This is a genomic window from Jutongia sp. (assembly GCF_057878315.1).
Map to the genome: position 1 here is coordinate 1 of NZ_DBLXSO010000003.1, position 93,873 is coordinate 93,873.

The window sequence follows — 93,873 nt, forward strand, 5'->3', positions numbered from 1 at the left end:
GGCAGAAACTTGGCTCCAATTACTACATTCTGCCAAGCAGCACACATGAGCTTTTAATCCTGAAAGAGCAGACCAAGCACGATGCAAAGGATCTGCTCGATATGGTGTACTGCGTCAACCGCCGATGTGTCGATCCGGAGGAATTTCTGTCGGACAATATTTACTTTTATGACTGTCAGCAAAAGAAGTTAAAAATGATCAGTACAGACGACTCGATGTAAAACAGGTCTTTACAGAATGCTCTCAATCCCTTACTATAAAAAAGAGTACGATATCAGGGCAGATACTTTTACCCTGACATGAAAAATATGAAAACCCAACGAAAGGATGAGTGAAATGAAAGCAGCTATTATTATGGGTTCTACCAGCGATCTGCCAAAGGTAGAGCCGGCAGTCGGTATCTTAAAGGATTATGGTGTAGAAGTGAAGGTGCGTTGTCTTTCCGCACACCGCGCCCATGAGGGATTATCCTCATTTATCAACGAGTGTAACGAAGACGGTACAGAAGTGATCATCACTGCAGCAGGAATGGCAGCCGCACTTCCGGGTGTCGTTGCATCCCAGACCGTTCTTCCTGTTATCGGTGTTCCTCTGTCCGGTTCTGTTCTTGACGGTATGGACGCTTTAATGTCCATCGTTCAGATGCCATCCGGTATCCCGGTTGCCACCGTTGCGATCAACGGTGCCAAGAATGCCGCATATCTGGCACTGCAGATCATGGCAGTCAGTCATGAGGATGTCCGTGCAAAGCTTAAGGCAGAGCGCAAGGAGATGGAAGAAAACGCCATGAAGACAAACGAAGAGGTTATGGCGAAGTTCCAGTAATCCGGATATACACATATAATCGAGCAGGAGGCTAATCAATGAATGATTAGCCTCCTGCTCGATTAAGTAAATGCTCGTAACATAGTGTAAAAAAGGCAGACAAAAAGAGGCGAGCAGCCACTCACCTCTGCAGTAACGCACCTAAAGGGACTCGAACCCCCGCCACATGGTTCCGGAAACCACTGCTCTATCCACTGAGCTATAGGTGCGTGCCATTGTCTGCCATACGCAGACAACAAGTGGAGTATATCACATCTTCCCTGACAGGTCAAGTTTCTTGACCTTGATTGGGGGGTATGCTATAATTATTTTTACTGTATATGTACGGTATATTTCGTCTGCGATGCGATGGGGCATCGTATATTTTTTTGAAAGGATGTCTTCCGTTATGCCATTGAAATATAAAAAATTAGTGGTTTTCTTTTCTCTTGGTATTTTACTGATCGGTCTGGGGACATTCGCCATTATTTCTCCTGATTTTCATTTTTCTTTTCATCGTCAGACCTCCGATAATCCGGCACGGGTTGCAAGCTTCGGTGCGATCCAGACGCTGGAAGGCAAGTCGGAAACCGATATCCGACAGGAACTGAACAGTCTCGTGGAACGGTATTACTCCGCCAAGCAGCAGGTCGATATGAATACGATCGCTTCCTGCGTCAGCAACGTTGGTCATATCGATGAGAAAAAGCTGATGACCGAGGCAGAGTATGTCGAGGGCTATCAGGATATCCACTGTAAGATATTGGACGGTGCCGACAACAGCTCTTACCGAGTCTATGTATATTACTATGTTAAGATTTATGATATCGACACACTGATTCCATCGCTGAATGCGCTTTATATCAAGCAGATGAACGATGGCTCCTTCAAGATATATCTGGACACCTTAAAATCACGCGAGCAGAAGTATATCGACAGTCTGGATCAGAGCAAGCCGGTCCGGGAGCTTGTCACCACCGTGCAAAAGGAGCTTCGCACCGTGGTCAGCCGCGACAGCGAGGTTCGTGGATTTTACCAGATGTTAGAGAATGCGCAGAAAAGCGATTCTGCAAAATAACTTCCACGCCTTTCATTGAACACAGGGAAGCAGCAAACCGGGATGTTATGATTTCCGGATATCAACAAATATAATTTAAAGGACGTAAGATTATGGCAGTTAGAATTAATAAATATCTCAGCGAAGCGGGTATCTGTTCCCGCAGGGAAGCTGACCGCATGTTAGAACAGGGTAGGATCAGCATTGACGGCATTCCGGCACTTCCCGGTCAGAAGGTCGAGGATGGTCAGTGTGTGACCGTTGACGGCAAGCCGGTTCACAAGGAGGAGGAAGAGATTTTTCTCGCGTTTTATAAACCGCGTGGAATTGTCTGTACAACAGCAGACTCCGAGAACGGAGAGAAGATTGTCAACGTGATCGACTATATCAATTATCCGAAGCGTGTCTATCCGGTCGGACGCCTCGATCAGAATTCCGAGGGTCTTTTGCTTCTGACCAATCAGGGTGAGATGATGGAGAAGATCCTGCGCAGCCGTTATGGTCATGAAAAGGAATATTTTGTCCGCGTCAACCGCAAAATAACACCAGAGTTTCTAAAGAAAATGTCCGAGGGCGTAGAGATCCTCGATACTGTCACAAAGCCGTGCAAGGTATGGCAGGAGGACGATAGAAGCTTTCACATTATCCTGACACAGGGACTGAACCGTCAGATCCGCCGTATGTGTGACGCACTGGATTACCGCGTGACGATGCTGCGCCGTGACCGTGTTGTAAATATTACTCTGGAGGGTCTTGTGAAGGGACGTTACCGCCGTCTCTCGCCACAGGAGGTTCGTGAACTGAAACGGATCTGTCACTAAAGTCATTCATTATCTTATCGTTCATCAGAAAGGATTCGCCGATTATGGATCAGAAAAAACATATGCAGGATTTGGTACAGCAGCTTAATAAAGCCGCAGCTGTTTATTATCAGGGAACGGACGAGATCATGAGTAATTATGATTACGACTGTTTATATGACGAACTGGCAGCACTGGAGAAGGAAACCGGCATCATCCTTGCCGGCAGCCCAACACAGCGTGTCGGCTACGAGGTTTTAAGCGAGCTTCCGAAGGAGACACACGCCGTACCAATGCTTTCCCTCGATAAAACAAAGGATGTTGATGCACTTACTTCCTGGCTTGGCAGTCAGACCGGACTGTTATCCTGGAAAATGGATGGCCTGACGATCGTTCTTACCTATCAGGATGGCACACTCCAAAAGGCAGTCACCCGCGGAAACGGTCAGGTCGGCGAGGTTATCACCAACAACGCCAGAACATTTACAAACGTTCCTTTGTCTGTCCCATATAAGGGACAGTTGATCCTTCGTGGAGAGGCCGTCATTTCTTACTCGGAATTTCGTAAAATCAACGAAACGCTGCCGGAAGAGGAGCAGTACAAAAATCCGCGAAATCTCTGCAGCGGTTCCGTCCGCCAGTTAAATAACGAGATCACCGCAAAACGTAATGTTTCCTTTTACGCATTTGCGCTTGTTCAGGCAGAAGGTGTGGATTTTCATAATTCGCAGGAGGAGAAATTTGTATTTCTGAAAGAACAGGGCTTTGATATTGTGGAATATCAGAGAGTCACAGCCGAAACACTGCCGGAGGCAGTACAGTCCTTTGCCGCAAAGATTTCGGACAACGATCTTCCTTCGGACGGACTTGTTCTTTTGATGGATGACATTGCCTACGGAGAGGGACTTGGCATGACTGCAAAGTTTCCGCGAAATGCCATGGCCTTCAAATGGGCGGATGAGACAGCAGATACTACTCTTTTGGATATTGAATGGAGTGCATCAAGAACCGGTCTGATCAACCCGGTTGCCATCTTTGAGCCGGTAGAGCTGGAGGGCACTACCGTAAGCCGCGCCAGCGTCCACAATATCAGCATCGTCCGCCAGCTTGCCCTCGGTATCGGTGATACGATCCGCGTCTACAAAGCCAATATGATCATTCCTCAGATTGCAGAAAACCTTACCCGCAGTGACAATCTCGTTATACCGGATCAATGTCCTGTCTGCGGCGGTCCTGCTGTGATCCACCACGAGAATGACGCCGAGGTGCTTTTCTGCGAAAATCCGGATTGTCTCGCCAAAAAGATCAAATCCCTGACCCTGTTTGTCAGCCGCGATGCCATGAACATCGACGGACTTTCCGAAGCAACGATCGAGAAGCTTCTTGCCAAAGGAATGCTTCATGAGCTTTCGGATCTGTACCATTTATCGGACTATCGGGACACGATCATACTGATGGAGGGCTTCGGCGAGAAATCCTACGACAAGCTGATCGCTGCCTTAGAGGCGTCACGCAGCACAACACTGCCGAAGTTTATCTACAGTCTCGGCATCCCAAACATTGGTCTGTCCAATGCCAAAATGATCTGCAATGCGCTTGACAACAATCTCGATCATATCCGCCACTGCACAGTGGAAGAGCTGACAGAGATTGACGGGGTCGGCGAAGTCATTGCCAGAAGCTTTGTCGAATATTTTGCAACTCCGCTCCACAATAAGATTGTCGATGATCTTTTAAAGGAGATCACATTTGAACAGACAAAGGCAGAGAGCGGTGCGCAGAATCTGACGGGTCTCGTGTTTGTGATCACAGGCTCCCTGGAGCATTTTGCCAACCGAAGTGCCTTAAAGGAGTGCATCGAGAATGCCGGCGGCAAGGTAACCGGAAGCGTCACCTCCAAGACCTCCTATCTGATCAATAACGATATTGCAAGCACCTCATCCAAGAACAAAAAGGCAAAGGAGCTGAATGTGCCGATCATCACGGAGGCGCAGGTTATGGAGCAGTTCGGGCTTGCTTGACAGAATAACAATTATCTGCAACAATAATGTGTACCCACTTTGGGCATTATCCCGGAGAGGGACAGTTTGCAGTAGAGAAAAGAGGAGTTGTATATGCCAATTAAGGTTCAGAATGATCTTCCTGCCAAGAAGATCATGGAAAAAGAAAATATATTTATTATGAATGAAACAAGGGCGGTTACACAGAATATCCGTCCTCTTCAAATTGCGATCCTCAACCTGATGCCACTTAAAGAAGACACCGAGATCCAGATGATGCGCAGTCTGTCCAATACACCTCTTCAGTTGGAAATAACCTTTTTGACAACTGCCAGCTATATCGGCAAGAACACACCGGCAAGCCACTTAAATCAGTTCTATCAGACCTTTGACGATGTAAAAAACAAGAACTTTGACGGACTGATCATCACCGGCGCACCGGTGGAGCAGATGGAGTACGAGGAGGTTCAGTACTGGGATGAGCTGACCCATATTATGGACTGGTCCAAGACAAATGTTACCTCCACTCTTCATATCTGCTGGGGCGCACAGGCAGGGCTTTACTATCATTACGGCATTCCGAAGTACCTGCTGCCGCAGAAGGCATTCGGCATCTTCGAGCACCGGGTACACCATCGCAAGATTCCGCTTCTTCGTGGCTTTGATGATGTTTTCTGGGCACCACATTCCCGTAATACCGGCGTCGACAGCAAGGCGATCGCTGCCTGCGATGACCTTTTGCTGCTTGCGGATTCCCCGGAGGTTGGAGAGCTGATCCTGATGGCGCAGGACGGCAGACAGATCTTCGTGCTCGGTCATCTCGAATATGACCGGCTTACCCTTGATAAGGAGTACAAGCGTGATATCGCTAAGGGCATTGATATCGCTCTCCCTGAGAATTATTATCCGAATGATGATCCGGATCAAAAGCCGCTGCTTCGCTGGCGCGGTGCAGCCAATGCAATGTACAGCAACTGGATCAACTATTATGTTTATCAGGAAACTCCGTTTGAGTTTATCAATACCGAGGCTGTATTATCAAAGCATCAGAACAGCTGATTTAAGGGCAGGATGTTTATAGGAAAGCATCCCCCTTTTTCGTTTGAAGGCATCTTTCGTACATCCCCTCTGAGAGACCGTTTCACAAACGCTTTCTCAGAGGGGATTATTTACTTTTTTGTCTACAAAAACTGATTCAAAACTGCACAATTTTTTATACGTTTCAACAAATTTATTCATCTATTTTTATCTATAAGATTGTGTTGTTACAGCATATATGATATAATTTCTCTATAACTTGCGTCAAAAACGCATTTTTTCTGTAAATAATAACTAATTTTCGGCAAATGAGCAGCTCATTACCGGAATGCATGGACTGAAAGGAGAAGGAAACGTGAATAGTCAGGAAATTGCACGGCTTGATGACATTCTGCAGAAGCATGATTACAATGCAACACTGCTGATCGCGATCATGCAGGATATCCAGAAAGTATATCATTACCTGCCGGAGGAGGCATTATGTTATATTGCCCGCAAGCTAAAGATCAGTGAAGCAAAAATTTATGGGGTAGCTACATTTTATGAGAATTTTTCATTGGAGCCGAAAGGACGATACGTCATTAAGATCTGTGACGGAACGGCATGTCATGTCCGCAAATCCGTACCGATTCTTGAGGAATTCCGCAATACACTGGGCTTAAGTAAAGAAAAGACAACAACCGATGATATGCTTTTCACCGTGGAAACGGTATCATGCCTTGGTGCCTGCGGTCTGGCGCCTGTCTGTACCGTCAACGACCATGTGCATCCGTCGATGACGCCGGAGAAAGCAAAAGCATTGATCCAGGAATTAAAGGAGGAAGCGGCCAATGAAAATTAACACAAGAGACGAACTTATCGCGAAGCAGAAGGAATATGCTGCTTCTTTAAACAGCCAGCGCAAGCAGATCCTGATCTGTGCCGGCACAGGCTGTGTTGCAGGAGGTTCCCTGCAGATTTATGACCGCATGAAGGAGATTATCGAGGAAAAGGGACTTCGCTGCGCTCTTGTTCTGGAAAAGGAGCCGCATGATGAAAGCATCGGCTTAAAGAAAAGCGGATGCCACGGCTTCTGTGAGATGGGACCACTTCTTCGGATCGAGCCAATGGGGTGGCTTTATCTGAAGGTAAAGCTCGAGGACTGCGAGGAGATCATCGAGAAAAGTATTATTCATGACGAGGTGGTAGACCGCCTTGTTTATCAGGACGAAAGTCTCAAATCCTATGTAAAGCAGGAAGATATTCCATTTTATAAAAAGCAGACGCGTATCGCCCTTGAATACTGCGGACGCATCAACGCCGAGAGCATTGCCGAATATATTGCTCTTGGCGGTTACAGCGCCGTTGCAAAGGCACTGTTTGATATGAGTTCCCAGGAGATCGTCGATGAGATCACCGAGTCCTGTCTGCGCGGACGCGGTGGCGGCGGATTTCCGGCCGGACGCAAATGGCAGCAGGTTCTTGATCAGAAGGAGGAAGAAAAATATATCGTCTGCAATGGTGACGAGGGCGATCCGGGTGCATTTATGGACCGCTCCATGATGGAGGGGGAACCGCACCGTGTCATCGAGGGTATGCTGATCGCTGCAATCGCAACAAACGCCCACCACGGATACATCTATGTCCGTGCAGAGTATCCGCTCGCGGTGGAACGCCTCCAGACGGCGATTGATAAGGCTAACGACAAGGGGCTGCTCGGAAAGAACATTCTCGGATCCGGCTTTGACTTTGATCTTCATATCAGTCAGGGTGCCGGTGCCTTTGTCTGTGGTGAAGGAAGTGCACTGACCACTTCTATTGAAGGAAACCGCGGTATGCCGCGTGTTAAGCCGCCGCGTACCGTTGAACACGGTCTTTTTAACAAGCCAACCGTTCTGAATAACGTAGAAACCTTCTGTAACGTACCGCCGATCATCTTAAACGGTGCGAAATGGTATCAGGGCTTTGGTCCTGCCAACAACCACGGCACGAAAGCCTTTGCCTTAACCGGAAATGTCAAAAACACCGGTCTGATCGAGGTTCCAATGGGAACTACACTCCGTGAGGTAATTTTTGACATCGGTGGCGGTGTCAAGGGCGGTGATTTCAAGGCAGTACAGATCGGCGGTCCGTCCGGCGGCTGTCTCTGTATCAGTGCAACGGAGGATCACCTCGACATGAAGCTTGACTTTGACTCCTTAAAGAAGGTCGGCGCCATGATCGGCTCCGGTGGTCTTGTTGTTATGAACGACAAGAGCTGTATGGTTGAAGTAGCACGTTTCTTCATGAACTTTACCCAGAACGAGTCCTGCGGTAAATGCGTTCCGTGCCGCGAGGGAACAAAACGTATGCTGGAGCTTTTAACGGATATCACCGAGGGACGCGGCACAATGGAGCATATTGAGCTTCTGGAAAAGCTTGCCGACACGATCTCTGCGACAGCACTCTGTGGTCTTGGAAAGACAGCGGCATCCCCTGTTGTCAGCACACTGAAATATTTCCGCGACGAATACGTTGCCCATGTCGTTGACAAGAAATGTCCGGCAGGACAGTGCAAGGCATTGATGACCTACCAGATCGATCCTTCTTTATGCCGCGGCTGTACCAAATGCGCCCGCATGTGTCCGGTAGAGGCAATCTCCGGCACCGTCAAGGAGCCGCATGTGATTGACACGACGAAATGTATCAAATGCGGTGCCTGCAAAGAGGGCTGTCACTTCAATGCCGTAAAAGAGGTTTGATTGAGAAAGGATGAGGTTTGAAAATGTCAGAAAAATATATGATCATTGACGGAATCCGTACCGCTTTTACGGATGAGAAAAATATCCTGCAGGTGATCCGCAAAGCAGGAATCCATGTACCAACCTTTTGTTATTATACCGATATGTCCATTTACGGGGCATGTCGTATGTGTGTGGTGGAAGACGAGCGCGGAAGCGTGATCGCCTCCTGTTCCACGCCGCCCAAGCATAAAATGGTGATCCGCACCAACACCTCCAAACTGCACCAGCACCGGAAAATGATCCTGGAGCTTTTGCTCGCATCTCACTGCCGCGACTGTACCGTCTGTGAGAAAAACGGAAACTGCCGCCTGCAGATGCTTGCTGCCAGATTCCACCTGACAAAGGTTCGTTTCCCGAATACACATCCGGAACCTGTGATCGATGATTCATCATTATCCATCGTCCGTGATCCGAGCAAATGTATTCTGTGTGGAGATTGTGTGCGCATGTGCAACGAGGTTCAGCATGTCGGTGCCATTGATTTTGCACACCGCGGTGCCAACATGATCGTAAGCCCGGCTTTCGGCCGCCCTATTGCCGAGACAGACTGTGTCAACTGCGGTCAGTGTGCCGCTGTCTGCCCGACTGCTGCCATCACGATCAAAAAGGACTTAAAAGGCGTATGGCAGGCTCTTTATGCTCCAAACAAGCGCGTGGTTGTCCAGATCGCACCGGCAGTCCGTGTGGCGATCGGAGAGGAGTTCGGAATCGCCCCCGGCAAAAACACGATCGGCAAGATCTACACCGCATTGCGTATGCTTGGCTTTGACACGGTATTTGACACAAGCTTCAGTGCCGATCTGACTGTGATCGAGGAGGCAAATGAGCTTCTTTACAAGCTGGAAAACGGTGAGAAGAAATATCCGCTTGGCAATTCCATGCCTCTGTTTACTTCCTGCTGTCCGGCATGGGTACGCTTTGTTGAGACAAAATATCCGGAGCTTCTCCCATATGTCTCTACCTGCAAGTCACCAATGGAAATGTTTGGTGCCGTTTTAAAGGAATACTACAAGCCGGCAGACGAGGAAGCCGGTCTTGAGACTGTTTCCGTGGCTGTCATGCCATGTGTTGCCAAGAAATACGAGGCAGCACGCGAGGAATTTAAGCGAAACGAAGTGCCGGATGTGGACTATGTCATCACCACCAAGGAGCTGATCTTAATGATCAAGGAGCTCGGTGTTCAGTTTCAGGAGATCGAGCCAAGTGCACCGGATATGCCTTTCTCGATCAATTCCGGCGCCGGCGTGATCTTCGGTGTCACCGGCGGTGTTATGGAGGCTGCACTGCGCCATGTTGCGGACAAGAACAACGAAGCACTGCGCGAGATTGAATATTCCGGCGTGAGAGGGCTGGAAGGAACTAAAATCGCCGAGATCGAGCTTGGTGGAAACACGCTTCGCGTCGGCATCGTCAACGGACTGGGTAATGCCGATGCACTGATCAAGAAACTGCAGCGCGGCGAAGAAAAGCTTGACTTTGTCGAGGTTATGGCATGTCCTTACGGATGTATCGGCGGAGCCGGCCAGCCATTTGGATACCGCAGCGTCAAGCAGGACCGTGCACAGGGTATGTACAAGGCTGACAAGTCAGCGATCGTGAAACGCTCCTGTGAGAATCCAACGCTGATCAACCTCTACGAAAACGGTATGTTAAAGGATCGCGCACACGAACTGCTCCATGTACATTATGGCAAATAATCCCCGCGAATCGGTTGACATTCCCGTCAAAAATAGATATGCTGTTATATACAGAAATGATATATAAGACTTAATTGGCAGATAAGATTTTATGTCTGCCTGCCAGCGAGATGTCATTCACAGGGGAGGTAACTGATCATGGGGAGCAGTATCGATTACAAAGTTGACAAGATCACTGATTATCTTTATCGCAAACGCCTTAAGATTGCGAGAGATATTACCGTACAGGCAAGACGGCACGCTTTTCGGTTTGAACTGAAGCTGTCCAGAGATGATTACACCACGGTTACGATCAATTCCAACCGTACATACATTCTTGCGATGCCAAAGTCATCCATGCTGCCGGAGGATGAGACCATGTCCTACGTCAAGGATATGCCGTTTTCTGAGAAGATGGCACTTGTTGATGCCTGGGGCGAGTTAAAGATGCGTTTAAACAGAACGATCACCAGAGAGGGTAATCTCGGTCTTACCTTCGAGGAGGAGTCTCCAAAGAAGCCTTCCCCGGAAGCAAAGTCAGAGTAAGACTTCCGGTCAGGAACAGACCGGCAGCATATACGGCACAGAAGACAATGCCGGCAATCAAAAGACATACGATAGAGACATTTCCAAAGCAGTTGCCAGACCACTGGTAGCTGCTTTTTGCTGCAATGGTACAGGGCAGGATCAGAAGTGAGGGAAGCAGGATCTGACGAACCGGTTCAAATCGCTCTTCCTTGTCCTGACGTTTTCTCTCTGTCCGAAAATGCGGACACAGATAGATCAGCTCCAAAATAACCTGCAGAAGCTGGCTCACCAAAAGACCGATCAGATAAAGACGCATTCCATACCGTGGCACTGCCAGTACAAGAAACACGATCTTAATACCAAGACTGACTGCCGTGATGAGAAAGGTGATATGCGTCTTTTTCATTCCGTTGATAATGCTGGTCAGTGCTGTCGCAAGATACAGAAACGGACAAAGCCAGGATAAGGTCACCAGATATTCTCCCGCCATCTCATTGTGAAAGATCACTCTGCCAAGTTCCATGCCAAATACCATAAAAAACCCGGTACACAAAATGCCGAGCAGCAGGCAGTAGCGGATCGACAGGATAATACTTTTACGGATCATCCGGATATTCCCCGCCGCATCCGCCTCGGCAATGGACGGCACCAAAAGCACCGCCAGGGAATTGGTGATCGTCGATGGGAACAAAAGAAACGAAAATGTCATTCCTGTCAGCACTCCGTATATACTGAGTGCCTCTTCGCCGCTGTATCCGTATTTACGCAGCATTGCCGGCAGCAGTACCGTCTCAATGCTGTTTAACAGCGTAATAAAAAGCCTTGTCACAGTCAGGGTAGAAGCAAGCCAGACCAGCGAATAAACGCCACCGCGGTCCACTGATTTCATGAAATGATATTTCCTGACGTCAGCTTTGCTCTTATGACTCTGTTTTACATTTTCTCCATAAACCATCCGGTACACATTTTTTCTCTGCGACCGCAGATGACATGCAAGCTTATACACATTATAAAAACACGAACTGATCTCACCGACCGCAAGCCCCCATACGGCGATCCGACAGTTTTCCTGCGGGGTTGCTCCCGGAATCAAAAGATAAGAAATGCCAAACACAAAAACAATCCGGAAGATCTGTTCGATCACCTGCGTCATAGCAGGAATCTTTGCATCCTGGATACCGTAATAATAGCCGTTGATACAGGCAGACAGGCAGCAGAACGGGAAAAACACTGTCATGATCCTCAGATACGGCGTTAAAGACACCTCCATGACAAAATGTATGGCAACCCACTCTGCATTGCTCGAGAGAAGAAACTGCAGGAGTAGGGCAAGCGCCATTGCGATCACGGTTCCGATGACGAAAAGACGCAAGCAGCCGGAGGGGTTTTCTCTGTCATTTTTTCTCGAGGCGATTACCTGGGAGAGTGCCGTCTGAATGCCTGCCCCGTAAATCGTAAAGCAAATGGCATACACCGGAAAGATCAGCTGATAGATGCCAAGATAATGCGCCCCCAGAAGATCCGCGAGATAGATCCTGTAGAAAAAGCCGAGGACCCGTGTGATAAATCCGGTAATCGTCAATAATAACGTTCCCTTTAAAAGCCTGTGTGCCATTGTCGTTGTCATATTTCCTCCGGATCCGGCAGCATTTCGCTTCGGGATCATCGATTGTTTCTAAATATTTATGAAACCTAGGAATCAACTATGACGAAAATACGCATATACTAATGATAAGCCACCGTTTTCATATCTGGAGGAAACCATTATGATCTATCTGGACCATGCCGCTACAACAGCCGCTTATCCGGAGGTTGTCAGTGAGATGACACCCTATCTGGATCGTCAGTATTTCAATCCATCCGGCTCTTACCGGGAAGGCAGACTTCTGCACAAAAAGCTGGATAAGATCCGTGAAAAGCTGGCAGCCGTGATTCATGCCTCTCCGGAAGAAATTATATTTACCAGCGGTGGGACAGAGGCTGACAACTGGGTGCTGTTAAACGCAGCCAGAACCTATTCCTGCAAAGGCCGCCACATCATCACCTCCTCCATCGAGCATCACGCTATCCTGCACACCTGCGGTTTTCTGGAAAAGCAGGGATTTGAGGTTACCTACCTGCCCGTCACCAGAAACGGGATCATCGACTGTGATATGCTCAATGATGCAATCCGTCCGGACACGATTCTGATCAGTATTATGTATGCCAACAATGAGATCGGCACACTGCAGCCTGTCCATAAAATCGGACAGATTGCGCAAAAAAACAGCATTCCGTTTCACACGGATGCTGTTCAGGCATATGGACATCTTCCCATTCAGGTCGATGACGATTCGATTGATTTCTTAAGTGTCAGCGCCCATAAATTTGGTGGTCCGAAGGGCGTTGGATTTCTCTATGCGAACAAAGAGCTTGCACTCACTCCTCTGTTATATGGCGGTGCACAGGAAGCGGGCAGGAGAGCAGGCACCGAAAATGTTGCCGGCATCATCGGCATGGGAACCGCCTCTGACATTTCCACGGCACACCAAAAGGAACATACCCTGTTACAACAGACACTCAGAGACCACCTGATGAACCGAATCCTTTCGGAAATTCCGATGACACGATTAAACGGCAGCAGACAGGAACGGCTTCCCGGCAATATCAATGTCAGCTTCGCCGGCATCGACAGTGCAACCCTGATCGCCATGCTGGAAGCAAAAGACATTTACGTATCCGGCGGCTCCGCATGCTCCTCCTCAGATCCATCACCGTCCCACGTCTTAAAAGCAATCGGTCTGTCCGATGAGATGGCTCTGTCCGCCGTCCGTATCACGATCGGTCACGAAAATACGCCGGAGGAGATTGAGGAAACCTTCCGACAGATCAAAGACTGCGTACACGAACTCAGGTCTCTCGCATAGACGCTTACCTGCAGCAGATTCATAATGTCCAATTGCATTCAGACCACGTGCCAAAAGCAGCTTCTTAATATGCAGTTACTCAAAGTGCGATCATTTCCGGCTTTCGTCCGCGAAACTCGGTATAATACCGGAAACCACAGCTTTGTAACAGAGCCGGGATGCGTTCAAAGGCATACGCCAGATGCTTTGTCTCATGCGCATCGGAGCCGACCGTAATGATCTCGCCGCCAAGCTCTCTGTAACGCTTTAACACCTTTTCCTGCGGATTCGTGTGACCAAGACCGTATTTGATCCCCGCCGTATTTACCTCAATGCCTTTGCCGCGCGCAAGCAGAAGATGAAGGATCTCATCGACCGCATCTGCGGACTCCCGGAAACATTTTTCCATATATGCCTCATTGATGATGCCCTGCGCCTTGTATTTCTGCTGGGTCGGCGTATAGCGGATAATATAATCAATGTGTCCGTAGACGTCAAAGTCTATGCCTGTTTTGATATTTTCCATGGTCAGCTCGTAGTAGCGGCGGATGCCCTCCTTCTCCGAATACTGTTCCCAAAAAGCAGGGTAATAAGGATCGACATTGTCCACCAGATGTGTCGAACCGATTACAAAGTCAAACGGGTATCCATGCACCAGTGCATTGCAACGTTCTGTAAGATCCGGTTTCAGACCGATCTCTACACCACGGCGCAGCTCAAACTGCGGATATGACTCCTTCAGCGCGGCAAGCTTTGCAAAATATTCATCCACATCAAACAAAAACTCGACGCCATTTCCCATATCCGGGAAATCATAGTCAATATGGTCGGTAAAACAGATGGAAGATAAGTCAAGCTCAATCCCCTTTAAAACCATCTGTTCCATAGGTGTGTCACTGTCTGTTGAAAATGATGTATGCACATGATTATCCGAACGTATCATCAGTAAGTATCCCTCCTGTCCTAATCCTCAATTTCCTTTAATCCGGAAATATCCGGAACGATCGTCATGGAATAATTGGTATAATAAACAACAAAGCCCGGCTTGCTGCCGTTCGGCTTTTTGATATGTTTGCGCTCAATATAATCAATCTCTGCCTTTGCCTGATCCTTTGCCTTGGAATACCACGCGGCAAGAGCTGCTGCCTCCTCGAAAGTCCTGTCCGGAAGCTCTTTTCCTTCGGTCTTTACGATCACATGAGAGCCTGCCGTTCCCTTGGCATGAAACCACCAGTCGCCACCGTTGGCGAAGTGGAAGGTAAGCTCATCATTCTGATAATTATTCCGTCCGACGTACATATGAAAACCATCCGAAGAAATATAATGAAACGGCTTACTCTTTGTCTTAACCTTGCCACGGCTGCTTTTGGCTTCCGCATGCTTCTTGACATAGCCGCACTCCGAAAGCTCCCTGCGGATCAGGCTCAGATCTTCCTCCTGTCTTGCAATATCAAGTGCATTGCTGACAGACTCGAGATGCTCGATTTCCTGTCTTGTCTCCTCGATCTGGACTGTCAGCGCCTCAAAGGTTCTCTTAAGCTTGGCATATTTCTCGAAATATCGCTTGGCATTGTCCATCGCCGACTTCGTCTCATCAAGTGGGATCGTAACTTCCTTGCCGGTATAATAATTCTCACAGGTAAAGCTTTTCTCCCCGCCGGTAAGGCTGTAACCATATGTCGTAAGAAGATCACCATAGACCTTGTATTTATCACGCTTCTCAGTATCCCGAAGCTGTTTTTCCTGCAGATCGTATTTCTTGCGGCAGCGCTCCAACGCCGTGTTGGTCACACGACGAAGCTCAAAGGATTTCTGATGGATTCTCGAATAGAGCTCCTTCTGCGCATAATAATCATACAGCAGACGGCTCATGCTGTCATACACAATACTCTGACAGCTCTCATCCCGCTCATACGAAGTCAGGTCAAATGCCGCAAACTCCACAGGCTCCTGTCCGCGCCGGATCATAGTCGGCACAAAGGAGTGGGAGAGAAGCTCTTCCCGAAGCGTCTCAAAATTGCGGTACAGGTGCAGTCGCTCCATCTCCGTAAGCGCATCCGTAGATGTCACATCCGAAAGGCTTGCCCGATATAAAAGTTCATTTGCCATAACCGGACTGAAACCGGTAAGCGATGTATAGATTGCCTTTGCGGGCGGCATCGGCTTTGTCAGAACACGCTCTAAAAAGGTGTCCCTGTCCACGGTCAGCGGATCAAACTTCTCTAACGTATTCGGAATGAAATATGTTCTTCCCGGCAAAACCTCACGCACCGAGCTGACTAACGCCGAAACCCTCTTGATACTGTCTATGATCACATCATCCTCCTGACAGAAAATGATGTTGCTGTGCTTGCCCATCAGCTCGATATAAAGCTTTTTGTGGCACAGATCCCCCATCTCGTTGAGATGCTCCAGTTCAAAACAAAGAACACGCTCCAGTCCGATCTGACAAACCGAGAGTATCCTTGCATTGGACAAATGCTTTCGAAGCACCATACAAAAGGTCGGTGCCGTCATCGGAGAATTTTTGGTCTCCTCCGTCTCATAGATCAACGGAAGACTCGGATTGACCGAAAGTACAAGACGCTTCTGACTGCGCAGTGTCTTTTCTCCTTCCTGAGGGATACTCTGCTTGATCGTCAGAAGCAGCTCATCCTTCTCCGGCTGGGCGATCTTTGTGACGCGTCCGCCCGTAAGATCCCGGTTAAGCTCATATGCCATATCTGCGATCACCATTCCATCTAATGCCATGGATTCATCCTCCTTTATCTTTATTTATCTCCATAAATCATCAAATATGCGACAGCAATTTGGAAAAGATATCCATTGTGATCTGATTTTCGTTCATGCATCATTTTATATGTACCGTCTCCGTTTTGCAACAGTTGCCAAAAAATATTTAATATGGTAAATTATGATATAAAAGAAATGGCTTCATTCACTGCTGTTTCAAAATGATTTTACCATTAGAAAAGAGGGAAGCACATTGCTCCGTTTTATATATGTTTTAATACGGAACCTGCACAGGGCATGGATGATCCCGCAAGCGGGCTATTATGCTGTCAGGGAGCGCAAATATTCCGAGGAGTTCCGTTATCAGTATGACCTGAAGATGATCCGTCAGATGATGAAAACCGCACGGATCTCCACCTCCGTTTATGGCAGAGATAATCTTCCTGCTACCGGAGGTTATGTTATGTTTCCGAACCATCAGGGCAAATACGACGCACTCGGAATCATGTACGGTCATCCGCTGCCCTGCTCTGTGGTAATGGATGACGCCCGTTCCCATATGCCTCTTGTCAGCCAGTTTATCGATCTGGTCAAAGGAAAGCGGATCAAGCTGCACGATATCCGTCAGGCAGCCCGGATCATCCATGAGGTTTCCCAGGAGACCGCACAGGGACGCAAGTTCATTATTTTTCCGGCAGGAGGCTATAAGCACCGCAACGGTAACCACGTGGATCCGTTTAAACCGAGTACGTTTAAGAGTGCCATGAAGGTGAAAGCGCCGATCGTTCCTGTTGCACTCGTGGATTCCTGGAAAGTATATGATCTCAATTCCCTGCGCCGCGTCCACACACAGGTATATTTTCTGAAGCCACTCTATTATGAGGACTATAAGGATATGAAGTCTGTTGAGGTATGCGACCTTGTATACCGCCGCGTCTGCAAGGCGGTCCGGCTCGGTGAACGCAATCTGCCGGAGCTTGCCGTCCGCTGCTGATGGATAAGTACCATACCTGAGCTGCAGAAAGATTACTAATTTGGCGGATCACAACATAAGCATTATCAAAAGGAAGGAGGATGTCCCATGAAGCAATTACATAAACAGCACTGGCTGATCATCTGCATGATCCTTGTAATGATTGTTTCTGCATCCGGCATGGATGTAACTTCACTTCCACAGGGACATTCTCCGGAATTTTCTGCGAACGGCAGTCTTATTCAGACCACCACTGTCCAGAACAGTTCTCTGGAGCTTTGCAGCCCGGAGCTTCTTGGCGTCCGTCTGATCCAGCCGAGACTGAGTAACGCGCGTCCGGTCACGCTCAGACAGGACGGCAGACAGCAGCATGATCTGACTCTTCTTTACACGATTGCTGTTCTTTCTATCTGTACCTTTTTTTCCAGAAGAGATTTTACCCCCGCCATTTACAGATCTACTACCTTCCGGCTTGCAACCGCTATACGGTTTATCCACGACAAGGATGGGGCGAAAGCAGACCTTTTATTCCAATAGGGTACCACCGGTGAGTTTCTGACTGTTTTCTTTTGGTACCTGTTTCACCTTATTTATAACATGAAAACAGAATAAAAGGAAAAGAGGTTTTATATTATGAGTACAACTATCGCTTTAGCTATTATAGGTATTGTTATTTTAGGAATCACGATCTTCAGTTTTCAGTTTTCCAACACAGGATCTGCTAATACAGACGCTGATACCGGTGAGAACAGTGACCGTGCTTCCAAGTAATCGGAAACATCCGGCTACGAAAAGACAACGCTTTTAAGCGCATGCCGGAATAAGTACGGAAAATCAACGGATGCATCGTCCTGCTGCGTACATAACGGGATCCGTTCCAGAATCTCTCCGTTTAGAAGCAGTTCTTTGTATCCAATGATATCTCCACCACGGACAGGTGCCGTCAGCTTCTCGGGAAGTGATGTTTTGAGTTCGATCACATCATCGATCCGAAGAGGCATCGGCACGCTGTCCGTATCTTTTGAAAGAGCTGATACTAAAACCGTATGCTGCCGTCCATTTTCAACCGGAAGGTTAAAGGTATCCTGTCCCAACGGGATATCACAGGTCTGAAAGCCCTCAAAGCCATAATCCATCAGCTGTTTCGTATCAGACCATTTATATGTTTTATGCGGCGGCCAGCCACAGGCAAGCACTGCCGAAACTAACGTGCGTCCTTTCCGTTTGGCTGCACCGCAGAAGCAGTATCCCGCATTTCCGGTAAATCCGGTTTTAATTCCAATCGCACCGTCATACATTCCAAGAAACGCATCGTGATTATTCACGGTAAAGCTGCGCTTCCCCGACTGATCCTGAAACTGATACTGCGGCGTCTGTATGATCTTTAGAAAGTTTTCGTTCTGAATGGCATAAGCACTGATCATACAAAGCTCCTTTGCTGTGGTATAGTGTTTTTCATCATCCAGTCCGTTCGGCGTGACAAAGCTAGTGGACTCACAGCCAAGCTCTCTGGCTTTTTCGTTCATTTTGTCAGCAAAGCCTTTGACAGAGCCGCCGAGATATTCTGCGATTGCAACTGCCGTATCATTATGGGATTCTAACATCAGGGAATAGAGTAGATCGCGCAGACGGTATTTTTCGCCCTCTCTGATATTTAACTGCACATCCGGCATCGATGCTGCGTAGGAGGACACCGGAACAAATTCATCAAGCCTGTCTGATTCCAGGGCAAGGATGCAGGTCATGATCTTTGTTGTGCTTGCCATCGGCATTGGCTCCTGTTCATTCTTCGAGAGAAGCAGCCTTCCGGAAGCCGTATCCATCACACAGTATGCTTTGGCATATAAGGCGGATGGGGTAGAAGCGGCGACCTTTGAGCCAAGCTGCGCGCCGGTCAGACGAACCTGTGTGGCAGGCTGTATTGTCACTGACGGATCCGGTGTTAAAAAGCGGTTTTCCTGCTCTTTTAATGTGCGTTTCAAGGGCTGTGCCAAAAGAAAAATACAGAAACCAAGAAGGAGAATGCTAATGATTTTTTGCATGGTATTTACCTGTTATACATATAGAATTACCTAATTATATGAGGAAACGGCAAAATCATTCTTTTTTCTTTTATTTCTGAAAAAAATGGCGAAAAAACGGTTGCCATTTTTGCCCAAAAGAGATACACTTATACTTGGTCTAAATTTGTTTTTATTATAACTATTATATAGGAGGTCAAAACATGAGTAACTCAAACACTTTGTCTGCAAAAGACCGTATTGAGTCTTTGGTGGACGAGAATAGTTTTGTTGAACTCGGTGCCGGAATCACTAAGAGAAGCACAGATTTCAACATGGAGGAGAAATCTGTACCGGCAGATGGTGTCATCACCGGATATGGACTGATCCAGAACAATCCTGTCTATGTATACAGTCAGGATGCATCTGCACTGAATGGTACGATCGGAGAAATGCATGCAAAGAAGATCGCACACATCTATGAATTGGCAATGAAGACAGGGGTTCCTGTCATTGGACTGATCGATTGTGCAGGAATGCGTCTTCAGGAGTCTACCGATGCCCTTGCAGGCTTTGGTCAGATCTACAAGATGAAGGCAAAGGCTTCCGGCGTGATCCCACAGATCAGCGCTATCTTTGGCAACTGCGGCGGCGGTGTTGCTGTTATGGCTGCCATGAGCGATTTTACATTTATGGAGCAGAATAACGGTAAGCTTTTCGTAAATTCTCCGAATACTCTGGAGGGTAACTACGCAGATAAGCTTGATACCGCTTCTGCAGATTTCCAGAAGACCGCTTCCGTTGTGGATGTTATCTGCGACGGTGAGGAATACCTTCTTTCGGAGCTTCGTGATCTTGTAAGCATTCTCCCGGAGAATAACAATGAGATCGGCGGCATGGAAGAGTGCATGGATGACTTAAACCGTCTTGTACCTGACTTTGCAGATGAGATCAAGGATCCTGCAATAGCATTTGAGGATCTCGGCGACAACAACTTCTTCCTTGAGTTAAAGAGGGACTTTGCCAAGGAGATGGTAACAGGCTTTATCAGCCTTGACGGCATGACAGTCGGCTGCGTTGCCAACAGAACTGCCGTATACGGCGAGGATGGAAGCGAGCAGGAGAGTTTCGAGGCACGCCTGACCTCTGACGGATGTGATAAGGCAGCTTCTTTCATTAAGACATGTGATGCCTTCAATATTCCGATCCTGACACTGACAAACGTTGAGGGATTTGCTACAACGGTTGAGGAAGAGAAGACGATTGCTTCCAAGGCTGCAATTCTGACTGCTGCATTTGCTGAGGCAGATGTACCAAAGGTCAACCTGATTACAGGCAATGCTTACGGCAGTGCATACATCACAATGAACTCTAAGCACATCGGTGCTGACATGGTATTTGCCCTTCCTGATGCGAACATCGGTATGATGGATGCGCAGGTTGCCGCTAAGATCATGTATGCCGACGATAAGGATGCTGATATTTCCGCTAAGGCTGCTGAATTTGCAGCACAGTCCGGCACACAGGCTGCTGCAGCCAGAGGATATGTTGATTCCATCATCGCTCCGGAAGCAGCAAGAAAACAGTTAATTTTTGCATTCGAGCTTCTTTTCACTAAGAGTGAGTATCCAATCGGCAAGAAGCATGGAACCATCTAAAAAGGAGAGACATTTATGAAAAGAAAGTTATTATTATTTTTCTGTGTTTTATCCTGTGTACTGATGGTATCCGGATGTTCTTTGGTCCGTGGCAATGAAAACTTCGACAAGAAAACTCTCGAGCAGCAGACCGACAGTTTCTTAAACAACTGGTTTTCATTCGATTTCGATTCAACGATCGCCACTTACAAGGATCAGATGGATGAGACAACCCTTGCACAGTATAAGCTTTATGCAAAGCAGAAAAAGCAGTATAAGGGACTGAAAAAGAAAATCAAAACAGAGTATACGATCACAACAGATTCTGCAACGGTTACAGAGACCATTCTCTGTGAGAGCGGAGATAAGCTTCTTGCAAGTCTTACCTTCGACAAGGACGGACAGATCCAGACCGATGACAGCGGAAATTATTCATTCAAGTTTGATGAATATAAGACCCTCGGTCAGAAAATGCAGAAGGCCGGACTGAATACGATCATGAGTATGTCTATCGTATTCCTGGTACTGATCTTCATCAGTCTGTTGATCAGCTGCTTCAAGTTTATCGGTCTCATCGGTAAAGGTAAGGCTGATAAGTCACCTGTAGCAGTTGCCGCAGCTCCGGCAGCTCCGGTTTCCGAGCCGGAGGATCTTACAGATGATCTGGAACTTGTAGCAGTCATCACCGCAGCGATCGCAGCCGCTTCTGAGACAGAGAGTGCAGACGGTCTTGTTGTTCGCTCAATTATCCGTCGATAGTAATATCAAACAAATGAATGAATTTATTTAATGGAGGATTATCATGAAAAATTATACAATTACAGTAAATGGAACTGTTTATGACGTAACTGTGGAAGAGGGAACAGGCTCTGCAGCACCGGCAGCAGCAAGTGCACCAAAGGCTGCTCCTAAGGCAGCTAAGCCGGCAGCCGCTAAATCAGCTGGCGCTGGTTCTGTAAAGGTAAATGCACCGATGCCCGGAAAGATCCTTTCCGTAAAGGCATCTGTTGGACAGGCGGTTAAGAAGGGTGATGTTCTTCTTATTCTTGAGGCTATGAAGATGGAGAACGAGGTTGTTGCTCCGGAGGACGGTACTGTAGCAAGCATTGATGTTGCTGCCGGAGATTCTGTTGAGGCTGGTGCTGTACTTGCAACTTTGAACTAATTTAGGAGGGAATAACTTTGGATTATATTATCTCAACGCTTGAGAATCTTGCCGGTCAGACAGCGTTTACAACGCTGACACCCGGTAACTACCTGATGATTCTGGTAGGCTGTGTATTTCTCTATTTAGCGATCAAAAAAGAATATGAGCCATTGTTGCTGGTTCCGATTGCATTTGGTATGATCCTGGTAAATATTTACCCGGACATCATGGCAAATCCTGAAGACACCTCCAATGGCGTTGGTGGATTATTACATTATTTCTACATTCTCGATGAGTGGAGTATCCTGCCATCACTGATCTTCCTTGGAGTCGGTGCCATGACAGACTTTGGTCCACTGATTGCAAACCCAATGAGCTTTTTACTTGGTGCTGCCGCACAGTTCGGTATCTTTTCTGCTTACCTGATCGCAATCCTCTGGGGATTCAACGATAAAGCTGCAGCAGCAATTTCTATCATCGGTGGTGCCGATGGTCCTACATCCATTTTCCTCTGCGGTAAGTTAAAACAGACGGAATATATGGGACCGATCGCCGTTGCGGCATATTCTTATATGTCACTTGTGCCGATCATCCAGCCTCCGATCATGAAGCTTTTCACAACAGAGAAGGAGCGTAAGATCAAGATGGAGCAGCTTCGTCCTGTATCTAAGCTGGAGAAGATCCTGTTCCCGATCATCGTTACGATCGTTGTATGTCTGCTCCTGCCGACAACAGCTCCTCTGGTAGGTATGCTGATGCTTGGTAACCTGTTCAAGGAGTCCGGCGTTGTGAAACAGCTTACAGAGACTGCATCCAATGCACTTATGTACATCGTTGTTATCCTGCTTGGTACTTCTGTCGGTGCTTCCACATCTGCAGAGGCATTCTTAAGACTCAGCACATTAAAGATCGTTGGTCTTGGTCTGATTGCATTTGCGATCGGTACCGCTTCCGGTGTATTGTTCGGTAAGCTGATGTGCTTTGTAACAAGAGGAAAAGTAAACCCATTGATTGGTTCTGCCGGTGTATCTGCCGTTCCTATGGCAGCCCGTGTTTCCCAGAAGGTCGGAGCGGAAGCAGATCCTACAAACTTCCTGCTGATGCACGCAATGGGACCAAACGTTGCCGGAGTTATCGGTACTGCAGTCGCAGCCGGTGTATTTATGGCAATCTTTGGAATTTAGAATTGGAGGAGAATCATGGCTAATAAAGAGAAATCTATCGAAAAGAAACCGTTAAAAATAACCGAAACCATTCTGCGTGATGCTCATCAGTCTCTGATCGCCACCAGAATGACAACAGAGCAGATGCTTCCGATCGTTGATAAGATGGATCAGATCGGATACCATGCAGTAGAGTGCTGGGGTGGAGCTACATTTGATGCCTCCCTTCGTTTCCTGAAGGAGGATCCATGGGAGAGACTTCGTAAGCTCAGAGCAGGCTTCAAGAATACAAAGCTGCAGATGCTTTTCCGTGGTCAGAACATTCTTGGTTACAACCATTATGCAGATGACGTAGTAGAGTATTTCGTACAGAAATCTATCGCAAACGGAATTGATATCATCCGTATCTTTGACTGTCTGAACGATCTTCGTAACCTTGAGACTGCTGTAAAGGCAGCCAATAAGGAGAACGGACATGCTCAGATCGCTCTTTCCTACACACTCGGAGATGCTTATACTCTGGATTACTGGAAAGACATGGCTAAAAGAATTGAGGACATGGGTGCAAAGTCCCTGTGTATCAAGGATATGGCCGGTCTGTTAGTTCCTGTTAAGGCTACCGAGCTTGTTGAGGCTCTTAAGGAGTCTGTTGATATTCCGATCGACCTGCATACACATTACACATCCGGTGTTGCTTCCATGACTTACATGAAGGCAGTAGAGGCAGGCTGCGATATCATTGATACCGCAATCTCTCCATTCGCAATGGGTACCAGCCAGCCTGCAACAGAGGTTATGGTTGAGGCATTCAAGGGAACACCTTATGATACAGGTCTTGATCTTGACAAGCTGTCAGAGATCGCCGATTACTTCCGTCCAATGCGTGAAGAGGCATTAAAGACAGGTCTTATGAATACAAAGGTACTTGGTGTTAACATCCAGACACTTCGTTATCAGGTACCGGGCGGTATGCTCAGTAACCTCGTTTCCCAGTTAAAGGAAATGGGTCAGGAGGATAAGTACGAGCAGGTTCTCGAGGAAGTGCCAAAGGTTCGTAAGGACTTCGGTGAGCCACCACTTGTTACACCTTCTTCACAGATCGTTGGTACACAGGCAGTGCTCAATGTCGTATCCGGCGAGCGTTATAAGATGGTTACCAAAGAGTCCAAGAAGCTTCTCTCCGGAGAGTTTGGTCAGACTGTTAAGCCATTCAATAAAGAAGTTCAGAAGAAGTGTATCGGTGATACAAAGCCGATCACCTGCCGTCCGGCCGATCTGATCAAGCCGCAGCTTGCAGATATCGAGAAGGAGATGGCTCAGTACAAGCAGCAGGATGAGGATGTGCTTTCTTATGCACTGTTCCCACAGGTTGCTACAGAGTTCTTCAAGTACCGTGAAGCACAGCAGAATAAGGTCGATGCGGCTGCTGCGGATACTGACAGCAAGGCTTATCCGGTCTAATTCACTGTTTGTATATGATATAATTTGATATTTTTTAAGAAGCCGGACTGCATTTTACATGCTCCGGCTTCTGATTTCTAAAAAACAAAACGGACTTTCGTATAATATCGAAAGCCCGTTTTGTTTTATGTACGTTTAAATAAAATGATAGATAATGATCGCGATCACGATTCCCACAATACTTCCCAGCGTGATCTTCACAGAAAGACCAAAGGTCAGTACCAGAATGCCAAGATCCAGCTTAAACGGCTGTGTCAGTCCAAACTTCTGACCATAATTGAGCCAGGAGAGGGCAGAAACGCCCGCTGTCGCCTGTGCGATAAAGCTTCCGATCACAATGCCCGCAAGCAGCAGAAGAAACAGCGCCCATTTATTTTTACCAGCACCGCGTGCCATAAGATTCACCTCATTTCTAATAGATATCACTTCTTCGATTATATAGGAAGCACATATGTTCGTCAAGAAAAAAATGACAATCCCTGTCTATTTCTGAATACTTTCTGAAACATATTCAAACAGACTTGTACAACAATGACAGATAGTGTATGATGCATATATATGTTGCGTTGACAAGTTACATATTCAGGAAGGATTTATTAAAATGAAGAAAACAAAAAAGAAAAAAAATAGAAAAATTATTTCCAAAATCCTCTTTGTGCTGGCACTGTGTGTCAGTGTATTTGCAGGCTTCTGGATCGCACGTACTCAGATCGTATTCAGTTCCGTGAATCAGAATAAGGACAATGCTTTTAAGCAGGTAAAGCTTCCGAAGGGCAACTATAAAAGCGATAATAACATCGTCAATATTCTGATCATCGGAAACGATTATCGAAAAGAATCCGGCTATTCCGCTGCAGGTCTTCCGGACGTTATGATGATCGCCACCCTTGATAAGAAGCATAAGAACTTAAAGCTGACCTCTCTGCTTCGTGATCAGGTCGTTGATATACCGGGGCACGGTCAGAACCGTCTTAACTCCTGCTTCGGATACGGAGAGGATGGTCCGACACTTCTTTATAAGACCATCGCCCAGAACTATAACATCAAACTTGACGGTTATGTCGAGGTTGGATTTGATGCCGTAAAGGCGATTGTCAACGCTGTCGGTGGTGTAGAGATTGAACTGACCGAGTCAGAGGCTGCGTATCTGAATGCAACGAACTATATCCGTCCTGCAAAGTACCGCAATGTCAAAGCCGGTACACACATCTTAAATGGTGCACAGGCACTTGGTTACAGCCGTATCCGTAAGCAGGCCAAGGGAATCACTCCGGTTACGCCAAACGGCAAAATGGACGATTACGGTCGTACCTGGCGTCAACGTAACGTGATCAATGCAATCTTTAACAAGGCCAAGGGAACCTCTTTGCCAAAGCTGATGGATATGGCTCAGACCATCCTCAGCAAGTATGTCACCACAGACTTAAACAGCCAGGATATCATCGGTTATATGAAAGATGTTGTCATGATGGGTACGATGGAGATCTACCAGCTGCAGATCCCAATGGACGGTTATTTTACGACACAGGCGAATTATCAGGCTCCGGGTTCTACAACAAACCTCGGTTCTGTGATCTTACCGGATATGACCACCAATACCGCTGCCTTAAAGGACTTCATTTTCAAGTATAAGGGTACACCGGGGCAGGAGTACACATACGGCGGAAGCACTGCCGCACCGCAGTAAATCCTCTTAGAACTTTATAGGATCCACTTTCTGTAATCGCAGGTTCACGCAGAGATCTTTACTCAGAGGAATACCGAATAAATCAGCCAGCCGCTTATCTTAAAACGACTGGCTTTTTTCTATTGCATAATCCACAGCTTTCATGTAAAATGTATAGGTATTTATTGTAAAACTATAAGATAAATGAGAGGTTACCATAATGTGGGTTAAAAGAGTACTTTATGTGGTTGCACTGATCGTAAGCGGAGCACTTGGATTTGTTGCTGCCAAAGGACAGGTTGCCGTAATAGACACTTTAGATGTTGTTCAGAGAGATTATGATACATCCTTTTCCAAGGTTGATCTTTCCGGCATCCATGTAAATTCCGATAATAACATTGTCAATATCCTGCTGGTCGGCAATGACTACCGAAAGGAATCCGGTTATTCTGCCGGAGGACTGACCGATACCATGCTGATCGCTACGCTTGATATGAAGCATGGCACCTTAAAGCTTACGACACTGATGCGTGATATGCTGGTTGAGATTCCGGGACATGGCAATAACAAGCTTAATGCAGCTAATTCCTATGGCGGCATCGAGCTTTTGTATAAAACAATCGCGCAGAATTTTAATATCCAGCTTGACGGCTATGTCGAAGTCAGCTTCGATGCTTTTAAGACAGTTGTCAATGACGTTGGTGGTGTAGAGATCGAACTGACCGAGTCCGAAGCAGCTTATCTGAATGCAACAAACTATATCCGTCCGGCTAAGTACCGTACTGTCAAAGCCGGCAAGCACACCTTAAACGGTGCACAGGCTCTCGGTTACTGCCGTATCCGTAAATATGCCAAGGGAATCCAGCCGGTCACACCAAACGGTCAGATTGACGATTACGGTCGTACCTGGCGTCAGCGTAATGCCATTACCAGTATCTTCAGCAAGGTGAAGAAGATGCCGAAGTCACAGTGGCTTAAGATTGCCAAGGATGTTCTGAAGCAGAACGTCAAGACAGATCTTTCCAACAAGCAGATCTTTAACTATATCAAAGATGTCGTCATGATGGGTACTACAACGATCCATCAGCTTCAGATCCCTGTCAACCCGTATTTCTCCGGCGGAAATGTTCCCGGCGTGGGCTCCTGCCTGTCCATCCAGAAGGAATATCAGGCAGATGCGATCAATCAGTTCGTCTTTAAGTACGATGGTAAAGGCGGAGAGTTTACGTATACCCCTTCCAGCGATGTCAGTGGTTATGTCAGCAGTTCGACACCATCAGCGTCACCGGCAAACTGACAAACCACATATTTTTCAAAATATAACAGCCATTGCAGAGCAATGCATTCCGGTATTGAACCGGAGCGCATTTTCCGCAATGGCATTTTTAGTAAAATCTTAAAGCGCAATGCGCGACAGATGCGAAACATCTGGATTTTGGGGATATTATATCCTGTCATTTACGAAACCAGAAATCTTTTTAGAAGTTTTCCGTATCCATCTGAATAGGTTGCCTTTTTTATGTCCTTTGCCGCGTAGATTGGGATTTCCTCCAACGTCTGATCATCAAGCGAATAGACGATTCTGCCGATCACATCTCCCCTTTTTACAGGCGCTGTCAGGTTATTTTTATATTCGATACTGCGCTTGATCTGATCACCGTATTCCCCTTTACACAGGGTATAAGAAAAGTCCTTGTCTACATATGCCTCCGCCACCTCCTGCACACCGTTTTCCACCGGAATATCCGGAAGCTTCAGGGTAGAAGTCTGATCGAGATAACCGGTACAGTTTGCAAAACCATAATCGAGAAGAGATGCCGCCTCTGCAAAACGCACCTTCGGCTCCGGTGCCGCCATGACTACTGCCGTAAGACTTACGCCCGCTCTGGATGCCGTGGCAGACAGACAATACTTTGCCTTCGAGGTCGAACCTGTCTTTAATCCGGTGATCCCCCGGTAAGTCCGGATCAGCTTATTCGTGTTGGTCAGACCGAACTGCGTATCTCCCTTTTTCGTGGAATGCGTGATCTCATCCATCCAGATGGTTGAGTACCGGCTGATCTGTGGGTAGGACGTGATCAGCGCACGGGACATAAGCGCCACATCGTAGGCACTGCTGTAGTGACCGCTTTCGATCGAATCATCCAGCCCGTTGCAGTTCTTAAAATGTGTATGCTCCATGCCAAGCGCTTTTGCCTTCTGATTCATCCGGTCCACAAATGCCTGCTCGGAGCCGGCAATAAACTCCGCCATGGCAACCGCCGCATCATTTGCACTGGACACACTGATACATTTGATCATCATGTCAACGCTCTGTGTTTCTCCGGGTTCTAAAAACACCTGTGATCCTCCCATGGAAGCGGCATACTCACTGACCGTAACCATATCCTCCATACTGATCTGCCCCTGTTTTAATGCATCAAAGATCAATAAAAGCGTCATGATCTTTGTAATACTCGCCGGAATGCGTTCCTGATCCTTTTCCTTTTCATACAGAATACGTCCGCCTGCGTTTTCGATCAATACAGCAGACGGTGCCGTGATCTCAAGAACATCCTGCGTTTGTTTTTCTGCCTGCTTTGCAGATGCACCGGAAGCACCATTTCCCGTCATACCGCCTGCAGACATGATAAATGCCAGAAACAGAGCAAAGGCTTTTCTATATTTCATAAGAAACCTCGCATCTCATTCAATTATCATAATATATTGTACAAAATGTCGGATTATTCCAAAAAATGTTTGGCAACCGTGGCATCTTCGTTTATAATAATGTGAGAACATTATGGGTATGCTTATTCTTTAAAGACGTTTCAAAGACGCGTACCCCAGAGAAAGGCATGGTATTTAATATGACAAGTAAAGAACGGGCAGAGTTAAAGTCTCAGGCAATGACAATGGACAGCATCTTTCAGATTGGCAAGGCGAGCCTGACACCACAGATGACACAAGCAATCCGTGATGCACTTCACGCCAGAGAACTGATCAAGATCTCTGTACTCAAAAACTGTGCAGACGATCCGAAGGAGCTTGCACGTATTCTTGCAGAGCGTACCGGTTCACAGGTTGTACAGGTGATCGGCAAGAAGATCGTACTATACAAATTAAATCCGGAGAAAGAAAAGAAGAGAAGGGAAGCTTCCAAATGAAGCAGATCGGCTTAATGGGCGGCACCTTTAATCCGATCCATAATGCCCATCTTGCCATGGCAGCTGCTGCTCTTGAGCAAATGGCTCTGGATGAGATCTGGTTTATGCCCTCCAAGAATCCGCCGCACAAGTCCTCACGGGATATTGTATCAGAGGAGCTTCGAAGTGACATGATCCGTCTTGCGATCCAGGGAGCACCACAATATATTTTCTCCGACTTTGAACTTCGCCATGAGGGGACGACTTACACCGCTGAGACACTGAAGCGGCTACAGCGGGAATATCCGGCAGACCGGTTTTATTTTCTGATGGGCGGAGATTCTTTTTTTCAACTGGAAACCTGGTATCACCCGGAGCAGATCATGAAGCTTACGACAATTCTGGCATTTTCCCGCAATGGAGAGACCGACAGGCAGATGCAGGCGCGGGCAGATGAGCTTGCACACCGTTATGAAGCGGATATCCGTCTTCTTTCCATGGAGGAGATGCCGGTAAGCTCCAGCCTTATCCGTGATCGGGTACAGAACGGACAGCCGGTCGGTGCACTGGTTCCTCCTGCAGTGGAAGAGTACATCCGTACAAACCATTTATACAAAGGAAGTGTGACAACATGATCAACTACGAACAACTGGAGCAGATCCAGAAGAAGCTTCAAAAAAACATCACCGCAAAGCGTTACCGCCATACGATCGGTGTACAGTATACCTCCATTTCGCTGGCAATGCGTTATGGTGTCGATCTGGATCAGGCAGCACTCGCAGGCCTTTTGCACGACTGCGCCAAATGCCTTGATGACAAGGAAATGCTGCGTCAGTGCGAGAAGAACAATATCGTATGCAACAAAACCGAGAAAAAGCAGCCATATCTGCTTCATGCGAAGCTTGGTGCCTGTTATGCCGCCAAAAAGTACGGCATAACCGATCCGGCGGTTGCCGGAGCGATCCGGTATCACACAACAGGGCGCCCCGGTATGACGCTGTTGGAAAAGATCGTGTTTACCGCCGATTATATTGAACCGAACCGCAAGCTGCTCGAGCATCTTCCTGCGATCCGCCAGATGGCATTTATTGATCTGGACGAGGCAGTCTATCTGATCCTCCGGGATACCGTAGATTACCTTGGTGAGTCTGATCCGGATAAGGAAAACGAGATTGAACATCATACACTGGAAGCCTACGAATATTATCGGAAACTGCACGAGGCAGCAAATGCCTGAGAGCAGTACATCACCCAGAAAGGAAGAATATATGAATCAGTCTAAAAAAATGGCACTGACCGCATACGAAGCATTGGACGAAAAGAAAGGCGAAGAGATCAGGATCATCGGAATCGGTGAGATTTCCATTCTTGCCGACTATTTTATTATTGCCGGAGGCGCAAGCAAACCACAGCTCCAGGCGATGATCAACAACGTACAGGAGAAAATGCATGAGGCAGGCTTTGACGTCAAGCGGATCGAGGGAAACCGCGACAGCAGCTGGATCCTGATGGATTACGGCGATCTTGTGGTACACCTTTTCAACCGTGATGACCGCCTGTTTTATGATCTTGAACACATCTGGTCAGACGGAAAGCCTGTCAACATTGACACCTTAAGAACATCTGTTTGACAAAGACTCTGACATATGATATTCTAAATAAAAGAACTTGTGTTTGCATCTTTTATACCATTTAACCAACGAAAAGGAGAACACTACCGTGGAAAAAGGAAGAATATCACCAAAGCAGTCCGAAATTCTGGAATATATTAAATCAGAAATCTTAAACCGTGGTTATCCACCGGCAGTCCGTGAGATCTGCGAAGCGGTTCATTTAAAGTCAACCTCCTCCGTACATTCTCATCTTGAGACACTTGAGAAGAACGGATATATCCGCCGCGACCCGACGAAGCCGCGTGCAATTGAGATTGTTGACGATGACTTTAATCTTGTTCGCCGTGAGATTGTCAATGTGCCTCTGATCGGAAGCGTTGCCGCTGGAGAGCCTATCTTTGCAGAGCAGAACATCGAGGGATATTTTCCTCTGCTGGCAGATGATATGCCGTCCGGTGAAGCATTTATGCTGAAGGTCAAGGGAGAGAGCATGATCAATGTCGGCATTTACGATGGCGATCATATTATCGTACATAAGCAGAATACGGCACACAACGGAGACCTTGTCGTAGCTCTGGTGGACGACTCCGCCACTGTCAAGACATTTTATAAGGAGAAAGGTCATTTTCGTTTACAGCCTGAGAATGACACAATGGATCCGATCATTGTTGATGAGGTTGAGATCCTTGGAACAGTATCCGGTTTATATCGTCGTTACTAGTCTTTTATCAGGGCAACAAATAATACGAACTTTTGTTCGAAAATCTATTGACAAACATTTGTTCGCGTGGTATATTTATATCACAGAACAGATGTTTGTCTTTTATTTTCTGATCCGGAGTCCTTTCCGGCAGTACAGAAGATATTTCGAATGGAGGTCTTTATGATGAAGAATTACAAATTTATCGTACCATGCATGATCATTGCTTTTCTGATGGGACTGCTCGTGATGAGCGGCATCAGCCGGATATCAGCTTCCCCTGCAAGGACACAGGCAGCGAATATCCGCGAGAAGCGTGTTGTATCTGTCATGGTCGAAGAGGACGACAGTATCTGGTCGATCGCCAAGCAGTATTACACAGAAGAATGCGGATCCATGAAGGATTATATTGCAGAGATTAAGAAATGTAATTCTATCTCATCAGACACCATTTATGCAGGTTATCCTTTGCTGGTGCCGGTATGGGCATCCGATGCCGAGCTTCCTGCTCTGGAGGAAGGCAGCCTGTAGCCGGTTCAATTATCGAACGAACAACAGACATCTGCATCTGCGCGCACAATGCGTAGAAGAGTTGTGCCATATACAACGAACTCGCCCTCTGCAATAGGATAAGCGGATTCCCTATATCCTCTTATCTGCGTATTATCAAGACGCCGGATCACCCCCTATAGATCCGGCGTCGATTTTTCCTGATTCTGCCTTGAATTTGTAACAATTATTCTGTACTATAATAGGATGCAAGGGTTGATACATTGGTCAACGACAACGTTACCATAGCAATGCGATCCGCAACATTCATCAGGTACTTCCTGATAATAAATATTAAGTACAAATTCACGAAATGAGGAAGAAACATTGAAGCATAAGTTTATTATCATCTTAAATTTGCTGCTTGGAGCAGCGCTTCTCGGAGGGGTGACCCTCCATCCATATACCGTCTCTGCAGAGACTGCGGAGATTGAGACAGACTCCGATGATCTGGAGGGTGTAGAATATGACAATGCCGATCAGAACGGCGTATTACTGGATATTGATATCGTTCCGGACGAATATGACCGCAAGCATTATGATGCCGCACTGAATACTGTTTATCTGGAAGATACCGATGACAGTCAACAGGTATTGTCGCTGTATACTGATTCTTCACCGGATACGGACAAGCTGACCTGGAACGCCGATGAAGAAAAGGGAATCCTGACTCTCGTCTTTCCAAACACATACAATGCAGTAGGAGAGCAGATACATGCACTCACGAATTCTACTTATGTCAAAACGATATCCGTCACCTCCGATTCCAACAATACAACCGTGACGGTAACATATCAGCCCGAGTGCATGATCTCCGTCGAGACAGAGGATGTTGGATTTTCCATTACCTTCTCCAAGTCATCGTATTCTCTGCGTATCCGTTTGCCGGAGGGAGTCACAATGGAACAGATCATAGATACCGATTATTATTACAACCACAAGTTTGTTCTCCAGATTCCAGGCAAGCACAAAAACCTGTATGATCAGTATCCGATCATACGGAAGAATCCGGTGATCACCGGCGTTAAAGTAACTCAGAGTGGCAGCAATACGAAGATTACGGTAAGTACCTCCAAGCTGCAGGGCTATAAGTATACCAGACAGGGCGATTATCTTTTCGTCACAATAGATCGTCCCCGTAAGATTTATAAAAATATTGTCGTTCTTGATGCAGGACACGGCGGTAAAGACTTCGGTGCAACAAACCGTGGTTCCAAAGAAAAAGCGATTAATTTCAAAATCATTTATACACTTGCCAGAAAATATTTTGACAGTCCCTCCTCCAGCGTAAAAGCATACTGGTCCCGTTACAATGACAAATTTATATCTCTGTCGGAACGCGCCCGCTTTGCAGCAGAGGTGGATGCGGATCTGTTTGTCAGTCTCCATATGAACAGTGCCTCCAATCGTTCTGCCAACGGCATGGAGGTCTATTATGCAAAAAGTAACAACCGAGTCACGGATACCGGTCTGTCCAGCCAGAAGTTAGCAAGGAAAATGCATGATCGTCTGGAGAATAATCTGACTATTCCAAGCCGTGGCGTCAAAAAGGCTGAATTTTATGTACTGCGTCACAATACAGTACCATCCATTTTGATCGAGCTTGGCTTTATATCCGGTAACCGTGATTACAACAAGATCACGTCTCCGGCATATCAGAAGAAAACAGCACAGAATATTTACGAAGGGATTGCAGACATATTTAAAGCATATCCTACCGGACGGTAGGAAGTACGGTGATATTTTTAGCAGATAAAAAATATCACCGTTTTTTATGCAGCGTCACTGCGTCAGCCGCACTTCGTTTCTGTTCATCATCCATTGCCGCATAATGCTTTCTGGTAGTATTAACGTCATTGTGCCCCAGAACCTCTGCCACAAGATAAATATCACCGGTCTGCTGATAAAGTGCCGTACCATAGGTACTGCGCAGCTTATGCGGTGTAATATGCTTAAAAGAAGTGATCTGAGAAGTATATTCATTCACCAGATTTTCGATCGCCTGCACACTGATGCGTCGCTTCTGGATCGAATAGAAGAGGGCATGTTCATGACCTTCCCTGGGCTTAACGTGAACACGTTCCTCGGTAATATAGCTTTTCAATGCATTGGCAACCTCCTCGCCAAAATAAACATATTCCTCCTTGCCGCCTTTCCGAATGATCCGGATACGGTTATTCTTAAAATCAACATCCTCAATATCAAGTCCGACACACTCCGAAACACGAATCCCCGTTCCAAGAAACAATGTAAAAATCGCAATATTTCTCTGCTTATTTTTCTCATAATAGACCTTTTTCATGCCGGACAAATGATCTCCGCCATGCTCAACAAGCTCTAAAAGATCACTGACTTCGTCGGCATCCAGCCGGATAATTTCCCGGTCATGAAGCTTAGGCATATCGACCACAACCGTTGGATTATGGCGCAACAGATCCCGCTTCTGATAATACAGAAAAAAGCTTCTTAACGAAGCAAACTTGCGCTTAATGCCTCGTTCATCATTCGTAAACACCTGACCATCATAGGTATAATATTTGAGATATTCCAGATATTCTTCAATATCCACCGGCTGGAGCTGATCCAGATCACTAAGACAGATATCCGTCATCTGTGCGTTCTTAAAAGACGGATTCTCAGACAGCAGGAAACGGAAAAAGGTACGAATATCATACCCGTAACCAATCCGTGTCTTTGCTGTGGTAGTCGGTTCAATTCCGCGAAAATAATCCCTGCAGAAAGACGGCATTGTCTTTAACAGCTCGCGCAGCTTCACAGTATTTTGATTCGATGTACTCTGATGATATGTCTGTACGTTGGATGTTCCCATAAATAACAACTCCTTATAAGTCTTATTAAAATAATAACGCCGTAGCCATATTGTATCATATTGGGCTTAAACCGGCAAGCTCTATTTGAAAAACTGGAGTTTATCCAAGAGAGTGATTTAAAAAAGACAGATACTACTATCTGCCCTGCCCGGATAAAAGCTTTTGAAGTTCGTTGCGTTCTGACTCGCTAAACTTCTGATTTGCAAGATATGACTGAATGAAATTCTCCAACGATCCGTTATACATCTGATTCAGCAATGCCTTTGTTTCAATTTCCTGAATCTTTCTCTTTGTAATATTGGCACGACAGATAAAGCCCGGATCTTCTCTGGTGATTGCGCCTTTATCAATCAGACGTTTGATCACCGTATAGGTTGTGTTTTTTTCCCAGCCGATATATTCCTTGATGATCTTGGAAATATCTCTGGCAGCCAGTGCCTTATTAGACCATAAAAGCTCCATAACATTTAATTCACCTTCATGTAAACGTATCTCTTTCATGAATTATCCTCCAGTTTCAAAGTAACCCCCATAATAATGTCATTAACAGAAAAAGGGTACACGTTTTCTACAATTGTGTTCTCATTTTGCAATTGCATTCTACAGCTATGTCATTCCAATCATACCCAGTCTGCTTTTATTCTACTCACTTAGAAGTCTTTCGTCAACGGGAATATGTCTAAAAAATTACATGCATTTTAATTCACTTTGCACAAAAATTAAGTATATTACATTTTATTTACACCAAGCGATATCGATTTTTGAATTTGTATTTTGTCTTACTGTTGTATTGCAAACATGCTACAGATGTAGAATTATGTTAATATGCATCATTCCAGATTTGAATATGCACATGATAAATTATTATTTTACTGTGTCAACAAAACTATTTTAATCAATTATATATGTCGCTTATATCAATTTTCAGACCTGTTCTACATGTGTAGATCAAGTAAGTACAGAGAGGTTTGATTTGCTCGCAGCTTCATCATCCGAAAAATATCATATGTTCTTTTTTGCAGAAAGCTGTGTTACAAGCTTTTCAAAATACTCCGGCAGCGGTGCCTCAAATTCCATATACTCCTTCGTTCTTGGATGAATAAAGCCAAGAACCTTTGCATGCAGGGTCTGACCTGTCAACCGGAACGGACACTTTTGCGGACCATATACCTGATCTCCCAGAATCGGATGACCAATGCTTGCCATATGCACACGGATCTGATGCGTGCGTCCCGTCTCAAGCTGGCATTCCACATAAGTGTATTTGCCATTGAGTTCATCCAGAATATGATAATGTGTGACGGCTTCTTTGCCGTTTTTTTCATTGATCGCCATCTTCTTGCGGTCAACCGGATGACGACCGATCTTCCCCTCTACGGTACCATCCTCTGCAAGGGATCCGAGTACGATTGCATGATACCTTCGCGTGATCGAATGTTCCTTAAGCTGCTCTGCAATGCACTGATGTGCATAATCGTTTTTGCAGGCAACGATCACACCGGTTGTGTCCTGATCGATACGATGCACGATTCCCGGACGCATAACGCCATTGATCCCTGAAAGGGAATCCTTACAGTGATACATTAATGCATTGACGATCGTTCCGGTATAATGTCCCGGTGCCGGATGCACCACCACCTGTTTGGGTTTATTGATCACGATCACATCGTCATCCTCGTATAAAATATCAAGCGGAATATTCTCGGGTACAATCTCCGGCTCTACCGGTTCCGGTGCCTCAAACACGATCTGATCCTGTCCCATCACCTTATAGCTTGCTTTCGCTGCCTTCCCATTGATCAAAACTGCTTTGCTTTTAATATTCTTCTGTAGGAATGATCTGGAGTAATCCGGCAGCTTCTGTGCCAGATATGCATCCAGACGTCTTCCCTCCTCTTCCGGAGCAACTGTAAATTCATATCGTTCTTCTGTCATTTTCTTCCTCATCATTTACTGCAAATATATAGACTGACTTTTTCTCATTATTTCCGGTAATGTTACAGACTACTGCTTTCTTTTTCTTTTTTCCCGCCAAATTTGTAGACCGCCATATCCTCTTCCTGATAATAAAATCCGATCAGCATGGCAAGAACCACCGCAGATACAACAACATAGCAGTCCGCCACATTAAAGATTGGAAAATCGATCACCTTTGCATACAGAAAATCAATGACGTAGCGATGCGCAAAGCGGTCATACATATTTCCCATTGCACCTGCAGCAAGCATAATGCTGAATATCCGGATCAGACGGTAATGCGGTGTGTCAGGCGTCTTAATATACACATACAGGATCATTACCAAGATCACAGCAGTCAACAGGATCAGAAATATCTGTTTATTTTGTAAAATGCCAAATGCAGCACCGTAATTTTTCAGGTAACGAAGCACAAAGAAATCTCCCAACACCTTCTTAGTCTCCTGTCCCTTTAAATATATAGTTGCCGCATTTTTGGTCCACTGGTCGATTCCAAACAGTATAAGAAACAGCAAAATACCTTTAATATACTTCTTCATGTTTATAAATTCCTTTCCAAAAAAACTGCCAAACCAAAGCGGAAACTGCATCTGGTCTGGCAGTAATTATTAGCAGCCGAAATATTTCATCCAATCTGTATTATTCCTCTGCATCAATCATTGTAAATGGACTCACACTCTTTGTCTCCTCCGGCATAACCTCAGAAGCAGGATCCTCCGGCTTGGTTACTGCAAATTCATCGTCTGCAGCCGGAACATTATCAAACTCACTTGGTGCGGTAAAAAGCTCACCCGGTGCCTGTGGAATTGTTCCGTTTGCTGTTGGATCTACACCGCTGATCCCTGCAGAGAAATCATCCTCCGCAGACTCTTCTGTCTTTGGTGCCGGATCCGGAATTGAATATGTCATATTATCTGCAGAACCAAAGTATGTCTCATTAGTTACATAGGTGTCTGTGTCATATGTCTCCTGAACAGTTGGAAGCTCATCCGTTGTCTCCTTGCTGCTGTCAGTATTCAGGGAAGCCATCGCCTCTGCTGCAATCGTATCAAGATCAGCACTCACATCAGGCTCTTCCTTCTTGGCATCCAGCTTGCTGAAATCAGGCATTGGAACAGCATGTGGTACAACCGGCTGTTCCTCGCTGACAGCATCTAATTTACTAAAGTCAGGCATTGGGATCTCATGTACCGGTGCACTCTCTGCCTCTTCCTCCTCGACCGGCTCAGCCTGAATCTCTACAGACTCCTCTGTGGTTGCTGCCGGAACAGGATCCGGAATTGAATATGTCATATTATCCGCAGAACCAAAGTATGTCTCATTGGTTACGTAGGTATCTGCATCGTATGTCTCCTGAACAGTTGGAAGCTCATCCGTTGTTGTCGGAGGAATCTCCTTTGTCTCTGTGCTGTCTGCAACAGATTCTTCCGTCTTCTCCGTCTCAGCCTCAGCAACAACCGGTGCAAGTGTTTCTTCTGCTTCCTTTGTCTCCTGCTCTGATGAAGAAGCTTCCCCGGCAGTCTCTGTCGTCTGTCCCGGTACAAAATCATCATAAGAGGTTCCGAGCATGTTGTTTACTGCTGTAAATGGATTCTCAGATGACTCCTGCTTCATCTCCTTTAAAGCCTCTTCGGCAATGGAATCAATCTCTTCTAACTTGGACTGGATATCATCTGCAGACTTCTCTGCCTCTGTCTCCTCCGGTACCGTATAAGAAGCAACTGCTTCCTCTGCTGTAACATGAATACCGGAAGCAACCTCATCAACGGATGGAGTCTCAATATTCAAAGAAGAAGTTTCTCCTGAAGTTTCCTCCTCAGAAGCTTTGTCTTCTGCCTCTTTTATAAGCCCCTCTGCAAGAATGTCAGTCTCCTCAGCCTTGTCTTCCTCTTCCCTCTCAGGAGCCGTGTCCTCAACCGGAAGGTCAAGCTCCCTGGTGTGTTCCTCCATATCATCAACACTCTGCTTTGCAGCAGCCTGCTCCTCAGCCATTTTAACCTGCTGGGACTCTAACAGCTCCTCTAAATCTGCTGTGCTCAGATCCTCATCCTGCAACTGCTCTAACTGCTTATTCAGAAGATCGTTAAACTGCTGTTTATATTCATCATAACAGCCCATCAGCTTTCTGACGATACCGGTAAGCTCTGCAATCTGCTTGCCGGACTCTGCTAATTTCTCCTCTGTCTTCTCGCGTGTATCCTTGATCACTTCATCCGCTGACTGCTTTGTATCTGCCATAATGCGGTCTGCACGTTCCTTCGCATTATACATGATATTGTCTGCTTTCTTCTCAGCTTCTGCAACAAGCTCGTCCGCCTTCTTCTGTGACTCCTTCTCAAGTGTATCTGCTTTCTCTTGTGCCTCGCTTGTCACCTTCTGAGCCTTCTCCTCAGCCTCCTTTGTGACAGCCGCAGCCCTCTCCTCAGATTCCTTTGTCAGCGTCTCTGCCTTTGTCTCAGACTCCAGCTTTAATGCGGCAGCAGTTTTCTCAGACTCCTTCTTCAGAGAAGCCGCACGCTCCTCAGACTCTCTTGTAAGCTTATTTGCCTTTTCCTGTGCATCTGCTACTAACCCGTCTGCACGCGATTTTGCCTCACGCAGCATTACCTCAGCCTTTGCTCTGGACTCCTTCTCAACCTGCGCTGCCGCAGTCTTGGATGTCTCCAGCGTCTCGGATGCTGTCTGCTCAGCAAGCACCAGTGTTTTCTGCAATGTCCCCTCCATCTGCTTATAATACTGGATACCCTCACTCAGCGTCGTGATTTTCTTTTTGAGATCGCTATTCTCCTTATAAAGCTGTTCATAGCTGACCTGAATTGATTCAATAAAATCGTCTGTCTCCTTTTTGTTGTATCCTCCCATGGTGGATTTCAGTACATGATTTTGAATGTCAATCGGTGTAAGCATACAATTTACCTCCTCTGAAAATTATAAAATGTTCATATAAATGGCAAAATCATCATTTTACCCTTGTTTTCCGCTACATTACGAGCACTTACCTATACGAAACAGGAACAAAGTTCCTGTAAATAAGTCAGTATTGTGATCAAAAGATACGGACATAGATCAAACTTTGCAGTGCACAGAATTGAATGCTTCACCAGCCACTGCATCGGATACCACATGGGTGTCATCAGAACGGCGATCAGCCGGACAATGCTGCTGCCAAACGGCATCATTACAAGAATGTTGCGAAGCAGATACAACAAAACGATGACATCCAGCACAATGAAAAAACATTGAAAGGTATAAAAAACCAGCCGCATCTTAGAACTCCTTGTTCAGTGTCGGAATCCCAAACTCATCATCTCTGGAAAGCTCCAGATAATCTCCGGAAATGTCAACATTTTCCGGAGAGAATATAAAGATATATCTTGAGATCTGGTGCATTTTACCGGAAATTGCAAAAATGCATCCTGAGATGAAATCCATAATCCTCTGTGCTTCCATAATGTCAATTCCTTCAAGATTGACCACAACAGCACGCCCCTGAAGAAGCATCTCACACGCATCCGTAGAATCCCCAAAATTCTTCGGCTTGCAGATGCATACCTCTAACCCCCTGGCAGTTGTCCGAATCGGAACTACCTTATTGGATGCTGTACGTACAGAAGTTCTTCTTGGCTCCGGCGCCGGCTGACGGGACTCCCCTTCCTCCTCATCATAACCGGAACGACGGCTGCTCTTTCGCTCAGAGCGTTTCTGACGTCTCTGCTCTTCCGCCAGAAGACTTCTCTCTTCCTCCTCATCGATATCGTCCTCGAAATCATCCTCATAGTAATCGTCATCATAGTCCTCATCGTCTCCGAGTCTCAATAACTGTAACAGATTTCCTAATGGATTCGCCATAACTTTACCTCCCGATGTCTCTCACATCTATTTTATATCGTAATTTCTCTCTCCGAAAATTCCTGTGCCGACACGAACATGTGTCGCACCTTCCTCTACGGCAACCTGATAGTCACCTGTCATTCCCATAGAAAGAACACTCATATCAACATTATCAATGTTTTTAGCTCCAATGTCAACCGACAATTGCTTTAATTGACGAAAAATACTGCGATTTTCTTCCGGATCTTCGACAAAAGGCGCTATCGTCATCAATCCGCGAATATGCAGATGCTCCAGTTTTGAAATCTGACGGACAAGCTCGAGTGTATCCTCCAGCTTGAGACCGAATTTGGATGCCTCCTGTGCCACATTGACCTCCACCAGAATATCTACATGGGTATTGCGCTTTACGCATTCCTTCTCGATTGCCTCTGCCAGATGCAGGGAATCAACCGAATGGATCAGGCAGGTTCTTCCGATGATATATTTGATCTTATTGGTCTGAAGATGACCGATAAAATGCCATTTAATATCCTTTGGCAGCACCTCATACTTCTCCTTAAGCTCCTGCGCCTTGTTCTCACCGAACTCGCGCTTTCCGTATTCATATGCCTCCTGTATCATTTCTACCGGCTTGGTCTTACTGACACTGATCAGTGTCACCTCGGAAACATCCCTTCCGGAACGTAAACATGCCTGCCGGATATTTTCTTCGACATTTTGTAAATTATCTTTGATCATGGTAATTCGTCCTTTCCCAATGTAGTATCAATATATGATGTCGTCCTCTCGGATCACCTTAGGATCCAGAATAATGTGATCATACGCCGACAATCCGCCGGAAGTATCCTTCTTGATGATGCTGTATTCATTATTCTGATAAGCGATCTGGATCGGGCGAAATTCGCAATATCCCTTGTTACAACAATACACGCCGTCTAGCTCTGCAAGCTCCGTCAGCGCAAGCTTGTTGGTTCCTGCGGTATCATCCGCAATCTCGGAACCGGCATCAAATGCATCTGCCGAAATATAACAGGTTGTCTCATCAACCATCTCGCCGTCACTGTTCTTTACCTTCTCGGTAAGCATTAAAATCTGTGGATACCGGGCGGTATACTCCGGTGTCCCGTCCTTTTTGTAGGTTACCGCAAGGACACCCTCTCCCTTCTGTGTATTCACCACATACTCTTCCGGGATCTTATAAAACTTCTTCTTCAAAATGGAAGACCGTGGAATCTTCAATCCCGCCTCATCGTTCATTTTGATCTCCAGATCAATATAACGGTTGTTGATATACTGGATCATATAACGCTTCAGATCTATCCGGGCATAATACCCGCCATCCATGGTAAACGTGGTTACCTGCGGTGTCACCTTTGCCTGGATCTTCTTCAACGTCACCGTGACGGTCTTATCCTGCTGGATATTTTTGAACTGCTCCTTCGATAACGGAAACACAACCGACCAGCTCTCATTCGTCACAAGACGATAGATCGGCGTCCCCGCTTTGACTGATTCTGTCTGACGTAGCTGCTTGGTCTCATCTGACGTACTCTCAAAGGTCTTCGACGTGATCTGATTCATGTCAAGAGCCTCCAGCCCGTCCGATGTATAAGAAATGATCCCACTCTCGCCGGCACTTCCAAACTGAAAAGACCCCTGTGAACCCTGCTCCTTTAAGATCTGTGTTACATTGTCTAAAAGCCTTGCATTGGTCAGCTCCGAGATCGTGTTATCAAGATTATATTTGAAGCTGTAGATTTCTTCAAAATGCGAGGTACTGTATGCTGCACGGTACGCAGCAATCTCACTGCGGATATCGCTGGTGTTCTGCGAGGTCAGCTTGACCTCTCCGGTCTGTGTTCCGGACAGCTTTTCATAAATCTGACCGGTCTGGTCAATGGAATAGATCTTCGTTCTGGCACCCACCTTCGTTCCGTCGGCAACATAATAATTGATATATCCCTCCTGATCGCTTGTGACCAGCTTCTCGTTTCGCAGGATGATCCCGCGCACCAGATTATCGTCTGCGATCTTTTTCTCGGTAACCTCGTAGATCGACACATTTTCCCTGGTCATAGACATGACACCCTGAAAAAGGACATATATGGCAAAAAGAACCAAAAAAGCTCCTGTAAACTTTGCATTTTTGCGTTTCATTTTAACGACATTGCCGGAACGGCGCTTTCCTGCCACAAAATCCCTCCTTCCGAATCTGGCTGTTTTAACCTTTTTATTATAGCTTTTTTTTCTAATTTTGACAAGATAAGTGCATAGAATTTCTACGACATGGGAATGCTATGGATGTATCATTAATCGGATACAGAAAGGCATGGTGTTTTATGAAAACATTAGATTATATTATCCTTGTACTCATCATCATCGGTGCTGTAAACTGGGGGCTTATCGGATTTTTCCAGTTCGATCTTGTCCGCGTGATCTTCGGAAATATGAGTATGTTTTCAAGGATCATCTACGCAGCGGTGGGACTTAGCGGTTTATATGCCCTCAGTTACTTCGGCCGGATCCGCTCCGCAATGTAAAAAAGCCAAACAAATGTTTTAATTTTCAGGAATTGCTTTGCAATTCCCGATGGCATTTCGCTGCGTTACGTCACTTTTCAATGCACTGAAAAAGAGAGGATCATTTTCCTCTCTTTACATATTCAAGCATATGATTCATCTGTGTATACATGGAATATGATGAATCTGCCTTCAAAATCACTGAAATATAATCCCGGTTCTTTTTGTCCTGCGAATACATGATCAGACAGGAACCCGCCTTGATCGTAGTTCCGCTCTTCCCTCCGATCACCGTAAGCGGTTTCGGTGCCTGCCTGGACCCGGTCAGATAAGGATCGGTTGACGTGATATCAAGACTCTGCTTCTTGCCCTGTGCATCCGTCCATTCGGCAGTATACTTCGTACACTGTAAAAGCTCTTTAAAATCGTCGTATTTTAACAGCTCATGAAAAATCAGATAAAGATCATACGCTGTCGTATAATGCTGATCATCATGAAGACCGCTCGCATTGACAAAATGGGTTCCGCTGGCTCCGATCGCCACCATCTCCTGATTCATCTCAGCCGCAAAATCCGTCTCAGAACCGGAAATATACTCTGCGAGCGCAACCGCCGCATCATTGCCGGAATACACCATCATACCGTATAAAAGATCCTTCACGGAAATTTTATCGCCTTCTTTAAAGCCGCATAATCTGGCGCCGGGTTCTGTCACATGGGATGCATTATAGCTGATCGTCACCGTATCGTCGAATTTCGCATACTTAAATGTCATCAGTGCCGTTGCAATCTTGGAAACACTTGCCGGATACTCACTGGCATAAATATTCTGGGCATAAAGTGCCTTATTGCGGGTATCATCGATCAGCAGTGCTGCATCTGCCGTGATCGCCGCATCCGTAGCAATATTCTTTTTCTTTGGGATAACACAGATATCCTTTGACAGATATCCTTCCTCCTGTGAGGAGGCGGTATCCGTACTGTCTGCCTCTCCCTGATACGCTGTCTGAGTATCTGATACCGGAACAGTATCTACACTGCAGCCTGCCATGATCCCACAACAGACAAGCATCGTCAGAATAACACACACAGCAGGTATTCCCTTGATTCCGGATTTGTTGTATCTTTTTCTATTCACAGAACTATTCCTCTTCTTTTTTAATGACTTCGCGCCACTCAAGATCTCCATGCTCCAGAGCCTTTACCAACAGCTCTGCCGTTGCCAGATTGGTTGCAAACGGAATGTTGTAGGTATCGCAAAGATGGATCACATTCATCACATCCGGCTCATGGGACTTTGGTGACTGCGGATCTCTCAGAAAGATCACCATATCAATCTGATTATGCTCGATCTGGGATGCAAGCTGCTGTTCTCCTCCCAGATGACCCGCAAGATACTTATGCACCGTCAGATTCGTCACTTCCTCGATCAGACGTCCGGTCGTACCGGTAGCATAAATCTCATGCTTGCTCAGAATCCCGCGATACGCGATCGTGAAATTCTGCATCAATATTTTCTTTGCATCATGTGCAATCAATCCAATGTTCATTTGTTCACCCCTCCAAATAATTTTTCTGCCTTCTCCTGTAAAATATGCTACAAACTGAAATCGATGTCAACATCGTCCATATCTGAATAAGCCTTTCGCATGGTAAAACCACCCTTTTTCGTTTTGGCAGGCTGTATGCCTATATTGATAACAAGCCCTATACCGATCATCGATGACATCATTGAACTCAAACCGTTACTTAAGAACGGCAGCGGCAGACCGGTATTCGGAAAAAGAAATGTCACAACGCAAATATTGCTAAACACCTGGAACATAAACATCGCAGACACCCCAACCGCGATCAACATTCCCAGAAAATCCTGTGCCTTGCTTGCCACACGGAAACACTTAAAGATCAAAATGCCAAATAAAAGCAATACAAGACAGCATCCCAGAAAACCAAATTCCTCTGAAATAACGCTCCAGATAAAATCACTCTCCCGGATCGATACACTGGAATATGCTCTTGAACTGCCGGCTCTCGCACCATCCTTCAAAAACTTGCCATACAATCCACCTTCTGCGATTGCATTGACTGAGGACTTCTGCTGTCTGTTCAGATCGACAATACGCTTCACGGTAGAATCCTGATTCTTGAACGCAAAGACACGGTCATACTGATATCCCTGTAGCAACAGATTGTGGGGCTGCTGCACATACCAGTACAGAATCAGCGTCACCGGAAGTCCGATAGAAATGATCGGCACCAACACACGGTAGGAAAGACCTGCCACAAATGTCATGACCGCCATCACAAACAAAATAACAAGACTTGATGACAGATCCGGCTGTATCACGATCGCGCCAAACGCCGGAAGGGTTATAAGCACGATCCATATGACCGCCTTAAACTGATCTAACTGCTTCCTGATCTTGCAAAACAACGTAGCCAGCGTCAGGATAAATATGATTTTGAGAAGCTCTGACGGCTGAAAGGTCAGACTCCCGATACGGATCCATCTGGTCGACCCGGTATCAAGATCCGTTCCGATGCCCGGGATCTTCGTCAGAAGAACCAGAACAACACCAAACACAAAATAGATCGCGACAAATCTACATATAAAATGATAATCCAGGACCGACAAAAAAGCAACTATAAATAACCCCATTACCATACCTATGAGCTGCCCTCTCATATAGCCGGCTCCCTTTTCTACGCCGCCTGCCAGCTTCAAAGTAAATGCGCTAACCAGACACAAAATTACAACAATGATGACCAGAGAATAGTTAAAATTGCGCCAATCATATTGCTTTAATCTGTTTAACATGTATGTCTACTTCCTCTCAATGCTGCTGTGATCTTCTAAAATTTCTGGAACCCTTGATCGGGATATTCGCCATAACCGCATTCACCGGTGTTGAACCATCCTCAAGCTCCATCTGCTTCACTTTGATATCAAGACCATCCACATCAATCTCCACATACTTTGAAATAACCTGAATGATCTCGTTCTTCATCTGTTCCATGATTTCCGGCGAGCATACTGCCCGATCAGAGGTGATGGCTACCTTCAGACGATTCTTAGCGGTTTCTCCGCTCTTTACGTCACTCTTAAAAAAATTTGAGAAAAAACCCATTCCAAACCTCCATCTACGCTGACAGACCGGAACACCCGGCAGACAGCGAATTTATCCTGTTTATTGAATATGAAACTTATTTCTTTAATATAGCTGCCAGCTTCTGGAATAATCCCTTCTTAGCGTCAAAATCCATAAAATCTACCTGCTCACCGATGATTCGCTTACAAATATTCATATAAGCCTGTCCTGCCATGCAGTCAGAGCCTACAAGCGGCTCACCGTTATTGGCAGAAATAACGATATGTTCATCATCCGGAACTACACCGATCAGATCAACCGCCAGAATGTCCACAACATCATCGCTGGACATCATATCGCCGCTCTTTACCATATCAACACGAAGACGGTTTACAATAAGATGTGTCTGTCCGATCTCATTGGCCTCGAGAAGACCGATGATACGATCTGCATCACGGACAGCGGATACCTCCGGTGTTGTTACGACCAGAGCACGGTCAGCACCGGCAATGGCGTTCTTGAATCCCTGCTCGATTCCTGCCGGACAATCCATCAGTATGTAATCAAACTCTTCCTTTAATTCATCCGCCAGCTTCTTCATCTGCTCCGGTGTTACTGCGGTCTTGTCCTTTGTCTGTGCAGATGGCAGCAGATAAAGGTTCGGGTAACGCTTATCCTTGATCAGAGCCTGCTTAATGCGGCAGTTATTTTCCACAACGTCAACCAGATTGTAAACGATACGATTCTCTAATCCCATGATCACGTCAAGATTACGAAGTCCTATATCTGTATCGATCAGAACAACCTTCTTTCCCATCATGGCAAGTCCGGTTCCAACATTGGCTGTGGTCGTTGTCTTACCAACGCCGCCTTTTCCGGATGTGATTACAATAACCTCTCCCATTTTTATTTCCTCCTAATTTTAAAGTGTTAGTCTATGATGCACTGCCAGTCTGCAGTTACATTTCCAAATAATACCGTCTCTCATGTGTTATGACAGACGTATGTCACTCATAACATCCTTGTCAAGCGGCTCAATATAAATATTGCCATCCTCCCAGAATGCGATCTTGGTCTCCTTCGTCTTGGAACGGCGCGGAGACTCGTCCGGCGATCTTGCGATCGTGTCCGCAATACGTATCTGTACCGGTTTCATATCTAAGGCTATCACAAATGCATCAACATTTCCAGCAGAACCGGCAAAAACATTTCCTTTCAGGGATCCGAGAATGATCACATTTCCCTTGGAGATCACCTTTGCACCGTTATTGACATCTCCCAGAATGATAATGCTCGTCTCAACATCCAGCACCTGACCGGAACGAAGATTTCCCTTGAAAAAGAAACCGGTGCCATTATCGTTCTGAAGCATATTGGCTGCAGTTTTCTCTGCCACCGCAGACGCACTTCCTGATTTCTCCTGCTGGAGAGCCTTTGCAAAGGCAGCCTCTCTCTCCGGATTCTCATCAAGCACGCACACAATCTGAAGCTCACAGTTATCCTGAATCGTTGCAAGGATTTCATCCTGCTGCTTCTCATCGAGCTCGCGCCCCTGAAATGCAATTGCTTTCTTTGCATCCCCCCAGAACTGTGCGGAGGACTTAAACTTCTCCGCCACATCTTTTACGATGCTGTCCCAATCTGCCTCCGGATCCAGTCTCAATATGATTCCTGATTTGGATCCTGTTATTTTTACTATATTATCCATATCATTGCTCCTGTTCTTGTACAATAGATATCTTAATCGTTTGTTCCTGCATAATGTGCAACCGAGGTTGCCTTGCCTCCGGACAGTTTCTTACCGCCAAAGTAATATTTATAGACATCCCTTGCGCATTCCATCGCATAGGTTGATGTATATCCGTTTGGTATTACACAGCTTACGGAGATCTTCGGATTCTCATATGGTCCGTAGGACAGGAAATATGCATGGTTCGGATGCAGTGTATTCTGCTGTGCCGTACCTGTCTTTCCGGCGAATTTTTTCTTCATGCCGGCAAATATACTTCCATGCTGTGCACCGTTTACCACCCGGTACATACCGTTGTGTACACTCTGCCAGGTTGACTGCGCAACATTGACTTTATTGCGGACCTTTGCAGAATTGTTTAGTATCGTCTTTCCATTAACGTCCTTGATCTTATCCACAAGCGTCAAATCATAACAGGTTCCGCTGTTGGCGATCGTTGTCACATATCTTGCCAGCTGGATCGGTGCATACGCATGACTACCCTGTCCGATCGCAGAACGAATGATATCTGATGTCGAAAAGTGAGGTGATGACTCTGTGATCTCAACACCGGACTTGTCGGTCAGACCAAACATATCTGCATATTTCTTCAAACGGGCAAGTCCGCCGCTGTCATTGACTCTGCCATTATGACCATTGCCGAGACGATATCCCATTTCATAGAAAAACACGTTACAGGAATGCTCCAGAGCTCCCGCCACAGTCAGATTACCATGAGAAGAACTGCTCCAGCAGCGTGGAGAACCATAAGACGGTGCCTTTGTGAAGCTGACCGTGTCGTAAACCGTACTGCTTGGCGAGATCACTCCCTCCTGCAGGGAAGCCACAGAGGTAACCATTTTGAAGGTGGAACCCGGTGCGATCTCCTGCTGGGTCGGTCGGTTCAAAAGCGGTGACGCCGTACTGTCCTTCAGATATGTGTAAAAGTAATCCGAATCCACCTGATTCGCCATCTTGTTATTATCGTAGCTCGGATATGTCACCATCGCCTTGACATCACCGGTATTGACATCAGTTATGATAATGGAACCGGAGCACGGATCCAGTCCGAGCTGTCCCGGTGTGATCTCAAGCTTCTTGATCTTGCGGATCAGGAAGGAATACGGTGATGTAATTCCCTGACGCACCTGATTATATTCCTGTGCATTATACTTTATGTCACCCTGATCAAACAGGAGCAGACAGATATCTCTGCCTGACAGCTCATAATGATAGATCATGTAACTGTAAATCATTTTTGTAAACGCAGTATCATTTTCTAATAAATTGATACCATAGTCAACCAGTTTTTTGTAAATTTCCTGTGTACTATAAAAGTCATTCCCGATATCCAGCTTGTCCAGATCGATCCACTGCTGTGAAATTGCATACTGCAGATACTTGCTCAGGCTGAGCGATCCGTTGGCGTAGCTTTTGTATGTGGCATCCGATGTATCAACTGCTTTTCGGGAGCTGTCAGAATCACTGCTCTTTGTAATGACGATTGAATTATCTTTTAATATGGAATAAAAAGCATCCAGAAAATCATTCATATCGGAAGAAAGAGACTTTGCCGATGCCGTGCTGTCCGCTGCCAGAAGGTGTCGGATTTTGCGCACGATTGTTTTCTTTTTGGCTTTGTATTTTTTTAAGGTTGCCTTCTCCAGCGAGGAAGCATCCTCATCCGTAAAACGCTCCACATTGACAATGTTATTCTGGATGATCGCATTGTACACATCGTAGATCGGTACCTTGATGTCCTTCGTGGAATGCCCTCTTGTTCCGGCGTCCATACTGTTATTGATATTAGCGATCAGAATACCGGCGATCCGCTCCTCCAGAAGATGATAGCACTCCTCCTGCAGCTTTGCATCGATCGTCAGATACAGATCATTTCCTGCAACCGGATCCTTCGTTGTCTTCTCAGAGATAATACGGCTCGTTCCACCATCGACCGTAATCTCACGGCTTCCCTTTGTTCCGCGCAGATAATCCTCATAGGTGCTCTCAAGGCCGGAAATACCGATCTGATCATCTACGGAATAAATAGATTCCTTGTTCTCTTTATTCAGTTCCTCCAGCTTCTCCGCTGAGATGGAACCGGTATAACCGAGCATATGTGCAAAATACTTACTCTTCTTATAAACACGAGAGGTGTTCTGATCAATGTCAACACCCGGCAAAAGTTCACTGTTTTCTTTGACAGCCGCAACTGTCTTCTCATCGACGTTCTTGGCAAGAATGATGTCCTGAAACTTCGCATAACGGTTGATAAACATCGCATAACGCACCGCCAGAATATCGATCGCCGTATCCTTATCATAAGTTTCCGCGATCTCAAACTTCTTAATGAGATAATCATACATCGCCTGCGGCGTCGTATCCTTCTGCTCCTGTGTCAGTGCCTTCACGCCGTTCTGCACAGAGTATGCATCCGCCAGATAACGCTCCAGAGAGCTGCCCTCCACCTGATACTGCAGCTTGCCGTGATCATACGCCAGATAATAATCCACAGAAAGCTCACTGCCATGCTTCTTTAAGATATAAAGCAGACGGTAGATCATCGTGTTCTTCTCTTCGTCCGTCATACCCGTCAGCTTGGAGGTCTCCGAAAATACGATATTATAAGACAGCTTGTTATAGGCAAGAAGTGTTCCGTTACAGTCGTAAATGTTACCGCGGGTCGCCTTGATATCCTTTTCCTTGATGGTATTGCTCGCACCACTTGCGATAATACTGTCTCTGTCCACGATCTGAAGTTCAAACATACGATTGATCAGAATGGAAAAAAGAAGCATAAAAACAACCGTAACCGGCAGCAGTCTTGAATTGAAAAATGCTTTGATATAATCCTTCAAAGTGTCTAACACGTTTCTTCTCTCCTTTCACCGAAATCAGATAGCCTTCTCCCGATCCATCTCCACATGCTCCTCCAGCGAAACATGCTCCTCCGGTTTGAAATGCTCCTTGATCTGCCGCATCAGAAGGTAGATCGGCACTCCGATGATCAGTGTGTACACCGCCTCCGGAATCATCACATGCATCAGATAAAACATAAAGTCCATTCTGCCCCGAAGCATAAAACGACACACATAATACAAAACACCATATGCCAGATCGCTAAGCACGATCGTAATAACCGGAATATATAATCTTTCCTTGAAGTACAGTTTATTTAACATACCATTGACATATCCGATAAACGAATAGATCAAAATTGTCAGACCGATCACGCTGTTAAACATCGCATCGATCATAAGACCACCCACAAATCCGGAAAACATACCAAGCTTTCTTCCATACATGAGTCCGAAAGCCGCTGTGATCATGATCAGAATATTTGGTACGACCCCACCAAGCGGAAGATGCCTGAACACCGTTGTCTGAAGCACAAAGCATACGATATTCAGCAATAACAGGTAAATATAACGTCTCAATTTAAAATATCCTCCAAATCACCGGAATCCTTCACCTCTGTGATCACAAGCACCATATCTAGTCCCGAAAAATCGGCAGCCGGTGTCAGATGCGCCGACTGTGTGATATTTGAGGAATCCGTCTTGATATCTCTGGCATAACCGATCAGGATCCCCGGAAGGTACTTATCGCTGACCGGTGAGGTAACAACCTCGTAGCCATCCTTCACCTCGGCATCTGCCGGAATGCCGCTGATATCGATCATCCCCTTACCTATCAGCTTCAGATTCCCGTTTACAAAGCACATATCCGATGTTTTCAAGAAAGATCCGGTTACACTGCTCTCATCATCAATGATCGAACGGACTCTCGCATAGGATTTATTCACTTCTGTGACGATGCCGACCAGTCCGTCTCCCGCCAGCACATTCATGTTGACCTTCAGACCGTCCTTGGAACCCTTGTCGATGACAAAGCTGTTAAACCAGTTGCCATCACTGCTGATAACATGTGCCGCCACCTTCGGATAGTCGGAATACTTCTCATCCAGACTATAGAGCTTGCGGAAATCATCCAGATCATATTTGTCCTGCTGAAGCAGACGATTCTGCTGTGACAGATCATCCAGCTGCTTCTGCAGTGCATTGTTCTTTTTGACCAGCTTCTTGACAGTTGTCGCATAATCCATCCCGTCTGCCACAACAAGTCCGATCTTGTTAATTCCGCGCTGCATCGGTGTCACCACACTGCCCACAGCCGTTCTGATCGGTGTCATTTTATCCTGAAATCGAAATGATACAATGATCAGAGCAACACTCACGATCGCAATGGTCATCAGTATATATTTCGGATCCATTGTAATTTTAGTCCGTTTACGCATTCCTACAACTCCTTCATTCTCTTTATCCTCTGATCTCCTTCAGAGGAATGCTGTATCTGGCGGCAAGCTTCGGATGCTCTGCCAGATATCCGAGACCGGTCACAACCGTTCTCTGCGCATGCTTCGTGGTATTGATCTTATACCGCGTCTCATTGGCAACAAGCTGATCCATTCCACGGATCCAGGAGGATCCGCCGGTCAGATAAATGCCTCTTTCCGCAATCTCGGATGCAATCTCTGGTGGCGTCCGCTCCAGCATGGAACGCACGGCTGCCGATATCGACAGAAATACGCCCTGAACCAAAGGAAATATCTCGGAGGATGCCACTGTCACCTCACCCGGAAGCCCCTTCACCACATTGCGTCCGACCACAGTCACCTTCTCATCAACGGGTACGGCTGAAACAAGCGTCTTCTTGATCTGCTCGGCGCTCTTCCTGCCGATCACAAAGTTATGCTCCTTGCGGATATAATTGATGATCTGTTCATCAAAATAATTGCCTCCGTACGGAAGAAGCTTCGACACGACAATTCCTCCCAGTGACAGCACGGAAATCTCGGTTGTCTCCGCACCTACATTGACGATCATAATACCTCTCGCATTCTCCACATCAAGATCAAGTCCCAGCGCATCCGCGACCGGCTTGTGGATCAAAAACACCTTGTGCGGCTTGCACTCACTTTCAGAAACAACACGCGAGTAAGCATTCTTGTCCACCTCACGGATATCTGCCGGCACGGCAATATAAAAATCGGCGTTCTTTGCCTTTCGTCTGCCAGATATCTTCTCCAGCATGAAATTCCACAGCGAGATCATATCTCCCATCTGCGAGATCACTCCGTTCTCCAAAGGAAAAGAAACCTTAATGTTGGGCGGAACCTTCTCGAACATCTCATATGCCTTGTCCCCGATCGCAACCGGACGCTGCGCTGCGCCCTTACCGACAGTCGCCACAACCGTTCTCTCATTCAGAATAATTCCCTCTGATTTTTTATAGACCTTTACGGTACCCGTTCCAAAATCAATACCATAAGTTTTATGTGCCATTGGAATACTCCCTTCCGGTAATCTGAGTCTTATGTCCATCGATGCTTTTATAAATAACCGCTCTCACGAAAACTGGTATATCGGTTATCACCGATCACAATATGATCCACCAGCTCAATTCCGATCATCTGCCCCACATCACGGATTCTCTTTGTCAAAAGCATGTCCTCACGGCTCGGCGACGGATCTCCTGACGGATGATTGTGCAAAAGCAGAATACTGACTGCTCTGTGCTTGAGCGCATTATAGAAAATTTCCCGGGGAGATGCCACCGAAGCATTAAAAGATCCATTTGAAATGACGATCTCCTGTATCACCGCATTCTTGCCATCCAGTACAAGCAAAAGCACCTGCTCGGTCTCCAGAAAACGCATCTGCTGGCAGTAATACGCTGCCACCTGCTCCGGTTCACTGCACTTAAGCTGCTCCAACGGCATGCTGCAGCGCACCATGCGCTTTGTAAATTCTGCCATGCATTTAAGCTGCACCGCTTTGACCTTGCCGATCCCGCGAATCTCCTGAAGCTGCTTTAACGACACCTGAAACAGACCACCGAGATTCTTCTGTGGCAGACTGCCCAAAACTTTTCTGGCAAGATCCACCGCCTTCTCTCCCCGGCTGCCCGTTCGTATCACAACTGCAAGAAGCTCACTGTCCGAAAGAGCTTCCGGACCGTACCGAAGACACTTCTCATAGGGTCGCTCGGAAAGCGGAAGTTCCTTCATGCGGATGGATCCGTCCGGTCTCTGACCATATTGTTCACGTTTGTTTTTATTCATTACTGCCTCCTGTCTGAAGGCTTTCCCCACCAAACGCATCACATTATATGGTATCATAAAATCTTATTTTTGTATAGAACCATCTGCCAATGGAATTGTGATTTATTCGTGACATTTTTATAAAATTCTACATGATTTACACAGGAAGGTTCAATAATCCCTCTTTTGCCATGTACTGAACGGACATCATGATACCAAACTTGGCGTGGTACCAGGTAAGACCTCCCTGAAAATAGACCGCATACGGCGGCTCGATCGGACCGTCCGCGCTCAGCTCGATCGAAGAACCCTGCACAAAAGCACCTGCTGCCATGATCACGTCACTGTGATAGCCCGGCATAGCATACGGCTCCGGCGCAACGTGGCTGTCCACCGGCGAGCCCGCCTGAATGCCCTTGCAGAATGCGATCACACCCTCCGCACTGCCAAGTGTCACTGCCTGGATAATATCATGACGGGACTCTGTACCGTTCGGTACAACCGGAAAGCCCAGACGCTCATAGACATTTGCCGCAAAGATCGCGCCCTTCAGTGCAGAAGCTGCCACGCACGGTGCCATGAAAAATCCCTGGAAAAACGAACGGTTTAATCCGAGTGTTGCACCGACTTCTTTCCCGAGTCCCGGTGCTGTCAGGCGATATGCACACATATCGATCAGGTCTTTTCTTCCGACAATATAACCGCCGATCGGTGCGAGACCGCCGCCCGGATTCTTGATCAGTGAGCCAACGCACATATCCGCTCCGACCTGTGTCGGCTCAATACGCTCCACAAACTCACCGTAGCAGTTATCAACCATGCAGATCACATCCGGACGGATGGACTTGATAAACGCAATCAGCTCACCGATCCGCTCTACCGAAAGCGTCGGACGTGTCGCATAGCCCTTGGAACGCTGGATCGTCACAAGCTTTGTTTTATCATTGAGTGCCGCACGGATGCCATCAAAATCAAAGCTTCCGTCCTCCTTCAGATCAACCTGACGGTAAGTGACACCAAACTCCTTTAAGGATCCCGGTGCCGCATTGTCACCGATGCCGATCACTCCCTCCAGCGTATCATATGGCTTGCCGACCGGCGAAAGAAGCTCGTCCCCCGGTCTTAAATTGGCGGAAAGTGCCACGGTAAGCGCATGGGTTCCACAGGTAAGCTGCGGGCGCACCAGCGCAGATTCCGCCTCAAACACAGACGCATAGACATCCTCCAGTGTTTCTCTGCCAAGATCATCATAGCCATATCCGGTAGAAGACTCAAAGCAGCCGGCACTCACCTTGTGCTGCTGCATTGCACGAAGCACCTTCATCTGGTTGTACTCCGCTGTCTTGTCAATCTCTGCAAAACGCTCCTTTAACCCTTCCTCTATCTGACTGCAGAAATCATACACCTTACTGTCAATTCCTGCTTTTTCGTATAAATTCTGTAACTCCATTTTTCTTCCTCTTTTCTCTTTGATTCTCCATATTCTGCGACTTCTTTCCGTAAGCATCATACCTGCGTCCGGTCAAAATGCTGCCTGATCTCCTGTACACAACGAACCGTGTGTCCGGTCAAAGTGCTGCCTGATCTCCTGTACACAACGAACCGTGTGTCCGGTCAAAGTGCTGTCTGATTTCCCGAACGCAGTGCTTGAGCAGCTCCTGCTCATCCGCAAACCGGTCCTTATCAAGCCACGTCACATCGCGTTCCCTGCGAAACCAGGTGAACTGCCGCTTCGCAAAATGTCTTGTTTCAAGCTTGATCTTATCAAATGCCTCATCCATGGTGCATTCACCGTCTAATGCCGCAAGGATCTCCTTGTAGCCAAGCCCCTGCATCGAAACCATATTTCTGGTGCATCCCTGTTCTCTCAATCGTCTGACCTCAGCCTCCAGTCCCTGTTCACGCATCAGATCCACGCGCCGGTTGATCCGGTCATAAAGGATCTCCCGCGGAAGGCGAAGCACATAATAAATAAAATCGTACGGTGAATTTTTCTGCCTCTGTGATTCATTGTGCTCTGAGATCTTCTCTCCGGTCTGATGATAATATTCCAGTGCACGGATCACTCTTTTGACGTTGTTTGGATGAATCTGCTCTGCCGCCTTCTCATCCACACGGCAAAGCTCTGCGTGAAGCGACTGAACGCCCTGTGTCTTTGCCCGCTCCTCTAATATCTGTCGGTATGAGGTGTCCGCCTCATTCTCCGTAAAGTCGATATCATTCAGGATCGACTGGATATAAAATCCGGTTCCTCCGACAATGATCGGAATCCTTCCCTCGGCGTAGATCTGCTCCATATACTGCTTACACAGCCTCTGAAACACCACGACATTAAATTCCTCGTCCGGTTCCAGCTCATTCACCAGATAATGCTTCACGCCCTGCATTTCCTCCGGCATGATCTTGGCAGTTCCGATATCCATCCCTTTGTATACCTGCATGGAATCTGCCGAGATGATCTCCCCCCCCACTGCCTTGGCAAGACCGATGGATAATGCGGTCTTTCCCACTGCCGTCGGTCCCGTCAGAACGATCAGCGGTTTTTTATGTTTCTCCTGCATAGTTGTCTCCTTACACAATTCTCTTAAATTTCTTATCCATTTCCGTCTTCGTCATTTTGATCATTGTCGGTCTGCCATGAGGACAATGGTATGGGTTCTCTAATGTCATAAGCTCTCTTAAAAGCTCCTCCATCTGTTCTCTCGGAAGCCGGTTATTCCCCTTAACTGCAGCCTTGCAGGACATGGACGCAATCTTATCCTTTAAAATATCCGGCGTCCTGTGGTCATGCTCATCAACGAGCGTGTCGATCACTTCCTTTAACAGCTCCTCATTGCCAATATGCGGAAGATGCGAAGGCACACCGCTCACCGCATATTCCCTGCCGCCAAACGGCTCGATCTGATAACCTAACTCCTCAAAGACCGTCATGTTATTCTTAACTGCCTCTTCCTCCTGCATGGTAAGTGTCAGTATCACCGGTGGCTGCAGCATCTGCACCATCGGCTTTTTCTCTGCCAGCTTCTTCATGAAACGCTCGTAAAGCACCTTCTCATGTGCCGCATGCTGGTCAACCATATACATGGCATTGTCATACTGCAGGATCCAGTAGGTATCAAATACCTGACCGATAATCTTGACCTCCTTCTGCGCCTGTTCGGATAATATTCCTTTGTCAAACATAGACTCCTGTACCGGCTTGTTTTTCAAAACAGGATATGCCTGTGGTGTCTCTTCTCTGCCTGTCGCATAAGGTGCGTTTTCCCGTAGCTGTCCCTGCTGTTCTAAAAGCTCATCTTGCTTCTTAAGCTCTTCTAATATCTGCACAGACTGCATTCTCTTCTTCTCAAATATTTCCGGCTCACGAACCGGTTTTGCCGGTCTGACTGCTGCCATATTTTCTTTTCCGGCGTGGTCCTTCTGAAACGTTCCCCCTGTATTTCCGACAGAACCGCTCCTGCCTCCGGCTTTGCGTTCGGAGGAATTTTCCTGCAGAGTGACCTCCGGAATAAATTCCTTATACTTTAATGCCTCACTGACGGCATGATACACACTCTGATAAATTCCCTGTGCATCCGAAAAACGAATCTCCATTTTCTGCGGATGCACATTGATATCGACAAGCTCCGGATTGACCGTAAAATGCAGCACGGTAAACGGATATCTGTGCTGCATGGTATATGGCTGGTAGGCATCCTCAATCGCCTTGTGGATCGTTGAACTCTTGATATAGCGTCCATTGATGAAATAATTCATATAATTACGGTTTCCTCTTGATACCACAGGCTTTCCGATAAAGCCCTTCACCTGACAGCTCACCTCATCTGCATCCACCTCAAGCAGATTCGCCGTGATATCCCTGCCGTAAATATGATAGATCACATCCTTCAGATTACCGTTACCGGACGTATGAAGCTTCGTCTGATTCTGATTGATAAACCGGAAAGAAATCTCCGGATGGGATAATGCCAGTCTCTCGATCAGCGTATTGATATATCCCGCCTCTGTCGGCGAGGATTTTAAGAATTTCAGGCGTGCCGGTGTATTATAAAACAGATTGCGCACAAGGATCGTCGTTCCGTCCGGGCATCCCACATCCTCCAGCGTACGCTCCACACCACCGTCTGCTTCATAACGTGATCCCATCAGTTCATTTCTGGTCTTTGTCACCATCTCAAGCTGTGAAACCGAGGAAATACTCGCAAGAGCCTCACCGCGAAATCCAAGTGTCGCTACCTTAAGCAGATCCTTGGCATCCTCGATCTTACTGGTGGCATGCGGCGTAAACGCAAGACGGATATCCTCCTTGTTCATGCCGACTCCGTTGTCAGTCATACGGATCAACGCCTTACCGCCGTCCCTGACCTCCACCGTAACTGCAGTGGCATCTGCATCGATCGCATTCTCCGTCAGTTCCTTCACGACTGCCATCGGCCGCTCAATGACCTCGCCTGCCGCGATCTTATTTATGGTATCCTGATTCAGAACATGTATCTTTGACACTTCAACCACCAGCCTTTCCTTACATTCTCTCTCTCAGCTTTGTCTGCATCTTGTATAAAATATTCATTGCATCGATCGGCGTCGTTGTCGACAGATCCAGATCGTGCAGCTCATATATGATATCATCGGTCTTTACATTCGGCTGATAGCCGTCAAACAAAGAGATCTGTCCCATCTTCTCTGATTCAATCTCCGACTCTGTTTTCTTACGAATCTTTCTCGGCTTTTTGGTCTGCTGCTCAATGCCGTATTCATAGTCCGGAATTTCGTATTCCACGGCAATGTCCTTCGCACGTTCGGCAATGTCATTATTACTGAGTTCGTCCACGATCTCCCGGGCACGTCTGAGAACGTTTTCCGGGACACCGGCAAGCTTCGCCACCTGAATACCGTAGCTTTTGTCCGCGCCGCCTTTGATGATCTTTCGCAGGAAAATAATATCCTCCCCCTGCTCCTTAACGGCAACACAGTAGTTATCCACGCTGTCAAGCTTACCCTCAAGCTCCGTCAGCTCATGATAATGCGTTGCAAATAGAGTCTTGGCACCAAGCAGCTTCTTATCTGCAATATGCTCGATCACCGCCCATGCAATGCCAAGTCCGTCAAACGTACTGGTGCCGCGTCCGATCTCATCCAAAATGATCAGGCTGTCCTTCGTGGCATTCCGAAGGATATTGGCAACTTCAGTCATTTCCACCATAAATGTACTTTGTCCGCTCGCCAGATCATCCGACGCACCGACTCTCGTAAAGATCCGGTCAACAATTCCGATGACCGCCTTCTCGGCAGGCACAAAGGAACCGATCTGTGCCATCAGAACGATCAGTGCCGTCTGGCGCATATAAGTGGACTTTCCTGCCATGTTCGGTCCGGTGATAATGCTGATCCGGTGCTTGTCATTGTCCAGATATGTATCGTTTGCGACAAACATATCGTTTTTGATCATCTTTTCCACAACCGGATGGCGTCCGTTCTTTATGTCGATCGCACCCTTCTTACGGATCTGCGGTCGCACATAATTATTCTGCCTTGCCACGACTGCAAGCGATGCTAACATGTCCACGCCGGCAATGATCTTGGCTGCCGTCTGGATCCTGCCGATCTGTGCATAGATCACATCACGCACCTCACAGAATACGTTATATTCGAGCGTATAAAGCTTATCCTCCGCTCCGGTGATCGTCTCCTCTAACTCCTTAAGCTTCGGCGTCGTATAGCGTTCCGCATTTACCAATGTCTGCTTGCGCATCCAGTCCTCCGGCACCTGGTCGATAAAGGACTTGGTCACCTCAAGATAATAGCCGAATACTTTGTTATATTTGATACGCAGATTCTTAATTCCGGAGCGTTCCTTCTCCTCCTCCAAAAGATCTGCCATCCATTTCTTGCCATCTGTGCTTGCCAGGCGCAGCCGGTCAATCTCCTCATTATAACCGCTCTTGATCATCTTGCCTTCCCGCACAGTCAAAGGTGCTTCTTCGTCGATTGCATCCGTGATCAGTCCGCAGATATCCGACAGATCATCCAGATCTTTTCCGTAGGCGGATAACAGGGTATCGCCCTCAAAGCTTTCCAGAAGGTACTTGATCGCCGGCAACATGGACAGAGACTGCTTAAACGCCAGCAGGTCCTTTGGATTGGCACTGCGGTAGCTGATCTTACTAATCAGGCGCTCCAGATCATAGATCGGTGAAAGATATTCCCGCAGCTCCTCCCTGGAGATTTCGTTATTATTTAATGCCTCGATCGCATCGAGACGTTCATTGATCTTATCCTTATCGACAAGCGGCTGCTCAATGGAATTACGCAGCTTTCTGGCTCCCATCGCCGTTTTGGTCCGGTCAAGCACCCAGAAAAGAGAGCCTCTCTTCGCTTTCTCCCGCATCGTCTCACAAAGCTCCAGATTACGTCTGGTCGCCCGGTCAAGCAGCATATAGCTGTTCGGCACATATGGCTTTATTGTTGTAATATGGTCAAGAGAGATCTTCTGTGTCTCCTCAAGATACTGCATCACGGCTCCAGCAGCAGTCACACCGATCGAATAATCCGCAAGCCCCAGACCATCTAAGGAGCTTACATGAAAGTGGCGGCACAGACTGTCCACACAACGGTCCTCGTCAAAATGCCATGCATCGATCGCTGAGATCACGATTTTTAAACGATCCCGCAGATCGTCCAGATCGATCCCCGACACCAGAAAGGAATCGTTGCAGATGATCTCCGACGGCATCGTCTTGCCAATCTCATCCAAAAGCTTATTCTCCGAATCAAACTCAGTCACATAATAGTCTCCCGTCGTCACATCGACATAGGAGACACCGTAAGCATTTGTCGTATATACCACACAAAGAAGATAGTTATTACGGCTCTCATCCAGTGCCTGCATATTCAGGTTCGTGCCCGGTGTCGCCACACGGACAACCTCGCGCTTTACAAGTCCCTTTGCAAGCTTCGGATCCTCCACCTGCTCACAAATTGCCACCTTATAGCCCTTGCTGATAAGCTGATCCAGATATGTATCCACCGCATGAAACGGAACGCCGCACATCGGCGCACGCTCCTCCAGGCCACAGCTTTTGCCGGTCAGCGCAATATCAAGCTCCCTGGAAACGATCTTTGCATCGTCAAAAAACATCTCATAAAAGTCCCCTAAACGATAAAAAAGAATACAATCCTTGTATTCCTCCTTCGTCTCAAGATACTTTTGCATCATTGGTGTCAGTGCCATATTTCTCTCTCCGTTTTCTATAAATAAGGGAGCAGCACTATAAGCCGGGTTCTGTATCAGACAATCATCTATCTAGGTCTGCCGTTACCGGCAGACTCAAGCAACCTACCCGGAACACGGCGGGCAACCGTATCGTCCCTGTTCGGTCTTGCTTCGGATGGGGTTTACACAGCCGTCTCCGTTACCGGAAACGCGGTGAGCTCTTACCTCGCCTTTTCACCCTTACCAGCTAAGGCTGGCGGTTATTTTCTGTTGCACTGGCCTGGGAGTTGCCTCCACCGGACGTTATCCGGCATCCTGCCCTGTGAAGCCCGGACTTTCCTCACCTGCGGCCTTTCGGCGCTTGCAGCTGCGATTGTCTGTGCTGCTCGTCAACGCTCATTTTACCATGACCAAAATAAAAAGTAAAGTCAAAATAAGCGCCCTGCCCTGTATCGGACCGGAGCCGGACGCTTATTGAGAAAGAATTTCTCTCCCCGCTGTTTTAGAAATCGTCATCCTCCTCGATCACATGGATCTCCAGAAAATCGAAATCGATATCATCAATAAAATTATCCCTGCGGAATCTTGTTTTGTCATTCCTCTTAAACTCATCGATGTTGGTATTTAACCAGATCGGACGACTCAGATCAAAGGCATAGCAGACCTCATCCAGTGAATCAAACACCTTCTTCGTCCGGTTCTTGTCCTTGCTGTCATCACAGATCGTCAGATCCTGAAGCATCCGGTTATCCTTAAATATCTTTGCCCATAATCGAAACATTATTTTCCCCTTTTCACTGTCATTTCTGCACGCATGGAAGCAGCCTGTATATGCCGTCACCTGCCAAATAATATTGCGATTCCTCGTACCATCTCTGCTACCGCGTCGTGATCTTATTGATATTCTTGATCAGAACAGAGATCGTTCCGTCCGGATTCGTGATAAATTCAACCTGATCGGCATCCTGATACTGCTCCATCGGGATATTGATCTCAATACCGGTGTCCGTTTTCAGGTACTGCTTCTCGAACTTCTTGGTGGTCCGTTCGCTCTGCGGCGTCACCTCTGCCGTCTCCATATGGTACTTCTCCATTTTCTTGTCAAACTCTTCCTTGATCTGCGGCACATCTCCGTAAAGCTTATCGCTGACCTTCTCAACACTGACGCTTCCGGTCTCCTCCATCTCTTCCTTGATGATACGCTTTGCCTCAAGCTGCTTGACCGGCTCCTCCGAATAATGCTTGTTATTGACCTGCTTTACCGCATTGACCACGATATCAAGCTTTGTCTTGGAAGACATTGCCGCATGACAGTGCAGATAAAGTTCGGACAGATAATTGACCTTGCTTCCGTTAATGTCGTATTTCTTTTCGATGATCTGTACGCTGTAATCCGTCAGATCGATGATCACTGCCTCGGAAAGCTTTGTGGTCGCCGACGGAAGCATGGAACGGTAACGGATGATCTGGTTAATATTCCGTCCCTCCTCATTATTCTGCGTCATATGTACATAGCTTTCTTTATAGTTCATCTTTAAAAGACCAAGATACATCATGGAATGCACTTGAAATGTTACAACCGCAAAGTCTGCGGACGGGATCGTGACATTGGCATTCATGATATCATACAGTGCCTGCGCAAGCTTCTTGCTGTCCTCGACCATGCTCTCCTCCGAAAATGCCTTAACCAGAGCATACACATCAACCTGCGGCATCTCCTCGGACTGCTCCCCGGATTCATCGAAAAAGCACTTTTTCATCTCATCTCCGGACATAATCTTATAGATCAATCCCCGAAAAAAATCATTGGTATCCGGTGATAATTCCAAAAGCTCCTCGGAAAATACCGGATAGCCCAGCTCTGCATCGAGAATATGGACAATCCCTTTTCTGATTATGATCTCATCCTGCGTCAATTCACTCACCCTGCCTTTCTGACTGCTTTGTTTCTATCTCTTTGATCTGTTCGTACAGACTTTTTCGTCCTTTTTTTCTTGTAATTTCCACAAGCCCTAATTTCGTCATATCAACGACCGTTGTCTGGACCGGATCCTTTCGTACCTCCTGTCGGAGACACTCCATCAGTTTCTTCTGATCCTCCTTATCCTCCAGATCGATAAAATCCACCAGAATAATACCGGACAGATTCCGAAGCCGCATCTGCACGGCAATCTCCCCGGCTGCCTCCAGATTGATCTTTGCAAAGGTCTTCTGGACATCCTTCTTCTTAGAGACTGCCTTTCCGGTGTTGACATCGATTGAGATCAGAGCCTCAGTCGGCTGGATCACCAGATACGCCCCGCTTTTCAGCCATACCTTCGGCATCAGGGCGTGCTCTATGGTTCTTGTCACATTATAGACCGCGTCAAGCTTACCGTCCTTTAGATCCCAGTGCACAAGCTTGTCCTGTTCCTGCGGAGAATACTCCTTCAGATACGTCTCCGCCTGTGTATATAGCTGCTCATCATCCGTCACGATCCGCTCGATCTGCTCGGCGTAGCCGTCACGGATGTCTGCCAGATACGCCGGCGGTGCCTGCTCCAGACATTGAAACGGCTGTCTGTAGATTCCCTGCTGTGTGATCTTCTCGTAACGCTTTAAAAGTGCTTCAATCTCCTCCCGCAGAGTCTCCTCCGCCACCCCGGCACTGTTCGTGCGCGCGATCAGAAGATATCCCGGATCCTCATATTCTCCGAGAATCTCCAGAAGGCGGCTGCGCACTGCCTTATCCCGGATCTTCTTGGATATGTTGCAGCCCTTCTTGCCAATGGTAAGCACCACATATCTGCCGGTAATGTCGATCGCTCCGCTAAGTGCCGGCGGCTTGGTTTTCAGAGCCTCTCTTTTCACCTGTACAATGATCTCATCCCCGATCAGAACGCGATCGTCCCCTCTTCCGCCCGCCGTGTGAAGCGGTACAACCTTGTCTGCCAGAGAAAGATATCCCATCTGCCCCTTGGCAAACTCGACAAACGCCGCATTGATATTTTTAACGACATTGCGGACCTTTCCGACATAAATATCACCGACAAAGATCTTATCCTCTTTCGTCTGTTCCGGTTCCGCATGCACCTGCAGGATCCGTTTGCCATCCGACAGCATGGATAATATTTTATGGTCCGATTTCGTCAGCAAAAGTTCCATGACAGGCACACCCCTTTCCTCATCATTGTAAATGCTTATTTCCTTTAAAATCTATATATATATAATACATTCCGAAGATCCGGAATGTTTATTTATGATAGCTTGACAATGGCACAAGTTGACACGGAATTTCATCGTGTAACAGATGGATCTCTCCCTTTTTGCCGTTCTCATCCCCGTACATTTCCAGTCGGTGTATCTGATAGTCAAGCGGATCATACTCCGTTCCCACAAACCGGCACAACGCCTGCATCACAAGCTCCGGCTTGATATTTAACACACTTCCCGCCGTAAGCTGGCAGTAAAGCACCGGCTGATATTCCTCTGTATCAAGACATAGCGCACCATATGCCTGTCCGGTCTGCTCCTCAAATGCTTCAAGCTTGCTGCTCAAATAATAAATATTCGGTTTGATATCTACCTGCTTTTCGGAGCGCTTTGTTTTCTTTGTTACCAGAATCTCCGGCTGTGCTACAAAATCTGCAAGCACCTGTTCCATATCCGGTCTGTCCCGAAAATCGGACACCTTGCCCGGTTTTAAAGCAACCAGATAATCACATCCGGCAAGCATTGCCATGGACGGCTTTGCCTCATCCGGCAGCAGAACGAAATCCTTCACACGGATCTCATCGTTCATCTGACTGTTGATCCAGTCCACCATCTTCTCCGGCTCCGGACACTCCTCCAGCTCCATATCCATATATTCGGCATCACTGGTCAGCCCGATTCCGAGCGGCGAGGTAAAGGACAGGATCTGATGCGGTGAATAGCCCTTGCTGTAGCTGACCGGAATATGTGCTCTTCGAAATGCCTTCTGGAAATATCGCATGACATCCAGATGACCGATAAACCGCATGGAACCACATTTGGAAAACTTGATTCTCGCTTTCATCCTACACACATCCCCCTTCTCTCTTCTCGGTACAGACACCGCCGCCAAATCTTGCCGCACCACAGCCGGCACATTTCTGACGGCAATTCGGTGTCACAACAGCTTCCTTTGCACGGTGATACTCCCGCAGCAAAAACTGCTTTGTCACACCACAGTCAATGAAATCCCATGGAAACAGCTCGTCCTCACTGCGCTCTCTGTCATTATAAAAGTCCATGGTCAGCCCATGATCCTCAAACGCCTTCTGCCACACATCGTATTTGAAATATTCCGTCCAGGCATCATAGAAGCAGCCATCCTCATACGCCTGGAGGATCACGTCATTTAACCGGCGGTCACCTCTTGCAAATACGCCCTCAAGCTCGGATACATCGGCATCATGGCAGTTATATTTAATACTCTTGGCATTTAACTGGCTCTTGACCTTGCCAAGCAGAAAATTACGCTTGTCCAGTGCCTCCTCCCTGGAATTCATTCGTGCCCACTGGAACGGCGTAAACGGCTTTGGCACAAAAATAGACGTACTTGTCACGATATTGACCTTTCCCTTGCGCTCCTCCTTCGGGATCGTATAATATTCTCTCGCGATCTTGTCCGAAAGCACCGCGATCTCCTCAATATCATCGTAGGTCTCACCCGGCAGCCCCAGCATGAAATAAAGCTTTACTCTTGTCCAGCCTCCACGAAAGGCATCCATCGCACCGTTTAAGATATTTTCCTCGGTCAGACCCTTGTTGATGACATTTCGCATCCTCTGGGAGCCCGCCTCCGGCGCAAAGGTTAAGCTGCTCTTTCGCACATCCTGTACCTTCGACATAACATCCAACGAAAATGCATCGATACGAAGGGACGGCAGTGCAATATTGATCCCGTTTTTGCTGCACTCATCGATCAGCCAGTACACAAGCTCCGGCAGCTCCTTGTAATCACTGGAGCTTAAGGAACTGAGCGTGATTTCCTCATGACCAGTAGATTCTAGCATTTTAATTGCTCTGTCCTTTAGAAATTCCAGCTTACGCGGACGGATCGGGCGATACAATACACCCGCCTGACAGAAACGGCAGCCGCGGATACAGCCTCTCTGTATTTCCAGTACAACACGATCCTGCGTCACCTTGATATAAGGCACTAAAGGCTTCTCCGGATAATAGGTATGCTCCATATCCATCTCGACCTCTTTCATGACCGTCTTCGGTGCCTCCTGCACGATCGGCTGAAAGTCTGCCAAAGTTCCGTCTTCGTTGTAGGACGCCTCATAAAACATCGGCACATAGATCCCCGGGATCTGTGCAGCACACTTCAAAAATGCCACTCTGTCCTGTCCGGACTTTTTCCATTCCTTGTATTCATCCATCATGCGACGGTACTGCGTCTCCCCCTCGCCGATGTAAAACATATCAAAGAAATCAGCGATCGGCTCCGGATTGTAGCTGCACGGACCTCCACCGATCACGAACGGATCCTCCATCGTCCTTTCCTTTGCCTTAAGTGGGATCCCGGAAAGATCAAGAACCTGCAGAATATTGGTATAACACATCTCATACTGCAGCGTGATCCCGAGAAAATCAAAATTCCTGATCGGCTCCTGCGTTTCCAGTGCAAACAACGGAATATGCTGCTTACGCATGATCTGATCCAGATCCACCCACGGAGAATACACTCTCTCGCAGTATACGTCATCCCACTGATTGAACATATCGTAAAGGATCTGTATGCCAAGATGGGACATACCGATCTCATATACATCCGGAAAACACATACAGAAACGCACATCCACCTGTGCCGGATCCTTTTTGACCATGTTGATCTCATTTCCAATATATCTCGCCGGTTTTTCCACAGATAATAATATCTCATCCGATAATGCTAATTTTCTTGCACCCATGTATTCAAAATCCTTTCTGTCTTATGCTGCTGTGCATCCTGAAATCTCTTCTGTCTCACCGACCTACTGCGCAGAGTCCTTCGAAAGCTTCTTCCCCTGCTCCAACGCATTCTGATACAGCTTCTGCACCTGCTCCTCCAGCTTGTTCCAGGTCGTTTCATCTGACATGCATTTTTCAACATATTCCTGCCGAAAACCCCGATAGGAAAATCCGCCGGAAAATGCAGCCAGAAGCACGATAAGAAGCATGACGGACGCCAGGAAGCGCATCAGTCCGAAATGAAAAGAAGGTCCTGTGTTTTTCGTTTCATTTAACAATTGCTCCGCTTCTTCCAAATCCCTCTTATAGAAAAAGCCGGCATCGTCACCTGTCCTTTGAAAAGATGCCTTTGCCGCCATTATTTTCTGCTGACGATTCATTTGCCGATCCATCTGCTGCATATTAAGATCTCCTCCATTCATATATTTTGCATTTGTCTGCGACTTCATACAAAATGATGCTGTGATCAAAATGCATGCTGCCTCCAGCCCCATACTAAATATATGAATGGAAAAGCTGTTTATTCGTCCCAGTCAAGTCCGGGATATTCGTTACATTTATCACGGACCAACAGACCATGTACCGCATCCAGAACCGGCATATCCTCAAATAAAACCTTATTGATCTGCTCCACGATCGGCATGCTGACCTGATACTGCTGTGCCAGAGCCATTGCCGCCCGGGCAGAATGCACTCCCTCAACCACCTGATTAACTTCCTTCATCGCAGCGTCGGTTGTATAACCCTTTCCGATCAGATAGCCCGCCGTATGATTCCGACTGTGCTCGCTGGTGCAGGTCACAATGAGATCACCGATCCCGGAAAGCCCCATAAAGGTCTCCATGCGACCGCCCATCTTCACGCCGAGACGGCTGATCTCGGTAATTCCTCTTGTGATCAGCGCGGCACGCGTATTATCGCCAAAGCCCATGCCATCGATCACTCCGGCTGCCAGTGCGATCACATTCTTGATCGAGCCGCCAAGCTCAATACCGATAATATCTGAGCTTGTGTATACACGAAATCTCTCATTCATAAATATTTCCTGGATTATTTCTGCGGATTCACGCTTCACGGAACCTGCCACAACCGTTGTCGGCACACCGATCGCTACCTCCTCTGCGTGGCTTGGTCCGGACAGCACAGAGATATCTGCCTGCGGAATCTCGGACAGAATGACATCGCGCAGCGTGCAGAGAGTATCATTCTCAATGCCCTTTGCCACGTTGACAATCCGCTGTCCCTCGCGGATATACGGCGATGCGTTCTTTGCCGTCTGTCGCACAAACGGTGACGCTACCGCAAAGACAAGCAGGTCATATCCGGTGCATGCCTCTTTTAAATCCTTTGTAAGCGCAATCGAATCCGGAAGCTTCACACCGGGAAGTCTGTCTTTATGCTCCCTGTGCTCTGCCAGCATATCGATTTCTGCCTCTACCGCTGACCATAATGTCACATCATGTCCATTCTTTGCTAACATAATCGCCAGAGCTGTCCCCCAGCTTCCGGCCCCCAGAAAACTTACTTTACTCATAGTCCTGCATTCCTTTCTTAACCCCTATGCTTCCTTCTTATTGCCCCAGAGCGGATTTTCATTGCCATGGATCAGCCGTACAATGTTCTTACGGTGCTGGAAGTACGCCAGAGCCGTGAAGATCAGGCTTAAGATCATCATATGTACAAAATAAGGGTTGTCCCTGTATAAGATCAATGTATTAGCCGGAATATACCATGCCACAAACAAAGATCCCACAGATACATACCGTGTCAGCGCAACCATCACGATAAAGATCGCCAGTCCGATCGGAATCATCAGCGGATGACATGCCGACATGACAACCGCTGCCGTCACGGCAATGCCCTTTCCGCCCTTAAATCCAAGATAAAACGGATAGTTATGACCCAGAACAACACCAAGCCCACAATACAGACACCAGAGATACCACTGCTCCGGCGTAAATACAAGACGTATCACAAGGATCGGTATGATCGCCTTGACAAGATCGCCGGCAAACGTGATGAGCGCCGGAATCTTACCAAGGTTACGCAGCACATTGGTTGTACCGGCATTGCCGCTGCCTTTTGTACGGATATCCATATGATAAAATCTTCCTACAAAGTAACCCATGGAAATACATCCGCAGAAGTATCCCACGATCAAACAGATAATATATGCTGTCATGATCAGTTTTCCTTCCTTTCTCTGACAAAGAATTTCAATGGCGTTCCGGAGAATCCAAACGCCTCACGTATTTTATTTTCCAGATATCTGGTGTATGAAAAATGCATCAGCTTCTTACTGTTGACAAAAATAACAAATGTCGGCGGCTTTACGCTGACCTGTGTCATATAGTAAATCTTAAGCCGGCGTCCCTTGTCTGATGGCGGCTGCTGCATAGCGACTGCCTCTGCCAGAATGTCGTTCAGAACACCTGTCGCAATCCGAAGGGAATGATTCTGGATCACAACCTCGAGCGTGTCAAAGAGCTTTGGCAGTCTCTGACCTGTCTTGGCAGAAACAAATACGATCTCTGCGTACGGCAGGAAAGACAAGACCTTTCGAATCTCATTGGTGTACTTTTTGACAGAGTTGTTGTCCTTCTCGATCGCATCCCATTTGTTGACAACGATGATCATACCCCGTCCACGGTCATGAGCGATTCCTGCGATCTTGGCATCCTGCTCCGTAATTCCTTCTGTTGCATCGATCACAAGCATGACCACATCGGCACGCTCTACGGCAGACACTGTACGAAGGATCGAATAACGCTCGATCTCTTCCTTGATCTTGTTCTTACGACGAAGTCCTGCCGTATCGATAAAGACATACTCCCTGCCTTCCCAGGTCACAGCAGTATCAACCGCATCTCTGGTTGTTCCCGCAATGTCCGATACGATCACGCGGTTCTCGCCCAGAAGCTTATTGATGATCGAGGACTTACCAACGTTTGGCTTACCAACGATTGCCACTCTCGGCCGCTCATCCTCTTCCTCCTCCAGATTCTCCGGAAACAGGTGCACGATCTCGTCTAACATCTCACCAACGCCGATCTTACCGATGGAAGAAATCGGGAACGGATCACCGATACCCAGATTGTAAAACTCGTATACATCCATCATCTGCTTCTCATAATTGTCGATCTTATTTACTACAAGAACCACCTTCTTGCGGGACTTGCGCAGCATATCTGCCACCTGATAATCCGCATCGACCAGACCGGTCTTGCCATCGGTCAGAAACAGCACAACATCTGCCATCTCGATCGCCATCTCGGCCTGCTCACGCATGTGCTTAAGCATCAGATCGTTAGTCTCCGGCTCGATTCCGCCGGTATCCATCAGTGTGAAGCTGTGATTCAGCCATGTCACATCTGCATAAATTCTGTCTCTTGTCACACCCGGTGTATCTTTAACGATAGAAAGACGTTCCCCGACCATCATATTAAATAATGTGGATTTACCGACGTTCGGACGTCCTACGATCGCCACAATTGGTTTCGCCATTTTACATGCTCCTCCTTACCTGATTATTTCTCTACAACATTATCTGCCAGATAGGTCTTCACCTTCTTGTATAACAGATCATCCATGATGAGCTGCTTGGCATCCGTGCCGTAGAAATTCTGAAACTGCTCATTCAATGCATCCTCATCCTTGCAGTTATAGGTTGACAGATAGCTGCCAAGCTCTGTCTTATAATCCTTATCGGAAATCTCGATATTTTCTTTCTCTGCAATGGCTCCGTAAACAAGCTGCTTACCGACATCTTCCTTCGCCGTCTTTGTCAGCTCCTTTTTAAAATCCGACGATGTCGTATTCTGTGCAGACAGATAATCGGAGATCGTGTAGTTGTTCTGCTGCAGATAATATACAATCGAGGTGTTGAGCTGCTTATACATCTCATTAACTCTTGCCTTCGGATACTCATTCACCTTGGAAGCACTGTAAACGCTGTCCCATGCCAGATCCTCCAGAGAATGCTGACGCAGTGTATCCTTATAATCCTTTAATGACTTATACGAAGTCAGGTTCTTTTTGACAAACGCATCCGTAAGCTTCGGAAGTATCTTCTTGCCCTGGATATAATTGATCGTTACTGTAAATACGGCTTTTTTCCCTGCCATGTCCGGATTATTCGGATAGCTCTTCGGAAATGTCACCTTAACATCAAGCTTCTCACCGACGCCGGCACCAATCAAGCCGTCCTCAAATCCCGGAATAAAGGTACCGGAGCCAATCGTAAGGTTATATCCGTCCGGATTCTCCTTCTTGGTACAGGTACCGCCGTCAAACTTCTTTCCGTTCATCTTACCAACATAATAAATATTGACGGTATCGCCATCTTTAACCTTGCCGGACTTTTTCTTTTTATACTCCGCATAAGAATCTAACGTCGAATCAATCTGCTTCTGTACCTGTTCATCAACATCAGACTTCTTCATGGAAATCTGCTTATATTCGCCCAGAGTGACATACTCGGAAGCCTTCTTCTCTGTCTCCTTCTTACTCTTGCTGCCAATACTGCAGCCGGATGTGAGTACCATTGTTACACATAAAAGCACGGAAAGTGCTGTTTTACTTATCTTTCTCAAAATAATACCTCCAAAATCTTAAATAAATGAATAACGGATCAAATACAGAGTAAACACACATAGCCATATTAATTTATAACATAAACCATTAAAAATGAAAAGCCCTTTGAGAAAAATTCACACCCAATTGCAAAAGGAAACCATTGACGGATACGTCCAAAAGCGATATATTTTTGAATAGGATTGAAAATTTCAGATTGGAGAACGATTATGTCAAATATAAATTATCATGACTCTTTATTGGTAGCCCCACTTCGAATTATTGCATTAAACAACTGTAAGGAGCTTGGCGAGAAGGTCAACCAGCTTATTATCGAGAGACGCCACAAAGCACTTTCAGAAGCGGGCATCCGCAATTCTTCCTTTAAGATGCAGGAATATGACCGCGACGATTATCTGGTTTCCTATGACTGTCCACGATTTGGTACCGGCGAGGGACGTGCCGTGATCAATCAGTCGATCCGAGGAACCGACCTGTTCATTATTGCAGACACCGTCAATTACAGTGAGCTTTTCAAAATGCATGGAAGCATCTCACAGATGTCTCCGGACGATCATTTTATGGATCTGAAGAGAGTTATCATGGCATGTGGCGGTTCTCCACGACGGATCACAGTTATCATGCCGTATCTGTATGAGGGACGTCAGAATGTCCGTATGGCAAATGAGTCTTTGGACTGTGCACAGGCACTTCAGGAGCTGACAGAGATGGGTGTTGAGACGATCATTACCTTTGACGCACACGACAGCCGTGTTCAGAATGCGATTCCGATCCACGGCTTTGATAATTTCTATACCTCCTATCAGTTCATCCGTGAGATCTTTGATCGTAATCCGGATATGCCGGTAGACGATAAGCATCTGATGATCGTAAGTCCGGATGAGGGCGGCATGGGACGTGCTGTTTATTACGCCAGCCTGCTCGGTGTCAATATGGGAACCTTCTACCGCAGAAAGGATTATTCGATCACAGTCAACGGAGATCATCCGATCGTTTCCGTGGAATTTCTCGGTAATGATCTTGCCGGTAAGAACATCATCCTTTTAGATGACATGATCGCATCCGGTCAGACGATCATGGATGCTGCCGCAGAGCTTAAGAAGCGCGGCGCTTCCAAGGTTATCATCTGCGCAACCTTCGGTCTTTTCTCCAATGGACTGGATGAAATCGATGCCGCTTATGAGAAGGGGCTTTTCGATAACATTTATACAACGAACCTGGTTCATGTACCAAATGAACTTCTTCATAAGCAGTATTATGTGAATGTCGACATGAGTGCATACATCTCACTGATCATTGACACCTTAAATCATGATACTTCCGTAAATAACATTCTGGATGCCACAAGCCGCATTCAGGAGCTTGTGGAAACACGCTTAAAGGAACAGGGTTCTATCTGATCCATTCTCTGATACGGATAAAACCATTTAAATTGCCCCGCTTCCCGTGACTCGCACGATGAGAATATAATAACGTTGAATTACAGCAGGTACAGACACCGGACAGATGAATATGCTCCGGCAGAATGCCTGCTTTTTTCAGTAAGAACCAGTTTGCTCCCCAAAGATCAAGCTGATACTTCTGTTCTCCCTCATCGGTCACCCTTCCTTCCGTCACAATCTGAGAAGCTTCTTCCTGTGGGTACTTCTCCAGAAACTGCTCTGCCACATCGCCGCTTACTTCATAACAGCTCTGACAGATTGATGGTCCGATCAGCACCTCGATATCTGAAAGTGTACAGCCCATCTCCTGCATTTTGTGTACTGTCACCTCACCGATCCCTGCAACCGTTCCTTTCCAGCCGGAATGCGAGGATGCAATGATCTTTTTCTTGGGATCACAGAAAAATAACGGCACACAATCCGCATAGGAGGTTGCAAGCAGCAATTCCGGAATGTCTGTAAACATTCCGTCCACCGCCTTTAGCTTCTTCTCGATATTCGCTCCGGCACAAAAATCCTGATCCACATACTTTACCGTTGTCTCATGCACCTGATCCGACAGTACAAGCTTTTGGGGATCCGCTCCGATGCTCTCGCAGTAACGGCGGTAATTCTCACAGACATTTTCCCGTCCCTCGCCGCGGTCCCAGCCCAGATTCAACGAGGAAAGATATCCGTTGCTGACGCCCCCGAGTCTTGTCGAAAAGGAAAGCTGCAGCCATTCCTGCCGGTCGAAGGAGCCAAAATGAAGATAAGGAACTTTCGATCTCTCTTCAAGAATCGTCTCCTCATTGTCATAATATGCGGCATATTCCTTTCCCTCCACCTCAAATTCGTCCTGTCTTTTCCGTATCAGTTTCTGTTCCATTCCATCAATCTCCATTTAACCCGTTTTGCTGTATAAATTCCTTTATACTTTCTACCGCGGCATCATATAAATTCAAATGCGTTTTTGATATGTGAAAGCGACCCGTCTCCGCTGACGGCAATCACGTCAAATCGGCAGGCATGATCCATTCCGTAACCATGCTCTTTGTAATAATAAAGCGTTGTGCGGCATATCTGCCTCTGCTTTGCCATATTCACCGATTCCAGCGGATCACCATACCCGGTTTTCCTGCGGTAACGGCATTCACAGATCACAAGCAGTCCTGCCGGATCCTCGGCAATGATATCCAGCTCGCCATGACGCCCGGCACGGTAATTTCTCTGCAGGATCACATAGCCCTGCTTTTCCAGATATTCTGCCGCAATATCCTCATAATGACTCCCAATTTCCCGTCGATTATACATTGTTCTCCTTTTCACGCCGGTGCTTTCTTCCTCACATTCTCTTTAGACGACCACCTGCATTTGTCAAAGCATTCTGTTTAAATTACGCTTAATTTTATCGTTTCTTCCGGTGATCCATCACCTTATCCTTGATATGATCCATAGCATCCACAAAGACAAGCACGTCCGCCACCACCTGATAAAGCTCCGGTGGAATATATTCCCCGATCTCGATATTCTTTAAACTTCCCGCAAGCTTCTCATCCTTATGTACCGGAATGTCAGACTGCTTCGCCGTATCAATGATCTTTTCTGCAATATAACCCTGTCCGGATGCGATGACTTTCGGTGCCTGATCCGTCGGCTCATATTCCAGAGCAACCGCCGTTTTTTTCTCCCGGTTCGGACTGTGAAAATACTGAAATCCGTCCTGTTCCATATAGCCTCTCCTTTCATTCCACGTCTGTAAACTTCCTGTCACGACCACAATCCCTGTAGCTCAAAATAAAATCTTCCTTCCGTCGAAACCTGTCTATACAAATTTTAATGCAGAGCAGACCGTCAACTCTATATAAACTTATGAATAAATGTCCGTCTGTGGATCGGACAAGGACCATATTCGTGGATTGCATCCGTATGCTGTTTGGAGCCATAGCCCTTATGCTTTGCAAATCCGTATTCCGGATACAGCTTATCATATTCCTCCATCATACGGTCCCTTGTCACCTTGGCTAGAATACTTGCCGCTGCGATCGATACGCTTTTGGCGTCCCCTTTAATGATTCCTGTCTGCCGGATTGAAACATTTGGTATCGTCACGGCATCCACAAGCAACATATCCGGTGTTATGCCAAGTCCATCAATTGCCTGACGCATCGCCTCATAAGTTGCCTGAAGAATATTGATCTCATCAATTCTCTGCGGACTTACAATTCCAACCGCACTTGCAACCGCCATTTCCTGAATCTCATCGAAAAGCTCATCTCTTCTTGATGCACTCACCTGTTTGGAATCATTCAGATACAGGATCTGACAATCCTTGGGAAGGATCACGGCACCTGCAACAACCGGTCCGGCAAGCGGTCCTCTTCCCGCCTCATCGATTCCACAGATTGCCGAACAATCCGCATACTTACGCTCAAAAAACTTCATTTCTTGAAGACGTGTAATTTCCGCCGCAAGCTTCTCCTTCTCTTTTTTCACTCTTACGATCAGATCCTGAACTCCCTTTCTGTTATCCTCACTGTATGACTGTGCGATCCGTTCCTTTTCTGCCAGATCTGCCGCATTCTGAAATTCTTCTTTAATATCCCGGATTGATTTCATGATCTTGCGTATTCTCCTCTCGATTTTATTCTACATTCTATTTAGCAATCGCGCTTTTTGCTCTTTGTTCGGTTTGAAATTCCCGTTTCTTTTCTGTTTGCTCAATGCCCTGTTTCACAGTCTCGCTTCTTTTCTGTTTCCTCTATGCTCTGTTTCACAGTCTCGCTTCTTTTCTGTTTCCTCTATGCTCTGTTTCACAGTCTCGCCTCTTTTTTCTTTTCTGTTTATTTTGCGTTTTATTTAACGCCCCTGCTTTCACAGAGGCGTTAATGGATTTATTTTTTAACTCCGCCAAAATGGTTCAGCGGCCATGTGCAAAGCCATGCCTCCCCAATAATGTCGTTTTTGTTGACCAGACCGACATATGAATTACGGCTGTCTGTACTCATATTGCGGTTATCACCCATCACAAAATACTGATTCTCACCGAGAACCAGTGGATTCTCTGCAATGCCCGCCTCATTGATCGCAGCTGCGCCGTAGACATCATCATCCAGCTTCTCATTATTGATGTAAACACTGCCGTCAATGATCTGTACCGTCTCTCCCGGGAGACCGATCACTCTCTTAATATAATATGTCTTCTTAGCGGTTCCATCATCATAGCTTACCGGAAATACCACTACATCATATCTCTTTGGATCCACAAAATAATAGGACAGTCTCTGAATGATCACACTGTCACCATCCGTCAGCGTCGGTTCCATCGACTCACCCTCTACGGTTGTCTGATGTGCCACATAGGTTGTTACAAAGGATGCCAGGAAATATGCGATTCCGATACAGAATGCAATAATAACAACTGTTGTCACCCAATCAGTTACCTTTCCGGCCTTCTGAGGAATAACCTCCTTCAGATCGTTGAGTTTCTCTGCAAAACGGTTCTCCTCTACCGCTTCACCCTCAAGCTGTACGATCTCGCCATCCATTGCCTGTGCTTCCGTTTCTGCATTGGCGACTCCATCCATCTCCATCGTGGCTGCTTCTTCCGGCTTTTTGTGAAGCATGCCGGAAAGCTTTTTGCCCATACTGCTTGCCGCTACGGCAGTTTTCTGAGCAAGCTTTGCTCCCTTTTCGGCGGCAGATTCTGCTTTCTCCTGCTGTTTTTCTGCCTGCAGATGACGGTTCTCCTCCATTGCTGCATTTACTTCCTCCAGAGTTCTCTCCTCTGGGGCAAGCTTTTTCTTAAAATCGGAGAATTTCTTTTTGATGCCTGCCACATCAAGCTTGATCGTAATCTCTACGGTATGATCCTGTTCCTCCGGTGCATCCATGGACTTTGTCTCTTCCGAGATTGTATCAAGTGCAGATGTCTTTGGGCGGATCGGTCTTGACGTCGATGTGCTGACAGAAATCAGATGCTCTTTCTTCGGTGGGGCTTCCACTTTCGGAACCTCGGCGTTTCCGGTCTCCGACTGCAGCCGGATATCTGCTGCCGCTGCTCCGGACGCATCCATCTTCTCCGGGGCTGTATCAGGAATGCTCTGGCGGTTGATCTGTCCCTCCGGTAATATACGCTGCTGCGCTGCTTCCTGTGCCGGTGCAGACTGTACAGATACCATCTTGGGCTTTGCACTCTGCTGCGGCTGCATCTGTGCTGCCGTTACTGTCGACTGTTTTACTGCCTGCTGCTGTAATACCGGTGCTGATGCTGATGCCGCCTGTGGTGTTGCAGCTGCCGGTGCTGCCTGCGGTGTTGCAGCTGCCGGTGCCGATGCCGATGCCGTCTGCGGTGTTGCAGCTGCCGGTGCTGATGCTGCCTGCGGTGTTGCAACTGCCGGTGCTGATGCCGATGCTGCCTGCGGTGTTGATGCCGCCTGCGGCTGTTTGCTCCGCTGTACCTGTGGCTGCTTTGCTACGGATGTCTGTGTTGAGGCTGGGCTCTTCTGTGCCTGTACCGTTGCAGACTTCGGTACTGCCCGTGCATTTGCACTCGACTGTACCTGTCCTGATGTCGGTGCTATCCGTGCTGTCATCGTCATCTGCGGTGCTGTCTGCGGCTTTATGCTCTTCCGGGGCTGTACCATTGCAGCAACATCTGCCTGCGGTGTCACCTGCTTTTTCGGTGCAGCTGTCACCGGTGCTTTCGCACTCTGCTGTGCCTGTATCTGTGATGCCGTCACTGACGGTGTTGGTGCTGTCTGACGCTGTGTTGTCTGCGGCTTTATACTCTGCTGCGCCTGCATCTGCGACGCTGCCTTTTTTCCCTCTAATCTTGCCCTGATCTCCTCTGCAAATGCAAGACTGTCTTCGACTAATTTCTCGTCGTACATAACTGTTCCCCCTACAAAAGCAATTTACTGCTCCGGCTGTTCCAGACTGATCGCACCAAGACGACCATTGCGAAAATCATCTATCACATAATTTGCTGCCTTATCCAAGTCATACTCACCGCCTGCCTTCAGACATCCTCTACGCTTTGCAACACGTTCCAAAAGAACAACCTCACTATCATCTGCCTCAATCTGATATGCCTTCGGAACCGCCTCCGGATAATGCTCCTGCAGATACTTCATTAACAGAAGGCACAGCTCATACTGATTGGACAGCTCGTCCTTAATAGAACCGATAAATGCTAATCGAAGTCCCACCGTCTGATCCTCAAACTTCGGCCATAAAATACCCGGTGTGTCTAAAAGCTCCACGTTCTTATTCAGGCGAATCCACTGCTTTCCCTTGGTCACGCCAGGTTTATTACCGGTCTTCGTGCACGCCTTTCCGGCAAAGCTGTTGATGAAGGTCGACTTTCCGACATTCGGAATACCAACGATCATCGCCCGGATCGGACGGTTTAAAATGCCTCTGCGCCGGTCTCTCTCAATCTTCTCCTTACACGCACTCTGGATCACTTCGTTGACCTGCTTTACGCCCTTTCCCTGCTTGGAATTAACCAAAGCCACAAAGAAGCCCTTTTTCTCGTAATATTTCTTCCACTGTGCCGTCACTGCCGCATCTGCCAGATCGCATTTGTTCAGCAGGATAATCCTGGATTTGCCATTGGCCATGGGATCAATATCCGGATTCTTACTGCTAAGTGGTACTCTGGCGTCCACCAGCTCGATGATCACATTGATCAGCTTGAGATCCTCCTGCATGGCACGCTTTGCCTTCGACATATGTCCCGGATACCACTGAAATTCCATACTTTTTACCTGCACCTTTCTGACATCTGCCACGCAATCAGGCAGATTACTATAATATTATAAAATATAATGCCTCAGATTGCATCATATAATAAGATCAAAATATCACAGCCCGCCCATGACACCCTGATCACTGTAAATCACTGCTTGTATCTTCCTTCCGGAAGTTATTGATCATCCCCACAAACGTAAACGAATTCATACGGATCCATGCCTTTCCAACAATGGACTTGCGGGAAATATTGCCGACAGCGGCATTCCGGCTGTCCTCACACTCATTCCGGTTATCTCCCAGCACAAAATACTCATTCTTGTCCAACGTGACGATGTCCTCAGCCAACCCTCCGTTATCCATCAAAGGATACGAAAGCTTTTCTTTGAGCTTTTTGTCATTAATATAGACTTGTCCTTCCTTGATCTGTACCCGCTCTCCGGGCAGACCGATCACACGCTCCAATGAAAAATAACTGTGTTCCGAACCGGTTTGTCTCACAACGATCACATCATTGCGGTGAATCTTATGAAAACGATAGGACAGCTTATTGATCAGTACACAGTCCCCCGACTTCAAGGTTGGACTCATATATTCTCCGGATACAGTCATCTTCTCAAGCCCGTATCTGGTAATCGTAAACGCCAGAAAAACAACGATCACAGCCTCAACAAGCGTGATCAGAAGCTTTAATATAAACTGCTTGGAAAACCGACGTTCCTCAAGATCAAAATCATACTTCATGTTAATCCATTCCTGTCTCTATATTTTTCAAAATGCCCAGAGCATTCTTCGGAATAAATATCTCAAAATGTTCCTTACAAAACTGCTCTGCATACAACTGCACAGAATACTCCTCCGGACTCACATAATCCCTCAATGCATTGCACAGAACCATATACTCCTGCAGATTCATTCTTCCCTTTTTGACGACAAGATAATAATGATCATTATCCGGATCAAAATACACGGAACTGCTCACCGGCTTTGACATGTTAAGTGCTCCCGCAAGCTTCTCCAACGGACGCAGAGACTCAAACCGGAGTACCCGCGGTGCCGTAAGCAGCTTCGTATTCGTCTTTCTCTGTCCACGCTCCCCGGCATATGTATCGTCTGCATCTGTATACTTCGCTCCTTGCTCCGTATCCTCTGCATTCTCGATATTCGCTGCCATCTCCATGGCTGCCTCCCCTTCTTGCTCCATCAGCTGATCTGCTGCCTCCGGACCAAGGATCGAAGCGAGTTGTTGGTGAATATTTTGCAACATATTCTGAAAACCGTCTGCGCTGTTATCTCTCTCAGACAATGTGATCACGATGCCGTTATCCGGTAGCTTCATGATCTGCATGGAGACCATCCCGCTGTGCGCCTCATAACCGATCTCTTCCTCGGCACGCTCCACCAGATGTTCCAGAAACTCCCTTGCCTTTTCCTGATTGGAAAAGAAATCTTCTATGCGAAAACCGTATGCACTCATTTCTTCCTCGGATAAAATGCACTGTACGGTATTTTTATCAATTCTGCGAAAATCCATGTACATTCCTCCTATCTTTACGATAAGTCCGTCATATAATCGAGTATACAACGATCCATCCTTATCTTAATGCACAGACCATCATCTGTCAAATCCTCCGCATCAAAAATCACAAAGATTTCATACTTGCAAAACGACTGCAGCATTATTCTTACAGAAAAAATGCGAAGCTTGCCAGTACCACAACGCCGAGTACGATACGATACCAGCCAAACACTTTAAAGTCATGTTTCTTAATATAACCCATCAGAAACCGTATCACAACAACGGATACAAGAAATGCAGCGATCATGCCGACTGCAAGCACACCTGCCTCCAAAGCGGTAAAGTGAAATCCAAATTTTAACAGCTTGATCAGACTTGCACCAAACATAACCGGGATTGCAAGATAAAATGTAAACTCTGCCGCAATCTGTCTGGAAAGTCCGAGAATCAGTCCTCCTATGATCGTTGCCCCCGAGCGGGACGTTCCCGGAAATACGGCTGCGATCAACTGAAATACACCGATCAGAAACGCAGTCTGATATGTAATATCTGCGATGGAAGTAATCTTTGCAGTTCTCTTTTTATTCCAGTCCTCCACGATAATGAAAAGAATACCGACAACGATCAGCATGATCGATACTGTCTTATAGTTGTAGAACAACGCCTCAAGATAGTCACCTGCCGCCAGCTCAATGATCACTGCCGGAACGCATGCTACAACGATCTTTAACCACATAACAAAGATATTTTCCTTGATCCATCCCGGAAGTACCTTATTGCTTCCATCGTACTTTGCCCCACTCTGAAACGGCCATATCTGATCCCAGAATAATAATACTACAGCAAGAATCGCACCAAGCTGTATCACAACCAGATACATTTCCTTAAAAGCCGCTGACATATTAAGCTGTACAAACTCATCAAACAGGATCATATGACCGGTACTGCTGACCGGAAGCCATTCCGTAATTCCCTCTACAATTCCAAATAATAGTGATTTTAATATCTCTAACATGTTTCCTCCATCCCGCACCCTTAACGGACACTCATTATATTGGCAGACTGCACCACTGCTCTCCCGGCATGCCTGTCTCGTATGCACAATTATATCATGCTATACATAAATACTACTATACTATACCGAAATATGCCTTAAAGCACAAGTCAAAAGAGTTTAACTTTATCTAAACTTTACATAATGATTTCCCGTTTCCTGTAAAAAAAGCACAAAAAAATATCCCGCAGAGAAAATCTCCACGGGATACTCATTTCACATTCTATGTGAAAGAAGGATTTTTTACAACGTTAATTATTTCACTACCTTCTTCAGCTCCTCTGTGAGCTTAGGAACAATCTTGTTCAGATCGCCAACAATACCGTAGTCTGCTACATCGAAGATTGGAGCAGAATCATCTTTGTTGATTGCGATGATGATGTCAGACTCTTCCATACCTGCTGTATGCTGAATTGCACCGGAAATACCGATTGCAAAGTATACGTTAGGACGAACGGTCTTACCTGTCTGACCTACCTGGAGCTCTTTTGGAAGCCAGCCGTTATCAACTACGGCACGTGAGCAGCTCACGGTACCACCGATAACATCTGCCAGATCCTGAAGAAGCTTGAAGTTCTCTGCGCTTCCAACACCACGACCACCGGATACAAGGATCTTTGCATCCATAATATCTACAGTATCAGAAAGCTCTTTGACAACGTCAAGGATCTCAACATACTTGTTGTCCGGAGTAAATCCAGGATTGTACTCGATCACCTCAGCCTTAGCTCCGGCAATCGGATCGATCTTCTGCATAACACCTGGACGAACGGTAGCCATCTGAGGACGGTTATCCGGACATGCGATTGTAGCGATAGTGTTACCACCGAATGCAGGACGAGTCATAAGAAGCTGATTGTGCTTCTGCTCCTGTCCCGGAATTGCATTCAGAGGGAAATCACCGATCTCAAGTACAGTACAGTCTGCAGTCAGACCGGTTGCTACTCGTGCAGATACGCGAGGTCCAAGGTCACGACCGATTGCTGTAGCACCAACCAGAACGATCTCAGGCTTGTACTCATTGATTACTGATGCTAATGCATGTGCATATGGCTCTGTTCTGTATTCCTTCAGCTCAGGATCGTCAACAACGATAACCTTATCAGCACCATACTCTGCTAACTGATCTACGAGACCCTTAACATCAGAACCGATCAGAACGGCTGTAACATCTGTGTTCAGAGGAGCAGCGAGCTCCTTTGCTTTTCCAAGCAGCTCAAATGCGATGCTGCTCAGCTCATTGTCTACCTGCTGTGCAAAGACATAGACACCCTTATATTCTTCTAAATTCATTATTGTCACCACTTTTCCTTATTTTGATTAGATTACATGCTTCTCTTTTAACTTACTCATGATGTATGTTACTGCCTCATCCGGAGAATCTGGAGTAACTACCTCGCCAGCACCCTTCTTAACCTTATCGGATGCCTTTGCAATCTTTGTAGGAGAACCCTTCAGACCAAGGTTAGAATCATCTACATCCTTAAGATCTGCTCTGCCCCAGACTGTAATCTCCTTCTCATATGCATCGAAGATTCCACCCGGAGTCATGTAACGAGGCTCGTTTAACTCAGAAAGAGCAGTGATCAGACATGGCATTTTGGCTTTCAGTACATGATATCTGTCATCGAACTGACGCTCAACTACAACGCTGTCACCCTCGATCTTGATGTTCTTAGCGTAAGAGATAACAGGAAGATCCAGATGCTCAGAAATCTGAGGACCAACCTGAGCTGTATCACCATCGATAGCCTGACGGCCTGTGATGATCAAATCATAATCAATATTTCTCAAAGCACCGGCAATTGTTGTAGAGGTTGCCCATGTATCAGCACCACCGAGCACACGATCTGTTACAAGGATACCCTTGTCAGCACCCATAGCAAGTGCTTCACGGAGAACTTCCTCTGCCTTTGGAAGACCCATTGTAAGAACGGTTACTTCCACATTGTCTTTGCCCATATCGTCTTTAATTCTGAGTGCTGCTTCCAAACCAGCTTTGTCGTCCGGGTTCATGATGGCAAGCATAGCACCTCTGTCCAGAGTACCGTCCGGATTGAACTTAACTCCGCCCTTTGTATCTGGAACCTGCTTAATACAAACTACTATTTTCACAGCTTTGTCACTCCTTGTCTTTTATTTTTATTCAGTGAATCCATTGTTTCTATTAACGGAGAAGAGCACCAGAGATAACCATACGCTGAACCTCTGAAGTTCCCTCGTAGATCTCTGTGATCTTTGCATCACGCATCATACGCTCAACATCGTACTCTCTGATATATCCATAACCACCAAACAACTGAACACACTTGGTAGTAACCTCCATTGCAACCTCAGCAGCATAAAGCTTAGCCATAGCTGCCTCAACAGAGTAAGAAACCTTTGCACCATTTGCAAATTCCTGTTTCTTAAGAGCTGCCTTGTATACAAGAGCCTTAGCAGCCTCAATCTTTGTAGCCATATTTGCAAGCTGGAACTGTGTATTCTGCTGAGCAGAAATAGCACGTCCAAACTGCTTTCTCTCTTTGGTGTACTCAATTGTCTTCTCCAGAGCACCCTCAGCAAGACCAAGAGCCTGTGAAGCGATACCGATACGTCCACCATCCAGAGTATGCATAGCGATTGGGAATCCCTTACCGCGGACACCTAACAGGTTCTCCTTTGGAATACGGCAATCCTCGAAGATCAACTCGTATGTAGATGATCCACGGATACCCATCTTCTTCTCCTTTGTACCGAAGGAGAAGCCCGGAGTTCCTTTCTCTACGATAAATGCGGAGAAGTTCTTTTTCTTTCTGCCGCGCTTGTCCTCTGTAATATCAGTAACAGCGATGATGATGTAAACATCAGCGACCTTACCGTTTGTGATGAAACACTTGGAACCGTTCAGCACCCACTCGTCTCCATCGAGAACAGCCTTTGTCTGTGCACCCTGTGCATCTGTACCGGCACCCGGCTCAGTAAGACCAAATGCACCAAGCTTCTCACCATTACAAAGAGGAGGAAGGAATTTCTCTTTCTGCTCCTTTGTTCCGTATGTGAGGATCGGATCCACACAAAGGGATGTATGTGCAGATACAATAACGCCTGTTGTACCACAAACCTTAGACAGTTCCTCTACACACATAATATATGTCAGAATATCAGCGCCCTGTCCGCCGAACTCCTTTGGTACCGGAATTCCAAGGAATCCGTTCTTTCCCATCTTATCAACTGTAACCTGTGGGAATACCTCAGTCTCATCAGTTTCCTGTGCCAGAGGCTTTACTTCATTTTCAGCGAAATCCTTAAAAAGCTGTCTCGCCATCTCATGCTGTTTACTTAATGTAAAATCCATGATTTGCTTTACCACCTTTCCTAAATTTAATTCTTATTTAATTACTGAGCATCAACCGGAGTCTTTGTACGGTCAGCATTGTAAACATAGAAACCTTTTCCGCTCTTAGCACCGAGGTTTCCACCACGAACCATCTTACGGAGAAGTGGGCATGCACGATACTTGCTGTCGCCTGTCTCATTGTAAAGTACATCCATGATAGCAAGGCAGATATCAAGACCGATGAAATCACCTAACTCAAGAGGTCCCATTGGATGATTTGCACCAAGCTTCATAGCAGCATCGATACCAGCGATATCAGAAACACCTTCCATCTTGATGAATGCAGCTTCGTTGATCATAGGGATCAGGATACGGTTTACTACGAAGCCGGCAGCCTCATTTACCTGTACAGGAGTCTTTCCGATCTCCTCAGAAATCTTCTTGATCGCATCTACAGTCTCTGCAGGAGTATTCACACCAGCGATAACCTCGATAAGCTTCATACGGTCAGCAGGATTGAAGAAATGCATACCTACCATTGGACGGGTAAGACCATTTCCGATTTCTGTGATAGAAAGGCTTGATGTATTAGAAGCGAAGATACACTCCGGCTTAGCAATCTTGTCAAGCTCTGCGAATGTTGTCTTCTTAACGTTGATATCCTCAAAAGCTGCCTCAACGATCAGATCACAGTCCTTGCAAAGATCTTCCTTTAAGCCCGGTGTGATTCTGCCAAGGATTGCATCTACTGCATCCTGTGTCAGCTTGCCCTTCTGAACAAGTCTGTCATAACCCTTAGCGATCTTCTCTTTACCGCCTTCAGCCCACTCCTGCTTGATATCGCAGAGTGCTACCTCATAGCCTTCATTCTGAGCAAATGCCTTAGCAATGCCCTGTCCCATAGTACCAGCTCCAATAACGCCTACTTTCATTGTCTATAACCTCCATTTTTATATTTGGAGAAACGGACATAACGTCCATTCCTCCACTGTATGATAATCCCTACGGATTAAACTAACAATTCTTGAATGGTACAACCTTTACCTTCTGATCCTTTGGTGCAAGGAAGTTACCCATTCCAGCCTTCTGATCCTCTGTCTCGAAGCAGTCACCGAAAAGCTTCTCCTCGATCACAATTGCCTGATCGATATCTACCTGAAGACCATCGTTGATTGCCTTCTTGCAGTTGCGGACAGCAATCGGAGCGTTCTTTGCGATGGTAGCTGCCATCTTCTTTGCCTGCTCCATCAGCTCTTCCTGTGGATAAACAGCATTTACAAGACCGATTCTGTATGCCTCGTCAGCCTTGATGTTGCGTGCTGTATAAATTAACTGCTTAGCCATACCAACACCTACGGTTCTGGCAAGTCTCTGTGTACCACCGAAACCAGGTGTGATACCAAGACCAGCCTCAGGCTGACCAAACATAGCATTCTCTGAGCAGATACGGATATCACAGCTCATAGAGATCTCGCAGCCGCCACCAAGAGCGAAGCCATTTACTGCAGCGATCACAGGGATTGGAAGAGTCTCAAGCTTGCGGAATACATCGTTTCCTTTCTTACCGAAAGCCTCTCCCTCTGCCTTTGTCAGTGTACTCATCTCTCCGATATCAGCACCTGCAACAAAAGACTTGTCTCCTGCGCCTGTCAGGATCACGCATCTTACAGTATCCAGATCGATCGCATCCAGTGTCTGATCCAGTTCATCAAGAACCTGGCTGTTTAAAGCATTGAGTGCCTTTGGACGATTGATCGTGATGGTTGCAACAGCACCATCTGCTTCATATAAAATGAAATCCATAGTAGTGTATCTCCTTTTTAATTATTTGTAAGCTTCAACGATTGTAGAGCAGCCCATTCCACCACCGATACAAAGAGTAGCAAGACCTCTGTTTGCTCCCTCTTTCTGCATCTCATGAAGAAGTGTAACAAGGATACGGCATCCGGAAGCTCCAACAGGATGTCCAAGTGCGATAGCACCACCGTTTTTGTTTACCTTAGACATATCGAAGTTTAAGTCTCTTGCAACTGCTACAGACTGTGCTGCAAATGCCTCGTTTGCCTCGATAAGATCAATGTCATCAATTGTAAAACCTGTCTTAGCAAGAACTTTCTTTGTAGAAGCAACAGGACCAACACCCATGATCTCAGGACGAACACCGCCAAGTGCTCCGGCTACGAATGTAGCCATAGGCTTAACACCAAGCTCTTTTGCTTTCTCTTCTGTCATAACTACAACAGCTGCTGCACCATCATTGATACCTGATGCGTTACCGGCTGTAACAACACCGCCCTCTTTACCGGAGCAGCATTTCAGCTTGGAAAGACCCTCTGCTGTTGTGCCTGGACGTGGTCCCTCATCCTTAGAGAAAATGATCGGCTCTTTTGTCTTGCGATCAACACCGGTCTGTACAGGAACGATCTCATCATCAAACTTGCCTGCTGCGATAGCTGCCTCGCACTTCTGCTGGCTGTTTGCTGCGAACTCATCGAGCTCTTCGCGGGTAAGACCCCACTCATCAGCAACGTTCTCTGCTGTGATCATCATATGATACTGATTAAATGCATCCCAGAGTGCATCGTTTACCATTGTATCAACGAGCTTACCGTTGTTCATACGGTATCCGTAACGACCCTGCATCATTGCGTAAGGAGCCATAGACATATTCTCCATACCACCTGCAACAACGATATCAGCATCGCCTGCTTCGATCATCTGAGCAGCCATGTTGACACAATTCAGACCGGAACCACATACTACGTTAACTGTTACAGCAGGTGTCTCAACAGGGAGACCCGCTTTGATAGATGCCTGACGTGCTACGTTCTGTCCGAGACCTGCCTGAATTACGCAGCCCATGTATACATGATCTACCTGATCAGCCGGTACACCGGCTCTGTTCAGAGCTTCCTTGATAACTACAGAACCTAATACAGGAGCCGGAGTCTTGCTGAGTCCTCCACCCATCTTTCCGATAGCGGTACGACAAGCGCCTGCTAAAACAATTTTCTTTGCCATAATAAAAAATCCTCCTTCTATTTTCTTATACAGCCACTCCTGCATAGCAGGTTGTGAAAAATGACGAAAAATGTATGTACTATTTTTATCGTTATTAACCACATTAGTGACCTAACTACTCTCAATGATATATCAAACTTCCAAAAATGGCAAGCCTTTTTCCCATATTACCGTGCAAACCGCACAAATAGGGCTGCCGCCCTGCCACCTCTTTTCCAAACTGCCAGTCCCTGCTGATTTGCCCCCTGCTGATTGCATGTATTTAACATTTGCGCGCCGTATGAAAAAGTGGTATTCTATACCTATATGTGTAGAAAGTGCAGAGCAAATGAAAAGTTTTCTCATAAGACTGCTCTTCCCACAGGTGATCTTATACGATCTACCGAGAAATCAAATGTGATGATGCTTCATCACAGAATGGAGGAAATCATGGATTACAAGGAAATGTATTCGAAAAAACTCGTCAGTGCAGACGATGCCGTCCGCGAGATCAAATCCGGTGACTGGGTTGATTACGGCTGGGCTGCAACAACCGTTATCGATCTTGATAAGGCACTGGCAAAGCGTATGCCGGAATTGACCGGTGTTAATATCCGGGGTGGAATTTTAATGAAAGAGCCTGAGATTTTTAAAATCGAGGATCCTGCCGCTCATTTTGCATGGAACTCATGGCACATGGGAGGTATCGAGCGTAAGGCGATCGCCAAGGGCTTCAGCTTCTATGCTCCGATCCGTTATTCCGAGCTTCCAAGATATTACCGCGAATCACAGACACCGCCTGATGTTGCTATGCTTCAGGTTGCTCCAATGGACGAACACGGCTATTTCAACCTTGGACCAAGTCCTTCTCATGCAATGGCATGCATCCGTTCTGCCAAGAAGGTTATCGTCGAGGTAAACCAGAACATGCCTGTCTGCCTGGGCGGCTTTGATAACTGTGTCAGCATCAAGGATGTCGATCTCATCGTAGAGGGCTCCAACACAGAGCTTTATGAGCTGGGTGGCGGCGGAGCTGCTACTGATATCGACCACGCTGTCGCAAAATATATCGTTGATCAGATTCCTGACGGAGCCTGCCTCCAGCTTGGTATCGGCGGTATGCCAAACGCAGTAGGTTCCCTGATCGCCGAGTCTGACCTGAAGGATCTTGGTGTACATACCGAGATGTATGTCGATGCATTTGTTGACATTGCCAAGGCAGGTAAGATCACCGGTATGAGAAAGAATATCGATAAGGGGCGTCAGGTATACGGCTTCGCTGCAGGAACCAAGAAGCTTTATGATTACCTGAACAACAATCCGGAATGCATGGCTGCTCCTGTTGAGTACACCAATGATATCCGTTCGATCTCTTCTCTGGATAATTTCATGTCCATCAACAATGCCGTTGATATTGATCTGTTCGGTCAGGTTAATGCAGAGTCAGCAGGTATCAAGCACATCAGCGGTGCCGGTGGACAGCTCGACTTCGTTCTGGGCGCTTATCTTTCCAACGGCGGCAAGAGCTTTATCTGTATGTCTTCTACTTTTAAGACAAAGGATGGCACTGTAACATCACGTATCAAGCCAACCTTAAGCAACGGCTCTATCGTTACGGATACCAGAGCAAACATCCACTACTTCGTTACAGAGTATGGCATTGTCAACCTGAAGGGTCTTTCAACCTGGCAGAAGGCAGAGGCTCTGATCTCCGTTGCACATCCTGATTTCCGTGATCAGCTGATCGCAGAGGCAGATAAGCTTCATATCTGGAGAAACAGCAACAAACGATAAATCAAGTTTCTTTATCTTATTATAATACGACGCCGGAAGATGCTTTCCTGCTTCTTTCCGATATATTAAAAAGCTATGAGTCTCAATGCTCATAGCTTTTTAATATATCGGAAAATATTCTTAACATAGTGCGATTCCTCGGAGAATTGCTTCGCAATTCCCAGAGGGCAAAACGCCGGTTCTACCCTTTATGATAGATAGGACTAACAAACTCATTTCTATGTCATTCTATTAACCCTCCAGCTTACGGTCAGTCTTTTCCTGGAACTTCTTGCTCTCAATGATAAAACGCTCATGCGTTCCCTTTCCGATCAATCCCTTTGCATCATAAGCTTCCACGGAAAATACAAGCTTTCTTCCCTCAATAGCAACAAGCTTGCTGTCGCAGGTGATCTTCATTCCAATCGGCGAAGAAGCAACATGCTCAATCTCCACCTTCGTGCCAACTGTGCCACAGCCCTCATTCAGCTTGTCTGCCACGCTCATAAATGCAGTCTTCTCCATTAAAGCGAGCATTGCAGGTGTTGCAAATACATCCATCACTCCGCTTCCCATTGTCTTTGCCGTATACCGGTCTGTTACAACCATTTCCTGATGTCCCTTGATTCCTACTTCTAACATATTCTTAACCTCATCTTTCTATTTCGTAAAAGCGTCAACTGTCTCTGGCATTCATCGCAGCCCACAGTTTCCTATTATCTGTTCAGAGCATTTCATACAACTCCTGATTCCGCAGCTCAGACCTTCTCCACTTCCGGAAATAACTCCTGAAAATACGGAAGATCGCATATCCAGTTACAGAAGGTATGCCATTCCTGAAGCTTATGTCCTCTGCGGGCACGATACATCGCGATCGCATTCTCATAGGACATCGTGCAGGTTCTCATCTGATGATAACTCTCCGGCAGAAGCTGGATCATACTGTACCAGAGCGCCTTATCCTTCGTTTCCATATATTTCTGACGAATCTGCTCCAGACATTCGATCATCTGATCCATCTGTGCCTCTGCCTCCGGGACCATTTGATCCATACTAAAATCCTCGCGTTCAAACGGCTTGCTGTGGATCTTATGCATGGTGCTGGTAGAATTGGCTACAGTGCCTACCTTATAGGTGTCGTACTCCTTCCACCAGTAGATTGGTGCTGTGATATCCACCGTGATAAATATCTGACGGATAAATTTGCGATGATCATTGCCCGCCTGGCACAAACGCTTGGCAAGCTGCAGATCATTCTCTCCAAACACAAACTCTCCCTGCTCATTGATATGACTGTCACCTCTCGCCCAGCTGTTTAACGGGTTTCTGGCACCTCGCATGGCATTTTCCATGTTCATCACTGATGTTCTTTCCAATGTTATCATTTTCTCTCTCCTTTATTCTTCTACAGGATCCTCGTCAAACTCAACAATGACGTAATATCCGCGCTCTGTCTTCTCGACATCCTTAACCACGCCGTCCAGTGTCTTGAGACGTTGCGGAAGCTTGTAGCATCCGGACATGGCAACCGCCGGATTAATGATATAACTATAGTTGAGTGCCGTTTTCTTCTCAGTAACATTCACTGCATCTCCGGGCTTTACAAGACCCGGACGCTCCATCTTAAAACGCATCTCCCTCATCCTGTCCCGCTCCTCTCTTAACAATAATAACCGCCGCCAAAGCATAGATTGCAAAACATATCTCCAATGCAAAGATACAGGCACAGATCCGAGCTGCAGCCAAAGGACGGCTGATAATCACGCTGCATTCCCTGATACCATGTTCCTCCGGACTCAAGCATGCGGACAAGCTGCTGGTACTGCTGATTGTATGGCTCCTGCATGACTGCCTGCCTTGCGTATTCTAATGCCATCAGATTATTACCAAGTCCCATATTGGCAACCGCGCTCAGATAATACCATTGACCGGTTCTCTCCTGCATCTGGTTCAACACATTGATCGCATCATTGTAATAATGATTCTGAATATAAATCGCGGCAGACTTCAGATGCATCACATATTCCTCACTCTGCCCTTCTGCACGAAAGCCTCCGTCGAATCCCTGAAATCCACCATAGCCGCCATAACCGCTGTAGCCCCTGGAACCGCCGCTCTGTGCGCCCCCGTGCTCACGTTCATTAATGATCTGCTGATACGCCTGCTGCAGCTCCTTGAACTTCTCCTCCGCCTCTTCCTTATGCGGATTATTAATATTGGCATCCGGATGATACTTCCGGCTCAGTGTACGATATGCTTTTTTAATCTCGCTGTCAGAGGCATCTCTGGAAACCCCTAAGACCTGATACGGATCTGTCATCCTTTCTCGCTCCATTTCTTCTGATTCGTTCTGTCTGTATGCCGGTCAAATTTCGTCCATACACCGGAATACAATATGTTCCTCATGATCTCCACATCCTCCACCAGCGGAAGACGTTCAAAATGATAGCATACCCGTGAGATCATCTGCGTCAATATCTCCCGGACGTTCTGTGTCTGCTGCTTACTCCGAAGCACTTTCTGATCCGGTAAATTAAGTAGCAGCGGATTATAGCTGCCTTCCTTTTCATCGTCCTCCAGATCATCCCAGGCATCCAGAAGATAAATAAACTTTCCAAGATAAAAGCCCAGATAATACAAATCCTCTCTCCAGATATCCTGCTCCACGGTAAAGATCTCCCCGCAGATCCTGCCAAAGATCCCGGACACTCTGTCAAGGTTTGTCTCACCCGCCTCTTCTGCCTCGGAAAGCTCCTCAAGACAGCTTCGTACTGTCTCTGCCTTGTCCGGGTACTCGGCTGAAACTCTCCTGCCGGCATGCTTCAGTCCAAGTCCGTATCCGCCCCGCAGCAGATTACGGTCATCCTTCCAGTCATCAACACATTTATAATAGGTCAGCAGGATGTTCATCGCCGCCGCATATCCAACATAAACCGTATCATACTTGCGTCTTCTGTGCAAGGGATGCGCCAGACAATTACTCTCGCTGACCGTCTTGTCCGGCTCATACAGGGAAGATAACAAAAGTGCCAGAAATGTCATATCATAATTGAGTGATATCCTGCCAAGAATGCCATGATCCTTCTGCAGTCTTTGGCAGAGTCCGCAGTACCATGCCCGGTACTCCTCCAGCTCTCTGACCTTCAATTCTCCCTGATTGGGAATGACGTAACCAAACATCCGATCTCCCTCTAGCTCTTCTTGATAAATTCCGTCTTACACATCGGGCAGGTGATGGCAATCTTGCCCTTCCCCTTCGGCACACGGATACTTTGTCCGCAGTTCGGGCAACGGAAGATACGGTGTGTCTTTCTCTGCTGCATATTGTTCCGCTCGCGGCTGAAAAAACACTTTACGCGATTGTGATGTCTTAAATACCACTCATTCTCCCGATACCGCTGATAATGATTCCTTGAAAATGTACGGTAATACGAATAGATCAAAATAATCACGACAAGCACACTGACAATCAGCTTAAAAATATCATGCCGGATAAATAACTGAATAAACATCAATAGAAACGCTAATGTTACCAAAAAATGTGAAAAGTGGTCTACTCCATAACGTCCCTGCATAAACCGGCGAAACCAATCCCGCATACGGCACCTCCATATCAACAAATCACTTATGTCCGGCAATCGAAGAATGATCCGCCGACACACAATTCAACTTCTTCTTTAATCATACTAGCAAACAGGCAAAATGCAATGAATGAAAAACAAAATATTTCTAAAACTTCTATAAACACCGCGTTCTCCGTTTTTGGGTACAAAAAAAGCACGAGACGGGATTCGAACCCGCGACCCTCGCCTTGGCAAGGCGATACTCCACCACTGAGCCACTCGTGCATTCTACCGATCAGACGAT

92 protein-coding genes, 2 tRNA genes and 1 other RNA gene are annotated in these 93,873 nt (G+C 46.7%); 31 read left to right on the forward strand and 64 right to left on the reverse strand.

The window, feature by feature from the left end:
* Both ACZLMD_RS00940 and purE read left to right on the forward strand, forming a co-directional pair.
* On the forward strand, positions 1–221 hold a 221-nt coding region (locus tag ACZLMD_RS00940), incomplete at its 5' end, for a DUF5688 family protein (RefSeq protein ID WP_489494960.1).
* 115 nt (positions 222–336) lie between these two features.
* Entirely contained in the window at positions 337–825 is a 489-nt protein-coding gene (gene purE, locus ACZLMD_RS00945; RefSeq protein WP_022307040.1) for a 5-(carboxyamino)imidazole ribonucleotide mutase, read from the forward strand.
* Positions 826–961: 136 nt separating this feature from the next.
* Here purE and ACZLMD_RS00950 read toward each other — a convergent pair.
* A tRNA-Arg gene (locus tag ACZLMD_RS00950) sits at positions 962–1,034 on the reverse strand.
* 179 nt (positions 1,035–1,213) lie between these two features.
* On the opposite strand from ACZLMD_RS00950, the gene ACZLMD_RS00955 reads away from it, so the two are divergent.
* From ACZLMD_RS00955 to ACZLMD_RS00990, 8 genes are all read left to right on the forward strand, one after another.
* Positions 1,214–1,882 carry a hypothetical protein gene (locus tag ACZLMD_RS00955; RefSeq protein WP_118559508.1) on the forward strand — a complete coding sequence of 223 codons (669 nt, stop codon included), beginning with the start codon at positions 1,214–1,216 and terminating at the stop codon, positions 1,880–1,882.
* Positions 1,883–1,974: 92 nt separating this feature from the next.
* Positions 1,975–2,682 (forward strand): pseudouridine synthase, encoded by a 708-nt coding sequence (locus ACZLMD_RS00960; RefSeq protein WP_022307038.1) that lies wholly within the window; start codon positions 1,975–1,977, stop codon positions 2,680–2,682.
* A 41-nt stretch (positions 2,683–2,723) separates the two neighbouring features.
* Positions 2,724–4,682, forward strand: a complete 1,959-nt coding sequence (gene ligA / locus ACZLMD_RS00965) for an NAD-dependent DNA ligase LigA (protein ID WP_489494999.1) — start codon at positions 2,724–2,726, stop codon at positions 4,680–4,682.
* 93 nt (positions 4,683–4,775) lie between these two features.
* Complete coding sequence (gene metA / locus ACZLMD_RS00970) at positions 4,776–5,720, forward strand: homoserine O-acetyltransferase MetA (RefSeq protein WP_482523035.1); 945 nt, start codon at positions 4,776–4,778, stop codon at positions 5,718–5,720.
* A 334-nt stretch (positions 5,721–6,054) separates the two neighbouring features.
* Positions 6,055–6,540: an NADH-quinone oxidoreductase subunit NuoE family protein gene (locus tag ACZLMD_RS00975; RefSeq protein WP_243100540.1), complete on the forward strand. Its 486-nt coding sequence runs from the start codon at positions 6,055–6,057 to the stop codon at positions 6,538–6,540.
* Positions 6,530–8,419: an NADH-quinone oxidoreductase subunit NuoF gene (locus tag ACZLMD_RS00980; protein ID WP_022307034.1), complete on the forward strand. Its 1,890-nt coding sequence runs from the start codon at positions 6,530–6,532 to the stop codon at positions 8,417–8,419. The genes ACZLMD_RS00975 and ACZLMD_RS00980 overlap by 11 nt, the downstream gene beginning before the upstream one ends.
* 23 nt (positions 8,420–8,442) lie before the next feature.
* A complete protein-coding gene (locus ACZLMD_RS00985) occupies positions 8,443–10,158 on the forward strand; it encodes a [FeFe] hydrogenase, group A (protein WP_118559503.1) in 1,716 nt (571 codons plus the stop codon).
* Positions 10,159–10,296: 138 nt separating this feature from the next.
* A complete protein-coding gene (locus ACZLMD_RS00990) occupies positions 10,297–10,683 on the forward strand; it encodes a hypothetical protein (protein WP_022307031.1) in 387 nt (128 codons plus the stop codon).
* On the opposite strand, the gene ACZLMD_RS00995 is transcribed toward ACZLMD_RS00990, so the two are convergent.
* The gene (locus tag ACZLMD_RS00995; protein ID WP_022307030.1) at positions 10,628–12,292 is read right to left on the reverse strand and encodes a polysaccharide biosynthesis protein; all 1,665 of its coding nucleotides are present in this window, start codon (positions 12,290–12,292) and stop codon (positions 10,628–10,630) included. The genes ACZLMD_RS00990 and ACZLMD_RS00995 overlap by 56 nt on opposite strands.
* 139 nt (positions 12,293–12,431) lie before the next feature.
* On the opposite strand from ACZLMD_RS00995, the gene ACZLMD_RS01000 reads away from it, so the two are divergent.
* Positions 12,432–13,571, forward strand: coding sequence for a cysteine desulfurase family protein (locus ACZLMD_RS01000; RefSeq protein ID WP_489494961.1), 1,140 nt, complete (start codon positions 12,432–12,434; stop codon positions 13,569–13,571).
* Between the two features lie 79 nt (positions 13,572–13,650).
* Here ACZLMD_RS01000 and ACZLMD_RS01005 read toward each other — a convergent pair whose 3' ends face one another.
* Together ACZLMD_RS01005 and ACZLMD_RS01010 are read right to left on the reverse strand one after the other, a co-directional pair.
* Positions 13,651–14,493 carry a histidinol-phosphatase HisJ family protein gene (locus tag ACZLMD_RS01005; protein ID WP_022307028.1) on the reverse strand — a complete coding sequence of 281 codons (843 nt, stop codon included), beginning with the start codon at positions 14,491–14,493 and terminating at the stop codon, positions 13,651–13,653.
* A 20-nt stretch (positions 14,494–14,513) separates the two neighbouring features.
* On the reverse strand, positions 14,514–16,301 hold the full coding sequence (locus ACZLMD_RS01010; protein ID WP_486818112.1) for an Rqc2 family fibronectin-binding protein: 1,788 nt from the start codon (positions 16,299–16,301) through the stop codon (positions 14,514–14,516).
* A gap of 283 nt (positions 16,302–16,584) precedes the next feature.
* Between ACZLMD_RS01010 and ACZLMD_RS01015 the strand changes: the two genes are divergently transcribed.
* The 3 genes from ACZLMD_RS01015 (at position 16,585) to ACZLMD_RS01025 (ending at position 18,027) form a co-directional block, all read left to right on the forward strand.
* Positions 16,585–17,277, forward strand: coding sequence for a lysophospholipid acyltransferase family protein (locus ACZLMD_RS01015; protein WP_489494962.1), 693 nt, complete (start codon positions 16,585–16,587; stop codon positions 17,275–17,277).
* A gap of 87 nt (positions 17,278–17,364) precedes the next feature.
* Positions 17,365–17,793 carry a hypothetical protein gene (locus ACZLMD_RS01020; protein WP_022307025.1) on the forward strand — a complete coding sequence of 143 codons (429 nt, stop codon included), beginning with the start codon at positions 17,365–17,367 and terminating at the stop codon, positions 17,791–17,793.
* A 96-nt stretch (positions 17,794–17,889) separates the two neighbouring features.
* Positions 17,890–18,027 carry a hypothetical protein gene (locus ACZLMD_RS01025; protein WP_484107030.1) on the forward strand — a complete coding sequence of 46 codons (138 nt, stop codon included), beginning with the start codon at positions 17,890–17,892 and terminating at the stop codon, positions 18,025–18,027.
* 14 nt (positions 18,028–18,041) lie between these two features.
* Here ACZLMD_RS01025 and ACZLMD_RS01030 read toward each other — a convergent pair whose 3' ends face one another.
* On the reverse strand, positions 18,042–19,298 hold the full coding sequence (locus ACZLMD_RS01030) for a D-alanyl-D-alanine carboxypeptidase family protein (RefSeq protein WP_489494963.1): 1,257 nt from the start codon (positions 19,296–19,298) through the stop codon (positions 18,042–18,044).
* A 182-nt stretch (positions 19,299–19,480) separates the two neighbouring features.
* Between ACZLMD_RS01030 and ACZLMD_RS01035 the strand changes: the two genes are divergently transcribed.
* From ACZLMD_RS01035 to ACZLMD_RS01055, 5 genes are read left to right on the forward strand one after another with little or no spacing between them, the layout of a single operon-like run.
* Positions 19,481–20,914, forward strand: coding sequence for an acyl-CoA carboxylase subunit beta (locus ACZLMD_RS01035; RefSeq protein ID WP_022307021.1), 1,434 nt, complete (start codon positions 19,481–19,483; stop codon positions 20,912–20,914).
* A gap of 15 nt (positions 20,915–20,929) precedes the next feature.
* A complete protein-coding gene (locus ACZLMD_RS01040) occupies positions 20,930–21,652 on the forward strand; it encodes an OadG family protein (protein WP_022307020.1) in 723 nt (240 codons plus the stop codon).
* A gap of 43 nt (positions 21,653–21,695) precedes the next feature.
* Positions 21,696–22,058 (forward strand): biotin/lipoyl-containing protein, encoded by a 363-nt coding sequence (locus ACZLMD_RS01045; RefSeq protein ID WP_118559497.1) that lies wholly within the window; start codon positions 21,696–21,698, stop codon positions 22,056–22,058.
* Positions 22,059–22,075: 17 nt separating this feature from the next.
* A complete protein-coding gene (locus tag ACZLMD_RS01050; protein ID WP_022307017.1) occupies positions 22,076–23,224 on the forward strand; it encodes a sodium ion-translocating decarboxylase subunit beta in 1,149 nt (382 codons plus the stop codon).
* 15 nt (positions 23,225–23,239) lie between these two features.
* The gene (locus ACZLMD_RS01055) at positions 23,240–24,664 is read left to right on the forward strand and encodes an oxaloacetate decarboxylase subunit alpha (protein WP_484107031.1); all 1,425 of its coding nucleotides are present in this window, start codon (positions 23,240–23,242) and stop codon (positions 24,662–24,664) included.
* Positions 24,665–24,799: 135 nt separating this feature from the next.
* Here the strand turns inward: ACZLMD_RS01055 and ACZLMD_RS01060 are convergent, their stop codons facing one another.
* The gene (locus ACZLMD_RS01060; protein WP_022307015.1) at positions 24,800–25,060 is read right to left on the reverse strand and encodes a DUF4321 domain-containing protein; all 261 of its coding nucleotides are present in this window, start codon (positions 25,058–25,060) and stop codon (positions 24,800–24,802) included.
* A 205-nt stretch (positions 25,061–25,265) separates the two neighbouring features.
* Here ACZLMD_RS01060 and ACZLMD_RS01065 point away from each other — a divergent pair, with 205 nt between their 5' ends.
* Both ACZLMD_RS01065 and ACZLMD_RS01070 read left to right on the forward strand, forming a co-directional pair.
* Positions 25,266–26,351 (forward strand): LCP family protein, encoded by a 1,086-nt coding sequence (locus ACZLMD_RS01065; protein WP_022307014.1) that lies wholly within the window; start codon positions 25,266–25,268, stop codon positions 26,349–26,351.
* A gap of 199 nt (positions 26,352–26,550) precedes the next feature.
* Entirely contained in the window at positions 26,551–27,627 is a 1,077-nt protein-coding gene (locus ACZLMD_RS01070) for an LCP family protein (RefSeq protein WP_022307013.1), read from the forward strand.
* A gap of 161 nt (positions 27,628–27,788) precedes the next feature.
* Here the strand turns inward: ACZLMD_RS01070 and ACZLMD_RS01075 are convergent, their stop codons facing one another.
* Complete coding sequence (locus ACZLMD_RS01075; RefSeq protein ID WP_489494964.1) at positions 27,789–29,000, reverse strand: D-alanyl-D-alanine carboxypeptidase family protein; 1,212 nt, start codon at positions 28,998–29,000, stop codon at positions 27,789–27,791.
* 179 nt (positions 29,001–29,179) lie between these two features.
* Here ACZLMD_RS01075 and ACZLMD_RS01080 point away from each other — a divergent pair, with 179 nt between their 5' ends.
* From ACZLMD_RS01080 to ACZLMD_RS01110, 7 genes are all read left to right on the forward strand, one after another.
* A complete protein-coding gene (locus ACZLMD_RS01080; RefSeq protein WP_118559494.1) occupies positions 29,180–29,476 on the forward strand; it encodes a YhbY family RNA-binding protein in 297 nt (98 codons plus the stop codon).
* A complete protein-coding gene (gene nadD / locus ACZLMD_RS01085; RefSeq protein ID WP_118559493.1) occupies positions 29,473–30,090 on the forward strand; it encodes a nicotinate-nucleotide adenylyltransferase in 618 nt (205 codons plus the stop codon). The genes ACZLMD_RS01080 and nadD overlap by 4 nt, the downstream gene beginning before the upstream one ends.
* Positions 30,087–30,692, forward strand: coding sequence for a bis(5'-nucleosyl)-tetraphosphatase (symmetrical) YqeK (yqeK, locus tag ACZLMD_RS01090; protein WP_118559492.1), 606 nt, complete (start codon positions 30,087–30,089; stop codon positions 30,690–30,692). The genes nadD and yqeK overlap by 4 nt, the downstream gene beginning before the upstream one ends.
* 31 nt (positions 30,693–30,723) lie before the next feature.
* Positions 30,724–31,086 (forward strand): ribosome silencing factor, encoded by a 363-nt coding sequence (rsfS, locus tag ACZLMD_RS01095; protein ID WP_118559491.1) that lies wholly within the window; start codon positions 30,724–30,726, stop codon positions 31,084–31,086.
* A gap of 88 nt (positions 31,087–31,174) precedes the next feature.
* Positions 31,175–31,789 carry a transcriptional repressor LexA gene (lexA, locus tag ACZLMD_RS01100; protein WP_022307007.1) on the forward strand — a complete coding sequence of 205 codons (615 nt, stop codon included), beginning with the start codon at positions 31,175–31,177 and terminating at the stop codon, positions 31,787–31,789.
* A gap of 162 nt (positions 31,790–31,951) precedes the next feature.
* On the forward strand, positions 31,952–32,299 hold the full coding sequence (locus tag ACZLMD_RS01105; RefSeq protein ID WP_158577139.1) for a LysM peptidoglycan-binding domain-containing protein: 348 nt from the start codon (positions 31,952–31,954) through the stop codon (positions 32,297–32,299).
* Positions 32,300–32,644: 345 nt separating this feature from the next.
* The gene (locus ACZLMD_RS01110; protein WP_486818105.1) at positions 32,645–34,045 is read left to right on the forward strand and encodes an N-acetylmuramoyl-L-alanine amidase family protein; all 1,401 of its coding nucleotides are present in this window, start codon (positions 32,645–32,647) and stop codon (positions 34,043–34,045) included.
* Between the two features lie 34 nt (positions 34,046–34,079).
* Here ACZLMD_RS01110 and ACZLMD_RS01115 read toward each other — a convergent pair whose 3' ends face one another.
* The 9 genes from ACZLMD_RS01115 to ACZLMD_RS01155 all read right to left on the reverse strand — a co-directional run bounded on the left by ACZLMD_RS01115 (position 34,080) and on the right by ACZLMD_RS01155 (position 43,152).
* A complete protein-coding gene (locus ACZLMD_RS01115; RefSeq protein WP_455057541.1) occupies positions 34,080–35,147 on the reverse strand; it encodes a tyrosine-type recombinase/integrase in 1,068 nt (355 codons plus the stop codon).
* A gap of 136 nt (positions 35,148–35,283) precedes the next feature.
* The gene (locus tag ACZLMD_RS01120; RefSeq protein WP_022306831.1) at positions 35,284–35,649 is read right to left on the reverse strand and encodes a BlaI/MecI/CopY family transcriptional regulator; all 366 of its coding nucleotides are present in this window, start codon (positions 35,647–35,649) and stop codon (positions 35,284–35,286) included.
* Between the two features lie 501 nt (positions 35,650–36,150).
* Complete coding sequence (locus ACZLMD_RS01125; protein ID WP_489494965.1) at positions 36,151–37,083, reverse strand: RluA family pseudouridine synthase; 933 nt, start codon at positions 37,081–37,083, stop codon at positions 36,151–36,153.
* 62 nt (positions 37,084–37,145) lie between these two features.
* Positions 37,146–37,664 (reverse strand): signal peptidase II, encoded by a 519-nt coding sequence (gene lspA, locus ACZLMD_RS01130; protein ID WP_022306833.1) that lies wholly within the window; start codon positions 37,662–37,664, stop codon positions 37,146–37,148.
* A 100-nt stretch (positions 37,665–37,764) separates the two neighbouring features.
* A complete protein-coding gene (locus tag ACZLMD_RS01135; RefSeq protein WP_489494966.1) occupies positions 37,765–40,032 on the reverse strand; it encodes a DivIVA domain-containing protein in 2,268 nt (755 codons plus the stop codon).
* Between the two features lie 92 nt (positions 40,033–40,124).
* Positions 40,125–40,391: a hypothetical protein gene (locus tag ACZLMD_RS01140; protein ID WP_489494967.1), complete on the reverse strand. Its 267-nt coding sequence runs from the start codon at positions 40,389–40,391 to the stop codon at positions 40,125–40,127.
* A gap of 1 nt (position 40,392) precedes the next feature.
* Complete coding sequence (locus ACZLMD_RS01145) at positions 40,393–40,974, reverse strand: cell division protein SepF (protein WP_022306837.1); 582 nt, start codon at positions 40,972–40,974, stop codon at positions 40,393–40,395.
* A gap of 27 nt (positions 40,975–41,001) precedes the next feature.
* Entirely contained in the window at positions 41,002–41,697 is a 696-nt protein-coding gene (locus ACZLMD_RS01150; protein ID WP_022306838.1) for a YggS family pyridoxal phosphate-dependent enzyme, read from the reverse strand.
* Between the two features lie 27 nt (positions 41,698–41,724).
* Positions 41,725–43,152, reverse strand: coding sequence for a biotin/lipoyl attachment domain-containing protein (locus ACZLMD_RS01155; RefSeq protein WP_489494968.1), 1,428 nt, complete (start codon positions 43,150–43,152; stop codon positions 41,725–41,727).
* Between the two features lie 146 nt (positions 43,153–43,298).
* Here ACZLMD_RS01155 and ACZLMD_RS01160 point away from each other — a divergent pair, with 146 nt between their 5' ends.
* The gene (locus ACZLMD_RS01160) at positions 43,299–43,499 is read left to right on the forward strand and encodes a DUF378 domain-containing protein (protein WP_118559484.1); all 201 of its coding nucleotides are present in this window, start codon (positions 43,299–43,301) and stop codon (positions 43,497–43,499) included.
* A 100-nt stretch (positions 43,500–43,599) separates the two neighbouring features.
* On the opposite strand, the gene ACZLMD_RS01165 is transcribed toward ACZLMD_RS01160, so the two are convergent.
* The 26 genes from ACZLMD_RS01165 to ACZLMD_RS01290 form a co-directional block, all read right to left on the reverse strand.
* Positions 43,600–44,616 (reverse strand): D-alanyl-D-alanine carboxypeptidase family protein, encoded by a 1,017-nt coding sequence (locus ACZLMD_RS01165; RefSeq protein ID WP_489494969.1) that lies wholly within the window; start codon positions 44,614–44,616, stop codon positions 43,600–43,602.
* 4 nt (positions 44,617–44,620) lie between these two features.
* Positions 44,621–45,028 carry a methylglyoxal synthase gene (mgsA, locus tag ACZLMD_RS01170; RefSeq protein WP_022306842.1) on the reverse strand — a complete coding sequence of 136 codons (408 nt, stop codon included), beginning with the start codon at positions 45,026–45,028 and terminating at the stop codon, positions 44,621–44,623.
* Between the two features lie 47 nt (positions 45,029–45,075).
* Positions 45,076–46,296, reverse strand: coding sequence for an FtsW/RodA/SpoVE family cell cycle protein (locus ACZLMD_RS01175; RefSeq protein ID WP_022306843.1), 1,221 nt, complete (start codon positions 46,294–46,296; stop codon positions 45,076–45,078).
* A gap of 16 nt (positions 46,297–46,312) precedes the next feature.
* Entirely contained in the window at positions 46,313–46,606 is a 294-nt protein-coding gene (gene minE, locus ACZLMD_RS01180; RefSeq protein WP_022306844.1) for a cell division topological specificity factor MinE, read from the reverse strand.
* A 76-nt stretch (positions 46,607–46,682) separates the two neighbouring features.
* On the reverse strand, positions 46,683–47,471 hold the full coding sequence (gene minD, locus ACZLMD_RS01185) for a septum site-determining protein MinD (RefSeq protein ID WP_022306845.1): 789 nt from the start codon (positions 47,469–47,471) through the stop codon (positions 46,683–46,685).
* A gap of 87 nt (positions 47,472–47,558) precedes the next feature.
* On the reverse strand, positions 47,559–48,275 hold the full coding sequence (gene minC, locus ACZLMD_RS01190; protein ID WP_482521660.1) for a septum site-determining protein MinC: 717 nt from the start codon (positions 48,273–48,275) through the stop codon (positions 47,559–47,561).
* 32 nt (positions 48,276–48,307) lie between these two features.
* Positions 48,308–51,166, reverse strand: coding sequence for a penicillin-binding transpeptidase domain-containing protein (locus ACZLMD_RS01195; RefSeq protein WP_486818099.1), 2,859 nt, complete (start codon positions 51,164–51,166; stop codon positions 48,308–48,310).
* Between the two features lie 24 nt (positions 51,167–51,190).
* Positions 51,191–51,733 (reverse strand): rod shape-determining protein MreD, encoded by a 543-nt coding sequence (gene mreD, locus ACZLMD_RS01200; RefSeq protein WP_489494971.1) that lies wholly within the window; start codon positions 51,731–51,733, stop codon positions 51,191–51,193.
* Positions 51,730–52,593, reverse strand: a complete 864-nt coding sequence (gene mreC, locus ACZLMD_RS01205) for a rod shape-determining protein MreC (protein WP_489494973.1) — start codon at positions 52,591–52,593, stop codon at positions 51,730–51,732. The genes mreD and mreC overlap by 4 nt, the downstream gene beginning before the upstream one ends.
* Before the next feature lie 22 nt (positions 52,594–52,615).
* On the reverse strand, positions 52,616–53,641 hold the full coding sequence (locus ACZLMD_RS01210; protein WP_022306850.1) for a rod shape-determining protein: 1,026 nt from the start codon (positions 53,639–53,641) through the stop codon (positions 52,616–52,618).
* A 47-nt stretch (positions 53,642–53,688) separates the two neighbouring features.
* Positions 53,689–54,420 (reverse strand): RadC family protein, encoded by a 732-nt coding sequence (radC, locus tag ACZLMD_RS01215; RefSeq protein WP_199877054.1) that lies wholly within the window; start codon positions 54,418–54,420, stop codon positions 53,689–53,691.
* A 136-nt stretch (positions 54,421–54,556) separates the two neighbouring features.
* Positions 54,557–55,849 carry a methionine gamma-lyase family protein gene (locus tag ACZLMD_RS01220; protein ID WP_455057312.1) on the reverse strand — a complete coding sequence of 431 codons (1,293 nt, stop codon included), beginning with the start codon at positions 55,847–55,849 and terminating at the stop codon, positions 54,557–54,559.
* A gap of 118 nt (positions 55,850–55,967) precedes the next feature.
* Positions 55,968–56,960 (reverse strand): tRNA (adenosine(37)-N6)-dimethylallyltransferase MiaA, encoded by a 993-nt coding sequence (miaA, locus tag ACZLMD_RS01225; RefSeq protein ID WP_487601565.1) that lies wholly within the window; start codon positions 56,958–56,960, stop codon positions 55,968–55,970.
* A 10-nt stretch (positions 56,961–56,970) separates the two neighbouring features.
* Positions 56,971–58,902 (reverse strand): DNA mismatch repair endonuclease MutL, encoded by a 1,932-nt coding sequence (mutL, locus tag ACZLMD_RS01230; protein ID WP_489494977.1) that lies wholly within the window; start codon positions 58,900–58,902, stop codon positions 56,971–56,973.
* 19 nt (positions 58,903–58,921) lie between these two features.
* A complete protein-coding gene (mutS, locus tag ACZLMD_RS01235) occupies positions 58,922–61,630 on the reverse strand; it encodes a DNA mismatch repair protein MutS (RefSeq protein WP_489494979.1) in 2,709 nt (902 codons plus the stop codon).
* A gap of 24 nt (positions 61,631–61,654) precedes the next feature.
* Positions 61,655–62,001, reverse strand: an RNA gene (rnpB, locus tag ACZLMD_RS01240) — RNase P RNA component class A.
* 113 nt (positions 62,002–62,114) lie between these two features.
* Positions 62,115–62,393: a hypothetical protein gene (locus ACZLMD_RS01245; RefSeq protein ID WP_118559473.1), complete on the reverse strand. Its 279-nt coding sequence runs from the start codon at positions 62,391–62,393 to the stop codon at positions 62,115–62,117.
* 97 nt (positions 62,394–62,490) lie between these two features.
* Positions 62,491–63,537: a nucleoid-associated protein gene (locus ACZLMD_RS01250; RefSeq protein ID WP_482521863.1), complete on the reverse strand. Its 1,047-nt coding sequence runs from the start codon at positions 63,535–63,537 to the stop codon at positions 62,491–62,493.
* On the reverse strand, positions 63,530–64,756 hold the full coding sequence (locus tag ACZLMD_RS01255) for a ribonuclease E/G (protein ID WP_482521862.1): 1,227 nt from the start codon (positions 64,754–64,756) through the stop codon (positions 63,530–63,532). Before ACZLMD_RS01255 ends, ACZLMD_RS01250 begins: the two co-directional genes overlap by 8 nt.
* A gap of 88 nt (positions 64,757–64,844) precedes the next feature.
* On the reverse strand, positions 64,845–65,648 hold the full coding sequence (locus ACZLMD_RS01260; protein ID WP_482521861.1) for a TIGR03936 family radical SAM-associated protein: 804 nt from the start codon (positions 65,646–65,648) through the stop codon (positions 64,845–64,847).
* A gap of 1 nt (position 65,649) precedes the next feature.
* Positions 65,650–67,533, reverse strand: coding sequence for a TIGR03960 family B12-binding radical SAM protein (locus ACZLMD_RS01265; protein ID WP_022306860.1), 1,884 nt, complete (start codon positions 67,531–67,533; stop codon positions 65,650–65,652).
* Positions 67,534–67,596: 63 nt separating this feature from the next.
* Positions 67,597–67,974, reverse strand: coding sequence for a hypothetical protein (locus ACZLMD_RS01270; RefSeq protein ID WP_484107042.1), 378 nt, complete (start codon positions 67,972–67,974; stop codon positions 67,597–67,599).
* A 119-nt stretch (positions 67,975–68,093) separates the two neighbouring features.
* Entirely contained in the window at positions 68,094–69,107 is a 1,014-nt protein-coding gene (locus tag ACZLMD_RS01275; RefSeq protein ID WP_022306862.1) for an NAD(P)H-dependent glycerol-3-phosphate dehydrogenase, read from the reverse strand.
* A gap of 24 nt (positions 69,108–69,131) precedes the next feature.
* A complete protein-coding gene (gene plsY / locus ACZLMD_RS01280; RefSeq protein ID WP_022306863.1) occupies positions 69,132–69,755 on the reverse strand; it encodes a glycerol-3-phosphate 1-O-acyltransferase PlsY in 624 nt (207 codons plus the stop codon).
* 2 nt (positions 69,756–69,757) lie between these two features.
* A complete protein-coding gene (gene der / locus ACZLMD_RS01285) occupies positions 69,758–71,077 on the reverse strand; it encodes a ribosome biogenesis GTPase Der (RefSeq protein WP_118559467.1) in 1,320 nt (439 codons plus the stop codon).
* Positions 71,078–71,100: 23 nt separating this feature from the next.
* Positions 71,101–72,165, reverse strand: coding sequence for an FKBP-type peptidyl-prolyl cis-trans isomerase (locus tag ACZLMD_RS01290; protein WP_489494984.1), 1,065 nt, complete (start codon positions 72,163–72,165; stop codon positions 71,101–71,103).
* Between the two features lie 210 nt (positions 72,166–72,375).
* Here ACZLMD_RS01290 and ACZLMD_RS01295 point away from each other — a divergent pair, with 210 nt between their 5' ends.
* Positions 72,376–73,566, forward strand: a complete 1,191-nt coding sequence (locus ACZLMD_RS01295; protein WP_118559465.1) for a ribose-phosphate pyrophosphokinase — start codon at positions 72,376–72,378, stop codon at positions 73,564–73,566.
* Here ACZLMD_RS01295 and pgeF read toward each other — a convergent pair.
* The 15 genes from pgeF to ACZLMD_RS01370 form a co-directional block, all read right to left on the reverse strand.
* Entirely contained in the window at positions 73,559–74,476 is a 918-nt protein-coding gene (gene pgeF, locus ACZLMD_RS01300) for a peptidoglycan editing factor PgeF (protein ID WP_489494986.1), read from the reverse strand. The genes ACZLMD_RS01295 and pgeF overlap by 8 nt on opposite strands.
* Positions 74,477–74,538: 62 nt before the next feature.
* Positions 74,539–74,901: a YraN family protein gene (locus ACZLMD_RS01305; protein ID WP_022306868.1), complete on the reverse strand. Its 363-nt coding sequence runs from the start codon at positions 74,899–74,901 to the stop codon at positions 74,539–74,541.
* 94 nt (positions 74,902–74,995) lie between these two features.
* Positions 74,996–75,319 (reverse strand): EscU/YscU/HrcU family type III secretion system export apparatus switch protein, encoded by a 324-nt coding sequence (locus tag ACZLMD_RS01310; RefSeq protein WP_489494988.1) that lies wholly within the window; start codon positions 75,317–75,319, stop codon positions 74,996–74,998.
* Positions 75,320–75,447: 128 nt separating this feature from the next.
* The gene (gene rnhB, locus ACZLMD_RS01315) at positions 75,448–76,209 is read right to left on the reverse strand and encodes a ribonuclease HII (protein WP_489495000.1); all 762 of its coding nucleotides are present in this window, start codon (positions 76,207–76,209) and stop codon (positions 75,448–75,450) included.
* Between the two features lie 272 nt (positions 76,210–76,481).
* Complete coding sequence (lepB, locus tag ACZLMD_RS01320) at positions 76,482–78,479, reverse strand: signal peptidase I (RefSeq protein ID WP_489494990.1); 1,998 nt, start codon at positions 78,477–78,479, stop codon at positions 76,482–76,484.
* 24 nt (positions 78,480–78,503) lie between these two features.
* Positions 78,504–79,349 carry a ribosome biogenesis GTPase YlqF gene (ylqF, locus tag ACZLMD_RS01325; protein WP_022305072.1) on the reverse strand — a complete coding sequence of 282 codons (846 nt, stop codon included), beginning with the start codon at positions 79,347–79,349 and terminating at the stop codon, positions 78,504–78,506.
* A gap of 130 nt (positions 79,350–79,479) precedes the next feature.
* Positions 79,480–80,085, reverse strand: a complete 606-nt coding sequence (gene lepB, locus ACZLMD_RS01330) for a signal peptidase I (protein ID WP_484104485.1) — start codon at positions 80,083–80,085, stop codon at positions 79,480–79,482.
* Between the two features lies 1 nt (position 80,086).
* A complete protein-coding gene (locus ACZLMD_RS01335) occupies positions 80,087–80,875 on the reverse strand; it encodes an adaptor protein MecA (protein WP_482523720.1) in 789 nt (262 codons plus the stop codon).
* Positions 80,876–81,026: 151 nt separating this feature from the next.
* Positions 81,027–81,875 carry an undecaprenyl-diphosphate phosphatase gene (locus ACZLMD_RS01340; protein ID WP_118561593.1) on the reverse strand — a complete coding sequence of 283 codons (849 nt, stop codon included), beginning with the start codon at positions 81,873–81,875 and terminating at the stop codon, positions 81,027–81,029.
* Positions 81,876–82,169: 294 nt separating this feature from the next.
* Positions 82,170–83,207 carry an electron transfer flavoprotein subunit alpha/FixB family protein gene (locus tag ACZLMD_RS01345; protein ID WP_022306387.1) on the reverse strand — a complete coding sequence of 346 codons (1,038 nt, stop codon included), beginning with the start codon at positions 83,205–83,207 and terminating at the stop codon, positions 82,170–82,172.
* Between the two features lie 27 nt (positions 83,208–83,234).
* Entirely contained in the window at positions 83,235–84,029 is a 795-nt protein-coding gene (locus ACZLMD_RS01350; RefSeq protein WP_022306388.1) for an electron transfer flavoprotein subunit beta/FixA family protein, read from the reverse strand.
* A 52-nt stretch (positions 84,030–84,081) separates the two neighbouring features.
* Positions 84,082–85,251 carry an acyl-CoA dehydrogenase gene (locus ACZLMD_RS01355; RefSeq protein WP_022306389.1) on the reverse strand — a complete coding sequence of 390 codons (1,170 nt, stop codon included), beginning with the start codon at positions 85,249–85,251 and terminating at the stop codon, positions 84,082–84,084.
* A gap of 41 nt (positions 85,252–85,292) precedes the next feature.
* Entirely contained in the window at positions 85,293–86,165 is an 873-nt protein-coding gene (locus ACZLMD_RS01360; RefSeq protein WP_022306390.1) for a 3-hydroxyacyl-CoA dehydrogenase family protein, read from the reverse strand.
* Between the two features lie 82 nt (positions 86,166–86,247).
* Positions 86,248–87,036, reverse strand: a complete 789-nt coding sequence (locus tag ACZLMD_RS01365; RefSeq protein WP_489494994.1) for an enoyl-CoA hydratase-related protein — start codon at positions 87,034–87,036, stop codon at positions 86,248–86,250.
* Between the two features lie 21 nt (positions 87,037–87,057).
* Positions 87,058–88,254 carry an acetyl-CoA C-acetyltransferase gene (locus tag ACZLMD_RS01370; protein WP_118561597.1) on the reverse strand — a complete coding sequence of 399 codons (1,197 nt, stop codon included), beginning with the start codon at positions 88,252–88,254 and terminating at the stop codon, positions 87,058–87,060.
* 429 nt (positions 88,255–88,683) lie between these two features.
* Here ACZLMD_RS01370 and ACZLMD_RS01375 point away from each other — a divergent pair, with 429 nt between their 5' ends.
* Complete coding sequence (locus tag ACZLMD_RS01375; RefSeq protein ID WP_482522004.1) at positions 88,684–90,027, forward strand: butyryl-CoA:acetate CoA-transferase; 1,344 nt, start codon at positions 88,684–88,686, stop codon at positions 90,025–90,027.
* Between the two features lie 231 nt (positions 90,028–90,258).
* On the opposite strand, the gene ACZLMD_RS01380 is transcribed toward ACZLMD_RS01375, so the two are convergent.
* From ACZLMD_RS01380 to ACZLMD_RS01410, 7 genes are all read right to left on the reverse strand, one after another.
* Positions 90,259–90,648, reverse strand: a complete 390-nt coding sequence (locus ACZLMD_RS01380) for a thioesterase family protein (RefSeq protein WP_455058146.1) — start codon at positions 90,646–90,648, stop codon at positions 90,259–90,261.
* 116 nt (positions 90,649–90,764) lie between these two features.
* Entirely contained in the window at positions 90,765–91,391 is a 627-nt protein-coding gene (locus ACZLMD_RS01385; protein WP_484107045.1) for a hypothetical protein, read from the reverse strand.
* 12 nt (positions 91,392–91,403) lie between these two features.
* Positions 91,404–91,649: a hypothetical protein gene (locus ACZLMD_RS01390; RefSeq protein WP_022306396.1), complete on the reverse strand. Its 246-nt coding sequence runs from the start codon at positions 91,647–91,649 to the stop codon at positions 91,404–91,406.
* A 17-nt stretch (positions 91,650–91,666) separates the two neighbouring features.
* On the reverse strand, positions 91,667–92,326 hold the full coding sequence (locus ACZLMD_RS01395) for a J domain-containing protein (RefSeq protein ID WP_022306397.1): 660 nt from the start codon (positions 92,324–92,326) through the stop codon (positions 91,667–91,669).
* Positions 92,323–93,186: a DUF5685 family protein gene (locus ACZLMD_RS01400; protein WP_489494997.1), complete on the reverse strand. Its 864-nt coding sequence runs from the start codon at positions 93,184–93,186 to the stop codon at positions 92,323–92,325. Before ACZLMD_RS01400 ends, ACZLMD_RS01395 begins: the two co-directional genes overlap by 4 nt.
* An 11-nt stretch (positions 93,187–93,197) precedes the next feature.
* Positions 93,198–93,605 (reverse strand): hypothetical protein, encoded by a 408-nt coding sequence (locus tag ACZLMD_RS01405; RefSeq protein ID WP_489494998.1) that lies wholly within the window; start codon positions 93,603–93,605, stop codon positions 93,198–93,200.
* Positions 93,606–93,782: 177 nt separating this feature from the next.
* Positions 93,783–93,854: transfer RNA gene (locus ACZLMD_RS01410), tRNA-Gly, on the reverse strand.
* Positions 93,855–93,873: the final 19 nt, after the last annotated feature.

What these genes read in the sequence shown, in the direction of transcription:
- purE (WP_022307040.1), top strand. Translation starts at nt 337, where the DNA reads ATGAAAGCAGCTATTATTATGGGTTCTACCAGCGATCTGCCAAAGGTA.
- ACZLMD_RS00955 (WP_118559508.1), top strand. Translation starts at nt 1,214, where the DNA reads ATGCCATTGAAATATAAAAAATTAGTGGTTTTCTTTTCTCTTGGTATT.
- ACZLMD_RS00960 (WP_022307038.1), top strand. Translation starts at nt 1,975, where the DNA reads ATGGCAGTTAGAATTAATAAATATCTCAGCGAAGCGGGTATCTGTTCC.
- metA (WP_482523035.1), top strand. Translation starts at nt 4,776, where the DNA reads ATGCCAATTAAGGTTCAGAATGATCTTCCTGCCAAGAAGATCATGGAA.
- ACZLMD_RS00980 (WP_022307034.1), top strand. Translation starts at nt 6,530, where the DNA reads ATGAAAATTAACACAAGAGACGAACTTATCGCGAAGCAGAAGGAATAT.
- ACZLMD_RS00985 (WP_118559503.1), top strand. Translation starts at nt 8,443, where the DNA reads ATGTCAGAAAAATATATGATCATTGACGGAATCCGTACCGCTTTTACG.
- ACZLMD_RS00990 (WP_022307031.1), top strand. Translation starts at nt 10,297, where the DNA reads ATGGGGAGCAGTATCGATTACAAAGTTGACAAGATCACTGATTATCTT.
- ACZLMD_RS00995 (WP_022307030.1), bottom strand. Translation starts at nt 12,292, where the DNA reads ATGACAACGACAATGGCACACAGGCTTTTAAAGGGAACGTTATTATTG.
- ACZLMD_RS01000 (WP_489494961.1), top strand. Translation starts at nt 12,432, where the DNA reads ATGATCTATCTGGACCATGCCGCTACAACAGCCGCTTATCCGGAGGTT.
- ACZLMD_RS01005 (WP_022307028.1), bottom strand. Translation starts at nt 14,493, where the DNA reads ATGATACGTTCGGATAATCATGTGCATACATCATTTTCAACAGACAGT.
- ACZLMD_RS01010 (WP_486818112.1), bottom strand. Translation starts at nt 16,301, where the DNA reads ATGGCATTAGATGGAATGGTGATCGCAGATATGGCATATGAGCTTAAC.
- ACZLMD_RS01015 (WP_489494962.1), top strand. Translation starts at nt 16,585, where the DNA reads ATGATCCCGCAAGCGGGCTATTATGCTGTCAGGGAGCGCAAATATTCC.
- ACZLMD_RS01020 (WP_022307025.1), top strand. Translation starts at nt 17,365, where the DNA reads ATGAAGCAATTACATAAACAGCACTGGCTGATCATCTGCATGATCCTT.
- ACZLMD_RS01025 (WP_484107030.1), top strand. Translation starts at nt 17,890, where the DNA reads ATGAGTACAACTATCGCTTTAGCTATTATAGGTATTGTTATTTTAGGA.
- ACZLMD_RS01030 (WP_489494963.1), bottom strand. Translation starts at nt 19,298, where the DNA reads ATGCAAAAAATCATTAGCATTCTCCTTCTTGGTTTCTGTATTTTTCTT.
- ACZLMD_RS01035 (WP_022307021.1), top strand. Translation starts at nt 19,481, where the DNA reads ATGAGTAACTCAAACACTTTGTCTGCAAAAGACCGTATTGAGTCTTTG.
- ACZLMD_RS01040 (WP_022307020.1), top strand. Translation starts at nt 20,930, where the DNA reads ATGAAAAGAAAGTTATTATTATTTTTCTGTGTTTTATCCTGTGTACTG.
- ACZLMD_RS01045 (WP_118559497.1), top strand. Translation starts at nt 21,696, where the DNA reads ATGAAAAATTATACAATTACAGTAAATGGAACTGTTTATGACGTAACT.
- ACZLMD_RS01055 (WP_484107031.1), top strand. Translation starts at nt 23,240, where the DNA reads ATGGCTAATAAAGAGAAATCTATCGAAAAGAAACCGTTAAAAATAACC.
- ACZLMD_RS01060 (WP_022307015.1), bottom strand. Translation starts at nt 25,060, where the DNA reads ATGGCACGCGGTGCTGGTAAAAATAAATGGGCGCTGTTTCTTCTGCTG.
- ACZLMD_RS01065 (WP_022307014.1), top strand. Translation starts at nt 25,266, where the DNA reads ATGAAGAAAACAAAAAAGAAAAAAAATAGAAAAATTATTTCCAAAATC.
- ACZLMD_RS01070 (WP_022307013.1), top strand. Translation starts at nt 26,551, where the DNA reads ATGTGGGTTAAAAGAGTACTTTATGTGGTTGCACTGATCGTAAGCGGA.
- ACZLMD_RS01075 (WP_489494964.1), bottom strand. Translation starts at nt 29,000, where the DNA reads ATGAAATATAGAAAAGCCTTTGCTCTGTTTCTGGCATTTATCATGTCT.
- ACZLMD_RS01080 (WP_118559494.1), top strand. Translation starts at nt 29,180, where the DNA reads ATGACAAGTAAAGAACGGGCAGAGTTAAAGTCTCAGGCAATGACAATG.
- nadD (WP_118559493.1), top strand. Translation starts at nt 29,473, where the DNA reads ATGAAGCAGATCGGCTTAATGGGCGGCACCTTTAATCCGATCCATAAT.
- yqeK (WP_118559492.1), top strand. Translation starts at nt 30,087, where the DNA reads ATGATCAACTACGAACAACTGGAGCAGATCCAGAAGAAGCTTCAAAAA.
- rsfS (WP_118559491.1), top strand. Translation starts at nt 30,724, where the DNA reads ATGAATCAGTCTAAAAAAATGGCACTGACCGCATACGAAGCATTGGAC.
- ACZLMD_RS01105 (WP_158577139.1), top strand. Translation starts at nt 31,952, where the DNA reads ATGATGAAGAATTACAAATTTATCGTACCATGCATGATCATTGCTTTT.
- ACZLMD_RS01115 (WP_455057541.1), bottom strand. Translation starts at nt 35,147, where the DNA reads ATGGGAACATCCAACGTACAGACATATCATCAGAGTACATCGAATCAA.
- ACZLMD_RS01120 (WP_022306831.1), bottom strand. Translation starts at nt 35,649, where the DNA reads ATGAAAGAGATACGTTTACATGAAGGTGAATTAAATGTTATGGAGCTT.
- ACZLMD_RS01125 (WP_489494965.1), bottom strand. Translation starts at nt 37,083, where the DNA reads ATGACAGAAGAACGATATGAATTTACAGTTGCTCCGGAAGAGGAGGGA.
- lspA (WP_022306833.1), bottom strand. Translation starts at nt 37,664, where the DNA reads ATGAAGAAGTATATTAAAGGTATTTTGCTGTTTCTTATACTGTTTGGA.
- ACZLMD_RS01135 (WP_489494966.1), bottom strand. Translation starts at nt 40,032, where the DNA reads ATGCTTACACCGATTGACATTCAAAATCATGTACTGAAATCCACCATG.
- ACZLMD_RS01140 (WP_489494967.1), bottom strand. Translation starts at nt 40,391, where the DNA reads ATGCGGCTGGTTTTTTATACCTTTCAATGTTTTTTCATTGTGCTGGAT.
- ACZLMD_RS01145 (WP_022306837.1), bottom strand. Translation starts at nt 40,974, where the DNA reads ATGGCGAATCCATTAGGAAATCTGTTACAGTTATTGAGACTCGGAGAC.
- ACZLMD_RS01150 (WP_022306838.1), bottom strand. Translation starts at nt 41,697, where the DNA reads ATGATCAAAGATAATTTACAAAATGTCGAAGAAAATATCCGGCAGGCA.
- ACZLMD_RS01160 (WP_118559484.1), top strand. Translation starts at nt 43,299, where the DNA reads ATGAAAACATTAGATTATATTATCCTTGTACTCATCATCATCGGTGCT.
- mgsA (WP_022306842.1), bottom strand. Translation starts at nt 45,028, where the DNA reads ATGAACATTGGATTGATTGCACATGATGCAAAGAAAATATTGATGCAG.
- ACZLMD_RS01175 (WP_022306843.1), bottom strand. Translation starts at nt 46,296, where the DNA reads ATGTTAAACAGATTAAAGCAATATGATTGGCGCAATTTTAACTATTCT.
- minE (WP_022306844.1), bottom strand. Translation starts at nt 46,606, where the DNA reads ATGGGTTTTTTCTCAAATTTTTTTAAGAGTGACGTAAAGAGCGGAGAA.
- minD (WP_022306845.1), bottom strand. Translation starts at nt 47,471, where the DNA reads ATGGGAGAGGTTATTGTAATCACATCCGGAAAAGGCGGCGTTGGTAAG.
- minC (WP_482521660.1), bottom strand. Translation starts at nt 48,275, where the DNA reads ATGGATAATATAGTAAAAATAACAGGATCCAAATCAGGAATCATATTG.
- mreC (WP_489494973.1), bottom strand. Translation starts at nt 52,593, where the DNA reads ATGCGTAAACGGACTAAAATTACAATGGATCCGAAATATATACTGATG.
- ACZLMD_RS01210 (WP_022306850.1), bottom strand. Translation starts at nt 53,641, where the DNA reads ATGGCACATAAAACTTATGGTATTGATTTTGGAACGGGTACCGTAAAG.
- radC (WP_199877054.1), bottom strand. Translation starts at nt 54,420, where the DNA reads ATGAATAAAAACAAACGTGAACAATATGGTCAGAGACCGGACGGATCC.
- ACZLMD_RS01220 (WP_455057312.1), bottom strand. Translation starts at nt 55,849, where the DNA reads ATGGAGTTACAGAATTTATACGAAAAAGCAGGAATTGACAGTAAGGTG.
- miaA (WP_487601565.1), bottom strand. Translation starts at nt 56,960, where the DNA reads ATGCAGGAGAAACATAAAAAACCGCTGATCGTTCTGACGGGACCGACG.
- mutS (WP_489494979.1), bottom strand. Translation starts at nt 61,630, where the DNA reads ATGGCACTGACACCAATGATGCAAAAGTATCTTGAGACGAAGGAGGAA.
- ACZLMD_RS01245 (WP_118559473.1), bottom strand. Translation starts at nt 62,393, where the DNA reads ATGTTTCGATTATGGGCAAAGATATTTAAGGATAACCGGATGCTTCAG.
- ACZLMD_RS01255 (WP_482521862.1), bottom strand. Translation starts at nt 64,756, where the DNA reads ATGGAACTTTTGCTGACGAAATCGGACCATAAAATATTATCCATGCTG.
- ACZLMD_RS01260 (WP_482521861.1), bottom strand. Translation starts at nt 65,648, where the DNA reads ATGAAAGCGAGAATCAAGTTTTCCAAATGTGGTTCCATGCGGTTTATC.
- ACZLMD_RS01265 (WP_022306860.1), bottom strand. Translation starts at nt 67,533, where the DNA reads ATGGGTGCAAGAAAATTAGCATTATCGGATGAGATATTATTATCTGTG.
- ACZLMD_RS01270 (WP_484107042.1), bottom strand. Translation starts at nt 67,974, where the DNA reads ATGCAGCAGATGGATCGGCAAATGAATCGTCAGCAGAAAATAATGGCG.
- ACZLMD_RS01275 (WP_022306862.1), bottom strand. Translation starts at nt 69,107, where the DNA reads ATGAGTAAAGTAAGTTTTCTGGGGGCCGGAAGCTGGGGGACAGCTCTG.
- plsY (WP_022306863.1), bottom strand. Translation starts at nt 69,755, where the DNA reads ATGACAGCATATATTATCTGTTTGATCGTGGGATACTTCTGCGGATGT.
- der (WP_118559467.1), bottom strand. Translation starts at nt 71,077, where the DNA reads ATGGCGAAACCAATTGTGGCGATCGTAGGACGTCCGAACGTCGGTAAA.
- ACZLMD_RS01295 (WP_118559465.1), top strand. Translation starts at nt 72,376, where the DNA reads ATGTCAAATATAAATTATCATGACTCTTTATTGGTAGCCCCACTTCGA.
- pgeF (WP_489494986.1), bottom strand. Translation starts at nt 74,476, where the DNA reads ATGGAACAGAAACTGATACGGAAAAGACAGGACGAATTTGAGGTGGAG.
- ACZLMD_RS01305 (WP_022306868.1), bottom strand. Translation starts at nt 74,901, where the DNA reads ATGTATAATCGACGGGAAATTGGGAGTCATTATGAGGATATTGCGGCA.
- ACZLMD_RS01310 (WP_489494988.1), bottom strand. Translation starts at nt 75,319, where the DNA reads ATGGAACAGGACGGATTTCAGTATTTTCACAGTCCGAACCGGGAGAAA.
- lepB (WP_489494990.1), bottom strand. Translation starts at nt 78,479, where the DNA reads ATGTACGACGAGAAATTAGTCGAAGACAGTCTTGCATTTGCAGAGGAG.
- ylqF (WP_022305072.1), bottom strand. Translation starts at nt 79,349, where the DNA reads ATGGAATTTCAGTGGTATCCGGGACATATGTCGAAGGCAAAGCGTGCC.
- lepB (WP_484104485.1), bottom strand. Translation starts at nt 80,085, where the DNA reads ATGAAGTATGATTTTGATCTTGAGGAACGTCGGTTTTCCAAGCAGTTT.
- ACZLMD_RS01335 (WP_482523720.1), bottom strand. Translation starts at nt 80,875, where the DNA reads ATGGATTTTCGCAGAATTGATAAAAATACCGTACAGTGCATTTTATCC.
- ACZLMD_RS01340 (WP_118561593.1), bottom strand. Translation starts at nt 81,875, where the DNA reads ATGTTAGAGATATTAAAATCACTATTATTTGGAATTGTAGAGGGAATT.
- ACZLMD_RS01345 (WP_022306387.1), bottom strand. Translation starts at nt 83,207, where the DNA reads ATGAATTTAGAAGAATATAAGGGTGTCTATGTCTTTGCACAGCAGGTA.
- ACZLMD_RS01355 (WP_022306389.1), bottom strand. Translation starts at nt 85,251, where the DNA reads ATGGATTTTACATTAAGTAAACAGCATGAGATGGCGAGACAGCTTTTT.
- ACZLMD_RS01360 (WP_022306390.1), bottom strand. Translation starts at nt 86,165, where the DNA reads ATGAAAGTAGGCGTTATTGGAGCTGGTACTATGGGACAGGGCATTGCT.
- ACZLMD_RS01365 (WP_489494994.1), bottom strand. Translation starts at nt 87,036, where the DNA reads ATGGATTTCATTTTATATGAAGCAGATGGTGCTGTTGCAACCATCACG.
- ACZLMD_RS01370 (WP_118561597.1), bottom strand. Translation starts at nt 88,254, where the DNA reads ATGGCAAAGAAAATTGTTTTAGCAGGCGCTTGTCGTACCGCTATCGGA.
- ACZLMD_RS01375 (WP_482522004.1), top strand. Translation starts at nt 88,684, where the DNA reads ATGGATTACAAGGAAATGTATTCGAAAAAACTCGTCAGTGCAGACGAT.
- ACZLMD_RS01380 (WP_455058146.1), bottom strand. Translation starts at nt 90,648, where the DNA reads ATGTTAGAAGTAGGAATCAAGGGACATCAGGAAATGGTTGTAACAGAC.
- ACZLMD_RS01385 (WP_484107045.1), bottom strand. Translation starts at nt 91,391, where the DNA reads ATGATAACATTGGAAAGAACATCAGTGATGAACATGGAAAATGCCATG.
- ACZLMD_RS01390 (WP_022306396.1), bottom strand. Translation starts at nt 91,649, where the DNA reads ATGAGGGAGATGCGTTTTAAGATGGAGCGTCCGGGTCTTGTAAAGCCC.
- ACZLMD_RS01395 (WP_022306397.1), bottom strand. Translation starts at nt 92,326, where the DNA reads ATGACAGATCCGTATCAGGTCTTAGGGGTTTCCAGAGATGCCTCTGAC.
- ACZLMD_RS01400 (WP_489494997.1), bottom strand. Translation starts at nt 93,186, where the DNA reads ATGTTTGGTTACGTCATTCCCAATCAGGGAGAATTGAAGGTCAGAGAG.
- ACZLMD_RS01405 (WP_489494998.1), bottom strand. Translation starts at nt 93,605, where the DNA reads ATGCGGGATTGGTTTCGCCGGTTTATGCAGGGACGTTATGGAGTAGAC.